The organism is Lacinutrix cladophorae (assembly GCF_053604645.1).
The window spans coordinates 115,343-230,685 of record NZ_JBSHNR010000121.1; the positions used below are offsets into that span (position 1 = coordinate 115,343).

General features: G+C 31.2%; 101 protein-coding genes (2 of these 101 running past the window's edge). 18 read left to right on the forward strand and 83 right to left on the reverse strand.

What is annotated here, in order from left to right; genetic code table 11:
* The 5 genes from ACVC3Y_RS13565 to ACVC3Y_RS13585 form a co-directional block, all read right to left on the reverse strand.
* A protein-coding gene (locus ACVC3Y_RS13565; protein WP_452227185.1) for a PorP/SprF family type IX secretion system membrane protein crosses the window boundary here: on the reverse strand, positions 1-676 show its 5' portion. 260 nt of this gene lie to the left of the window's left edge; the window shows 676 of its 936 coding nt (coding positions 1-676); it begins with the start codon at positions 674-676; the stop codon falls past the left edge of the window.
* Between the two features lie 20 nt (positions 677-696).
* The gene (locus ACVC3Y_RS13570) at positions 697-8,802 is read right to left on the reverse strand and encodes a choice-of-anchor J domain-containing protein (protein WP_452227186.1); all 8,106 of its coding nucleotides are present in this window, start codon (positions 8,800-8,802) and stop codon (positions 697-699) included.
* A 149-nt stretch (positions 8,803-8,951) separates the two neighbouring features.
* Positions 8,952-10,112, reverse strand: a complete 1,161-nt coding sequence (locus tag ACVC3Y_RS13575) for a tetratricopeptide repeat protein (RefSeq protein ID WP_452227187.1) — start codon at positions 10,110-10,112, stop codon at positions 8,952-8,954.
* On the reverse strand, positions 10,099-11,628 hold the full coding sequence (locus ACVC3Y_RS13580; protein WP_452227188.1) for a helix-turn-helix domain-containing protein: 1,530 nt from the start codon (positions 11,626-11,628) through the stop codon (positions 10,099-10,101). Before ACVC3Y_RS13580 ends, ACVC3Y_RS13575 begins: the two co-directional genes overlap by 14 nt.
* 402 nt (positions 11,629-12,030) lie before the next feature.
* Positions 12,031-15,072: a T9SS type A sorting domain-containing protein gene (locus tag ACVC3Y_RS13585; RefSeq protein WP_452227189.1), complete on the reverse strand. Its 3,042-nt coding sequence runs from the start codon at positions 15,070-15,072 to the stop codon at positions 12,031-12,033.
* Between the two features lie 377 nt (positions 15,073-15,449).
* Here ACVC3Y_RS13585 and ACVC3Y_RS13590 point away from each other — a divergent pair, with 377 nt between their 5' ends.
* The 4 genes from ACVC3Y_RS13590 to ACVC3Y_RS13605 are packed head-to-tail and all read left to right on the forward strand — an operon-like array spanning position 15,450 to position 18,951.
* Positions 15,450-16,523: a CNNM domain-containing protein gene (locus tag ACVC3Y_RS13590; protein ID WP_303421620.1), complete on the forward strand. Its 1,074-nt coding sequence runs from the start codon at positions 15,450-15,452 to the stop codon at positions 16,521-16,523.
* A gap of 2 nt (positions 16,524-16,525) precedes the next feature.
* Entirely contained in the window at positions 16,526-16,999 is a 474-nt protein-coding gene (locus tag ACVC3Y_RS13595) for a methylated-DNA--[protein]-cysteine S-methyltransferase (RefSeq protein WP_303421618.1), read from the forward strand.
* A gap of 59 nt (positions 17,000-17,058) precedes the next feature.
* Entirely contained in the window at positions 17,059-18,210 is a 1,152-nt protein-coding gene (locus ACVC3Y_RS13600; RefSeq protein ID WP_452227190.1) for a serine hydrolase domain-containing protein, read from the forward strand.
* Between the two features lie 27 nt (positions 18,211-18,237).
* The gene (locus tag ACVC3Y_RS13605) at positions 18,238-18,951 is read left to right on the forward strand and encodes a 3'-5' exonuclease (RefSeq protein ID WP_303421614.1); all 714 of its coding nucleotides are present in this window, start codon (positions 18,238-18,240) and stop codon (positions 18,949-18,951) included.
* 181 nt (positions 18,952-19,132) lie between these two features.
* Here ACVC3Y_RS13605 and ACVC3Y_RS13610 read toward each other — a convergent pair whose 3' ends face one another.
* Complete coding sequence (locus tag ACVC3Y_RS13610) at positions 19,133-21,676, reverse strand: immunoglobulin-like domain-containing protein (RefSeq protein ID WP_452227191.1); 2,544 nt, start codon at positions 21,674-21,676, stop codon at positions 19,133-19,135.
* A 163-nt stretch (positions 21,677-21,839) separates the two neighbouring features.
* Between ACVC3Y_RS13610 and ACVC3Y_RS13615 the strand changes: the two genes are divergently transcribed.
* Positions 21,840-23,531 (forward strand): ABC transporter ATP-binding protein, encoded by a 1,692-nt coding sequence (locus ACVC3Y_RS13615; RefSeq protein WP_303421611.1) that lies wholly within the window; start codon positions 21,840-21,842, stop codon positions 23,529-23,531.
* 233 nt (positions 23,532-23,764) lie between these two features.
* On the opposite strand, the gene ACVC3Y_RS13620 is transcribed toward ACVC3Y_RS13615, so the two are convergent.
* From ACVC3Y_RS13620 to ACVC3Y_RS13650, 7 genes are all read right to left on the reverse strand, one after another.
* Positions 23,765-24,409, reverse strand: coding sequence for a hypothetical protein (locus ACVC3Y_RS13620; RefSeq protein WP_303421609.1), 645 nt, complete (start codon positions 24,407-24,409; stop codon positions 23,765-23,767).
* A 14-nt stretch (positions 24,410-24,423) separates the two neighbouring features.
* Positions 24,424-25,077 (reverse strand): CoA transferase subunit B, encoded by a 654-nt coding sequence (locus ACVC3Y_RS13625; protein ID WP_303421608.1) that lies wholly within the window; start codon positions 25,075-25,077, stop codon positions 24,424-24,426.
* Between the two features lie 4 nt (positions 25,078-25,081).
* Positions 25,082-25,783: a CoA transferase subunit A gene (locus ACVC3Y_RS13630; protein WP_303421607.1), complete on the reverse strand. Its 702-nt coding sequence runs from the start codon at positions 25,781-25,783 to the stop codon at positions 25,082-25,084.
* 97 nt (positions 25,784-25,880) lie between these two features.
* Positions 25,881-26,093: a hypothetical protein gene (locus ACVC3Y_RS13635; protein WP_303421605.1), complete on the reverse strand. Its 213-nt coding sequence runs from the start codon at positions 26,091-26,093 to the stop codon at positions 25,881-25,883.
* A gap of 332 nt (positions 26,094-26,425) precedes the next feature.
* Positions 26,426-28,783: a penicillin-binding protein 1A gene (locus ACVC3Y_RS13640; protein WP_303421603.1), complete on the reverse strand. Its 2,358-nt coding sequence runs from the start codon at positions 28,781-28,783 to the stop codon at positions 26,426-26,428.
* Between the two features lie 72 nt (positions 28,784-28,855).
* Positions 28,856-29,347: a gliding motility lipoprotein GldH gene (locus tag ACVC3Y_RS13645; protein WP_303421601.1), complete on the reverse strand. Its 492-nt coding sequence runs from the start codon at positions 29,345-29,347 to the stop codon at positions 28,856-28,858.
* Complete coding sequence (locus ACVC3Y_RS13650; RefSeq protein ID WP_303421599.1) at positions 29,337-30,590, reverse strand: PSP1 domain-containing protein; 1,254 nt, start codon at positions 30,588-30,590, stop codon at positions 29,337-29,339. The genes ACVC3Y_RS13645 and ACVC3Y_RS13650 overlap by 11 nt, the downstream gene beginning before the upstream one ends.
* A gap of 282 nt (positions 30,591-30,872) precedes the next feature.
* Between ACVC3Y_RS13650 and ACVC3Y_RS13655 the strand changes: the two genes are divergently transcribed.
* The gene (locus tag ACVC3Y_RS13655) at positions 30,873-32,285 is read left to right on the forward strand and encodes a peptidoglycan DD-metalloendopeptidase family protein (RefSeq protein WP_452227192.1); all 1,413 of its coding nucleotides are present in this window, start codon (positions 30,873-30,875) and stop codon (positions 32,283-32,285) included.
* Here the strand turns inward: ACVC3Y_RS13655 and ACVC3Y_RS13660 are convergent, their stop codons facing one another.
* Positions 32,286-33,290 (reverse strand): radical SAM protein, encoded by a 1,005-nt coding sequence (locus tag ACVC3Y_RS13660; protein WP_303421595.1) that lies wholly within the window; start codon positions 33,288-33,290, stop codon positions 32,286-32,288.
* Positions 33,291-34,361, reverse strand: coding sequence for an oxygen-dependent tRNA uridine(34) hydroxylase TrhO (gene trhO / locus ACVC3Y_RS13665; protein ID WP_452227193.1), 1,071 nt, complete (start codon positions 34,359-34,361; stop codon positions 33,291-33,293).
* Positions 34,362-35,053: 692 nt separating this feature from the next.
* Here trhO and recA point away from each other — a divergent pair.
* The 4 genes from recA (at position 35,054) to ACVC3Y_RS13685 (ending at position 38,777) form a co-directional block, all read left to right on the forward strand.
* Positions 35,054-36,061: a recombinase RecA gene (recA, locus tag ACVC3Y_RS13670; RefSeq protein ID WP_303421591.1), complete on the forward strand. Its 1,008-nt coding sequence runs from the start codon at positions 35,054-35,056 to the stop codon at positions 36,059-36,061.
* Positions 36,062-36,164: 103 nt separating this feature from the next.
* Positions 36,165-36,578, forward strand: a complete 414-nt coding sequence (locus ACVC3Y_RS13675) for a hypothetical protein (RefSeq protein ID WP_303421589.1) — start codon at positions 36,165-36,167, stop codon at positions 36,576-36,578.
* A gap of 28 nt (positions 36,579-36,606) precedes the next feature.
* Positions 36,607-37,149, forward strand: coding sequence for an RNA polymerase sigma factor (locus ACVC3Y_RS13680; RefSeq protein ID WP_303421830.1), 543 nt, complete (start codon positions 36,607-36,609; stop codon positions 37,147-37,149).
* Positions 37,149-38,777, forward strand: a complete 1,629-nt coding sequence (locus ACVC3Y_RS13685; protein WP_452227194.1) for a hypothetical protein — start codon at positions 37,149-37,151, stop codon at positions 38,775-38,777. The genes ACVC3Y_RS13680 and ACVC3Y_RS13685 overlap by 1 nt, the downstream gene beginning before the upstream one ends.
* Before the next feature lie 94 nt (positions 38,778-38,871).
* On the opposite strand, the gene ACVC3Y_RS13690 is transcribed toward ACVC3Y_RS13685, so the two are convergent.
* Positions 38,872-39,609 carry a lysophospholipid acyltransferase family protein gene (locus tag ACVC3Y_RS13690; RefSeq protein WP_303421585.1) on the reverse strand — a complete coding sequence of 246 codons (738 nt, stop codon included), beginning with the start codon at positions 39,607-39,609 and terminating at the stop codon, positions 38,872-38,874.
* Between the two features lie 115 nt (positions 39,610-39,724).
* Here ACVC3Y_RS13690 and trpS point away from each other — a divergent pair, with 115 nt between their 5' ends.
* Positions 39,725-40,693 carry a tryptophan--tRNA ligase gene (gene trpS, locus ACVC3Y_RS13695; protein ID WP_303421584.1) on the forward strand — a complete coding sequence of 323 codons (969 nt, stop codon included), beginning with the start codon at positions 39,725-39,727 and terminating at the stop codon, positions 40,691-40,693.
* Here trpS and dprA read toward each other — a convergent pair.
* Positions 40,690-41,793 (reverse strand): DNA-processing protein DprA, encoded by a 1,104-nt coding sequence (dprA, locus tag ACVC3Y_RS13700; RefSeq protein ID WP_303421583.1) that lies wholly within the window; start codon positions 41,791-41,793, stop codon positions 40,690-40,692. The two genes, trpS and dprA, sit on opposite strands and share 4 nt — an antisense overlap.
* A gap of 104 nt (positions 41,794-41,897) precedes the next feature.
* Here dprA and ACVC3Y_RS13705 point away from each other — a divergent pair, with 104 nt between their 5' ends.
* Both ACVC3Y_RS13705 and ACVC3Y_RS13710 read left to right on the forward strand, forming a co-directional pair.
* Positions 41,898-42,836 (forward strand): HU domain-containing protein, encoded by a 939-nt coding sequence (locus ACVC3Y_RS13705; protein WP_303421581.1) that lies wholly within the window; start codon positions 41,898-41,900, stop codon positions 42,834-42,836.
* Between the two features lie 180 nt (positions 42,837-43,016).
* Positions 43,017-43,526: an acyl-CoA thioesterase gene (locus ACVC3Y_RS13710; protein WP_303421828.1), complete on the forward strand. Its 510-nt coding sequence runs from the start codon at positions 43,017-43,019 to the stop codon at positions 43,524-43,526.
* Between the two features lie 12 nt (positions 43,527-43,538).
* Here the strand turns inward: ACVC3Y_RS13710 and ACVC3Y_RS13715 are convergent, their stop codons facing one another.
* The 21 genes from ACVC3Y_RS13715 to ACVC3Y_RS13815 all read right to left on the reverse strand — a co-directional run bounded on the left by ACVC3Y_RS13715 (position 43,539) and on the right by ACVC3Y_RS13815 (position 62,597).
* The gene (locus ACVC3Y_RS13715; RefSeq protein ID WP_303421579.1) at positions 43,539-44,771 is read right to left on the reverse strand and encodes a murein hydrolase activator EnvC family protein; all 1,233 of its coding nucleotides are present in this window, start codon (positions 44,769-44,771) and stop codon (positions 43,539-43,541) included.
* Positions 44,771-45,541, reverse strand: coding sequence for a DUF4292 domain-containing protein (locus tag ACVC3Y_RS13720; RefSeq protein WP_303421577.1), 771 nt, complete (start codon positions 45,539-45,541; stop codon positions 44,771-44,773). The genes ACVC3Y_RS13715 and ACVC3Y_RS13720 overlap by 1 nt, the downstream gene beginning before the upstream one ends.
* Positions 45,542-46,903, reverse strand: a complete 1,362-nt coding sequence (locus ACVC3Y_RS13725; protein ID WP_452227195.1) for a tetratricopeptide repeat protein — start codon at positions 46,901-46,903, stop codon at positions 45,542-45,544.
* A 109-nt stretch (positions 46,904-47,012) separates the two neighbouring features.
* Positions 47,013-48,032 carry a sugar phosphate nucleotidyltransferase gene (locus tag ACVC3Y_RS13730; protein WP_303421573.1) on the reverse strand — a complete coding sequence of 340 codons (1,020 nt, stop codon included), beginning with the start codon at positions 48,030-48,032 and terminating at the stop codon, positions 47,013-47,015.
* 101 nt (positions 48,033-48,133) lie between these two features.
* Positions 48,134-48,220, reverse strand: coding sequence for a GIY-YIG nuclease family protein (locus ACVC3Y_RS13735; protein ID WP_452227552.1), 87 nt, complete (start codon positions 48,218-48,220; stop codon positions 48,134-48,136).
* Positions 48,221-48,250: 30 nt separating this feature from the next.
* A complete protein-coding gene (dut, locus tag ACVC3Y_RS13740) occupies positions 48,251-48,685 on the reverse strand; it encodes a dUTP diphosphatase (protein ID WP_303421571.1) in 435 nt (144 codons plus the stop codon).
* Between the two features lie 49 nt (positions 48,686-48,734).
* A complete protein-coding gene (locus ACVC3Y_RS13745; protein WP_303421569.1) occupies positions 48,735-50,198 on the reverse strand; it encodes an oligosaccharide flippase family protein in 1,464 nt (487 codons plus the stop codon).
* Between the two features lie 70 nt (positions 50,199-50,268).
* Positions 50,269-50,808, reverse strand: coding sequence for a hypothetical protein (locus ACVC3Y_RS13750; RefSeq protein ID WP_452227196.1), 540 nt, complete (start codon positions 50,806-50,808; stop codon positions 50,269-50,271).
* Between the two features lie 137 nt (positions 50,809-50,945).
* Positions 50,946-51,806 (reverse strand): ATP synthase F1 subunit gamma, encoded by an 861-nt coding sequence (gene atpG / locus ACVC3Y_RS13755; RefSeq protein WP_452227197.1) that lies wholly within the window; start codon positions 51,804-51,806, stop codon positions 50,946-50,948.
* Positions 51,807-51,923: 117 nt separating this feature from the next.
* Positions 51,924-53,504 carry a F0F1 ATP synthase subunit alpha gene (atpA, locus tag ACVC3Y_RS13760; RefSeq protein WP_452227198.1) on the reverse strand — a complete coding sequence of 527 codons (1,581 nt, stop codon included), beginning with the start codon at positions 53,502-53,504 and terminating at the stop codon, positions 51,924-51,926.
* A gap of 66 nt (positions 53,505-53,570) precedes the next feature.
* A complete protein-coding gene (locus tag ACVC3Y_RS13765) occupies positions 53,571-54,032 on the reverse strand; it encodes a hypothetical protein (RefSeq protein WP_452227199.1) in 462 nt (153 codons plus the stop codon).
* 3 nt (positions 54,033-54,035) lie between these two features.
* On the reverse strand, positions 54,036-54,572 hold the full coding sequence (atpH, locus tag ACVC3Y_RS13770) for an ATP synthase F1 subunit delta (protein WP_452227200.1): 537 nt from the start codon (positions 54,570-54,572) through the stop codon (positions 54,036-54,038).
* Positions 54,573-54,581: 9 nt separating this feature from the next.
* Positions 54,582-55,082 (reverse strand): F0F1 ATP synthase subunit B, encoded by a 501-nt coding sequence (locus tag ACVC3Y_RS13775; protein ID WP_452227201.1) that lies wholly within the window; start codon positions 55,080-55,082, stop codon positions 54,582-54,584.
* A gap of 94 nt (positions 55,083-55,176) precedes the next feature.
* Entirely contained in the window at positions 55,177-55,368 is a 192-nt protein-coding gene (gene atpE / locus ACVC3Y_RS13780) for an ATP synthase F0 subunit C (protein ID WP_452227202.1), read from the reverse strand.
* 40 nt (positions 55,369-55,408) lie between these two features.
* Positions 55,409-56,599 carry a F0F1 ATP synthase subunit A gene (gene atpB / locus ACVC3Y_RS13785; RefSeq protein WP_452227203.1) on the reverse strand — a complete coding sequence of 397 codons (1,191 nt, stop codon included), beginning with the start codon at positions 56,597-56,599 and terminating at the stop codon, positions 55,409-55,411.
* A gap of 96 nt (positions 56,600-56,695) precedes the next feature.
* On the reverse strand, positions 56,696-57,082 hold the full coding sequence (locus tag ACVC3Y_RS13790; RefSeq protein WP_303421553.1) for a DUF6168 family protein: 387 nt from the start codon (positions 57,080-57,082) through the stop codon (positions 56,696-56,698).
* The gene (locus ACVC3Y_RS13795; protein ID WP_303421551.1) at positions 57,075-57,284 is read right to left on the reverse strand and encodes an AtpZ/AtpI family protein; all 210 of its coding nucleotides are present in this window, start codon (positions 57,282-57,284) and stop codon (positions 57,075-57,077) included. Before ACVC3Y_RS13795 ends, ACVC3Y_RS13790 begins: the two co-directional genes overlap by 8 nt.
* Positions 57,277-57,696: a bactofilin family protein gene (locus ACVC3Y_RS13800; RefSeq protein WP_303421548.1), complete on the reverse strand. Its 420-nt coding sequence runs from the start codon at positions 57,694-57,696 to the stop codon at positions 57,277-57,279. Before ACVC3Y_RS13800 ends, ACVC3Y_RS13795 begins: the two co-directional genes overlap by 8 nt.
* Before the next feature lie 13 nt (positions 57,697-57,709).
* On the reverse strand, positions 57,710-60,283 hold the full coding sequence (porW, locus tag ACVC3Y_RS13805) for a type IX secretion system periplasmic lipoprotein PorW/SprE (protein WP_452227204.1): 2,574 nt from the start codon (positions 60,281-60,283) through the stop codon (positions 57,710-57,712).
* 116 nt (positions 60,284-60,399) lie between these two features.
* The gene (locus ACVC3Y_RS13810) at positions 60,400-61,107 is read right to left on the reverse strand and encodes an ABC transporter ATP-binding protein (protein ID WP_303421544.1); all 708 of its coding nucleotides are present in this window, start codon (positions 61,105-61,107) and stop codon (positions 60,400-60,402) included.
* An 11-nt stretch (positions 61,108-61,118) separates the two neighbouring features.
* Positions 61,119-62,597: a DUF5687 family protein gene (locus ACVC3Y_RS13815; protein WP_303421542.1), complete on the reverse strand. Its 1,479-nt coding sequence runs from the start codon at positions 62,595-62,597 to the stop codon at positions 61,119-61,121.
* Positions 62,598-62,696: 99 nt separating this feature from the next.
* Between ACVC3Y_RS13815 and ACVC3Y_RS13820 the strand changes: the two genes are divergently transcribed.
* Positions 62,697-63,752, forward strand: coding sequence for a ferredoxin--NADP reductase (locus ACVC3Y_RS13820; protein WP_303421540.1), 1,056 nt, complete (start codon positions 62,697-62,699; stop codon positions 63,750-63,752).
* 256 nt (positions 63,753-64,008) lie between these two features.
* Here ACVC3Y_RS13820 and ACVC3Y_RS13825 read toward each other — a convergent pair whose 3' ends face one another.
* The 3 genes from ACVC3Y_RS13825 to ACVC3Y_RS13835 all read right to left on the reverse strand — a co-directional run bounded on the left by ACVC3Y_RS13825 (position 64,009) and on the right by ACVC3Y_RS13835 (position 68,493).
* Positions 64,009-65,019, reverse strand: a complete 1,011-nt coding sequence (locus tag ACVC3Y_RS13825) for a glycosyltransferase family 9 protein (RefSeq protein WP_452227205.1) — start codon at positions 65,017-65,019, stop codon at positions 64,009-64,011.
* 56 nt (positions 65,020-65,075) lie between these two features.
* The gene (locus tag ACVC3Y_RS13830) at positions 65,076-65,684 is read right to left on the reverse strand and encodes a DUF4254 domain-containing protein (RefSeq protein ID WP_452227206.1); all 609 of its coding nucleotides are present in this window, start codon (positions 65,682-65,684) and stop codon (positions 65,076-65,078) included.
* A gap of 88 nt (positions 65,685-65,772) precedes the next feature.
* Positions 65,773-68,493, reverse strand: a complete 2,721-nt coding sequence (locus tag ACVC3Y_RS13835; RefSeq protein WP_303421534.1) for an SdrD B-like domain-containing protein — start codon at positions 68,491-68,493, stop codon at positions 65,773-65,775.
* A 210-nt stretch (positions 68,494-68,703) separates the two neighbouring features.
* Between ACVC3Y_RS13835 and upp the strand changes: the two genes are divergently transcribed.
* Positions 68,704-69,363, forward strand: a complete 660-nt coding sequence (gene upp, locus ACVC3Y_RS13840) for a uracil phosphoribosyltransferase (RefSeq protein ID WP_303421533.1) — start codon at positions 68,704-68,706, stop codon at positions 69,361-69,363.
* Here upp and ACVC3Y_RS13845 read toward each other — a convergent pair.
* Positions 69,334-70,275: a DUF6427 family protein gene (locus ACVC3Y_RS13845; RefSeq protein ID WP_303421531.1), complete on the reverse strand. Its 942-nt coding sequence runs from the start codon at positions 70,273-70,275 to the stop codon at positions 69,334-69,336. The two genes, upp and ACVC3Y_RS13845, sit on opposite strands and share 30 nt — an antisense overlap.
* Positions 70,276-70,322: 47 nt before the next feature.
* On the opposite strand from ACVC3Y_RS13845, the gene ACVC3Y_RS13850 reads away from it, so the two are divergent.
* Entirely contained in the window at positions 70,323-70,550 is a 228-nt protein-coding gene (locus tag ACVC3Y_RS13850; RefSeq protein ID WP_303421529.1) for a DUF6341 family protein, read from the forward strand.
* Between the two features lie 3 nt (positions 70,551-70,553).
* On the opposite strand, the gene purD is transcribed toward ACVC3Y_RS13850, so the two are convergent.
* Complete coding sequence (gene purD / locus ACVC3Y_RS13855) at positions 70,554-71,825, reverse strand: phosphoribosylamine--glycine ligase (protein WP_303421527.1); 1,272 nt, start codon at positions 71,823-71,825, stop codon at positions 70,554-70,556.
* A gap of 84 nt (positions 71,826-71,909) precedes the next feature.
* On the opposite strand from purD, the gene ACVC3Y_RS13860 reads away from it, so the two are divergent.
* Positions 71,910-73,220 (forward strand): phenylacetate--CoA ligase family protein, encoded by a 1,311-nt coding sequence (locus tag ACVC3Y_RS13860; protein ID WP_303421525.1) that lies wholly within the window; start codon positions 71,910-71,912, stop codon positions 73,218-73,220.
* 131 nt (positions 73,221-73,351) lie between these two features.
* Positions 73,352-74,515: a glycosyltransferase family 4 protein gene (locus ACVC3Y_RS13865; RefSeq protein ID WP_452227207.1), complete on the forward strand. Its 1,164-nt coding sequence runs from the start codon at positions 73,352-73,354 to the stop codon at positions 74,513-74,515.
* Here ACVC3Y_RS13865 and ACVC3Y_RS13870 read toward each other — a convergent pair.
* The 40 genes from ACVC3Y_RS13870 to ACVC3Y_RS14065 all read right to left on the reverse strand — a co-directional run.
* Entirely contained in the window at positions 74,512-75,870 is a 1,359-nt protein-coding gene (locus tag ACVC3Y_RS13870) for an exopolysaccharide biosynthesis polyprenyl glycosylphosphotransferase (protein ID WP_303421521.1), read from the reverse strand. The genes ACVC3Y_RS13865 and ACVC3Y_RS13870 overlap by 4 nt on opposite strands.
* A 1-nt stretch (position 75,871) precedes the next feature.
* Positions 75,872-76,858, reverse strand: coding sequence for a UDP-glucuronic acid decarboxylase family protein (locus tag ACVC3Y_RS13875; protein ID WP_303421519.1), 987 nt, complete (start codon positions 76,856-76,858; stop codon positions 75,872-75,874).
* 12 nt (positions 76,859-76,870) lie between these two features.
* The gene (locus tag ACVC3Y_RS13880) at positions 76,871-78,175 is read right to left on the reverse strand and encodes a UDP-glucose dehydrogenase family protein (protein WP_303421517.1); all 1,305 of its coding nucleotides are present in this window, start codon (positions 78,173-78,175) and stop codon (positions 76,871-76,873) included.
* Between the two features lie 77 nt (positions 78,176-78,252).
* Entirely contained in the window at positions 78,253-78,993 is a 741-nt protein-coding gene (locus ACVC3Y_RS13885) for a WecB/TagA/CpsF family glycosyltransferase (RefSeq protein ID WP_303421515.1), read from the reverse strand.
* Positions 78,983-80,152 (reverse strand): hypothetical protein, encoded by a 1,170-nt coding sequence (locus ACVC3Y_RS13890; protein ID WP_452227208.1) that lies wholly within the window; start codon positions 80,150-80,152, stop codon positions 78,983-78,985. Before ACVC3Y_RS13890 ends, ACVC3Y_RS13885 begins: the two co-directional genes overlap by 11 nt.
* Complete coding sequence (locus tag ACVC3Y_RS13895) at positions 80,130-81,917, reverse strand: O-antigen ligase family protein (protein WP_452227209.1); 1,788 nt, start codon at positions 81,915-81,917, stop codon at positions 80,130-80,132. The genes ACVC3Y_RS13890 and ACVC3Y_RS13895 overlap by 23 nt, the downstream gene beginning before the upstream one ends.
* A gap of 3 nt (positions 81,918-81,920) precedes the next feature.
* The gene (locus ACVC3Y_RS13900) at positions 81,921-82,436 is read right to left on the reverse strand and encodes an acyltransferase (RefSeq protein WP_303421509.1); all 516 of its coding nucleotides are present in this window, start codon (positions 82,434-82,436) and stop codon (positions 81,921-81,923) included.
* A complete protein-coding gene (locus ACVC3Y_RS13905; RefSeq protein WP_303421506.1) occupies positions 82,423-83,667 on the reverse strand; it encodes a hypothetical protein in 1,245 nt (414 codons plus the stop codon). The genes ACVC3Y_RS13900 and ACVC3Y_RS13905 overlap by 14 nt, the downstream gene beginning before the upstream one ends.
* Complete coding sequence (locus ACVC3Y_RS13910; RefSeq protein WP_303421505.1) at positions 83,664-85,004, reverse strand: hypothetical protein; 1,341 nt, start codon at positions 85,002-85,004, stop codon at positions 83,664-83,666. Before ACVC3Y_RS13910 ends, ACVC3Y_RS13905 begins: the two co-directional genes overlap by 4 nt.
* Positions 84,994-86,460, reverse strand: a complete 1,467-nt coding sequence (locus ACVC3Y_RS13915; RefSeq protein ID WP_303421504.1) for a lipopolysaccharide biosynthesis protein — start codon at positions 86,458-86,460, stop codon at positions 84,994-84,996. Before ACVC3Y_RS13915 ends, ACVC3Y_RS13910 begins: the two co-directional genes overlap by 11 nt.
* Positions 86,461-86,466: 6 nt before the next feature.
* Positions 86,467-86,922, reverse strand: coding sequence for a YhcH/YjgK/YiaL family protein (locus ACVC3Y_RS13920; RefSeq protein WP_303421503.1), 456 nt, complete (start codon positions 86,920-86,922; stop codon positions 86,467-86,469).
* Between the two features lie 5 nt (positions 86,923-86,927).
* On the reverse strand, positions 86,928-87,761 hold the full coding sequence (locus tag ACVC3Y_RS13925; protein ID WP_452227210.1) for a cytidylyltransferase domain-containing protein: 834 nt from the start codon (positions 87,759-87,761) through the stop codon (positions 86,928-86,930).
* Between the two features lie 4 nt (positions 87,762-87,765).
* Positions 87,766-89,136 carry a hypothetical protein gene (locus tag ACVC3Y_RS13930; protein WP_452227211.1) on the reverse strand — a complete coding sequence of 457 codons (1,371 nt, stop codon included), beginning with the start codon at positions 89,134-89,136 and terminating at the stop codon, positions 87,766-87,768.
* Positions 89,123-90,184, reverse strand: coding sequence for an N-acetylneuraminate synthase family protein (locus ACVC3Y_RS13935; protein ID WP_452227212.1), 1,062 nt, complete (start codon positions 90,182-90,184; stop codon positions 89,123-89,125). The genes ACVC3Y_RS13930 and ACVC3Y_RS13935 overlap by 14 nt, the downstream gene beginning before the upstream one ends.
* 1 nt (position 90,185) lies before the next feature.
* Positions 90,186-91,232 (reverse strand): nucleotidyltransferase family protein, encoded by a 1,047-nt coding sequence (locus ACVC3Y_RS13940; protein ID WP_303421495.1) that lies wholly within the window; start codon positions 91,230-91,232, stop codon positions 90,186-90,188.
* A gap of 25 nt (positions 91,233-91,257) precedes the next feature.
* Positions 91,258-92,409 carry a UDP-N-acetylglucosamine 2-epimerase gene (neuC, locus tag ACVC3Y_RS13945; protein WP_303421493.1) on the reverse strand — a complete coding sequence of 384 codons (1,152 nt, stop codon included), beginning with the start codon at positions 92,407-92,409 and terminating at the stop codon, positions 91,258-91,260.
* A gap of 3 nt (positions 92,410-92,412) precedes the next feature.
* Positions 92,413-93,417, reverse strand: coding sequence for an N-acetylneuraminate synthase (gene neuB, locus ACVC3Y_RS13950; protein ID WP_303421491.1), 1,005 nt, complete (start codon positions 93,415-93,417; stop codon positions 92,413-92,415).
* Positions 93,414-93,962 carry an acyltransferase gene (locus ACVC3Y_RS13955; RefSeq protein ID WP_452227213.1) on the reverse strand — a complete coding sequence of 183 codons (549 nt, stop codon included), beginning with the start codon at positions 93,960-93,962 and terminating at the stop codon, positions 93,414-93,416. Before ACVC3Y_RS13955 ends, neuB begins: the two co-directional genes overlap by 4 nt.
* Position 93,963: 1 nt before the next feature.
* Complete coding sequence (locus tag ACVC3Y_RS13960) at positions 93,964-94,776, reverse strand: NAD-dependent epimerase/dehydratase family protein (RefSeq protein WP_452227214.1); 813 nt, start codon at positions 94,774-94,776, stop codon at positions 93,964-93,966.
* Between the two features lies 1 nt (position 94,777).
* Positions 94,778-95,749 carry an ATP-grasp domain-containing protein gene (locus ACVC3Y_RS13965; protein WP_303421485.1) on the reverse strand — a complete coding sequence of 324 codons (972 nt, stop codon included), beginning with the start codon at positions 95,747-95,749 and terminating at the stop codon, positions 94,778-94,780.
* Positions 95,750-96,388 carry a metallophosphoesterase family protein gene (locus ACVC3Y_RS13970; protein WP_303421484.1) on the reverse strand — a complete coding sequence of 213 codons (639 nt, stop codon included), beginning with the start codon at positions 96,386-96,388 and terminating at the stop codon, positions 95,750-95,752.
* 11 nt (positions 96,389-96,399) lie between these two features.
* Positions 96,400-97,539, reverse strand: a complete 1,140-nt coding sequence (locus tag ACVC3Y_RS13975) for a LegC family aminotransferase (RefSeq protein ID WP_303421482.1) — start codon at positions 97,537-97,539, stop codon at positions 96,400-96,402.
* A gap of 5 nt (positions 97,540-97,544) precedes the next feature.
* Positions 97,545-98,732, reverse strand: coding sequence for a UDP-N-acetylglucosamine 4,6-dehydratase (locus ACVC3Y_RS13980; RefSeq protein ID WP_303421480.1), 1,188 nt, complete (start codon positions 98,730-98,732; stop codon positions 97,545-97,547).
* A gap of 42 nt (positions 98,733-98,774) precedes the next feature.
* A complete protein-coding gene (locus ACVC3Y_RS13985; RefSeq protein ID WP_303421478.1) occupies positions 98,775-99,317 on the reverse strand; it encodes a hypothetical protein in 543 nt (180 codons plus the stop codon).
* 16 nt (positions 99,318-99,333) lie between these two features.
* Positions 99,334-100,548, reverse strand: coding sequence for a UDP-N-acetyl-D-mannosamine dehydrogenase (gene wecC / locus ACVC3Y_RS13990; RefSeq protein ID WP_452227215.1), 1,215 nt, complete (start codon positions 100,546-100,548; stop codon positions 99,334-99,336).
* Positions 100,549-100,642: 94 nt separating this feature from the next.
* Entirely contained in the window at positions 100,643-101,773 is a 1,131-nt protein-coding gene (gene wecB, locus ACVC3Y_RS13995) for a non-hydrolyzing UDP-N-acetylglucosamine 2-epimerase (protein ID WP_303421474.1), read from the reverse strand.
* A 180-nt stretch (positions 101,774-101,953) separates the two neighbouring features.
* Positions 101,954-103,207, reverse strand: a complete 1,254-nt coding sequence (locus ACVC3Y_RS14000; RefSeq protein ID WP_452227216.1) for a sulfate adenylyltransferase subunit 1 — start codon at positions 103,205-103,207, stop codon at positions 101,954-101,956.
* A gap of 117 nt (positions 103,208-103,324) precedes the next feature.
* A complete protein-coding gene (cysD, locus tag ACVC3Y_RS14005; protein ID WP_303421470.1) occupies positions 103,325-104,230 on the reverse strand; it encodes a sulfate adenylyltransferase subunit CysD in 906 nt (301 codons plus the stop codon).
* A 253-nt stretch (positions 104,231-104,483) separates the two neighbouring features.
* Positions 104,484-105,458, reverse strand: a complete 975-nt coding sequence (locus tag ACVC3Y_RS14010) for a lysylphosphatidylglycerol synthase transmembrane domain-containing protein (RefSeq protein ID WP_452227217.1) — start codon at positions 105,456-105,458, stop codon at positions 104,484-104,486.
* A gap of 70 nt (positions 105,459-105,528) precedes the next feature.
* Positions 105,529-106,119 (reverse strand): adenylyl-sulfate kinase, encoded by a 591-nt coding sequence (gene cysC / locus ACVC3Y_RS14015; protein ID WP_452227218.1) that lies wholly within the window; start codon positions 106,117-106,119, stop codon positions 105,529-105,531.
* A 35-nt stretch (positions 106,120-106,154) separates the two neighbouring features.
* Positions 106,155-106,589 (reverse strand): DUF2061 domain-containing protein, encoded by a 435-nt coding sequence (locus ACVC3Y_RS14020; RefSeq protein WP_452227219.1) that lies wholly within the window; start codon positions 106,587-106,589, stop codon positions 106,155-106,157.
* The gene (gene cysQ / locus ACVC3Y_RS14025; protein ID WP_452227220.1) at positions 106,590-107,384 is read right to left on the reverse strand and encodes a 3'(2'),5'-bisphosphate nucleotidase CysQ; all 795 of its coding nucleotides are present in this window, start codon (positions 107,382-107,384) and stop codon (positions 106,590-106,592) included. It lies immediately after the preceding gene.
* On the reverse strand, positions 107,377-108,237 hold the full coding sequence (gene rfbD, locus ACVC3Y_RS14030; protein ID WP_452227221.1) for a dTDP-4-dehydrorhamnose reductase: 861 nt from the start codon (positions 108,235-108,237) through the stop codon (positions 107,377-107,379). Before rfbD ends, cysQ begins: the two co-directional genes overlap by 8 nt.
* On the reverse strand, positions 108,234-108,779 hold the full coding sequence (rfbC, locus tag ACVC3Y_RS14035) for a dTDP-4-dehydrorhamnose 3,5-epimerase (protein ID WP_452227222.1): 546 nt from the start codon (positions 108,777-108,779) through the stop codon (positions 108,234-108,236). The genes rfbD and rfbC overlap by 4 nt, the downstream gene beginning before the upstream one ends.
* Before the next feature lies 1 nt (position 108,780).
* Positions 108,781-109,638 (reverse strand): glucose-1-phosphate thymidylyltransferase RfbA, encoded by an 858-nt coding sequence (rfbA, locus tag ACVC3Y_RS14040; protein WP_303421456.1) that lies wholly within the window; start codon positions 109,636-109,638, stop codon positions 108,781-108,783.
* Positions 109,635-110,654 carry a dTDP-glucose 4,6-dehydratase gene (gene rfbB / locus ACVC3Y_RS14045; protein ID WP_452227223.1) on the reverse strand — a complete coding sequence of 340 codons (1,020 nt, stop codon included), beginning with the start codon at positions 110,652-110,654 and terminating at the stop codon, positions 109,635-109,637. Before rfbB ends, rfbA begins: the two co-directional genes overlap by 4 nt.
* A gap of 2 nt (positions 110,655-110,656) precedes the next feature.
* Positions 110,657-111,766 (reverse strand): hypothetical protein, encoded by a 1,110-nt coding sequence (locus tag ACVC3Y_RS14050; protein ID WP_452227224.1) that lies wholly within the window; start codon positions 111,764-111,766, stop codon positions 110,657-110,659.
* Between the two features lie 9 nt (positions 111,767-111,775).
* Positions 111,776-113,464 carry a DUF6909 family protein gene (locus tag ACVC3Y_RS14055; RefSeq protein WP_452227225.1) on the reverse strand — a complete coding sequence of 563 codons (1,689 nt, stop codon included), beginning with the start codon at positions 113,462-113,464 and terminating at the stop codon, positions 111,776-111,778.
* A 28-nt stretch (positions 113,465-113,492) separates the two neighbouring features.
* On the reverse strand, positions 113,493-114,995 hold the full coding sequence (locus tag ACVC3Y_RS14060; RefSeq protein ID WP_452227226.1) for a GH3 auxin-responsive promoter family protein: 1,503 nt from the start codon (positions 114,993-114,995) through the stop codon (positions 113,493-113,495).
* Positions 114,996-115,343: the 3' portion of a M23 family metallopeptidase gene (locus tag ACVC3Y_RS14065; RefSeq protein ID WP_452227227.1), read on the reverse strand. It continues 522 nt past the right edge of the window; the window shows 348 of its 870 coding nt (coding positions 523-870); the start codon falls outside the window, past its right edge; the stop codon is at positions 114,996-114,998.

A 115,343-nucleotide genomic window follows, 5' to 3' on the forward strand; every position in this document is an offset into this window, starting at 1 on the left:
CCGATTTAAGTAAAAAAGAGGGTTTAAATTTAGTGTTTTCAGATAGATTAAAAACATAACCAGCAGATAGGAAATAATGCATGACATCGGTTCCGTATTTATATTCCTGTCCGTTATCTGTAACATCAAGATAGGTGTTTTTTAACATATTAGGAACTGCTAAAGATACATAGTAACGATTTGTATAATAAAACAATCCTGCTCCTAAATTTAAATGCGTATTGCTAGTGTCCTGACCAAAAGCTTCGTCATTAACGTCTGGAACATACCCGTTTCCTACCTCGCTAAATAATCCTATTTTTTGAAAAGTAGCTCCACCTTTAATTCCAAAAGCTAATTTATGTGCATTTTTTAAGTTAAGAGTATAAGAGAAGTCTACATATACATTATTTTCTTCTACAGGACCGATTTTATCTGAAATCACAGAGAACCCTAAACCTACGTTTTTACCAACAGGACTATGCGCTGAAAAAGTTGCTGTTTTTGGTGCATCATCTAATCCAACCCATTGTGAACGATATAATAGACCTAATGCTAAATTTTCTTTAGATCCTGCGTATGCTGGGTTTACAATATTCATATTATACATATACTGCGTATACTGAGGATCTTGTTGTGCATTAGCACTTACAAAAGACATAAGTATAACTGTTATTGCTAGATATATTTTCTTCATCTGTTCTTTTTGTTTTTCAATTAATGCGCTCTATTTATATACACCCAACCTGTATCGGAGCTTCCGTCTTCTTTTTGAATCGTATAGAAATAGGTTCCATCTGGCAACTCGTTACCTTTGTTAGATTTTCCGTTCCATTGGTTAGAATAGGTCCCATTGAAGCTATATACTTCTTTTCCATATCTATTAAATATTTGAAGATTAGTTACTCCAAACCCTGTTAAGTCGAAAGTGTCATTTTTACCATTTCCGTCTGGCGAAATTCCTCTTGGAATATCTTTACAAGAAGAACGCTCTGCTGTAAAAGATGCTGTTGTAGTGCAGCTACCAAAACCAATGTTTACTGAAAATTGAGCGGGAGCAACTGTATTTGGGTTTTGATTTGTATATTCTGTTACATTAAATATGCTAGAATCATTGCCAACTACATTTCCATTAACATCCATCCAAGTATACGTTACCTCATCTGGATTATAAGAACTATTAAGTGGTCCAACTGTTAACCAGTATTCTTCGTTGTTACAAGCACCATCAATTACAGCTTCAATAGCATCTAAAATAGTGATGTTAAATGTATTAACATTACCTTCTGAGCAATTAGAAACATTTTCTAATACTTCATACGTAATTGTGTAATTTCCAATAGTACTTGTTGAAATATTTATTTCACCCGTTGCTGCATTAATAGATAATCCTGCTTCTGCACTAAAAGTTCCTCCTGTTGTAAACCCGATTACTGTTTCAGGTAGTATATTGTTGCTTGTTGCACAGTATACATCTTCTAAGTACGTAAAATCGGCAACTGTTGCTGTTGCTGCAGTTATTTCTAAATTTACAGTAAAGTCTCCACCTTCTTCACAATCCGCTTCGTTTGCAGTATAGGTATAAGTTACATCATGCATACCTATTGTTGCGGCAGATAAATCTAACGCTCCAGTTGTTGCATCTACTGTTAAAGTTGCAGAACTAAATGCTCCTCCTGTTGTAAATCCTGTTGCTAGGTTTGGATTTATAGTAGTTGTTTCTAACTCACAAAATGTAGTTGCACCATAATCGAAAGTAGTAACTGATGCTGTAGCTTGCGTAAACTCTATAGATGCAATATATGTTCCAGCAAGTGTACATGTTGTTGTATCTTCATTAAAAGTATACGTTACCTCATGAACTCCTACTGTTGCAGATGTAATATCAATTTCACCTGTTACTATATCAACTGTTAATGTTGCCGCACTAAATGTTCCTCCTGTTGCAAAATTATTATTTAATGTTGCTGTTGGATTATCAGTTGCTAAAACACAAGTAGTTGGATAACTAAAAGTTAACTCTGGTGTAATTGTATTATTAACTGAAAGCATAAACGTACTTATATTACCTTCTCTACATGTTGCAATGTCTTCGGTAATGGTATAAGTGACGGTATAATCTCCTGCTGCACTTGTAGATAAATTAATTTCTCCAGTTGTTGCATCCATAGTCAAACCTGTTTCTGAACTAAAAACTCCTCCTACTGAAAATCCTGTTGCTAATACTGGTAGTACATTAGCGTTGTTAGAACAATACATACTTTCTGTATACGTGAAATTGGTTACAGTTGCTATTGCATCTGTAATTTCAATACTAACAGTATAGTCTCCATCTTCTTCACAATTCGCTTCATTTGCCGTATAGGTATAGGTTACATCATGCATGCCTACTGTTGCGGCAGATAAATCTAACGCTCCAGTTGTTGCATCTACTGTTAAAGTTGCAGAACTAAATACTCCTCCTGTTGTAAATCCTGTTGCTAGGTTTGGATTTATAGTAGTTGTTTCTAACTCACAGAATGTAGTTGCACCATAATCGAAAGTAGTAACTGCTGGTATTGCTTCCGAAAATTCTATAGTAGCTATAAACATTCCTGAAAGAGTACAGGTTTCAGTTTCACCATCATAGGTATAGGTTATATCGTGTGTTCCTTCCGTTGCTGAAGTAATATCTATTTCTCCTGTTGCTGGATCTACTGTTAAAGTTGCAGCACTAAATACTCCTCCAGTTACAAAATCATTAGCTAAAACTGCTGGTGGATTATCTGTTGCTAACACACAAGTACTTAGGTAACTAAAGGATAACTCTGGTGTAATTGTTTCGTTAATTGCAACTACAATTTCAGTTCTTGGACCCTCACATCCATTTTCATCTTGATTGGCAACATAATACGAAATATTACCAGCTGTTGTTGTACTTGGAATTGGAGCAGTTGCGCTTCCAGTTCCACCAATAGCTTCTGTATACCAAATTAATGTATATTCACTTGTAGTTGTTGCTGTTAATGGGTTTGCAGTATCATTTAAACAATACTCTACAGGACTTTCTACTTCTGGAGCATCACTAATTCCTTCATAAATAACTTCAATATCATAAAAACAGTAACCAGTCTGCCAAGTAAAAATATAGGTTCCAGAATGAACAAAATTGATAATTTCTGTTGTGCTATTACCCGGATCAACTATAGTTACCATACCTGGATTATTTTCATCAGCTGACCATGTACCTTCACCATTAGCTACGACAGTAGCGGATGCATTAGTACAATCTACTGTAAAAGAAGTAGTTACTATTTCATTGTTAGCAGTAATATTTACAGCATCTAAAACATTACCTATTTGATTATCTTTAGATCTAAATATAAAGCGTGTCATTGCCTGTCCATCTGGTACAGCGTACTCACCAATAACTAAATCCCAAGCCTGGGTTGCACCTAAATGTTCATTAATCATTATGTAAGGACCACCAATAGGTCCTGCAAATAATTGAATGGAATTATCATCAAACCTTGCAAGATGTGCATAACTGAAATCCATTAAAGAGATTTCTGAAGTATCAAAATCTCTATAATATCCTTTAATGTTTGGATCGTTTGGATCTATGGTCACCCCTTGGTCTGCTAATAACTGTGCACATTGCCCACCTTCATAAGGCTGAAAACCTGGAGCATTTAAAGATTCCCAATAAAAGATATTATTAGAAGACTCTAAATTGGAACGCCATCCAGGAACAGCATTTACCGAAATAATGGTGGTTACACCACTTAAACCAGTTAAAACTGGCTCTTCAAAACCACCATTAATTATACTAACATTACATAAATCTTCTGGTGTTTTAAGACACACGCTAAATCTATATGCTGTAGGGTTGTTACTATTTAAAGTTAGTCTTAATTTGTAATTCTCACCAACTACTAATTCTGAAGCATACATAGCAACTAAGACATTATCGTAAGTACATGCTAATTCTTCAAGATTACCTCCACCATTATCTTTATACAGTGTCATAGTGATTTCTGGATATACTGGATCTCCATTGCTATCTCTAAAACTTCCGTTGATATTATTTATTTCAATAGTATGAATTAATGATTCGGCTGTAAAATCGAACCACACATCTCCACCGTTTATACCATCACAACTCATCGCTTCTGAAGACACAGTTGCACCAACAAAAGAAGCTTCAACAATTGTTTCATTACAAATTTCATTGTTATTAATAGGAATTGTTACTGCATTAGAAATATCATCGTTTCTAACAAACTCAAAAGGTCCGGACCAATAACTTTCATCATCTGTTCCACAAATTGCTCTTACAAAATACTCATAAGTAACTGTATTTGGATCATTGAAATCTGCAGCTATTGGTGTGTAAGAATTTGTTGTAACGATAGTACCTGATTGTGGAAGTGTACCATTTTCTATAGATTGAATAGCAACTTCCCATTGCGTTTCACTTCCACCTGCAGTCCATGAAAATACAGATTGGTTATTAATCGTTAAATCTGTTGGTTGTGGGCAAGTAATATTTCCACAAATAGCTGTACCATCGTAAACCGTAGTTCTTGGTGTTAATCCTATAGGGCTAGTGTATATAGAAGTACCAGTAGCATCTAATATTTCGAATTGATAATTAGCATATTGCGGAGCATAACTTCCTATGGTATCAAAATATAATGAAAAGGATATACCTGAGCATAGAAAAACATTAAACTGCTCTTCTACTTCCCCATTAAATTGTAATGCTTGTAAGGATTGGTTATTTTGAGTTAACACCAATTCTGCAGAAACATCTGTATCGCTAGTTAGTAAAAATGTGTATTGACATAAATTCTCGAAACTACATTTAGTAGTAACTTCTTCAGGTCCTATCCACTCCCCTTCTATATTTCCATCACAAACAGCTCTTACATAGATATCATACATTGTAGAAGCATCTAATCCCGTTACTGTAAATGGATTTGTTGTAGCAGTATATAAATAAGCAGGATCTGTATCACCTACTGGAGCAGGGCTTCCTGTTGGTTGTACTGAAATTTCCCATGCTGTCTCTGTACCATTCGCTTCCCAATTTACTTGTACTTGCGTATCTGTAATATTATTTAATGTTAAGTTAGTAGGTTCTGCACATTCTGGAATATCTTCAATATTAACATTGTCTATGGCTAATGTTTGTCCTCTGTATGGACCAGTACTTGCAAAAAATGGTACATGAAAAGCAATATTAATATTACCTGTTATACTAGCAGGGAAATTAATAATTTTAACTCTGTATTCCACATTATTTATTATTACTGGATCTGTATCTGAATCGTAAAGAACTGTAGTAAATTGATCTAAAGCAGCTCCGTTTGTAGATAAAAGCACATCAAGATCTTCGGTAAAGAAACTGTCATTAACTCTATAATAATATCTTAAACGTTGGTTTTCTGTAATGGTAATTGTTGGCGAAATAAGCCAATCATCATTTTGACCATTTGAACCTGTAAACATTACAGCTGCTTGGTCACCTTCGAAAGTAAAGGCTGTTGTGTTTAGTTCCCATGTTTCGTCATCATCATTATTATTTATAACCCTCCAACAGTCTTGGGTTTGAGAATCAGAATTAAAAGTTTCAACAAAAGGAGAAGCAATAGGATCACACAAGGTTGTAAAAGACATAGGACCAATCCATTCGCTACTATCTGTGCCACAATTTGCCATTACATAAAACTCATAAGAAGTATTGGCAGACAAACCAGCAGCAGTATAACTAGCATTTGTAACTGCAACTCCAGCATCGGTTGGAATACCAGAACCTTGCGGTTGTACCACAATACTCCAGTTGCTTTCTTGAAAACCAGGAATCCAAGATACCTCTGCACTATTTGCAGATAAGGTATTCACCATTAAATCGGTAGGGTCTGGACAGGCTGGTGCATCTACAATACTTACGTCATCTATATTTAAAACGGAAGCTGCTCCTGTAAATTCTGGAGGTACTCTAAAAGCAATATATACTGTACCTGTTCCTTCTATTACTACAGAGTTTTCGATATAATTTGGATTTGTAAAAACTTCTAGAGGTAAAATTTCAGTAAAACTACTTGTATTTGTATTTGTTGTAGACATTAAAACCTGAAGTCCAAAACGCGGCGAACCAGCAAAGAAAGAAAATTCAGCTCGATATTTATAACTTAATAGTTTAGGTGTTCCATCTAAATTTATTGCTGGTGAAATTAAATAATCGTTATAACTACTACCTGCTAATAATTGCGCTTCTGTTTCTTCTATAGTCCATGTATTACCATCGTTATTACTATCTGTAGTAGTCCAACAAAATTTTTGAGTATCCTGATCTTGATCATTAAAACTTTCATAAAAAGGAGTAACATATGAAGTACATAATGTTGTAAAAGGTACTGGACCTATCCATTCACTTTGATCGTTCACATCGCAATAAGCTCTTACATAGTATTCATATCTATTACCAGGTGTTAAGCCATTTGCTATATAAGGAGCGTTGCTAGATGTTAAAACACCTGAACCTGTTGGAATACCCGAATCTAAATCTTGAATTGCTACTTCCCATTGTGTTTCTTGATCTCCAGCCGTCCAAAACAACCAAGCAGAATTTGTAGTAACATTAAAGACAAGTGGATTCGTAGGGTCTGGACATGTTGGTTTATCTTCAATAAAAACATCATCTATGGAAACTCTTAAAGCCGTTTCTGTAGTATTTGATTCTACAATCCATGCAATGTTTACATTACCAGTAATAGTTTCTGGAATATCTACAATGATTTCTTGAAAATCAGTATTATTTATAGTAGTTGCAGGTAATAAGACCGTTGTAAAATCATCTACACCAATACCAGTATTTGACAATCTTACGGTGTAGGTTGAAACACCTTGAGTGGCTCTATGTTTATAACGTATTCTTTTTTGTACACCATCATTAAAATTAACTTGTGGTGATACATAAAAATCATTACTTACTCCGTATGCATTATTAATTCTTGTTTGTAAAGTAGCATAACCACCAATAAATGCCCAAGTAACGCCATCATTATTAGCGTCTATGGTTGTCCAGCAAGGTTCTGGGTTTGTATTCGTTGCTGTAGCAAAATCTGTTGTATAAGGTGTGTTAAACACTGTACATTGCGTTGTAAATGTAGTTGGTGAGCTCCAAACACCTGCAGTAGTGCTACAAATAGATCTTACATAAACATCATATGTTGTAGCAGGAGTTAACCCTGTATTAACAATATTATTAATGTTAGTTGCTGTTGCAGTACCTGAACTTGTTGGTTCACCTGTACCTGTTGGTACAATTGCATATTCCCAAGAGTCTGAAAACCCTCCAATATTATCCCACGATAAGTTTACACTATCTTCCGTTAAGTTATTGTATACTATATCGCCAGGAGGAGCACATGTAGGACTCGTAATTTCTAATTCGAAACAAATTCCAGCTGTTGCCGTTAGTTGAGAAGATACAACAATTATATATGTTTCTCCTGCTTGTACTAAAAAATTAGATATTGTTTTTGGGTCAAATGGATCTGTAGTTAAAGTACCTGCAACACAATTAACGCCAACATCAGAGCAGCTTTCATAAACAAATAAAGAACTACTATCATTAAAACAATTATCACTTCCACCACCAGCTTCAACAAAAGTTGTTTGTGTTAATGTAAGCAAACCATCTTCAGAAGGTGTATATGATAAAAAGATTTTATTTCCATTTAAATAATTGGTAGTAGTAGCTCCAGGTACACAGTTTGTTCCTTGTGTAGTATAAACAACATCCGGGTTTTCCCAATTATCTAAATTATCTGTTAATATATATGGTATGCTAGAAATATCTGGTATTTGAATAGGTGCATCACACGACAAACCTAATTTTAAAGTTTGAAAAGTATAGGGGCCTGTAAACTCACTTTGTGTGTTATTATTACAAATTGCAGATATGTATATATCAAATTCTGTATCGCTATCTAAGTTTGACATTGTATAGCTTGTTCCTGTAACAGGAATACCACTTGCAGCAGGAACACCACCTGTAGGTAAAATTTGAATTTCAAAATTTGTAGCTGTTGGATGTGTCCATGTTATTTCTGCTCCATCAATAGTTATCTCATCTATAGAAACATTTTGGTCTTCAATTTCAATACAACCTTCAACAACTAAAACCTCATCTACAAACCAAGCATCTCCAGTTGGTACGGTTCCATTTTGCGTATTTACTGCAACAAAAGCTATATAAACATTAAACCCGGCTGGTATGGAAGTAGGTATTTCTACTACTTTCTTTTCATAAGAAGTTTGCGAACCTACATTTAAATCTGATTCTGTATAGGATTGAATTACCACGTTAAAGCCATTAACATCTGGTTGTGCTGCAGTAGAGAGTCTAATTTCATAAGTAGCTCCATTATCTATCTCACTAGATTGTTTTGTGTAGAATTGAATTTCTCCATTTGTAGGAACAGCAACTTGTGGTGTTACTAAAAAGTATTGTGCCGTATTTTGGTCTCCTATGTTATCTGCACTTGGGTTTACAGAAACAGCATTAGTACCTAAATAACCATCTGTTGTAGTTTGCCAGTTACTAGTACCTATACCGTTGTTAATTAGTGACCAAGTTGCAGGAATTCCTCCATCAAAGTTTTCGGTTAATTGAGCAAAACTTTTACTTAAAAAGAAAAAGCTAATTAGCAAAACCAACACAAAATTTCTGGTTAAGAAGTTTTTGTTTTTAGTTTCTAATTTAATAGCACTAATTTCTTTTATTGAAAAGAAATTAGTAATTGCTACAGCATTTTGTAACTTATTTCTCATGTGAAGACATTTTCGGTTAGTAATTCAATGTCTAATATAAGTATATAATGAACTCGTTTTTTGCGTAGTCTTTGTTTTTTACCGAAATTTGAAAGATAAAAAAAACCCACAAACACCTTGTTTTTAGATACTTGCGATCGAAAAAATATCTAAGTGTTAGTTTTCATGTTTTGAATAGATTCTACCTTACTTTTAAGTGAAGAAATGGTTTTTTGGTCTTTTTTATGAAAAAATATAATACCAATAATTACAAGTAAACTTAGTAAAACGATCCAATTAAATCTGTTTTTAAATTGTTTAAGAATGGTATCTAATTCTTCGTTTTGAGTATTAGAATTCTTATTTATGGAATCGCTTATAGAGTTACGTTCGGATATTTTTATTTCTAATTGCACTTTTAAATATAAGTCGTAATATTTTTGATATTCTTCCCATTTATTTAAAGCTAAGTAGTTTTCAAAAAGGCCTTTATAGATTCCTAAATTTAAAACTAAATCGCCTACTTTTCGTGATTGATTTAAGGCTGTTTGTAATAACGTGATTGCTTCTTGATATTCTCCTTCTAATGTATAAACTTCTGCAAGTCCTTTTTGCGCAAAAGATATTAGGCTACTTGCATTTTCTAGTTTAGCAAAAGCAATAGATCTATTAAAACTATTTTTAGCATTTCCATATTCTGATAAAAGCGTATAGCAGTTGCCTTTATTATAATAAACAATGCTTAAATTAGCTCTATGGTTTGCATCTTTTAGATTTTCATATTCTCTAATCCCCTTATTGAAAAACTCTAAAGCAATATCACAGTTTAAATTATCTTTATAAATAAAACCTTTCACTATATAACTGTTAGCAAGGTATTTACTTACAGAATCTCGTTCTGGATAAATTAAGGATTGTTTTTCGGTTTTCTCTAAAAACTCAATAGATTTATCGAATATTTTAAGTTGTTGGTACAAAATTCCAGTCATAAAAAGAATTTCTATTTGTAATCTTTGATCTTTAATATCACTAGAAAGCTCTTCTGCTTTTTCGATATATTCTAATGCTTTTTGATAATCTCTTTTAGAGGTATATGCCAAAGAAACTAGCATTAAAGCTCGTGTTCTTGTTTTATCGGAATAGTTTAGATTATTAAAAACAGAAAGCCCTAATTCTATAGATTTATCTGGTGTTTCATAAACCCTATTTTTACTAGCTTTTAACAAACTATCTATTTGTTGCGTATTTTTTTCTTTAGCGTATGTTAAAGTAGATGTTTGTAGAAAAAACATCACAAAAACAAAACTATATATTGGTTTAAGTTTTATCATTTTGTTTTTTCTGTTTTAATTCTTCTCTTTCCTCTTTTATTAAATTAATAAAAGTAGCTGGCGACATACCAATAATTGATTTAAATACTGTTGCAAAACTACTGTGTGAAGAATATCCACTCTCTTCTGCTAAAAAGCTAATTTTATAATTTATATAACTTGGTTCTGTTTTTAGTTTATCGATTATATAGTTTAATCTTAGTTTATTAATAAATGTATTAAAATTATCATTGTAATGTTTATTAATAATTTCGGATAAGTATTTGGTGTTGGTTTCAAATTGACCAGCTAAAACTGCCAAAGACATTTCTTTATTTAAAAATTTTTGTGAATTTTCAAATCGTTTAAGTTTTGATAATATTGTATTTTCTGTTTCTTCAGGAATTACAATACGTTTTTTTCTTTTTCTTTTGGTTTGCTTTGGTTTGGAAAATTGATTTCTACTTACTTCTAAATACTTTATTATTTCTTTAAGTCGCTTTTTTCTTGCTAGGTTTTTTAATAGCATAAAAACACCTATAGATAGTATAAAAAGAAACCCAAAAAGCATTAAATTTCGATACTTATTATATTCTTCTTTTTTAGTAATTACTACTTTTTCTTGTTGTTTCGTTATTAAATTAAATACTGTATTAATAGACTTTTGCTCCATTAATTCCACTTTATTATTTAAAACTAAAAACTCATCATTATAAACCTTATACTTATTTTTCTGATTGGTAGCTAAATAATTAATTGCTAAATCTCTATTAATTTGCATTAATAAAACTGGATTATCAATAATTTCAGCAAATCTTAAAGCTATAAACAAGGTTTCTTCGCTTTGTTTAAAGTTTTTTTCTTGAAGATGTAACTCTCCTAACTCTCTATAAATAATTGTTTTTTCATTTAAATTATTTACTTCCATAGCGTTTAATAATACTAACGTATTATCCATATTTGTAGCGGCTATATCAAATTTAGATAGCTGACTAAAAGCCATTTCTTTTGCTAATGCTATTTTTATTTTTGCGTCTTTTTGCTCATTTAAAAAGTCTTTAAATTTAATACTAGTCGCTTCAATTGCACTTAGAGCTTCTTCATTTTGACGCCGGTTTAATTGCATATAGATGTTTTCCATTGCAACGCTATATTGTAAAGAATCTTTTGTTTTTTTATTGGTTATTGAAGAAACCAATGCTTCAGCTTTAAATAAATTTTCTTGAGATTGTTTGTCTAAATACAGCGTTCGTAACAGTTTAGACTTTAACAAATAAGCATCTACTTGAGTTATTACACCTATGTTTTGAGATTGATTTACCTCATTAAAAACAAATATTGCGGCTTTGTTATAATCTCCTTTTGTTAAATAACTTTTCCCAATAATCAAATTCGCAGCCGCTTTTATTTGTGATTCTGAGGAAATATTAAGTATATGTTCTGCTATTTTTATAGCTTCATCCGGGTTAGCATACACTACCTCATCGGCCTTAATTAATAAATTATTTTGTTGTGAATACGTGGATGTTACAAACAATAAAATTACACACCAAACAACCTTTAAAAAGCATTTATATAAGTATGTAAAACTTAGTTGCATAGTAACAATACTGGTTTTTCAATTAATTAATTATTATAAAAGCACATCTATTTTGTGTTGTTTTTAATACGTACTAATTAATAGTAGATAATTAAATTATGTGATATTAATAGTTTAGAAAGAAGTAAATATACTAAACTTTATAAAAGAATTGATTTTTGTTTTTAGAGGATTAACTATTAAATCTACACAAAAGCAACTTAGACATAAAAGAAAAGAAAGTAATACGAAGAAAACCAATGAATTAAAATAGCAGTTTTTAGCAACAAAAAAGCTTGAGTAACAATTAAGTTACTCAAGCTTAGAGTTGCTATTAATCCTTTTAAGATTTTAAAAAAATTATTTCTTAATAATCTTGAAAGTTTTTTGTACACTATTAATTGTAACTGTTACAAAGTAAACACCGTTGTTTAATTCATTCATACTAACTGAAGATTTTAAACTATTAGGAGCCATGGAATGAACTTGTTGTCCCACAATATTATATATACTAATATTTGAAATTGTGTTTTTTGCTTCTACAGTTAAAGTATTTCTAACTGGGTTAGGGTAATACTTAAATGCTTCAAAGCTATTATTATCTGCTACACTTAAAGAAGAGTCTGGATAAGCAAATAATGTAAATTCAGAACTTGATGAAGTTGTTGCAGAAATATGCACACTTATTAAATAAGTATCTCCAGCAAATAAATCTCCTGATTTATCTCCAGAGTTATAACAGCTAAACCCTGTTACATAGTTACCTGATGTACTTGTACAATCATCTGTATTATAAACAGTATAATATGCGCCAACTCTTGTAAAATCAAAATGATACATTCCAGTTAAAGTAGGAGTAAAGCTATACCATACTGCTTTGTAAGATGATGTACATGCTTCTGGTGAAGGGTAAGAATTATCTAAATTTCCTACAATGGAGTTATTACCTGCACTATCTGTTGATTCTAATAAAACGGTTGGGTTTGAACAATCATTATTTAATACTGCGTCTGGTAATTTAGTCACGTTAAGATCAAAAGTTAAACCAGGATTGATTTGACTTGACTGTACCATAACATAGTAACTTGTTCCATTTGTTAGAGAAAAAACTACATCAGAATTCGAGTTACAAGATGTAGTTTTTGCTGTTAAGCTACCACAAGACCCTTCATATATAGAATAATAAATTGTCCCTGTTTGTCCTGTAGGATTTTCTTCAATTGAAAACTCATATAATCCATCAACTGTTGGTGTTACTTCATACCAAACATCTCCAAAACCAGAAGCATTACAAGAATTATCTAAAGATGCTAAAGCACCTACAGTAGTTCCCGATACTGTTTCTGTAGTATTATCTACAACAGGAACAGTTATTGCACTTGCATCAAGACACTCATCGTTTGCTGGTGCAGCAGGAGCTTCTTTTAAACAAATATCATAATCTTGGGCATATTCACCATCAACTCTAGTATTGTTACGAATATAGTATGTATTTCCATTTATTAAACCAGTTAAAGTAACATAATTGGTTGTAAAACAATCCATACTAGTAAGTGCTCCACAAGTACCCTCAAGTAATTCTGTAGCTTGAATAGTTCCTCCTGTATTATATCCAGAAGTAGAAACTATATTTAAATATTCTAAAATCATCACTTCGGATGAAGCCATAAAGCTAAACCATACATCATTGGTATTATTGCTTGAAGATGCACATGTATCAGGATCTGCTATAGATTGCGTTGCACCTGCATTACTAGCACTAGTAAACATAGTACATGTACCATCTGTATTTATAGAACTTGTTAAATCTATTGGAGATCCACATTCATCATTTGTTGGAGGGCAATAAAAATATGTTGAATCCGAATAAGAACAAGTACCATCTTGGTCACTAGTTAATGTAAAATTAACAATTGTTCCACTTGGATAAGGACCAGCAGTAACTATTCCTGTTGAAGTAATATTAGTAACATCCATTGAAATTGCATCGTCATCCGTTAGTGTTAAGGAAGTAGCATCACCCAAATAAGTTACATCTACATCTACAGAAAACTGTCCATTACCACAATCTGCAATCGGAGTTAATGTTCCAATAGCAGGATTTATACATGAGTTTTGTTCAACAGTTAAAAAATAGTTGTACGTTCTAGTACTACCAGAATTACTTAGTACAATAAAATAAGTGTTTCCTGCTAAAAGTACTACATTTTCTAATCTTCTTTGTTCTGTTTGCGAATAAACTCCTACATACGCTACACACTCTGTAGCTGCATCTGGACAGCCATTTACTACATGTATACTTGCGCCATTATTATCTACGTTTAATAACTCGATATTAACAGACATATCTGTTGTTGGATTGATGGAATAAAACACATCATTACCACTCATATAATTATTACCACATGGGCTAACATCTATATTATCTTCAAAATTAGCAGTGTCATTTACATTAAAATATGGCGTTGTTGGGCTTAGTGAAGCTACATCTACTACTAATGGACTACCACATGTTGCTCCAGCAATTGGTGCTGTACGTGTCGTAAACATTTCTTCTGTACAACCGGTAGCACTACCGATTCCATTAAAAGGTACAATATTTACATAATATGGTGTGTTATAAGTCAGACCAAAACTTGATAAATCAAAATTAGTTGTTGCAGTTGTTGCTGCATTAACAATATCTGTACCTCCTGTTGAAGTACCAACAGAAACCGTGTAACCCGTTGGTATACCTGTAGCTGCTTGCCACATAAGTGTTGTTTCTAAATCTGCAGTAGTTGACCCATTTAATGGAGCTGTTAAAATAGCATCACAGTTAGGTATTGCAGTTGCTGTTTGCGTAAATGATACATTATCTAAAACTACCCATAAAGCAAAAGTTGAAATATTTGTTGCAGTAACAACAAAACGTGCTTGAAAATCACTTCCATTAGGAATTGTTCCAGCATTAATATTCGCAGTTGCACCACATGTAGCATTATCAGTGTAAGTAAAATTGCTATCATCAATAGTAGTGATAGCATTCCAAGTAGATCCATCGGTTGTATATTCTACCACTATAGAACCCCAATTTGCTGCTGGTGCACTATAAGTTGCTGGCGGAAATTGGCTATTCTGTTCAAATATGTTATACGAAAAACTAACTATTAGATCCGTTCCATTTGAAATAGCAGGAAAATTAGTAGTAGTAACTGTACCAGATCCTGCACTTGTAAATCCTCCACTAATACTCTTACCAGAGCTTCCACAAGCAAAAGTAGTGGCTGCATCGATACCTGTTGATGTCCATCCTGCTGGTACTGCATTATTTGCTAAATCATCAAAGTTTTCAATAATCTCTACTTGAGAAAAAGCAGTGATGCTAAATAACATTAATAAATAAATTGTAATTTTTTTCATCATAAATAAGATTTAAATTAATTAATCGGTTAGTTAACCCAAGTCTAAATGTATAAATAGAAAGACTATAAAAAAAGATTATGCTTTTTGTATTTACTGAAATTTGAAAGCTAAAAAAAAACTGTAAAATCCTGTTTTTTAACAACTTAACATGTTTTTGTGTTTTAAAAAAATCTATTTCTATCTGCTAGTAAAAATGAAGTAAAATATTCGTTTTAGATATTAAATTAGATAACTTTAACCAGCTAGTTATAGATATTTAAACAAATAATATTTTGTCTATTTTTATGAATTTCAAAAAGTAACACAACCAATTTCTTATATGTATATTATTATAAAATAGGATTTTGTAAATTAGCCAAAAACAAAACCAATTCATGGGATTACTAATATTTTACGGCGTTATTTCTATATTTTTCTCTTTTTTATGCTCTATACTTGAAGCCGTGCTTTTAAGTGTAACACCAACATTTATTAATGTTAAAAAGCAAGAAGGCAAAACATTTGCAGAAAATTTAGAAGAACTTAAAAAAGATGTAGACAGACCTTTAATTGCGATTCTAACTCTAAATACTATAGCACACACAGTTGGTGCCATTTTGGTAGGTAAAGAAGCAGAAGGGCTTTACGGAAGTGAAGGCGGTTATGGTGTATTTATAGTATCTGCGGTAATGACAATATTAATTTTAGTTGCTTCAGAAATTATACCAAAAACCATTGGTGCAACCTACTGGAAAAGTCTAGCAGGTTTTACCACTACTGCACTTAATATTTTAATTTTTCCTTTAAAATGGACGGGATTGCTTTGGCTAATGCAACTTACCACCAAACTAATTGGAGGTAAAGGCCATGGAAGTGTTTTAAGTCGAGAAGGCTTTTTAGTAATGGCAGATATGGCTCATGAAGAAGGTGTTTTTGAAGGCAACGAAAGTAAAATCATTAAAAACTTATTGACTTTTAAAGAAGTATTTGCAAAAAATGTAATGACTCCTAGAACCGTCATGAAATCGGAAAACGAAAAAACAACCGTTGAAGATTTCTTTAACAAAAACATGAATCTTCGTTTCTCTAGAATACCTGTATATTCCGATACTGAAGATAATATTAAAGGACTGGTTTTAAAAGACGAAATCTTTAAAGAAATGGCTTTAGGAAATGGAAGTAAAAAACTTTCCGAACTTAAAAGAGATATTATTATTGTAAATCGCGATTTGGCTATTCCAACTTTATTTGAAAAACTAGTAGAGACTAGAAACCATATGGCTTTAGTTGTAGATGAATATGGAAGCGTTAGCGGAATTGTAACGATGGAAGATGTTATAGAAACACTTCTTGGAATGGAAATTATGGACGAAAGTGATAACGTTAGTGATTTACAACATTTAGCAAGAAAAAGCTGGGAATCCCGTGCAAAAAAATTAGGGATTATAGACGAAAACACTCCAGAATAACCATGGAAGAATGCATCATCAAAACCCCATTAGGTTACACTAAAATAACTGGAGATAAAGATGGTATTGCATCCATAATAGTTTTAAATTCTGAAGAAAAAATTAGTGATATCCTTCCTCTAGAATTGGAAGATTGTGTTACACAACTTCAAGAATATTTTAAACGAGAGCGCAAACAATTCAATTTTAAAATAAATGCCCAAGGCACCGATTTTCAAAAAAGAGTTTGGCAAGAACTGCTTACCATCCCTTTTGGTAAAACGACATCCTACCTTAAATTATCTCAAAAGCTTGGAGATGTAAAAGCCATTCGAGCTGTAGCTAATGCTAATGGTAAAAATCCGTTATGGATTGTTGTACCATGCCATCGTGTTATTGGTAGTAACGGTAGTTTAACTGGTTATGCTGGAGGTTTACACAGAAAACAATGGCTACTAGAGCATGAAAGTCCTTACAAACAGGAAAGCCTATTTTAAAACAAATTTAATTTTTTTAATTAGAGAAAATATTCTATATTTATTAATTATATTACCTTATGAAATTTATAAAAAAACGAATCAAAGTACTTATTGCTCTTTTTGCTTTACTAATAGCTGTACTCTATATTACCGATACAGATTACCTAATAAAAGCTGTTCGTACTATTTACATGCAAGGCTACACGACAGCTTTTCTAGACGACTATAAAAAGTTTGATAACCAAAAGATAGAAAATGGCACACCACAACCTTGGCCAAATCATAAAAACTACAATTCTATAACAGAAACAGAAGCCTTACAAAAAGCAAACAAAGATTGGGGAACAATAGCATATGTAATTATTAAAAACGATAGTGTTTGGTTTGAAAACTATTATGATGGTTACAACAAAGACTCAAAAACAAACTCTTTTTCAATGGCCAAAAGTTATGTGTCTGGTCTTATGGGGAAAGCAATTATGGGCGGTTATATTAAAAGTTTAGAGCAACCTGTTTGCGACTTCTTACCTGCATTTTGTGATGGAGAAGCAGCAAAAATGACTGTTGGTGACTTAAGTAGCATGGCATCTGGAACCAATTGGGATGAAGCCTATTACTCGCCTTTATCTATTACCACTCGTGCTTATTTTGATGATGATTTAGCAAAGGTTATGAACGGATTAAAAGTAGTTACTGAACCAGGAAAAGCTTTTAAATATGCAAGTGGTGACACGCAAATGCTAGCTATGGTTATAGAAAAAGCAACAGGTAAAAAACTATATAATTACCTTACCGAAAGCTTCTGGAAACCATTAGGTAGTGAAAACGAAACACTTTGGCAAGTAGACAGTGAAGCACATGACTTAGTAAAAGCATACTGTTGTATTGCTAGTAATGCAAAGGATTTTGCTCGTTTTGGAAAACTATATAAAGACCATGGAAAATGGAATGGAAAACAAGTATTAGATTCCGCTTTTGTAGCCAAATCTTTAAAACCTCGTTTCCCTGAAAGTCCAGAATACGGCTATGGCTTATGGTTAAAAAACCAAAAAGGTAAAGACTTTTTCATGATGCGTGGACATCTAGGACAATACGTAATTGTACAACCAGAAGATAATATAATTATTGTGCGATTAGGACATCAAAAATCTCCTGACGCAGGAGTTGGTGTATTTACAGATGATATTTCATTATATATTGAAGAAGCTTATAAGATGATGAATAACTAAATAGCTTTCGCTTTCGCGGAAAAGAATATGATTAGCAAACTGAACTTGGAGGACATATTGTTTTTAGATATAGAAACGGTTCCGGAAACGGAAAAGTTTTCAGATCTTGATACAACCAAACAAGAACTTTGGGAGGCAAAATCACGTTACCAAAGAAAAGAAGCATTTACTGCTGAAGCATTTTATGATCGTGCAGGAATTTGGGCAGAGTTTGGTAAAATAATATGTATTTCGGTTGGTTATTTTGCTATTCAAAACGATACCAGAACTTTTAGAGTTACTTCTTTTTATGGCGAAGAGCCCAAACTTTTAAAAGATTTTAAAAACCTATTACTTTCCCATTTCAATCAAACCAAACATTTGCTTTGTGCACATAATGGTAAAGAATTTGACTTTCCGTATATAGCAAGACGTATGATTATTCATAATATTGAATTGCCATATAAATTGAATTTGTTTGGGAAAAAACCTTGGGAAGTACCGCATCTTGACACTTTAGAGCTATGGAAATTTGGTGACTATAAAAATTACACTTCTTTAAAATTACTTACCAATGTTTTAGGAATACCATCACCAAAAGATGATATAGATGGCAGCGAAGTATACAAAGTATATTATCAAGAAAAAGAAATAGACCGAATTATTGTTTATTGTGAAAAGGATACTATTGCTGTAGCACAAATATTTTTAAGGCTTCGAGGTGATGATTTACTTCATGATAACGAGATTATTCATATTTAGTATCGCAAAAAGGATGGAGGCTTTGTTGGAGCTCCTCGCAGAGAGCGACTGCCGAGAGCCTGTTTTTTTTCTTCAAAAAAATTTGCCATAAAACAAAACAACATTTTCTTAAAAGAATAAAAAAAGCCCAGAGTTTTCACTCTGGGCTTGACAATAAATCAAAGTTTAGTATTATAAAAATTTATTGCTTAATAAATTTACGTGTTTCTAAAGTATCGTTTACATTAAATTGAATCAAGTAGATTCCAGACTCTAAATTACTAACATTTACGCCATTAGTAGATATGCCTTTTGCTACTTGTTGTCCTAACATATTAACAACAGTAAATGGTAGGTTTTCTATAGTAGACTTTACATATAACATGTTTCCTTTTACAGGGTTAGGGTAAATGGATATTTCATAACCTAAGTGTGCTACAAACCCTTGAGCTTCTGTTCTTGCAGTTCCACACGCTCCTAAGTTTGTCCAACCAGAGTTTGTTCTTTCATATAAAGTTCCAAAATAGGTAACTTGATCTCCTACAGCGTAAGATTGTCCTGAAACATACTCGGAAACACCATCACACTTATCTGTAGAGGTTGCTCCGTTTGCAAGTGAAATAGCATCTACAGCCATATCACCTTGCCAAGTAGTACCAGTTGTACCATCTAAACGTAACTGCACAGAACTTCCTGCATATGAAGATAAATTGATACTAGCATCTTGCCAAGAATTACCTTGGTTTCCTGATCTGGACCAAAGTGTAGACCAAGAAGATCCGTTATCTGTACTAATAGCTACACTTAAACTTCCCATAGATGAAGATCCATACATATGATATTCAAAACTTAATGTTGCATCATTTTGACCTGTTAAATCGAAACAAGGAGAAACTAAAATAGCTCTTTTAGTAGAATAGTTAGGCGAAGAAGACTCCATATAAATATATTGAGATCCTGCTGCTGCACTAGAAGGCCCTGTATTACTTGAAGGTGTAGAACCAGAGCGCGTTGCCCAGTTAAAGTCATCGCCACTACCTTGTGTCCAAGCTCCAAATCCAGACTCAAAACCTTCACTATAAGGGAAAGAAGAAATAGCACCAGAGCATCCTGAAGTACTTGTAGGGCTTACCACTATCGTTCTAGATACTGGATCTGCAGCATTACCAGCAGCATCACTAACGTTGTACGTTCTTGTGTATGTACCTGCAGAACTAGTATTTACGGTACCAGAAATAACAATACTAGAAGTTAAGTTACCATCAATATTATCTGTAGCTGTTGCTCCTTGTTCTGTATACGTATCACCAACTGTTAAGTTAATCGTTGCACTACCTGTTAAAGTAATCACTGGTTTTTCAGTATCTGCTACCACGCCACCTAAACAGAAGTTCGTAGTATCTGAGCTAGTAAACGAGCCACCAGAAGCTAAAGCAGTAGAACCATTTGTTACGCTATAAGAACCATTACCATAAGAACAGCAAATACCATCTCCATAAGCATCTGTAATTACAAAATCATAACAACCATCAGGCAAGCAATAACTTTCATTAACTGTAGATCCATCTGCATTTGCAGAAGAATATGATCCAGAAGCAACAGTTGTACCACTTGCGTTAGTAAGTGTCCAAGCCGTTTCTTCAGGGTAGTTATCAAATGTTATTGAAATATTTACCTCATTATCATTACATGCCGTTTGACATGGCGTACAAGAAGAACCACCACAATCTACACCAGTTTCGTCTCCATTTTGAATACCATCAGTACACGTTGGTGTTGTTCCGCCTCCTCCATCACATTTCGTGGATGCTCCAAGAGAAGCTCTACTTCCTCCAGATAGTAAAACGGTACGCATTCTAGATTTTTGTCCTTGGGTAAATAAATTCATACAAGAGTCATCACTATAATCCATATAGTTTTCAACCATATCTGTAGAACTACAAGATACATGACCTGTAGCACAACCATAATTTGCCGCATCAGATGTTGGCGTATCACTTACAAAATCATCTACAGAACAACCACCATCACCCCAAATATGGCGAAGGTTTAAAAAGTGTCCTACCTCATGTGTTGTTGTTCTACCTTTATCAAAAGGAGCCGATAAGTAAAACCCTGAACCTAAATCTGAAGACCCAAAATAATTTGGTCCCATTACAACACCGTCTGTTGCAGCACTTCCTCCTGGAAATTGCGCATAACCAAGAAGACTACTACCAATATTACAAACCCACATATTTAGGTATTGAGAGGTGTCCCATGGATCTACTCCACCTTGTGAAGATTTCTTCATAGCATCATTGGTTCCCCAAGCTGTAGTTGAAGAAGATTTTCTAGTAATACCATTGGTTGCATTTCCATTTGGATCTGTTGCAGCCATACAAAATTCAATTTGTGTATCTGCTGCTTGTGACCAAGTATTGTTTGCATCCGAGTTTAATCTTCTAAAATCATCATTTAACACTTGTATTTGCGACAGAATTTGAGCGTCACTAATGTTTTCATTGGAGTTACTATAAATAACATGAACCACTACCGGAATAGTAATTATATCACCAACTATTCTATTCGTTTGCATTTGAGCAATTGCATTTTGGGTATACGATTCAATTTCTTGCATCCTTTGTTCCAAACCTGGATCTTGCTGCATCCTATATTCTAAGTTTTCCATAGAGGAACAATTTCGCTCTTGAGCAAAAACGGAAAACACCATTAAGAAACATAATATTGTAATTGTTTTTTTCATGTTATTATATAATTTTAGTTAATATTTTGATGAATTTATAATTTATTAACTAAAATTATAATAAATTTTTGTTTTTTCGACAAAATGCATCTTTTAATAAAAAAACAGGTTGATTTTTACGGTTTTTCCATAATTTTTAAGCCTAAAAAAGCTATTTTTAAAGATGTTAAAAAGCAAAATATTATCTATTAAAAACCTATCTATTTCTTTCTTTAACAAAAAGGAAGAAAAAGAAATTATTCACAACATTTCTTATCACTTAAATGAAAATGAAATACTAGGCATTGTTGGAGAATCTGGATCTGGAAAATCTGTTTCTACATTGGCTATATTAGGTTTATTACCGAAAAACATATCGAAAATTACTAGCGGAAGTATTTTATATAAAGACATAGATTTAACAAAATTGAGCGCTAAGAAATCACAGCGGTTACGAGGGAAAAAAATATCTATTATTTTTCAGGAACCTATGAGTTCTTTAAACCCTTCGATGACTTGCGGAAAACAGGTTTTAGAAATTATCTTGCAACATACCGAGCTTAATAAAACGGAAGCAAAAACAAAGGTATTATCTTTATTTGAACAAGTAAAACTTCCTATTCCAGAAACAACGTACCAAAAATATCCTCATGAAATATCTGGCGGACAGATGCAACGTGTAATGATTGCTATGGCAATTGCTTGCGAACCGGAGATTTTAATAGCAGACGAACCTACAACCGCTTTAGATGTAACAGTACAAAAAGATATTATTCTACTTTTAAAAGAGTTGCAAGCTAAAACCAAGATGAGTATTATTTTTATAACACATGATTTGTCATTAATATCTGAAATTGCACATCGCGTTTTAGTAATGTATCAAGGAAATATTGTTGAACAAGGTAGTATAGATAAAATTTTTAAAAATCCAGACGATACTTATACCAAAGCACTAATTAACTCAAGACCATCATTACATACAAGGTTTAAAACACTAGCTACTATTAAAGATTATCTAAATGGTACTATTTCTTCAGAAATTATAACCAGTGAAGACAGAAAAAAGCAACACGAATTAATATACAGTAAAGCACCATTATTAGAAGTAATTAATCTAGAAAAAGAATACTTTAGTTCTTCAGGTTGGTTAAATAAACCTGAAGGATTTAAAGCGGTAAATAATGTTAGTTTTAAATTATACGAAGGAGAAACCCTGGGATTAGTTGGAGAATCTGGTTGTGGTAAATCTACACTTGGTAAAGCCATTTTGCAATTAGATAAAGCTACAGCTGGAAGTATTTTATATAAAGGTGTCGATATTACTAAAATATCTACTCAAGAAATGCGAGTGCTTAGAAAAGATATTCAAATTATTTTTCAAGACCCTTATGCATCATTAAATCCAAGATTAACCGTTGGGAATGCTATTTTAGAACCAATGCGAGTACACAATCTCTTTCATTCGGATGCAGAAAGAAAAGAAAAAGTTTTAGAAATATTAAATAGAGTTGGTTTAGATGCAGCATCTTTTAATAGATATCCTCATGCTTTTTCTGGAGGACAAAGGCAACGAATAGGTATTGCAAGGACTATTGCATTACAGCCAAAATTAATTATTTGTGATGAATCTGTTTCTGCTTTAGATATTTCGGTACAAGCACAAGTATTAAATCTGTTAAATGAGTTAAAAAAAGACTTTGGCTTTACTTATATATTCATTTCACACGATTTGGCTGTTGTAAAATATATGGCAGATCAATTATTAGTAATGAATGCTGGCAAAATTGAAGAATTAGATGATGCAGATGTTATCTATAATAATCCTAAAAAAGAATATACAAAAAAGTTAATTCATGCTATACCAAAAGGATTATAGCATGAATACTTTTTTTGTTAAATATAATAAACTTGCTATAAATTTGAATGTACTCCTTACTTTTTTAAAAAGTTTTAAAAAAAATAAATCGGTATTCATAATTCATAATTTAAGGTTAAGTCTATGGTAGACTTGGGTTATTATATTTGGTACATTTGGGGATTACAAATATGAAACATATATTCAGAATAATCAGTTTAAAAGCATAATTATTCGATGAAATACATTAAATTTTAACGTTTGAACACCTTTCGTAGTCCTTTACGCTTCTTTTTAGTACTTAGAACATCTTCTGTAGGATAATAATTTCTACCATAATTAGAGCGTTTATCTTCCCCTAATCTTTTTGCAACTTGGTTAGTCATTTTAATAACAAACACTTCTTCTGCATTTGGAAAAGACAAATCATTACCATCATGATCTATTTTTTCACCTCTAGAAGAATGGTCTTTTTTTCGAGCCAAGTAATCTTCTGTTTCATAAAGTTCGTTATAACAATGAATAAGTTCATGACTAAGCAAGGCTAAAGGAGAATTGTAGCCTTTGTTTCTTCTAAACCATTTCTTTTTATGATTTTTTCTAAACACAGCTCCATGTGTATCATAAAACATAATGGCGTTCAATTTATGATTATATGCGTTTCTATTTCCTGGAACTATAAAAATATTATTAGTAGTATCTGCGACTAAAACATCTATAATATCAACACGCTTTAGTGTATCATCATCTTTAAATGTAATAGTGAGCGTACTATTTTTCACTAAATAATCTAATGCAATGGTAGTATTTCTAACAAAACGATCTGGTATTGTTTTAGAATCTCGTTCTTCTTTATATTTATAGGTATAGAACTTTCCTTCTAAAGATTTTATTTTCATCTTAAAACTATGAATTAAATATCCATTTCTGGTATTTCACCTTCTATAATTAAATTCCCTTCTGTAGCATTTTTAATATCCTCTACAGAAACTCCAGGTGCTCTTTCTAATAATTTAAAACCATCTTTAGTGACTTCTAAAACAGCAAGGTTGGTTACAATTTTCTTGACACATCCAACTCCTGTTAATGGTAAACTACACTTTTTAAGCAGCTTAGATGCTCCTGCTCTATTGGTATGCATCATGGCAACAATAATATTTTCTGCACTTGCTACTAGATCCATTGCTCCTCCCATTCCTTTCACCATTTTACCAGGAATTTTCCAATTGGCAATATCGCCATTTGCAGCAACCTCCATAGCACCAAGAATAGTAAGATCTACATGTTTACCTCTAATCATAGAAAAGCTCATTGCAGAGTCAAAAAAACTAGCTCCAGGAAGCGTTGTAATAGTTTGCTTTCCAGCATTAATTATATCTGCATCTTCTTCTCCTTCAAAAGGAAATGGCCCCATTCCTAGCACACCATTTTCACTTTGAAATTCTACTTCTATATCTTCTCTAACGTAATTTGCTACTAAAGTAGGTATACCAATACCAAGGTTTACGTAGTAACCATCTTGTACTTCTTTTGCAATTCGTTTTGCTATTCCGTTTTTATCTAACATAATTTTAACCTCTTTGTCTTACTGTACGTTGTTCTATTCTTTTTTCATATTTGGCACCTTGAAAAATGCGTTGCACAAATATTCCCGGAATATGAATTTGATTAGGATCTAAAGTCCCTACAGGAACCAATTCTTCTACCTCAGCAACGGTGATTTTGGCTGCGCCACACATATTTGGATTGAAATTTCTAGCCGTTCCTTTAAAAATAAGATTTCCTGCTGCATCGCCTTTCCAAGCTTTAACAAAAGCAAAATCTGCTTTAAAAGCATGTTCTAGCACATACATTTTACCATCAAATTCTCTGGTTTCTTTTCCTTCGGCTACTTCTGTACCATATCCTGCTGGTGTATAAATTGCAGGAAAACCAGCTTGTGCAGCTCGACAACGTTCTGCTAAAGTACCTTGTGGTATAAGCTCTACATCTAATTCACCCGAAAGCATTTGACGTTCAAATTCTGCATTTTCACCAACATACGAAGAAACCATTTTTTTGATTTGCTTTTGATGTAATAATAAACCCAAACCAAAGTCATCTACTCCTGCATTATTAGAAATACAGGTGAGTCCTTTTATATTCAATTTCACTAATTCTGCTATTGCATTTTCGGCAATACCAGAAAGCCCGAATCCACCTAACATGAAAGTCATATTGTCTTTCACACCTTGCAATGCTTCTTGTACAGAAGCTACTTTTTTATTAATCATTTTTACGTCATTTTTCTGAACTAAAAATACAAAATAAAAAAACCATTCTAAAAAGAATGGCTTTGAATTTATGTGTGACTATTAAAGCGTTTGATTATTACTCCTTGTTGTTACTAATTATTTGATTTAATCTATTAATTCTTTCTTCTTTGCTTTCATTATATGTTGAAGCATAAAGAACTTCTCCTTTGTTATTTATTAAAATATTTAAAGTGAGTCCTAATTTACTATGATTAGATACAAAGGATTCTACAAACTCATAGTACTTCTTTTTAGAGTTTTTAGATTTCCCTGATGTTATACAATACAAAGACAGTTCGATGAGGGGGAAATAAGCAGAGAAGCTCACCGAATTTTAATAGAAAACATTCTATAAAATAATAATATTAGAAGTGAACCCTTCATTAATAGGACCTCAACAGAAAAAATAGGATATATAAATACCTGTTTTTTTCATATCGATTTTTTAATTAAAAAAGCCATTCTTTTCTGAATGGCTTTGAAATCATGTGAGACTCTTAGACTATCCTCAGAATGACAAGAAAACAAACAACTCCTTTCCTGATTTTAAGGAAGGAGTTGTTTGTTTTAAAATTTCACGAATACATTATGAGAATCCTGCCTTCGCAGGAATTTAATTTATTAGAAGTCCAATTCTTCAGGTACATCTTCATCTGGAGTATCAGAATCGGAACCTTGCTCTTGTTTGTAATTATCACAATCCACCTCAATAGATAAATTTGCTGGTTTTGTAAATTCGCTTTTAGAAATACCCAGTTCTTCATTTTCATAACAACTATTCATATACATTCCCCAAATTGGTAATGCCATAGCTGCTCCTTGCCCATAAGTTATCGATGCAAAATGTGCTGCTCTATCTTCTGCACCAACCCATACTCCTGTTACAAGATTTGGAACCATACCCATAAACCAACCATCACTTTGATTTTGTGTGGTTCCTGTTTTTCCAGCTATAGGGTTTGTAAACTCGTAAGGATAGCCTGTTATAACTTCTCTATAATCTGCACGCCATTTATCTCTACCTTTACCTCTTAATCTTCCTCCAGATCCATATTGGGTTACACCTTCCATAAGGTTTACAGTAACATAAGCTGCTTCTTCACTTAAAACATCTCTAGACTCTGGTGTAAATTGATATAATATGGTTCCGTTTTTATCTTCAATATGTGTTACCATTACTGGTTTAGTATACACTCCCTGGTTTGCAAATGCAGAATACGCACCAACCATTTCATAAACACTAACATCTGGTGTACCTAGAGCAATAGAAGGAACTGCAAGAATTTCAGATTCTATTCCTAATTTTTTTGCTAAGTCTACAACAGGTTGCGGGCCAACTTTATCCATTAAACGTGCAGTAATTGTATTTATAGAATTTGCTAATGCATTTTTTAAAGTTCGCGTTCCTCCGTATTCATTATTATCGTTTCCTGGTGTCCAAGATTCTGGGTTTCCATACTTGTTCGCTTCGATAGTAATTTGCGTATTTGGTAACTCATCGCATGGCGAAAGATGTAATTGATCTATAGCTGTTGCATATACAAAAGGTTTAAATGTAGAACCTACTTGACGCTTCCCTTGATTTACATGATCATACTGAAAATGCTTATAACTAATACCTCCAACCCAAGCTTTTACATGTCCAGTTTGTGGATTCATAGACATCATTCCTGTATGTAAGAATGATTTATAATAGCGCATAGAATCAATAGGCTTCATAATAGTATCTACTTCTGAAACCTGACCATCTTTCCATTGAAAAACAGTCATTTTTCTTGGCTTGTAAAAAGATTCTCTTATTTCTTTTTCTGATTTACCTGCTTTTTTTAATATTCTCCAACGCTCACCTCTACTCATTGCTCGTTGCATTAATGAATCTATTCCTCCTTTTGTAAGATCTAGAAATGGAGCAGTTGGGTTTCTTTTTGGTGTATTTTGATGAAAAAACTCTGCTTGCAATCTTGGCATGTGTCTATTTACAGCTTCTTCTGCATACAATTGCATTCTAGAATCAATGGTAGTATACACTTTTAGTCCATCACTATTAATATTGTATTTTGTGCCATCTGGTTTTCTATTTGCTTTATCTTTGGTCCAATCCTTCATAAAAGCACGAAGGTATTCTCTAAAATAAGTTGCTGTACCTTCACGATGTGATTCTGGTGAATAGCGCAAACCTAATTCTAATTTTTGAAGGGAATCTTTGACTGTTTCGTCTATATAACCATATTTTTCCATCTGTGCTAAAACAACATTACGTCTATTTTTTACACCTATTGGATTTCGTTCTGGTCTTGGATTGTATAAAGAGGAGTTCTTAAACATACCAACCAGCATAGCAGATTCTTTTATATCTAATTCCATTGGTTCTTTACCAAAGTAAATTCTAGAAGCAGAACGAATACCATCGCCATTGTTACCAAAATCATAGATATTAAAGTATTGCGCAATAATCTCTTCTTTGGTATACTGTCTTTCTAGCTTGGTAGCGATAATCCACTCTTTTGCTTTTTGTGCTATTCTTCCGAAAGTGTTTTTAGAACCTTCACCATGAAATAATTGTTTTGCTAATTGTTGCGAAATGGTACTCGCTCCTCCTCCTCTTCCAAGTTTAACAACAGCCCTTAATGTACCTCTTGCATCTACTCCTGAGTGTTCATGAAAACGAGCATCTTCGGTTGCGACTAAAGCATCTACTAAATGTTGAGGCAATTCATCATAACTCACTGGAGTTCTATTATCATTAAAATAAAATTTCCCAAGTGTTTTACCATCTGAAGAAATAATTTCTGTAGCTAAATTAGTTTTAGGATTTTCTAAAATAGTATGATCTGGAAGTGCTCCAAAAACTCCCCAAGATGCTAACAAAAACAATAAGATTAATGCTAAGAAACCACCTAAAAAAAGTTTCCAAAATAAACGTACGTATTTGGAAAAATCTTGTGTTTCTGTTTGTTTTTTTGCTTGCTTTTTTGCCATATTAAATTTACTTCGATACTGTTTTGTTTCAATTAGATTGGCTCTGCATGAACAAAATCACTTGCCGTGACGTTAATTATTATTTATATTTTCTACTCTAAATCCAACATCGGTAATACCTTCTAGATCGTTAACACCATTTACTTCTCCGTTTTCTCGCATGGCATGTTGTATATTGATTTGGTATTCACCTATTTCATTAAAAATAAAACCCTCTTTGTACCACAATTTATTTTCTTTAATACTAGAAAAACCCGTGCCTAAAAATGTACCATTAGGTTTTGCCATTTTGTATTCTAGTGTGTCTTTCACCGTTTTTCCATGTGGAAAATTCATTGCTACTATTAAATATAAATTGCTGTATTTATATTCTTGATTGTTTCTCAAGTTTACAAACAAATTATACTTATTTATCGTGTCTGGAGCTTGAACTTTAAATTGTATAACATCTTTTTTATTCCAATTATTTGGTACGTTTTGGTATTGATCAAAAACACCATTGGCATCACAAGACACAAAAAAGAAAGAAAGAAAAAAAAGCAATAGAGAAATACTATTTCGCATTGTTTTTGTTGTTTTGAGGTTTTCTTCGTCTTTTATTGTTGTTATTTTTACTGTTTGGGTTATTATTTTTGTTTGTATTTTTAGGTGTATTATTACTCTTGTTGTTTCTGTTTCTACTGTTTCTATTATTTTTACGTTTTTTATTGCCTTTTGGACTATCAAAACGTGTTAAACTATCTTGACCTACAACGTTTTCAAACTCTGTTTTAGTATCTTCTATTAGTTCTGTAGCGTATTCCTCAAGACTTACAACTTTTTGTTTTTTCTTATTTAATGCTATTATTTCATTGGCTTGATCTTTTGTAATCTTGTGCCAATTCATCCATTCGCCTTCATAAGCATACCATAAATGGCCTTGAAAAATATCTGTTTTTTGGCAAACTGCAGTACCTTTTTGGGTGTATAATTTTATTTCAGGCTTAGGAATACTTTTTAAAGCATCTAAATAGCTATCTAATTCATAGTTTAAACAACATTTTAGTTTACCACATTGTCCGGCTAATTTTTGCGGATTTAAAGATAATTGCTGGTAACGTGCTGCAGATGTGCTTACCGAACGAAAATCTGTTAACCATGTAGAACAACATAACTCACGACCACAAGAACCAATACCTCCAAGTCTTGCTGCTTCTTGCCTAAAGCCAACTTGTTTCATTTCTATTCTGGTTCTAAACTCTCTTGCAAAAAGTTTAATAAGTTCTCTAAAATCTACACGTTCTTCTGCTGTGTAATAAAAAGTAGCTTTACTTGCATCGCCTTGAAATTCGATATCGGAAATCTTCATTTTCAATTTTAAGTCGATAGCAAACTGACGAGCTTTCACCTTCATTGCCTCTTCTCTATCTCGAGCTTCCGACCAAATATCGATATCTTTTTGTGATGCTTTTCTATATATTTTTTGAAGGACTTCAGGCTTTTCTGAAACTTTTTTACGTTTCATTTGAACTCTTACCAATTCCCCAGAAAGAGTTACCATACCAATATCGTGACCAGATTGCGCTTGTGTTGCAACAACGTCTCCAATTGCTAATGTTAAGTTTTCGGTGTTTTTGTAATATTCTTTTCTTCCGTTTTTAAAACGAACCTCAACCCAATCGAAAGGTTTTTCTCCGTTTGGAAGTGACATATTTGCTAACCAATCGAAAACAGTGAGTTTATTACAACTATCTGTTCCACATGTTCCGTTACTTTTGCAGCCTTTTGGCTGCCCATCTTTTCCTGTTGAACAAGTTCCACAAGCCATAAAGTGTATATATTGTTTCTAAAAAAGTACATCTTTTTTAGAAGAAGATTAATAAAAAAATATTTTCTTTTTTATTGATTTCTAATCACATAGAAATTACAATCCAAAGCATAACTTTGGATTGTAAAGATAATATTATTTATTAAGTTAAAAAGCTAGTAGTTTTATAAAACTGAATATTATAAAAAAATTGTATATTTATACTCCCTAATACATTAATAGCAAGCATTTTAATATTATTTTTTATTCATTTAAAATTTATCTTTTAAAGCTATTAATATTATGAAAAAAATTACGAAAACTTCAGCAATTCTACTTTCAGTATTTGGATTGTTTTTAACACTTCATGCTCAAGAATCTTCTAAAAAAATAAATGGGAGTGAGTACAGCTTCAATGAAGCTAAAAACCCTTGTTTAACTTTTGAACAAAGGAAAAACATTAAAGCGTTTTTAAAAGAAAACGAAGAAATATTAAAACAAGAAAACAAACTTGCTTTTAAGGAAACAAACAGAGCTGGTGGACACGTTTTGTTTGACTGGCCAATACAACAAGCATCTAGTTCTAATTATAATGACTCTTGGGCTATTTCTGGTTATGTAGATCATAATGTAAACTTTCCTAACCAACTATTAGATTTTAATTGTGGCACACAAACTTATGACACCTCTGGAGGGTATAACCATCAAGGCGTAGATGTCTATTTGTGGCCTTTTACTTGGAAACAAATGGATGATAATGCTACGGAAATTATTGCTGCAGCAGATGGCCAAATTATTGGAAAAAGTGATGGTTATTATGACAGGAGTTGTGGGTTTAACAATAACCAATGGAATGCAGTATATGTACAACATAATGACGGAAGTATTGCATGGTATGGACACATGAAAAATGGATCTGTTACCACAAAAAACATTGGGGAAACGGTTAGCGTTGGAGAAGTGCTTGGAGTTGTTGGTAGTTCTGGAAATTCAACTGGACCACATTTACATTTTGAGGTTTACACAGATAGTAGTTACACGCAATTGGTTGATCCCTTTTATGGAACATGTAATAGTTTAAATACAGATTCTTGGTGGAATTCGCAAAAACCATATAGCAATCCTAACATAAATGCTGCACTTACACATACTGATAACCCTATTGTTTTTCCAACATGTCCAACAGCAGAAACTACTTATGAAAGTGATATTTTTGAATTAGGAGATACTATTTATTTAACCGCTTTTTTAAGAGACCAAATTGCCGGAACCAATTTAAGCGTTCAAATTTTAAGACCAGATAATTCTGTTTTTTATAATAGCTCTTTTAATACTACTGCAACAAGTTCTTCATGGTATTATTGGTGGTATTTTACTTCATTTGATGCTATAGGAGAATGGAAATGGGAAGTAACTTATGAAGGGCAAACAGTTACACATTTATTCACAATACAAACCTTAAGTGTTGATGAAAACGAAATACAAACCATTTCTGTGTATCCTAATCCTACTAAAGATTTTATACATATTTCAACCGAAAAATTAATATTTAAAGCGAGTTTGGTGGATGTACAAGGTAAAACCATTAAAACAATTCATAATGTTTCTAACGGAATAAAAAAGGTGAATTTAGGAGATGTTTCTAACGGAATGTATTTTTTAACTCTGGAAAGTGAAACTAATAAAAAGAAAACTTTTAAAATTATTAAAGAGTGATTAATTAAACTCTACTTCGTAATTTAACCTATTGGTAAGTGACTTTAATTCGGTTTCCGACTTAAAAACGTTCGCATATAATTGCTTGCTCCATCCTATTCTTTTAGAGTAATCATTGAAGCTTTCTTCTTTCCAATTAAAGCCATCTTTCCAGAATTTATTTGGAGAAACATAACAAAATGTATAATCAAAAATTAAACTAGAGTTATTTATTTGCGTGCTTTTAGGTATTTCGTTAGAAGCTAAAAGTGTAATATTATTGGCTTTACAATTGGCTCTAATTTGTTTTATTAATTTTGGGTAATCTGCACGAATACTTTCTAAATCAAAGTCATTATACTCTGTGTTCCCAATCTTTCTAATGGGGCGAATTTGAAGCAAATCGAAGCTTTTTCCGTTAAAATGATTAAAGAGCTCAGTTAATTCGTAAAAGTTATCCTTATTAAAGGTATAGTTAATTCTCACCTTAAAATCATATTTACTTTTAAGTTTTTGAAAAGCATTAAAAGCGTTATGAAATTTTTCGTAACTAGATTTTTTCATAAAACCTTCATAACTTTCCTTTGTCACTCCATGTAATGAAATAGTAAACTCATTAAGTCCTGCTTGTAAAAGAACTTCAATTTTTTCTTCATCTAGCAAATTAGCATTCGTTGTTAAAGAGATATAAGGCACTTTGTATTGTTTACCTAGTTTTACAAGTTCTGGTAAGTTTTTATAAAGTGTTGGTTCTGTACCGCAACCAATTTGAAGTTTTAAAGCACGCTTAAAAATAGTTTTTGCAACTTGGTTTAATTCTTCTGGTTTAAATTGCCCTTTTAATGTTTTTACATAATCTGCATCTGTAAAATAGCACATTTTACAGCGTAAGTTACAAGCCATTACAGGATCGAGATTTACTGCTAAATATCTTTTGTTAAATTTATGCAATAGCCAAAGTCCTAGAAATTTAATTCGGTGACTTTTAATCTTTCGATTTAATTGTAATAGTTTGTAAATATTCATTTACTGTTTGTTTGGTAAGGATTCAAAAATATTCCTTAAATCTTTTTTGTAAGGTAAGTGATCTGCTCTTCCTTTTTTAAATATATCGTTACTATTTGCCTGTCCTTTTCGCAATGCTTTTTGTTCTTCAAAAGGTAAAGCATGAATTTCTTTACAGTTGGTAGAACAACAGTTATTCATTTCTTCTTTACATGCATCACATTGAATAAATAAAAGGTGACAAGCATCGTTTGCACAATTGGTATGCACATCAAAAGGAGATCCACATTGGTGGCATTGTGCAATTACGTCTTCGCTAATTTTTTCGGCCCTTCTTTCATCGAAAACAAAATTCTTTCCAATAAATTTATTTTCTAATCCTTCATCATTTATTTGACGTGTGTATTCTATAATCCCTCCTTCTAATTGATATACATTTTTAAAGCCTTTATGTTTAAAATAAGCGGAAGCTTTTTCGCAACGTATTCCACCAGTACAGTACATTACTAGATTTTTATCTTCTTTATGTTCTTTTAAATCTTCTTCAATAATATCTAAAGATTCTCTAAAAGTATCCACATCTGGAGTAACTGCATTTTTAAAATGACCAATTTCACTTTCGTAATGGTTTCGCATATCTACCAAAACGGTGTTTTCATCTTCAATAAGTGCATTAAATTGGTCTGCGCGAACGTGAGTTCCTTTATTTCTTACATCAAAAGTGGCATCATTTAAACCATCTGCAACAATCTTGTTTCTCACTTTTACTTTAAGCTTTAAAAAAGACATATTGTCCTGCTCTACAGCAATATTAAGCCTAATTCCGTTTAAAAAATCGATGGTATCTAAATGAGTTTTAAAGGCTTCAAATTGATCTGCAGGCAAAGATAGTTGCCCGTTTATTCCTTCTTTTGCCACGTAGATTCTACCTAGAACGTCTAATACATTCCAAGTTATAAATAAATGGTCTCTAAATTCTTGAGGGTTTTCAATTTTAGCGTATTGATAAAAAGAAAGTGTTAATCGGTCTTTTCCTGCTTGCTCGATTAACGCAGCTCTTTCTTTTGCGCTTAATGTGTTGTACAGTTGCATGCTATACTAAGTTTTAAGGTTAAAGAATATTTTGAGGCAAAGGTAGTATTTTATAAAGAATAGGCAAATTTTGATTGTTTTGATAAAAAACAAAAAGTGAAAACAAAAAGTGAAAACAAAAAAAAGCACTTTAGACATTCTAAAGTGCTTTTCATAGACTAACTCGTTATTAATATTTTTTAATTTATTAAATTTCAAAATACCATACGAGTTAACCTCCATCGGCTTTACAGTTACTATTTATAAATATAGCAACTGAAACGCCTAATGCATTAATACATTTTTTAAAAAACTTCATAGCTTTATTCTTTAAAGATTAAACTATATACACCTAATAAAAATAAAACAATAGAATTAAATTTTTCTCTATTTCCTTTATGTTCCAACATAAAATAAAATTCACTCCAGCACTGCTTAAGCTCTAATTTTATCAAAAGAAAATAAACTTTAAATTTAGTTTCAAAAATTTTAAAATTTATTTGGCACTATTTATTAAAAAGCAAGGTTGTTTTTCTTTTTCACAGCATAAAATTTTCCCACTTTATATAGTAGATGCAGAAAGAGTAAAAAGGTTGCGTCAAGAAGCTGTTTTTTTTATTCATTAATTTAAAATGAAATGTAATATTGTATTGCAATATGACAAAAGAAGTAGTATTTTAGCGTCTCTTACACGAATAAATTAATATACAGAAATGAGCAGCGAAAAAGAAGCAAAATTAAAAGCCCTTAAACTAACTTTAGACAAACTAGATAAGGCTTACGGAAAAGGAACAGTAATGAAAATGAGCGATAAAGCCATTGTTGATGTAGAGGCTATTTCTTCTGGATCTTTAGGTTTAGATATTGCATTAGGCGTTGGTGGTTACCCAAGAGGTCGTGTTATTGAAATATATGGACCAGAATCTTCTGGTAAAACAACATTAACTTTACATGCTATTGCAGAAGCACAGAAATCTGGAGGTATTGCAGCATTTATTGATGCAGAACATGCTTTTGATAGATTTTATGCTGAAAAACTAGGCGTAGATATAGACAATTTAATAATCTCGCAACCAGATAATGGAGAGCAAGCTTTAGAAATCGCAGATAATTTAATACGTTCTGGGGCTATTGATATAGTTGTAGTAGATTCTGTTGCTGCATTAACTCCTAAAAGTGAAATTGAAGGTGAAATGGGAGACTCTAAAATGGGTTTACATGCTCGTTTAATGTCGCAAGCATTAAGAAAACTAACCGCATCAATTAGTAAAACAAATTGTACGGTTATCTTCATTAATCAATTAAGAGAAAAAATTGGTGTAATGTTTGGTAATCCAGAAACTACAACAGGAGGTAATGCTTTAAAGTTTTATGCTTCTGTTCGATTAGATATTAGAAGATCTACACAAATAAAAAGTACCGATGGAGACGTACAAGGAAACAAGACAAGAGTTAAAGTGGTTAAAAACAAAGTAGCTCCTCCCTTTAGACTTGCAGAATTTGATATTATGTATGGAGAAGGAATTTCTAAAGTTGGTGAAATTCTTGACATTGCAGTAGAATTTGAAATTATTAAGAAAAGTGGATCCTGGTTTAGTTATGGCGAAACAAAACTTGGTCAAGGCCGAGATGCTGTAAAAGCATTAATAAAAGACAATCCAGAACTCATGGATGAGCTAGAAGGAAAAATAAAAATAGCCATTAAAGAAAATAAAGAGTAAAATAAAAAATCCCGACATGATCGGGATTTTTTATTTTTACACGCAACCTTTTATACTTTTCTGCATCTAGTAATAAAAACATGTATTTTTTATAGTACTAAAAATGAAAAAAATAGTAGTTCTCTTATTAATCTTTTCTATCTTTTCTTGTAGCCTAAGTGATGACACAACAAGTTCACAAACCGTGTTTTTACCAATAGAAAACGTTACCATGCCTAATGAATTTATAAGAAATCAGACACATAATATAACTCTATCTTATTACAAACCATCTTCTTGCTATGTTTTTAATAGTATTTACTCTACAGTAACTGGTAACGAAACTACCTTCGCTATAGTAACCGATATACATACTAGCAATGTAGATTGTCAACAAATAACCACAGAGTCAGAAACATCTTTTGATTTCACACCTACAGAATTAGGTTCCTATATTTTTAAATTTTGGCATGGAGTAAATGGCACAAATACTGGTCAAGATGTTTATTTAGAATATGAAATTGAAGTCGTAGAATAAATTTAAGTTTAACTAATACATGTATCATGTGAGTTTAAATCAACTCATTATAAATTGTAAAAAAAATGATGCTAAAGCACAAAGCGAACTATACCAACTCTTTTCGAGTAAATTATTTTCTCTTTGTTTAAAGTATTCAAGAAATTACGCAGAAGCAGAAGATAATCTGCAGGATGCTTTTGTGACTATTTTTAACAAAATGTCACAGTATAACAACAAAGGATCTTTTGAAGGTTGGCTAAAAAGAATAACAATAAATACAGCTTTACAATGCTACAGAAGCAAAGGTGTTTTTGAAATTGTAAACGAAGAAAACATAGAAGATGTAACTCTTGAAATTGAAGATAATGAATTATCTATAGACTATCTATTAAACATTATTCAAGAATTACCAGACAGATACAGATTAGTATTTAATTTATATGCTTTAGATGGTTATTCCCATAAAGAAATAGCATCGATGTTACATATTACAACTGGAACATCCAAATCGAATTTAGCAAGAGCTAGGCAGATTTTAAAAGATAAAATAGAAACCTATAGAACGAGTTTAAACTCACAGACATTATAATGAGTGACAAAAAACATATAGATAGAATTTTTCAAGAAAAACTTAAAGATTTAGAGATATCTCCAAGTCCTAAAGTTTGGAAAAACATTCAAGGAAAAATAGAACAACCAAAAGAAGAAACAAAAAAAGCTTTCCCTATTTGGCTTCGTATTACTAGCATTGCAGCGTTACTGTTAATATTATTAACTGTTGGAAACCTCTATACTTCAAGTAAAACGAATACGAAAGAAATTCATTTTGTAGATACAGAAAACACTATTAATACCGCAGAACCCCAAAAGAAGAACCTAAACATAGAAAATACAAATAATGCTATGGTAGATGAAAGTGCAAATGCTTTAAAAAAGGGAGAAACTATTTTAGAAACCAAAAACACTTTAAAAGAAAATAAATCCATAGAAAATACAGGTATTGCAACCTCTAATACTTCAAAAAGTAAAAATTCTAACAATAACAAAACCGTTATCAACAAGAAACAAAACAGCTATGCTACTACTCAAAATAGAACAACACAAAATCCTTTAGTAGTTACAAAAAAGAATACACCTATTTCTACAAAGTCAGAAAACGCAACAGCGAATAATTCAAATAGAAATCCAAATGTTATTTCTAACAAAAACGAGACAAAAAAGTACCAAACCAACACAGTAATTTCTAATACAAATTCAAAATTATTAGCGCAAAACACTTCCAAAAAGAGAAGTAACACCATCGATAATATAGCTGTATTAGACAAAAATAAAGTGGATTCCGAATTAAAAAAGAACAGTGCAAATGCTGTTACAGAAAATCTATCCAATACTGAAGAAGAAAATAAAACTACAGATGCCGAAACCAAAGTAGAAGAAACATCTATAGAAGAAGAAATAGCAAAAGCAGAAGAGCGCATTGAAAAAGAAGAAGAAGAAGAAGAAGAAAAAGTAAACAGGTGGCAAGTCTATGCTAACATTGCTCCTGTTTACTATAATACTCTAGGCAAAGGATCGCATATTGATGAACAGTTTGTAGACAATTCTAAATCTGGTGAAACAAACACAAGTTATGGTGTTAATGTAAGCTACGCATTTAACAAAAAGCTAAAACTTCGCTCTGGTGTAAACTCATTAAATTTAAGCTATGACACAGATAATGTAATTATTTATCAAAATGTTTCTGGTAACAATGCTGCCACTTTAAAAAATGTAGACTTTAATAACGAACAAAGTATTTCTGCTATTTCTGCAACCAATCTTGGTGTACAACAAGCTGTTGGGCTTTTACCGAATGAAAATGCAGCCATTAGCCAACGTTTAGGGTATTATGAAATCCCTATGGAACTTGAATACACGGTATCTAGCAAAAAGTTTGGGGTAAATGTAATTGCAGGTTTAAGCACCTTTATTTTAAATGATAATAAAATATACTCGGAGTTTGAAGGAAGAAAAACAGAAATTGGAGAAGCAAATAATATAAATGATGTTAGTTTTAGCGGAAACTTAGGTCTTGGTTTAGACTACAAATTCTCTAATAAAATTAAATTTAACGTACAACCAACCTTTAAGTACCAAATGAATGCTTTTGAAAATACCTCTGGTAATTTTAGGCCTTACATTATTGGTGTTTACACAGGTTTGAGTTATAAATTTTAGTTTTTAGTTGGTTAGATTGGTTCTTGTTTATTGGAATTTATAAATTCTGAAAAACAATAACACAAAAAGCTGTTCTGTGCCAAGAACAGCTTTTTTATTTAGTATAAGCAATTAACTGATTTAAAATTACTTCTCTAGATTTATTATTTATTTCTTTTGAATTCTCCGTTTTCAATCCTAAAGTAGGAATAATATTATGCATTTTAGCTCGCATTTTCCCTGGGTTTCCACTAAAAAAAACATAAGAAAAACGCTTTTTATTATCCGCAAAAGTTAAAGGTACAATTGGTATTTGATGATTAATTGCAAGTCTAAAAGCACCGTCTTTAAAATCTGCTAAAAGTACATCGTCATCAGGAACTAATCCTTCTGGAAAAATACAAATACTCAAGCCTTGATTTAAACGTCTTTGTGCACTTTTAAACACAGCTTTTCTACTACGTTCGCTACTTCTATCTACCAAAATAGAAGTACGTTTATAAAAGAAACCAAAAAGTGGAATTTTTGCTAATTCTGCTTTACCAACAAACACAAAGGGATTTTTAACAGTAACCAACATGAGCATAATATCTGCCATAGAAGTATGGTTAGCAATAAACATGTAACTTTTATTAGGTTCCAGTTGTGCTTCGCGTTCTATTTTAATTTTAAAACCCATTCCAATTAAAATAAATCTAGACCAAATACGCGCAAGTTTAAAAAAGAAAGGATACCAAGATTCTTTAAGAATAGAAACAATAAGTAGCGGAAACATAATAAGAATTGGTATTGCAACCAGTATGTAAAACCAAATACGATAGAAAATCCAGAAAATGTATTTAAAAACTTTCATAAGTGCCAAAACTACTAAATTTATCGAATTCCTCTTTATAAAAAAATTATCTTTGCTTTATCAATGCAGATTTAAGTTTAATTTAAAAAAATTTCCGCTTTCGCGGAAAGTGAACATGGCAAGAATTTTAACAGGAGTACAAAGTACAGGAACACCACATTTAGGAAACATTTTAGGCGCAATTATGCCAGCAATTCAAATGGCAGAAGATGTTAATAATGAGTCTTATTTATTTATCGCAAATATGCATACATTAACACAAATTAAAGATGCAGCACTATTAAGAGAACATACCTACTCGGTTGCCGCAACATGGTTAGCATTTGGTTTAGATATTGAAAAAACGGTGTTTTATAGACAAAGTGATGTGCCTCAAGTTACAGAGTTATCTTGGTATTTAAGTTGCTTTTTCCCGTTTCAACGTTTAACATTAGCACATGGTTTTAAAGACAAAGCAGATCGATTAGAAGATGTAAATGCTGGATTATTTACCTATCCTATGTTAATGGCTGCAGATATATTAGCATATGACGCCAATATCATTCCTGTTGGAAAAGACCAACTACAACACATAGAAATGACTCGTGATGTTGCTTCACGTTTTCATGCAAAAATGGGAGAAGCTTTTGTTTTACCAGAAGGAAAAATACAAGAAAACATCATGCTTGTTCCTGGTACTGATGGTGAGAAAATGAGTAAGAGTAGAAATAATTTTATAAATATATTTTTAGACGATAAAAAACTACGTAAACAAATTATGAGTATTGCAACAGACAGCACAGCTCTAGAAGATCCTAAAGACTGGAAAACCTGCAATTGCTTTGCTTTATATAAAATTTTAGCTTCGGAAGCAGAAATAGAAACCATGAAAGCGAACTACGAAAATGGAGGTTATGGTTATGGTCATGCAAAACAAGCTTTATTTGAATTAATCATTGAAAAATTTGCATACCAAAGAGAACGTTACAATTATTATATGGCTAATACAAAAGAACTAGATAATGCACTAGCTATTGGCGCAGAAAAAGCAGCTAAAGTTGCTAATGCAGTTTTAGCTAGAGTAAGAGAAAAAGTGGGGTATTAAATAACCTCAAACAACTTTCCTGGAAGTGGTCTAACAACACCTTTCAACTCCATATTTAATAGCAAGCCTGCCACTTTAAAAGTTGGCAGGTTACATCGCAAAGCAATAACGTCTAATTGTTCTTTTTCAATTTCCTTTAAGAAATCGTAAATCACTTTTTCTTGGTCGTCAAGCGTTACGAATAACTGTTTTTGTATTATAGGTTTTTGGTTGGCTTCTAATTCCCAATTTAAAATATAAGGGACATCTAAAGGAGTAGATAGCATGTGCGCTTTTTGGTGTTTTATTAAATTATTACACCCCATACTTTGGCTATCTGTAACCCTTCCAGGAACTGCAAAAACATCTCTATTATAAGAGTTTGCAATATCTGCAGTTACAAGACTCCCTCCTTTTTCTGCAGATTCTATTACAATAGTAGCTTGGCTAATCCCTGCAATAATTCGGTTTCGTTTCAAAAAATTATTTCTATCAAAGGTAGCAGAGCTCCAAAAATCGGTAAAAAACCCTCCGTATTTTTCTACTTCAGAAACATACTTTTTATGCGTTTTTGGATATATCTGATTTAAACCATGTGCCAAACAACCTATGGTTTGTAATTTATGTTTTATTGCTGCTTTTTGTGCAGTAATGTCTGTACCATAAGCAAAACCTGAAACAATAATAGGGTTAAAAACCGCAAGCTCCTCTACTAATTTTTCACAAAAAGCAATACCGTTAGTGGTTACTTTTCTTGCTCCTACAATACTAATTATTCGTTGTTTTTTTAAGTTAATATTTCCTGTTTGAAATAACAAAATAGGACTATCAATACAATGTTTTAATTTTTCTGGATATTCTTGATCTGCAAAATAATGACAACTAATATTTTCGTCTTTAATAAATTGTAGTTCTTTTTCGGCTTCCTGGAAATGGTTCGTTGCAAATAAATCGCTAATCACAATACTTCCTATACCATCAATTTTTAATAAATGCTGCTTCTTTTCCTTAAAAACAGCTTCCGCAGAACCACAATGTGCAATAAGCTTTTTTGCAGTTATATCTCCAATTTTGGCTACATGTTGCAAAGCTAAAACGTATAGTAATTCGTTATTATTCATTGTGTAGAATTTTTTCTATATCGCAAAGTAAACAAAAAAACATAATGTTAATAACTCATACCCCTGTTCTTTTTTCTAAAGTAAAAAATGTATAACTTTGTTTTATGCAATTAGAAACCTACATAAGCGACTTACTATATAGATATGACTGTGTTACTGTTCCTGGCTTTGGATCGTTTTTAACACAACGTGTTTCTGCGAAAGTACACGAGTCTACCAATGCCTTTTATCCTCCAAAAAAAGTATTATCTTTTAATGAGCAAATACAAAAAAGTGATGGTTTATTGGCACATTATATTGCTGATGTAGAGAAGATTCCTTTTGAAGTTGCACTTAAAAAAATAGATAAAAGAGTAAAATCTTTAAAGTCTTATTTAACAGAAGGAGAAACACTTTCTTTTGAAAACATTGGTGATTTATCGTTTAACAACGAAGGTAAAATGTTGTTTGAGCCATCTTATCATTTAAATTATTTAACAGATGCTTTTGGTTTAAGTCAACTGGTTTCTCCAGCAATTACTAGAGAAGTTTTCAAAGAAGAAGTAGAAACAATAGAAAAAGTAATTCCTATTACTATAACTCCAGAAAAACGTAAAGCAAGACCGTATTTAAAATATGCTGCAATTGCTTTATTGGCTTTAACTGCTGGTGGTTTGGTTTCTTCTAATTACTATGTAAACCAAATTAAAACGCATAATCAATTAGCACAAGAAGAAGCAAACACACAATTAGAAAACAAAATACAAGAGGCAACTTTTGTAATCGACAATCCGCTTCCAGCTGTTACGCTTACGGTAAACAAGCAAACAGGAAAATACCACATTATTGCTGGTGCATTTAGAGAGGAAGAAAATTGCGATAAAAAAGTACAGCAATTAAAAGCCGAAGGCTTTCATGCTAGAAAAATAGGCGTGAATAAGTATGGTTTACATCAAGTAGTATACTCAACTCATGCAGATAGATTAGAAGCATTACAAACTTTACGTGACGTTAAAAAAACGCATAATAAAGAAGCTTGGTTACTGGTTAAAGATCTTAACTAATTTACATAAAAATATTTTTATACTCATCCCTTACTTTATGGAGGGATGTTTTATTTTATTACACTTTTAAATATTACATACTAAAGGATTAAAAGGAGTGTTATTCTTTTTATAAAATTGTATTTCATACCTAGTAAACTCTAAAATCGTTTTACCTTTGTGCTTCATTAAAAAGACAAAATAGTTGTGAAAACACCAGAACAATCTAAAACGGTATTAACAGATTTAGTTTTACCTAGCGAAACCAATCCATTAAACAATCTATTTGGTGGCGAGTTATTAGCTAGAATGGATCGTGCTGCTAGTATTGCTGCAAGAAGACATTCTAGACGTATTGTGGTTACAGCATCTGTAAATCATGTTGCATTTAATCGTGCAGTTCCTGTTGGTAGTGTAGTTACTGTAGAAGCTAAGGTTTCTCGTGCATTTAAAAGCTCTATGGAGATTTATTTAGATGTTTGGATAGAAGACAGAGAGTCTGGTGATAAAACGAAGGCTAACGAAGCCATTTATACTTTTGTTGCTGTAGACGAAACTGGAAGACCTGTTCGAGTAGATGATATTCATCCGGAAACCAATCTAGAAAAACAACGTTTTGAAGGCGCTTTAAGGCGTAAACAATTAAGTTTAGTTCTTGCTGGAAAAATGAAACCTAATGATGCTACAGAGTTGAAGGCCTTGTTTACTTAATCTTAAATGTCGTTACATTTTAAAAATCCAAGAAGCAGGATTCTCTGTTTTAGAGTTATTAAACACACTAAAACTTAACATGGTTTGCCCGTTAGAAGGGTTCGTAAAAACCTCTCCTATCTCTTGTTTGGTAGTAACCTTATCCCCTTTTTTTACGTAAATTTTTCCAAGGTTAGAATAAGCTGTGAAATAATTACCATGACGAATTAAAACCGAAGGGTTCCCATTTTTAGAAGCTATAATTCTATACACTTCACCATTAAAAACCGCTCTTACTTTTGCCTCTTTTTCGGTTGCAATTCTAACACCATTACTTTGTATCATAATGGTTTTTACAATAGGGCTAGGTTGTCTACCATAGCGTAATTTTACAATTCCTTTTTCTACAGGCCAGGGTAATTTTCCTTTGCTAGTTACAAAACTATTTGCTAAAACCTTATCTTCTGGTGTCATCGCATAAGCAGAAGATTTACTGGTAGTTTTTGTTCCTGTTTTGGCATTCGAACTTGCAATCGCTTCTTTAATTATACGTTCAATTTCTTTATCAATTCGATTTGCTTCAGCTTGGCGACTTTTTATTTGCGATGCATATTTACTTAGATCTTTATTAATAGCATCCATTAAATTTTTATGTTGTTTTAGCTCTTTTTCTAATTCAACTTGTGCTATTTTATTCTCATTAATTAGCTTTTGTTTGTCTTCTTTTTGATTTAATAAAGCTTTGTTTATTACTTGTAATTCTGCCGTTTTAGTCTTTATAGATTCGCCTTGTTCTTTTTGGTATTCGGCGTATTGGTTAATGTATTTAACACGTTTATACGCTTGCTGAAAGTTGCTTGAAGACAATAAAAACATAACACGACTTTGCTCGCTTTTACTCTTATAAGAAGTAACAATCATTTTTGCATAATTATCTTTTAGTGTTTCTAATTCTTCTCTTAATTGGGTTATTTTATTTTGATTATCGTTAATTTCTCTAGTTAGTAAATTAGCTTGTTGATTGGTTATTTTTATTAAATTTCGGCGTACGCTAACTTTATAATTTAAATCTTCAATTACCGTTAATTGCGATTTTTGTTGTGATTTATTTTTAGAAAGTAAACTATTTATTTGTTGTATTTCACGACGTAATTCTTGTCTTCTATCTTCTAATTCTTGTTGTTTTTTACTTTGTGAAAAGGAAAAAGAAGTACAGAAAAATAATGCGACTAAAAGGGTTATTTGGTATGTAAGTTTTTGTTGCATTATTTAAGTATAATTTCATCAAATCCAGAAGGAATATTAAACGGAAAGCTTAGTTTTTCATCTAAAACAATAGACTTAAATTCTAAATGCAATTTAGTTTCTTCAAACGTTTCAACAGCATTTATTTGAATATGCTGCGGAAAGGTTTCTTTTTCAACTTCCTGATAGCTTGTATAATCTATTTGAAGCATACGTTTTTCTTTTGCTTGTGCCAATTGTTGGGAACTTATTTTAAAATGGGATGCATCTAAAATATAAAATAACTCGAAAGCCTTGGGTTGTTTTTTAGGATTTAATACGTAATTATTTTCTTGAGTTGACAGTTCATAATCCCCTTCATTTAAATCATATAATGCTTCACCTAAAAGTAGGTTTTGCACTTTAATAAAATCTAAATCTGTTCCTAATAAATCACTTAAATATTTATAATCTCCATCAAAATAAGTGTTATCTAATTTATTATAAAAACGCACTTTTTCTGGTGTAATTAAAACTTTAATAAAGCCTAGTTTACTCATCCAAATGGCTTTACCTTTTTCCATTCTAAAACTTACAGTGGTTCCCTGTGAATTTTCACCTTTAGAATAATCAATTTTAACTCTAGCAGCAAGTGTTTTAAAACTTGGATTCTGCTTAGTATTTTCTTTAATAAGCTGTTTTGCAGTTAGGTTTAAATTATTGTTTCCTGAGGTTACCGTTTTGGTAGATGAACAACCAAGGAACGCGAAAACGAAAAAAGAAAGGATGTAAATAAGGCGATTTGTATGCATCTAATTTGTAGATTCTAGTTGTTTTGCTTTATCACTAAACGTTTTTGCTTTATCGGTATTGTTCAATTGTGTGTATGAAATACTAATTTGCTTGTAAAAATCACCTTCCATTTTAGGATCGTCTATAACATAATCTAAACCGGTCTCTAAAACGCGTATCGCTTTTTCGGGCTGGTTTAGTTTGTTTTGAGCAACCCCATTTACCAAATAAAATATGGGTTGAGATGGGTATGTGTCTAGAGCTTCATTACTCATTTCTACCGCTTTTGAATAATTCTCTACATCTATATATAACAATAATACATTACGAATAACACCAAAGTTTTCTGGTGCTGTTTCTAATGCTTTTTCGTAATAGGTTAATGCATTGTTTTTTTCTCCTTTAGTTAAAAAATATTGTGCGACTTCTATGTTAGATTTCCCTTTTTCATCATCGGCAATTTTAGAAGTAATTTCTACCAACTTGCTTTCGTATTCTGGATTTTTAGATACAAATTTCACAAAATCGGATAATACCATCATTTTAGCCTCTGGTTTTATTAGTCTACTATTTAAAGCTATTTGCATAGAAGCAACAGCCTTTTCTGCCTCCATATCCTCTAAATAAAACTTGTACAAAGCAAGATGTACCATTTCGGAATCAGGGTGACTATCTAAGAGTTTTTTAGCAGTTTCAAAAGCTTTTTCTTTTTCATTATTTTCACTATACCTAAAAATTAAAGCAAGGTAATTTTTTTCTTCATCTGGATTTTCTTCAACTCGTTCTTCTAAATTTTTAATTTGCTCTTTTTTATTTCCTGTAGCGTTATAAATCATGTTTCGTACACGATCTCTAGTAATAGAAACTCCAAGTTCTGCATCCATCTCGTCTATAACTCGTAATGCTTCTTCATACTTTTTGGTTTTAACATATAACGTTGCTAAATCTTCTTTATAATCTGGATGGTATTTAACTAGTTTTTTTACTGTTTTTATTGCTTTTTCTAAATCGTTTTGTTTAGCATAAACCTCATATAACTCATCTAAATACCACTCATTATCTGGTTGTTTTTTAATTGCTTTTTGTAAAGCATCTTCTGCTGCTCCAAAATTTTTGAGCTTACTGTAGTTTTTTCCTAATTCGAAAAACAAAGCAGGGTCCGAATTATCAAGCTTTTCGCATTTTAGTAATGCTTCAATAGCACGATCATAGTTTTCTATTCCTTTTTGTTTTAAGGCTTCAAAAAAGAGTTCTTGATATGCATCTTCATTGTTTCCTAAATCGTCATCTGGCTTTTTATTAAAATCAACCTGAGCATAATTTACCTGCGGAAAAAGAAGGATTCCGAAGGTAAAAAGTACTATGTATAGTTGTTTTTTCATGTTTATTTCCCATTAAAAAGGGAATCTTTTTCTTTTAAGTTGGCATCGCTTATTGTTCCAAACTCGATTTAATTACATTCATGAGATTCCTGCCTGATGAGGAACTTAGCTATTCCAAAATAGAATAATCACCAATACTAATTTTGGTGAATTTACCATCGTATTTTACGTGATTACCAATCATAGCTTCGTCTAAATTAGCGTTTTTTATGCTTGTATGGTTTTGTATTAAACTATTTTTAACGCTTGTATTTTCTAATGTACAATTATTACCAATAGATACATTTGGTCCTATGGTTGTATTTATCAGTTTTACATTTTCGCCAATAAAACAAGGTGCTATAATTTTTGCGTTTTCTAAAGTTACGGAATCTGAAATTAATTGTTCTTCATTATCGGCTTTTAAAAAGCCTAACATTCTTGTATTTGTTTCAATGGTAACTGCTTTGTTTCCGCAATCCATCCATTCATCTACGGTTCCTGTTTTAAAGATTTTACCTGCTGCCATCATGCGCAAAATACCATCATTAATTTGGTATTCGCCACCATTCATAATGTTTTCGTCTAAAACTTCTTGTAATTTTCCTTTTAAAACGGCAACATCTTTAAAGTAATAAATACCAATAACTGCTTGGTTACTAACAAAGGTTTCAGGTTTTTCGACTAGCTCTGTAATGTTGTTTTCTGCATTTAATTTTACAACACCATAGGCTTCAGGATTTGCTACTTTTTTAGTCCAAATTACAGCGTCTGCTTCTGGGTCTAAATTAAAATCTGCACGAATTAAAGTATCTGCATATGCGATAACTGCTGGGCCAGAAAGGGAAGGTTCTGCACACATAATTGCATGACCAGTTCCTAAGGGTTTATCTTGTCTGTAAATAGATGCTTTTGCTCCTAGGCTTTCTGCCAATGCTTTTAAGCTAGTAACAACATCGTCACCAAACCAAGCTGGATCACCAAGAACAAATGCAACTTCTTCTATTGGTTGTTTTAAAACTTTAGCTATGTCTTTTACCAATCTATGTACTATTGGCTGTCCTGCAACAGGAATTAATGGTTTTGGCACTGTTAAACTATGTGGACGCAAACGAGAACCTCGTCCTGCCATTGGTACTATTATTTTCATATTCATGCCTGCGTAAGCAGGTATCTTTTAATTGTTATACTAAAATCTTTATTTATTGTTATTGAATTTTCAGTTTATGCTTAAACTTAAATAACTGATATTCATTTTTTAATGTTATTTGTTATACCAATAAAAACTCCATTCGGTTTATTTGTCAGGATATAGACACACCATTTTTTCGTAATTATAGATTATGAGATTCCTTCCTTTGCAGGTGTTTATTTTACTCCTGTGCTTCCAAAACCACCTTCTCCTCTATCGGTTTCAGAAAGGCTCTCAACTTCTACCCATTCTGCTCTTTCATGTTTTGCTATTACTAGTTGTGCAACACGTTCTCCATTTTCAACAGTAAATGTTTCGTTTGAAAGATTTACTAAAATAACTCCAATTTCTCCTCTATAATCTGCATCTACAGTTCCTGGAGCGTTTAATACTGTAATTCCTTTTTTTGCTGCAAGTCCACTTCTTGGTCTTACTTGTGCTTCAAAACCTATTGGTAATTCTATAAATAAGCCTGTTTTAACGATGGTTCTTTCTAAAGGCTTAAGTAGTATAGACTCTGTGATATTTGCTCTTAAATCCATTCCTGCAGAGGCTATGGTTTCATAGTTTGGTAATGCGTGACTGGATTTGTTTATTATTTTTATTTTCATGATTACTTTCCGCGAAAGCGGTAATATTCTGTCTTTCTAAAGCGAAAAACTATTTATTAATGAATATTCTTTTTAATTCTTTTTTTTCCAATTGGAAAACGAGACCTAAAAATACAATTATTGCAGCAATTCCTATAAAATAATTCCCTCTAAATCTATAAAAACATAAAGCTGAAAAAAGAATGGAAACTAATAGGTACACTGTTATTTTTTTTATGTTATATGGAATAGGGTAATATTTTCTTCCAAAATAATAGGAAGCAATCATCATACAAGCATATGCGGTAAGTGTTGCAATTGCCGAACCTTTATAACTAAGTATTGGAATAAGCCAAAAATTTAAAGCTAAGGTTAATATTGCTCCAAAGACAGAAATATATGCTCCGTATTTTGTCTTATCGGTTATTTTATACCAAACGGATAGGTTGTGGTAAATGCCTAAACAAAAATTTGCTAATAATATAATTGGAACAATCCACATGGCTTCCCAATATGCTTCATTACCAATAAAAATAATTTTTAAAACATCGGCAAAAACAATTACGGTTAATAAAATTACAGAACCAAAGATGACGAAGTATTCTAAAATTGTAGCATAATTTTTTTGAGGGTTTTTAGTTTTCGCATGACTAAAAAAGAAAGGTTCTATTCCTAATCTGTATGCTGTAGCAAAAAGCGTCATAAATAAAGCTAATTTGTAACATGCAGAATACATACCTATTTCGGTTTTTGCAATACTTTCTGGTAAGAGTTTATCTAGTAAGATTCTATCAAAAGTTTCATTTACAGAAAATGCAACGCCAGCAATTAAAACAGGAAATGCATAACGCATCATTTCTTGCCATAGTTTTTTATTGAAGGTATACTTTATTTTGAAATAGAATGGAAGCATTAATAGTAAGGTTATTGCACTTGCTATTAAATTGGCAATAAAAATATAATTGATTTCGAAATCTGGTTTATAAATAGCTGCAAATACTGAGGATTCTGAAGCTAGTTCTTTTAACCAAAGTAAAAAGAATAAATTTAACCCTAAATTGATGACCACGTTTAGTATTTTAATTACTGCATATTTCATTGGTTTTGCATTTGCTCGTAACCAAGCAAAAGGTATGATGACTAATGCATCTAAAAGTAAAATCCAGATTACAAGATTTATGTATTCTACTTTAATATCTATTAGGTTTGCAATGTGGTATTGAAAAGCAAATGCTAGAAAAAAGAAAAGTATAGAGCTAATAATTAATGAAATAGCAGAAGTTCCAATAACTTTATCTTTGTCTTCATCTTTATTAAAAAACCTAAAGAATGCAGTTTCCATTCCGTAGGCTAATATGACATTAAATAATACGAAATAAGAAAATATTAAGGAAACATCGCCATAATCTGCAACTGTTTTTAAAACACTCTTATCTGTATGCAAACGCACTAGTAAAAAACTTAACATTCTTGGTAGCACAGTTGCTAATCCGTAAATGAAAGTTTGTTTGAAAAGTGTTTTTAATGCGCTCAAGAAGCTTATTTTTTATGCGTATAAATATACCAAAATATGTAATAGAAACGGTTTACAATACTAAATAGTATTAACGCTGTGGTGGAGCACTTGGGTATTCGTCTCTAGGTTTTTCTACTATTTTTTCAATTTTATAGTACTTGATAGTATTATCCTCTTTAAAACGAATAACACATTCATCATCTTTTAATTGAAAAGGGAAGTTAGCTTTATTTGGTATTTGGTTACCATATTCTGCATTCTTCTTGGTACTCATTATTATGTCTTTTTTTTGATTTGCTGTTGTTTTAAAGTTTGCAACATAACCAGATTTTACAGCTTCTAGTTTTGTTTTCATACCTCTAAAATAAGCAGAATCAAACACGGTGTTTTTAACATTCTTTTCTATAGGGATTAATAAAGTGACACCAGCTCCGCCCCCTTTAACTCCAGACACCCAATGTTTAAAATAGGTTTCCCCTAACGTAAAAGATGGATTATTTTGAAAATCTTGCATTGCTATCTTACTGGATTCATTATTATTGGTCTGTTTAGCGCTAGAACAATTCGAGAAACTGGTAAAAAGTAAAAGCATTAAAAGCGATAGGGTTGATGTTTTAATTAAACGCATGACTATAAGTTTAGTTTTTATAAAGATAGTGAATCAAATAGTGTTCCATAAAAAAAGCTCTACTATAATAGTAAAGCTTTTTGATAAGTTATAAAAAGACCTTTCGACTGCGCTCAAGGTAAACATTTTAGTAATCTTTAATTGTTCAAAGCTTCCGCTCCACCAACGATTTCTAAGATTTCATTAGTAATTGCTGCTTGACGTGCTTTGTTGTAAGTTAATTTAAGTTGATCTCTTAGTTCTGTAGCATTATCTGTTGCTTTATGCATTGCAGTCATACGTGCTCCATGCTCACTAGCAAAAGAATCTCTAATTCCTTTATATAATTGTGTCTTTAACGACTTAGGAATTAATTGTTCTACGATTTCAAGTTTTGATGGTTCAAATATATAATCTGCATTATTTACTGCTTCACCTGCAACTGGAACAATTGGTAAAAACTGTTCAGTCATCACAATTTGTGTAGCTGCATTCTTAAACTTGTTGTAAACAATTTCAATTTTATCATATTCCCCTGCAACGAATTTTTCCATTAGCATTTCTGCAATTTCGGATACGTTATCAAAAGTTAAATCATCAAAAATAGTGCTCTTATTGTCTATTACAATTCCTTTTTTAGAAAACGCATCGTTCGCTTTTTTTCCAATCGCTAAGACAGCTATTTTTTTACCTGCATGTACATTAGAAATTAAGTTATTTGTTTGTTTGATAATGTTAGAATTAAAAGCACCACACAAACCTCTATTAGAGGTTATAGCTACAATTAATACATTATTAACTTCGCGTTCTTCGGCAAATTTACTTCCAGAATCTGCATCTAAAGTTGCACTTAAACTTTGTAAAAGTTCGGTTAACTTATCTGCATAAGGTCGCATTGCAGTAATAGCATCTTGCGCTTTTTTCAATTTTGCAGCCGATACCATTTTCATGGCACTAGTAATCTGCATCGTTGAAGATACTGAAGATATTCTGTTACGTATTTCTTTAAGATTAGCCATTCTTTATTTTTATAAAGACTCTTCGACAAGCTCAGAGTGACATTAATTTTATTAATGAAAATTTAGAGTTATGAGCGAGAAGAATTCTTAACTAATAACTCTAAATTTAAAACTTTTTTATGCTCTATATTTAGCAGAAAGGTCTTTACAAACAGACATTAATGTATCTGTTACCTCATCTGTTAATTTACCTGCTTTTAAAGTATCTAAAACACCTCTATGTTTAGCGTTTAAGAATTCTAAGAAATCTCTTTCAAATTCTTTAATTTTATTTACAGGAACGTCTTTTAATAAGTTTTTAGATCCAGCATAAATAATTGCTACTTGATCTTCTACTGTAAACGGTTCGTTTTGTCCTTGCTTTAAGATCTCTACGTTACGTTTTCCTTTTTCAATTACATTTAGAGTAACCGCATCTAAATCGGAACCAAACTTAGCGAAAGCTTCTAACTCACGATATTGTGCTTGATCTAATTTTAAAGTACCAGATACTTTTTTCATGGATTTAATTTGTGCGTTACCACCAACACGAGATACAGAAATACCTACGTTAATTGCTGGACGAACACCAGAGTTAAATAAATCTCCATCTAAGAAAATTTGTCCATCTGTAATAGAAATTACATTTGTTGGGATATATGCAGATACATCTCCTGCTTGCGTTTCAATAATTGGTAATGCTGTTAAAGAACCACCACCTTTTACTAATGGTTTTAATGACTCTGGTAAGTCATTCATTTCTTTAGCAATAGCATCATTATTAATCACTTTTGCAGAACGTTCTAATAAACGAGAGTGTAAATAGAATACATCTCCAGGATACGCCTCACGTCCTGGTGGACGTCTTAATAATAAAGATACCTCACGGTAAGCAACGGCTTGTTTTGATAAATCATCAAATACAATTAAAGCTGGTCTACCAGTATCTCTAAAGTACTCACCAATAGATGCTCCTGTAAAAGGTGCATATACTTGCATTGCAGCAGGATCTGATGCATTTGCAGCTACTATTGTTGTGTATGCTAAAGCTCCTTTTTCTTCTAAAGTTTTAGCAATAAGTGCTACTGTTGATGCTTTTTGACCTACAGCAACATATATACAATATACAGGCTCCCCTGCATCGTAAAATTCTTTTTGGTTTAAGATAGCATCAATACAAACTGCAGTCTTACCAGTTTGTCTATCACCAATTACCAACTCACGTTGCCCTCTACCAACTGGGATCATAGCATCAATTGCTTTAATACCTGTTTGTAATGGTTCTGTTACTGGTTCTCTATAGATAACTCCAGGTGCTTTACGCTCTAAAGGCATCTCGTATGTTTCGCCAGTTATTGGTCCTTTACCATCAATTGGGTTACCAAGTGTATCTACAACACGACCAACAATACCTTCACCTACTTTTACAGATGCAATACGATTAGTACGTTTTACTGTAGAACCTTCTCTAACTCCTACTGAAGTTCCTAAAAGTACAATACCTACATTATCTTCTTCAAGGTTAAGTACGATACCTTCTGCACCTCCTTCAAATTCTACTAACTCACCATATTGTGCGTTAGATAATCCGTATGCACGTACAATACCATCACCTACTGTTAATACTGTTCCAACTTCGTCTAATGAAGCGCTTGCTTCAAAACCAGATAGTTGTTGTTTTAAGATTGCTGATACTTCAGCTGGTTTTACTTCTGCCATCTTTTTTATAATTAGATATTAGACGTTATACTCTAGATGTTAAACATCTTTTGAATAACTCTTTTTTTAATTTAATTCTGTTCTCTTTTTTGAAAATTCAAAACCAATCTTTTTGGATACGGTTTCTAAATTATCTTTATTAATGGTTCCGTCTTTATTAATAACTTCTCCATTATATAAAATTTTATACGTTTTTTTTGACATCCCCATAGCACTTAAACTTGGATGTGATTCTGCTTCAAAATAAATTGTTTCTAAATCTTTAGACATTAGCTCAAAATACACGACAGTGCCATTTGGATTAGTGTCTCTTCTTAAATTAGGGTCTGAGTAATGTTTATGTTTTAAATAAAACAACTCTTCTCCTTTTAAGTTTGAAATTATAAAAGAATCATCAGACAATTTATCTTCTTCTGTAAGAACGTATTCTACTTTATCTATAAAAACTTTACCTTTCTTAATTTTTACCTTTTGTGCTGTTACACTAAAAGTAAATAAAATGAATAAAAATGGTATAATAGTTTTCATAAATTAATTAATAGTAAACTCTCTTTTAAGTTTATTTAATTGGTTAGCGATACTTGCATTGTATTGTGTATCTCCAACGCGTAAAATGAAACCACCTAAAATGCTTTCATCTACTATATTTTTAATTGCTGTTTCTTTACCTGTTAGCGCTTTCACTTTAGCTAAAACTTTTGCTTCTAAAGCTTCTGTTAAAGGAACTGCTGTTGTAACTATAGCAATTTGACTTCCTTTTTGTTGCTCGTATAAAGAGATAAACTTAGAAGCCACTTCTGGTAATAAATCTGTACGCTTATTCGTTATTAGTGTATCTATTAAATTAACCGTTGCAGTATTAATCCCATTAAAGATTTCTAATAAAGCTGCTTTTTTTACAGTCGAACTAATTACAGGACTATAAAGCATGTCTTTTAAGTCTTTACTTTGCGCTACTGTATTATTAATTAGCTCCATATCGTTATTTACAACTTCCGCTGTATTATTATCTGTAGCTAAACTTAAAACTGCTTTTGCGTAACGTATTGCTGCTCTTTCTCCTGCCATGATTTAAACTTAGTTTAATTTAGCATCATTTAACATAGACTCTACTAATTGTAATTGTTTGTCTTTGTTAGATAATTCTTGACCTACTACTTTTTCTGCAATTTCTATAGATAAACCTGCTACGTGGTTTTTTAATTCTGCCATAGCTGATTTCTTTTCGCTTTCAATAGCACTTTGCGCTTGAGCAATCATGTTGTTTGCTTGCGTTTGTGCTTCTGTTTTAGCGTCTTCAATCATTTTATTTTTTAAATCTCTTGCTTCTTTAAGCATAGATTCGCGTTCTGCACGTGCTTCTTTTAATAAGTTAGCATTATCTGCTTGCAGATTTTGCATTTCTAATTTTGCTTTTTCAGCAGCATCTAAAGCTCCTTGGATTCCCTCTTCTCTTTCTGTTAGAGAAGTCATGATAGGTTTCCATGCAAATTTCACCATTAAAAAGATTAATAGTAAAAGTAGTATCGTTTGTACTACAAATAAACCTGGTGAAAAATCATTTAATAAATCTCCCATTTTTGATATAATTATTTTTTTTTAACTTTTAAAAATAGGGCTCTGCAACCAACCGTTGCAGAGACTCTATTTTGCTTTTTGAGCGTGGTTGCAATTAATTTTTTCCTAAGATTAACGCACCAAATGCAAGCCCTTCTAAAAGTGCTGCAACAATAATCATTGCTGTTTGGATTTTTCCTGTTGCTTCTGGTTGACGAGCAATACCTTCCATTGCTTTTCCACCAATTTGACCAAGACCAATTCCTGCTCCGATTACGATTAAACCTGCTCCAATTAAATTGTACATAGTAAATAAATTTATATAGTTAAATTAAAAAAAACTCTTGTTAAATAAAATCTCCGCGCACATCTTCTGTATCCGGGATTTCGTGACCATGATCATCATGTTCATGCTCGTGATCATGTTCTGCTACAGCCATACCAATAAATAGAGCCGAAAGCATGGTAAAAATATATGCTTGTAAAAACGCTACTAAGAACTCAATTAACATTATTAATACAGATAGTATAAATGATAAACTTGTTGCTCCAACAACTCCTAAAGACTTTTTCATCACAAACATTATTGCAATTAAAGCCATAACTACAGTATGTCCAGCAGTTATATTTGCAAATAAACGTACTAACAATGAAAATGGTTTAATTAAAAATGCTCCTGCTAATTCTATAATCGCTAAAACAGGACGAATTAAAACTGGTACTCCTGGCATCCATAAGATATGCATCCAGTAATCTTTATTACCACTTACTGTGTATATTATTAATGTAAATATTGCTAAACAAGCAGTAACTGCTAATTGCCCTGTTACATTAAAACCAAATGGTGTTAAACCTAATAAGTTTAAAATCCAGATAAAAAAGAACACCGTTAATAAGTATCCTGTAAACTTTCTGTAGTGTTTTTCTCCAACGTTTGGCCTTGCAATTTCATCTCTTACATATAACACTAATGGCTCTAAAACACGTCCTAAACCAGTTGGCACTGATTTAGTAATATATTGTTTTGCTAATGACCTAAAAGCAACAAACATTAATAGTCCTACTAACAAAACACCTACTACACTTTTAGTGATAGAAAAATCTAATACTCTATGTGCATTAGTAGCATGGTGTGTTTCATCGAAAGCTACTGTTGCTGCACCGCCATCTAACTCGTATATTTTTGAATGAATCTTCGCGAATTTTAATCCGTTCTTTTCTACAATTACATGTCCATCGTCATTGTGGTGAAACTCTGAAGACATAAAAGTTGTTAAGCCATTACTTGACCATAATATTACTGGAAGTGGAAATCCAAAATGTTTACGTTCTCCTGCATCATTTGTATATGAAAACAAATTAAAATCATGAGCATCTTTAAGGTGATGTGAAATATACGCTTCTACTTCTTCTTTTGTATCTACTTGACCTCCTGTATTTTCAACAGGATCTGTAGTGTTTTCAGCCATTGCGAAAGCACTTACGAAAAGCATTAATACTAGTGAGTAAAATTTAAAAGTTTGTTTAGCTACCTTCATTGTTAAAAAAATCAAAAAAACTGTGTTTTTAAATTCGGTGCAAAACTACGGAAATTATTGAAAAAACAATTACTTTTTTCTCAATAATATTTAACGCTATTTTTTACTTAATATCTTCGCTATGAAATAGACTTCCAAAAAAAGAAAAAGAAAGACTGGAATTAACAAATTAAAGGCTTCTATTTTACTTAAACCACCTGCTTTAAATACTGTATTTTTAAAGAGTATTGCAAACAACATAAGCTTAGTTATAAAGGTAAACATATACACAAAACCTAATTGTTGATCCCATTTTGAACTTTCTGAAAGTACTGCAAAGCCAATACAAATGAGTAAGGATATTATAAAATGGAATAGATAAACAGAAAACAACGGAACGCTTAGTATAAGATTTAAATCTTTTAAACTAGATAAGTGAATTGCATAAGAGATTGCAAATAGCATGGTAAAACCGATACTATAGAAAACGATTTTTTTAATCATTATCCTTATTATCTTTTGATATTTTTAAAACCTGACTAATTACTAAATACATAGAGATAAAAACAGCTAGAAGAGTAATTGTATTTTCTAGATATGTGGTTTGATATTTAATATCTAGCCAATTACCTAATAGGTTTCCCAACCAAATGGTTGCTCCCATTTGAAATGCTGTGGAAGTAAACCTTAAAAACTTACTAGGCACTTTGCCCTTTTTTTAATTTTTGTGAATTTTTACTCGTATCTAATTCTTTTAAAGCACCTTTCATTACACAGTTTACATTAAATGTTGCTCCAGGTTCTACTTCTAGTTTTCCTAAAACCACTTCTCCTTCAATATGTGCTGAAGATTTTAGAGTTAGTGTACCTGTTAATGTTAAATTTCCTGAAAACTTTCCTTCAAAATATGCATCAGACCCTGTTAATGTTCCATTGATAACGCCCCATTTTCCTACTACTATTTTTCCAGGAGTTTTTAAATTCCCCTCAATAGTTCCATCTATTCTTAAATCGCCTTCACTAGAAAAGTCTCCTACAATTTTGGTTCCTTTTGCAATAATATTTTGGCTAGAAGAATTTTCGTAAGTATTTCTTTCTTTTTTATTATCTGAAAACATGACTCTTATTTTATTATTGGTGCTCTTTAATATATTCGTCCAAATTTTTATGAACCTGAACAATTTGATAATTTGGAGAGGAAATTGCTATGGATGGCTTGGTTATTTTATATCTATCCTCATCTCTTAATATGTAAGCAAACCCTTTTGCTCCATCTATACTTTTTAAACCATGTACTACAACAAATGTTGTTTCTTGATCATATACATCTGTTGAAGTAGTTAAGTTATAATGTGAAATATTAGAGATTACTTCGTTTAATGTTTTTACAAAGCTAGACATATCTTGTGTGTTAGCTGTGCTGAATTTATACAACACTTTATAATTACCATTTAAGCTATCTGAGGCAAACTCTTTTTTAGCAAGTTTTGGTAATGCATTGCTAGACAACTCTTGTGCTTGTTTTCCTTCTGGAGTGTTTGCATAATTAAGTGCTACAAAATTAATTGCTTTTTTATACGCTTCATAACCATATAAACGACCAGTCGCTGTTGCTTTAAGGAGTTCAAATTTAGAAACTATGGCTTCTGCTTCAAAAGCAGTAATATAGTTATCTATATTAGAAAGTACTTGTGCATACTCTTGATTTCTAAATTGATTGTATAGATTTTTATATATGGTTTCAGGACTATTTTCATCTTCTAGATTTGCTGCTTCTGGATTGTTTAAAATAGTAGCGTATCTAGAATCTGGGTAATTGGTTGTTATATCTTTTTTGGTAAAGTTAGCTTCCCCTTCGTCTCCTAATAATTGATAAATCTTATACAGGTTATATTTTGTAGGAAGGATTAAATTTTCTTCTGGATTATTATTTAAAAGCTGGGTGAATTTACTTTTAGCTAAAGGATATTCTTTAAACTTCTCTTTATATATTAAACCTAATTGGTAGTATGCAAAGTTTCTTTCTTTTACAATGCTATCTACTACTTTTTCTTCGGAAGGAATTTGGTCTATATAAAATTGAGGATTATATAATTCTTCTTCGGAAGCATTTGTTATTGTTGGATTTGTTTCCGTGGCGTTTATTCTTGAATTTTTATTACTAGACCACCTCCAATCGTCTTCTAATTTACGATCTCCCCAATCTTTAATAAATTCAGATTTACCATAAGCTACCGTAGTTGTATTATAAAAATAAAAAGAAGATCCTTTACCTGGAGTTGGACCACCTCTGGATCCTTGTCCTCCACCTAATGCAGATTGTGTTTTACCAAAGTTATTATTAGCAACTGCTATACCTTTGTTTCTTTCTGCAGTTTCAAGTCTTTCTTTTTCTTTTTCTGCTTCTATTTTAAGATTTTCTATATGTGTCTTAAAATAAGCTAACTTCTCTTCTTTAGACAAAGAAACTAATTTTAATATACTATCGTTATTTTTTGCTATATCTTCATATAAAATAACATCTTCAAGATTGTCTCTTTTGCGTTTAATTACTCTGTATGGCTTGGTGTTTACGACCATATTAGTCATGGTACTGTCGTAATAATCCCCTGCACTTTTATATGCAGCAGCTATGAATTTCATATCACCAATAATCTCATAGTTTTTCGCTTTTAAAACTTTATCTTTAGAGTTGGTTCTTAGCGATTTATTATAATAAGCAAGTGCTAAAGAATCGGATTGATTTTTTAAATGATATTCGGCAATTTGATGATAAATTTTATCTAAATAAGGTCTGTTCTCTCGGTTTTCTTCTAAATCTGTAAGTAACTCTAAAAACTCAAGTTTGTTTCCTTCGTTATAGTCGAAATTTTTTGCTTTTTCAATATGCGCACTAATAAGGTACATTCGTGGTGTACTTCGATTTAGATCTATAACTCTATCGAAAGCAATATTAGCACTGTCTTTGTCTCCTAAAGCGTTGTATAATTGCCCTTGTATAAAACGATATCTTCCACGTTCATCATCACTTTTGGTTGCGTTTGATGCGATGTCTATTTGTGTAAGTGCGCTATCTAAAGATTTTGTGTTTATATATGCCTGTGCAAGTATAGAGGTTGCATCTGCTAAATCTTGATCTTTTAATTCTTCTTGATCTAAAAGTCTTTTTAAGTTTTTAATAGCAAGCTCTTCATTTTCTAAACGAATATTCGCTTTTTCTCTCCAAATTTTAGCTTGGTTTATTTTATTACTTGTTGCGTATTTGTATAAAATATAGTTAAAAGACTCTAATGCAGGAACAAAACGTTGGTCGAAATAACGAGCTTTTCCTAAAAGTAAATAAGCTTCGTCTATTTGGTAGTTATATTCTTTTCCTTGAATATTCATACCATGTTTTTGGATGGCTTTTACTGCTTTTTCTTCGGCTCTACTAAAGCTTTCATTTTTATTTTGACCAGGAAGAGTTACCTCTTCAAAAACCTCCATTCTCTCTATTGGAAGGATTTCCCAATAATTATCGGTATAACTTTGGTTTAGGTTTTCTCTGCCTTCTTCAAGCGAATTAAAGCCATTAAAAAGTGTATTGTCTCTTGCAGCAAGTGCGTGATAATTTCGGCTAATAAAACTATTCTTTTTTCTAGAACAACTTGTTATTAAAGTAACAGAAACTAAAAGGACTAATATAATTTGGTATCTTGTTTTCAAAAGTTGTGTATTTAATCAAATAAATAACTATAAACTCAGGCAAATATTATATAAATACTGCATAAGCACGTAAAAATACGCATCTTTTTTAATTTAGCTATAAAAACGAGGTGTTTTTAGATTTTTTCTATTCCTGCAAAGTGTGCTTCCAGCTCTTTTAGGGTTTCTTGACTTGTAACAAGATCTTTAACTATTTCTCCTTTTTCTAGAACAACAATACGTTCGCAAACATCTGTAACATGCATTAAATCGTGGCTAGAAATAAGTACTGTTACCCCTTGTTTTTGTGCTAAATCTTTTACTATTTGTTTTAGTTTTATTTGGGTTGTTGGATCTAAATTAGCAAAAGGTTCATCTAAAATAATTACTTCTGGATTACCAATAAGTGCAGCAACTATTCCTGCTTTTTTTTGGTTTCCTTTACTTAAATCTCTTAGATATTTTTTCTGACCAAGGATTTCACCATGAAAAAAGTCTTCGAAATTAGAGACTAATGCATCTACGTCTGCTTTATTTTGGCCTCTAAGCTCACCAATAAAATAAAAGTATTCTTCTGCTGTTAGGTAACCTATTAAAAAGCTTTCGTCTATAAAAGAAGAAGTAAAAGGTTTCCAGTCTTCACTTAGGTTTACCTGTATGTCATTGTTTTTTATATGACCAGTTGTTGGTTGAATTAAATCTAGTAACAAACTAAAATAGGTGGTTTTTCCTGCGCCATTATTACCAACCAAACCAAAACTTTGTCCTTTAGGAATATTTAAACTTTCGATATTTAAAACTTGACTTGTATTATATTTTTTAGAAAGATTTGTAGTAGTTATCATCTTGTTATATTTTAGTTATCGTGATCAAAAGCATCAATCATTTTATATTTAGAATCTAAATATTTTTTGGTTATTAATTTCATTATTTTTTGGTGGAAAACAATTCCTATTACTCCTAAAAGGATTAGCGCTAGAATGCCAATTTCAAAATGGAAAGTGAAATTAAAAATGGCAAATATCCCCATTGGTAAAAGCATTAATGGTATACCAATAATCCATTGTACTGCTCCTGTACCTTGAAAGTTAAAAGCTGCTCTTTGATTTAAATCTATTTTTTTTCGATTAAAAGATCCACCTAATAAAATGACATACGTATTTACACCAATATTATAAATTGCAGCAGCAAAATGTGCGAGTAAAATTTTCCAACCAAAATAGACGTAAGGAATACTTAAAACAAAAAGTATTATTACACTAAGTGTCATTAATGTGTACTTCGATTTTAAATATTGTTTGTATTTAATGTTTTGGCTCATTAACATTTTGTAGTAACCACTATCCCAAGCTGGAATAAATTGCCCAAAATTGATAAGAAAAATACCAGTTACAAATATGCCAACAAACGCAAATAAAAATTCTTTGTCTTGATAGATTGGATTTGGATAAAAGAACAAACCATATAATAGTCCTAAAAACAACATCCAAACCGAAGATTTAGGTCGTTTATTTCGCCATAGTAATTTTAAATCTAATTGCATAAAAGGCGCAATATCTCCAAACTTTTTAGTCCATTCTAGATTAGATACATTTACCTCTTGGGTTTTTGTTTTTAAAGAGCTATCTAAGAACAATTTATTACGAAGTATTTTAAAATTATATAGATATAAACCAATCCATATTAAGATTGGAACTATCAAGAACAATGGATTATTAGCAATGGCCTGCACTCCATTAGATAAGGTTTCTGCAATACTTATTATTTGAAAATGATTTAAAGCGAAAAGAGAGCCTGCTAAAAGTATAATTGGTAAAAAAGATAATTCTGTTTTAGCAGAAAGGCTTTCAATAATAAAATTCAGGAAGTTATTTATTTGTGTAATTATAATAATGGTAAGCATCCAAACTAAAACAGTAGAAACGTTGTAGTCTTTTACTATAAGTGTAACTCCAAATGGTATTATTGCAAATAATGGTAAGAAATTAAAAAAAGAGAGAGCAGATTTCCCTAAAACAAAATTCACTACTTTTTTACGTTTTATTGGTAGTGTAAGTAGTGGTTTTACACTCATTACTGGTAATTTTTGAAAGAAAAACCGAACCACTAAGTCGCCTAAAACCCAGAAGAAAATAAAACTATTAAACATTACAAAAGGGTCACTTTCTGGAAATACTTTTTTAAGCATTGGGTACATTGCAATTCCCATGATTAAAAACATAGCTACAAAATATAAAGCAAAAAAGAGCATTAGTATTTTTAACACAAGGCTTTTACCAAAGCTTGCAGATCTAGTAAATTGTTTCCATTCTAAATCTAAAAAACGTTTTATCATTTTGGTTAGGTTTTAAAGATTAGTAATATAAAAACCCTTTTTGTTACAAACAAAATGTAATTCGTATTTTTGTTTCTTATTTTTACAAAAAATAACAACATGTCACAATTTCATAAATTAACCATTAAAGAGATACATAGAGAAACTGAAAAAGCAGTAAGTATAAGCTTTAATGTACCTGAAAACCTAAAAGAAAACTTTACTTTTAAAGCTGGTCAATATATTACCTTAAAAACTACAATTGAAGGAAAAGAGGTAAGACGTGATTACTCTTTATGTACTTCGCCAAAAAGTGACACTCTAAAAGTAGCTGTAAAAGAAGTAGAAGGAGGAACTTTTTCTGCATACGCAAATAACATTCTAAAAGTTGGAGACACATTAGAAGTCGCTTCGCCAAAAGGAAGATTTGTTTTTACACCTAACGACTCTATAACAAAAAACATAGCTGCTTTTGCTGCAGGAAGTGGTATTACGCCTGTTTTAAGTATTGTAAAATGTGCTTTAGAAGAAGAAGTGCATAGTAAAGTAATTCTAGTTTACGGAAACAAAACAACTAAAGACACCATGTTTTTAAATGAATTGTTAGAGTTACAACATACATATAAAGAACGATTTTCAATTCAATTTTTATTTAGCCAAGCAGATGAAGACGATGCTATTTTTGGAAGGATTGAAAAAAGTACTGTGAATTATGTAATGAAAAACAAGTATAAGCATGTAGAAGTAGATGCTTTTTACCTTTGTGGACCTGAAGCAATGATACATACCGTTAAAAATGTTTTAACAGCGCATGATATTAACGAAGATAGAATACATTTTGAGCTTTTTAAAGCAGCAAAACCTGCTCCTATAAATGAAGAAGTTACTGATAATGGTAAAACAGAAATCACAATTACAGTAGATGATGAAACAACAACATTTACCATGTCTCAAAAACAATCTATTCTTGAAGCTGCTTTAGATGAAGACTTAGACGCTCCTTATTCTTGTCAAGGTGGAATTTGCAGTAGTTGTATTGCAAGAATTAAAGAAGGGGAAGCAACCATGAGGCAAAATAATATTTTAACCGCTAGCGAATTGGCTGAAGGTTTAATTTTAACTTGCCAAGCACACCCAAAAACTTCTAAAATTATAGTAGATTACGATGATGTTTAATAGGTAAAAAAAAGATGAAAATCTTTCCCGAAATAACATTTTATCGATGAAAATATAGTTTTAGCTTAAAAAATATACACTTTAACGATTATATTATCTTTTCCTAGAGGTTAATTTTTTTTAAAAAATAAACCAAATATATTCGTTCTAGTTTTAAACAATAAATGATAATAGTTAGGGATTATTTATTTTATGGTAAGTTTAAAATGAGCCCTACTCTTTGGAGTAGGGTTTTTTGTTTTTAGTTCTAAAAACTTTAAAGAATAGTATTTATTAAGTCAATAATTTTTTGTGTCGAAATACTTTTTGCGGCATTTTCATAACCTTCAGGAAACTTGTTTCCATAAATAGAAGTTGGTATTAATGGATATTGTTTTCTATCTGCTAATAATGCATAATTTTCAGGTTGGTTAAACGGATAAAAACCAGCAAATGGATGAGTAACACCCCAAATAGTAACCGCTTTTTTACCTAGCATAGCAGCTAGATGTGCATTACCTGAATCCATAGACAACATAACGTCTAAATTAGAAATCACATCTAATTCTTCATTTAAACTTAATTGGCCTGCTAAATTAATTACATTCGAGTTTCGCTCTAACCTTTGTAACTCTGGTATATCTTGTTTTCCTCCAAATAGAAAAATAGTGTGCTTCTTGGAAAGTGCTTCAATAACTATTTGCATAGCTTCTAAAGGATACATTTTACTTTTATAGGTTGCAAAAGGAGCAATACCAATCCATTTTTTAGTTTTTTCTCCAGTTATAGAAAGCATCTTTTTTGGAAGGCTAATTTTTTCTGAAAAAGTAGGCTTGGTTAGATCTATAGGTAATCCAAGGACTTTAAAAACATCAGCATACCTTTCATGGGTTGATTTTAATTGTTTAAAAACTTTCCCAGAAATTAATGCTTTTTTTTCAGCTCTACCTTTATTTATTTGAACAAAAGGGATTCCAAAGAAAAAGGCTTTTAAAATTTTAGTTCGTAAAACATTATGCAAGTCTGCAACTGCATCTATCTGGAGTTTTTTTAATTCTTTTGAAAGTTTATAGAGTCCGAAAACTCCTTTATGCTTGCCTTTTAAATCTATGGAATAAACTGTAACATTTTCTAAATCTCTAAAAAAAGGGCTAAAAAACTCACGTGTTAAGAAAGTGATTTTTACATTTGGATGCTGTTGGGTAAATGCGCTTAATACAGGAACTGTCATTGCAACATCTCCCATTGCTGAAAGCCTAATTACTAATATATGTTTTGGTGTTTTCATAAAACCTATAAGTATTTCTTTTTAAGAAAGTGGTTTCTTAAACGGAAAAACACGAGTTACTTTTGGTTTCGTAAAACTGGGTTTAGCTCATCATCGTTATACATTTTCATTTGTTTGTATACTTTCATGTATTTATCGCCATTTGCAATATCATTTAACAAGGTATCAATTGCTGTTGATAAGTCTACACGTTGTTCTAATAAGATGTCTAGTTTCTTTTGGCAGGCAGCTTTATGTACATCTGTAGCATTTGTTCGAGTAACTTCTTCGTTCATGTGATAAACTTTTAAAGCTAAAATAGATAAACGATCAATTCCCCAAGCTGGACTCTCTGTATTAATGGTAGCATTCTTTTTTACTGAGACTTCTTTATGTTTTTCTAAAAAATAGCTATCAATATATTCTACCATATCTGTTCTATCTTGATTAGAAGCGTCTATTTGGCGTTTTAATTTTAATGCAGCTACAGGATCTATTTGTGGATCTCTAATAATGTCTTCATAATGCCATTGTACAGTATCTATCCAACATTTTCTGTATAATAAATGTTCTAATAAGTTCTTTTCTTTATTATAAATATTATTGAAAGGTTGATCTACAGTATTTAAAACGTGATATGTATTAATTACGTCTTGAAATATTTTATTCGCTTTTTCTGAAAACATATTTTAATTATTAGACTACAAATATACATTAATGGAACCAAAAAAGCCGCTTAAAGCGGCTTTTTGGTTTCCAAATAAATAAGCTTAATTATTGTTTAACAAATCTTTTAACTATTGTTTTATTATTACCAGTTGAAATTTTTGCTAGATATAAACCAGCACTTAGCTTGTCTAAATTAAACTTTACTTCACTTAAACTAGACTCTTCACTATAATCTTTTGTCATAATTAACTTACCTGTTATACTGTAAATATTAACGACTGTATTCTCATCTAGTAAATCCGATTTTACAATAATGAATTTCGTTGAAGGATTTGGATATAATTTTATACCATTAAATAATTCTAATGATTCTGCATCTAAATCTTGTTCAACTTGAGCAAACGCTCTTACTTCTGGATTTTGAACAACTGCTTCATTATTATTTAAAGGATCTTCAGATTTTTCTTTTGTTTGATCTTCTTCCTCGGCAGCAACTTTAGAGTTACCCGATAATCTGTCTATTCCAAAATCAACATTTTCGGTAGTTTCCTGCAAATCAAACGCATAAATACCGTCTGGATTTTGCGTTCCATTATCTAAATCAAAAGTAGTAAAGAACCATAGAAATGGAGGATTGTTTTGCGGTGTTATTGCATATACAATTTTATTACCAGGAGTAACATCGTTAAAGGAATAATTAGGGTTTGCAAATGATGTAAACTTAGTTTCTAGATATTCATCTCCAGAATCTAAAATTCCATTACCATTTACATCATTAAATAAGTTAACAATAATATTTGGTAAAGGTGTTTCTGATGGGTCTTTTACACCATCCCTATTGTTATCATCCCAAACAACTCCAGAAATATTAAATCTCTCTACTATTTCTTCGTTAATCCCAAAATCAACTCCTGTAACATCTTCGGTAGAGCTAATAGTAACTATTTCTTCTGTTGTTAATGTGTATAAGTTATCATTTGAATCTTCAGGTGTAACTACAACTACAAACACATTTTCATGGCTTACATTAGTAAAACTATAGTATCCATTTTCATCGGAAGTAGTTATTTCTAATTTTAGATCATCCGCATCTAGCACTCCATTATTGTTAGTGTCTGCATATAAAACAACAGGGATGTTATTTAAATATGCTTCACCATCGTCGTAAGTAGCGCTACTGTTATCATCATCAAATACAACTCCTTCAATGTAATAGCTAATAATGAAGGTTTCATCAATACCAAAATCAACTCCAGTAACATCTTCGGTAGAAGTAATTACAATCACGTCATCTGTAGTTGAAGTATAAGTAATTTCTTCTGTATCTTCTGGTACTGTTACAACCACCAATATATCTTCTTCACTAATATCTGTAAAGTTGTAATAACCGTTTTCGTCTGTAGATGTAATATCTAATTGCACATCATTATCATCTAAAATACCATCATTATTGCTGTCTGCATATAATGTTACTCTTATGTCCTCTAAATTAGCTTCTTCTGTTTCTTGGCTTCCGTTTTGGTTATCATCATCAAAAACAGTTCCTTCTAAATTATAAGAAACTTCCACATCAACAACTAAATTTAAATAATCTGCTGCGTCAGTAATTTTACCTCTGTCTTCTGAAGATAAACCTTGAATTTCAATCAAACTACCTAATTGAATATTATTATAGGTTTGTAATTGATTTGGCTGTGTATAGCTTTGTACATAACTTTTTCTAGTACAACTAGTATAACAAGACCCACTATGAGAACAAGTCTTGATATTTTTAAGCAAATGTAAATTACTGTTTTTATCTTTTGCTATTTGTGCATACACATCTTCGTTATTTGCCCAGCAAAAAGTATTTGTGTCAAAATCGAAATGTTGTATTTGATATGTTGTTACTGCATAAATTTCTCCTTCGTCACTTGCTGCAATATCACCAAGTTCCCCTTTGTATAGAAAGCTAGAATGGCCATTATTATCATATTTAGGGCTTGCATTTGATATGGAAGATGAATCTCCACTAAAATCTGAAAGATTATTAAAACACACTTCTAATAAATAAATTCTATTATTATAAGAGCTATAACCATATCTCTCATTACTACTTTCACTAGAACCACTTAAAGAATTTGTGTTACCTAACAAACTAGATTCAGACTCATAATCCCGTATGTTAGAATTATCTTCTTTTTTATCATTTCTTATCGTTTCATTACTATTATAACTAGGTAAAATATCTCCAGTAGTTGATCTACCAGTGTTTGTTTCGGCAGAAGTATTTATAAGCGAACCTTTATTTATCTTAACGCCTTCTAGTTCTCTTTTTAGTTCGTCTTTTACATTTACTACACCACTTGAAGTTCTGTAGTTATAACAATTTGTTGGATACTCCATAGCAAAATAAAGTTTGCCATTATAAAAAGTTGCACCACCAGAACCTAAACCTCTAGATGAATATGCGTGTCCTGTTGCTGTAAAATACGATCGAATATCCCCAAAAGATTTGTGTGTATTTGTATATACATTGTAACCATAAACGGTCCAATTGTATCTGGAAGCTTGGTTGCTTACGTAAAAAATCCACCCTGTGCTTGCATCAACAGCTAAGGAGTTAATCTCAGATACATAAGGGGAAGAAGTTAGCAAAGTTGCTTGATAGCTTTCCATATTTACTGTATAAATATGACATCCAGCAGACACAATCAATGAATTGTCATTTGTGGTCATCATAACACTTGCTGCTTCACCTTCAATACTTAAAGGTGCATTAGCTTCCATTTTATGAAAACCAAAAGTAAAAGCCAGAAAGGCTAGAATTGTAATTTTTAATTTCATGTTAATTAGTTTTATGTTTAAATTATAGCAAACTATAACATAAAACAGGTAAGAAATTTCGGATAGATTTTTGTAATGGGGAGCATAAATATACTACAAATTACCACTATTTTAAGATAATTTAAAGAATTGCATATTTTTTAGACTAAACTCATAAAAAGTCGATAAAATCCTTAAATTTTATATTTTTTTTATGCTTATTTTTATGCCATGAAAATATACAATCTAGCAAAAGAAAATTCTATTTTAAATTCATTTGTTTCTGAAATAAGAGATGTGAAAATTCAGAAAGACAGTATGCGTTTTAGAAGAAACATCGAGCGTATTGGTGAAATATTGGGTTATGAAATGAGTAAGTCTCTACAATATAACGCCTCAACAATAGAAACCCCTTTAGGGAATTGCAAAATAAACGTAATGAATAATGATATTGTATTGTGTTCTATTTTAAGGGCTGGAGTACCATTACATAATGGTTTATTAAATTATTTTGATGCAGCTGAAAACGCTTTTATTTCAGCATATAGACATCATAAAGATGACCCAGATAGTTTTGAAATTATTGTTGAGTATTTAGCTTGTCCAAGTTTAGAAAACAAAACACTTATTCTAGCAGACCCGATGTTAGCAACTGGACAATCGATGCTTGCTACTTTTGAAGCTTTAAAACCATTTGGAAAACCAAAAAACGTACACTTAGTAAGTGTAATTGGTGCGCAAGAAGGTGTAGATTTTATAAACAAAAATTTTAGTGAAGAAACGAGTTTATGGATCGCAACAATTGATCCAGAGTTAAGTGATAAAGGTTATATAGTTCCTGGATTAGGGGATGCTGGAGATTTAGCTTTTGGCAAAAAAGTGCAGCATTAATAATATAAATGGTACAACTAATAATATACTAAAAAAGACCTCCTTAAACCATTTTTCTTTAATAATTTCAATATAATTAGTAATTATTATGGTTAAAGGTGTAAATAAAAATAAAAGTTCACTTCCGTTTTTACTTGGAGCAATAACAAATAATATAAAGGCAAGTAATAGCGCTGTAAAAATTGTTTTAAATGCTGGTCGTATCGTTCTCACTTTCTTTCTTAAATTCTTTAAATAGTAGAAAACAGACCAAAAACCAAAAGAAAATAGTAAAGTTAAAGCTACTAAAAACTGAAGTGAATTGTAGCTATTAAAGTTTAAACTTATTTTAATATTACTAGTAAAGAAACCTAAAAATGTATTATTAAATAATATAGAAGCACTTACAGCTAATAATAAAACGATGGCAATACCTAAAAAAGGGACCAACCAATGCTTTATGTTGTTACTAGAATGAAACAATAAAACGAAAGGGATTAAAACAAGAAATAAAATCGACCAAAAATAAAAGAAAGAAGCTAGAGTAATACAAAAAGCAGCATCAAACAGTTTACTTTTAATATTTTTTTTGGTTCGCAGGCTAATTAAACGTCTTAAAGCAAAAAGAACAAAAAAATTAGCCAAAATAACTTTAGAACTTATTAAAGATTCTGGCAAGAGTAGTACAAAAAGACTAAATAATATTATTTCTAAATTACTTTTAAGTGTTAATTCATTTTTTGTTACAATAAAGTTTAATAATAAAACAGAAAAATAAAGAACCATAAAAACGCCCACTTGTTGTATAATAAACACTGTGGTAACAGCTTCTTGTACATACTTTAATTTAACACTTAAAAATGCTAAAGCAGTAATTACAAAAACTATTAAAAAATTTATTGGCTTAGATTTACTAAAAATACTTGTAATCATTAACTCTTTTTGTATTTTTGCTTTGTAAATATACTATTATTACTATTATGAAAGATTTCTTTTACGCTATACAAGACTTATTTGTTAATGTTTTATTTGCACCATTAGATGCAATTAAAAAATTAGAACTTGAAAACTGGTTTGCAGCAAACATTATTTCTTGGATTTTTATTCTTATTGGATTTGTAGCAATGGTTTACTGGATGCTTCAATTAAGAACATTTGATAAAAACAATGAAGAAGATAAAAGTGTTACCTCTCATTCTTATTTATAAGAATTACAGGTCAAAACCAATATCTTTACGATAATTCATCTTATCAAAATGTAGTTTTTCTATGCTTTGATAAGATTTTTTTATGGCTTCTTGGTAGGTATTTCCATAACTTGTAATTGCCATTACGCGTCCACCAGAAGTAACTATTTTACCGTCTTTAAGTTTTGATCCTGCATGAAAAGCTATAGACTCTTTAATATTTTCTACACCTGTAATTTCTTTTCCTTTTTGATATCCTTCTGGATAACCTCCAGAAACTAACATCACCGTTGTTGCTGCACGTTGGTCTATCTCAATTTCTATGGCATCTAAAGTTTGGTTTGCTATTGCTTGAAAGATTTCCACTAAATCATTTTTAAGTCTTGGCAAAACCACTTCGGTCTCTGGATCTCCCATTCTTACATTATATTCGATAACCTTAGGGTCGTCCCCAACTTTTATTAAACCAATGAAAATGAAACCCTTATATGGTAAATTATCCTTTTGTAAACCAGATATCGTTGGTTTTACAATGCGCTCTTCAATTTTATTTAAAAACTCTTTTGTAGCAAAAGGTACTGGAGAAATTGCTCCCATTCCTCCTGTATTTAACCCAGTATCTCCTTCACCAATTCGTTTGTAATCTTTTGCTGTTGGTAAAATTTTGTAATTTTTCCCATCACTTAAAACAAAACAGCTTAATTCTATGCCGTCTAAGAACTCTTCAATAACAACTTTGTTACTTGCTTCACCAAACTTAGCATCTAATAGCATACTTTTTAATTCTGCTTTCGCTTGGTCTAAATCATTTAAAATTAACACCCCTTTACCTGCTGCCAACCCATCCGCTTTTAAAACATAAGGTGCCTTTAAAGTTTCTAAAAACGCATAACCTTCTTCTACGTTATTTGCATTAAAACTTTGATACGCTGCAGTTGGGATATTGTGTCTGTATAAAAACTCTTTAGCAAATTCTTTACTACCTTCTAATTCTGCTGCTGCTTTTTCTGGGCCAATAACCGCAACGTGTTTTAATGCTTCATCTTGTAAAAAGAAATCATGAACCCCTAAAACTAGTGGGTCTTCTGGGCCAACTACAACCATATCAATCTCTTTTTCTAAAACCAAGGTTTTAATAGATTGAAAATCGGTTACACTTAGATCTACATTTGTAGCAATTGCTGCTGTTCCAGAGTTACCTGGAGCAACGTAAATATTTTTACACAAAGGGCTTTGAGCGATTTTCCAAGCAAAAGTATGTTCTCTTCCACCAGAACCAAGAATTAAAATAGTCATGTTGTATTTTGTTTGCTCAAAAATAAAACTAATGCGCCGAAAACACGAATATTTTTTATTTACTTTACAAAAATATCTTATTGTTTGAATTTGTTTAATCTTTCTTTAAAACTAAATGGCTTTCCTATTAAGAAAGCTAAGCGTACTTTGGAAATGATTCAAGGAAAAAATGAAGCAGATTTTGAAGATTATATCCTTCAGAAAAAAAAGGATATTTTTAATTATCACCTTCAAAACAATTCGTTTTATCAGCAAATAGCTAAAAATGCTACTATTACAGACTGGAAAAGTATTCCAGTACTAACTAAAAGCGATTTACAAAAACCTCTCGACCAAAGACTTTCGGAAGGGTTTACTACAAAAAATGTATATGTAAACAAAACTTCAGGTTCCTCTGGAGACCCTTTTGTTTTCGCTAAAGACAAATTTTGTCATGCTTTAACTTGGGCTATAATACAAAATAGATTTGGTTGGTTTAGTTTAGATTTTAATTCTTCAAAACAGGCACGATTTTATGGTATTCCATTAGACAAAAAAAACTATTATAAAGAGCGATTAAAAGACTTTTTAAGTAGTCGTTATCGGTTTTCGGTTTTCGATTTAAGTGATGCTGCTTTTGCAAAATGTTTGGTGAAATTTAAGCGAACAGAATTTGATTATATCAATGGTTACACAAGCGCTATTGTGCAATTTGCAAAGTTTTTGGAAAGAAAAAATGTTGTTTTAAAGAATGTTTGTCCTACATTAAAAGCATGTGTTATAACTTCGGAAATGCTTTTTGAAGACGATAAAAAGCTACTTGAAAAACAATTTAACATTCCGGTAATTAATGAATATGGAGCATCCGAACTTGACTTAATTGCTTTTCAAAACCCTGAAGATATTTGGCAATTAAATAGCGAAACGCTTTTTGTTGAAATTCTAGATGCAAAAGATAATATTTTACCATTTGAAAAGGAAGGTAGAATTGTAATTACATCGCTTTACAATAAAGCACATCCCTTTATACGATATGATATTGGTGATGTTGGAATACTAAGTAAAAACAGTACTTTACAAAAACCTATACTTAAAAAACTTATTGGCAGAACTAATGATATCGTTATTTTACCAAGCGGTAAAAAAGCTGCTGGGTTAACTTTTTACTACATTACTAAAAGTATAATTGAAGATAATGGAAAGATTAAAGAGTTTATTATTGAGCAACTTAAACTAAATGAATTTAAAATTATTTACGTTAGCTCGGAAGTTATTTCGGAAGAAAAAAAAGAGAATATAAAAATTGAAATTGAAAATTATTTAGAAAAAGGCTTGACTATTATCTTTGAAAAGCAAACGAAAATAGAACGATCCAAAAGCGGAAAGTTGAAACAGTTTATATCTTTACTAACTTAAATGAAATTAATTAATATTAAAAGGCTAACAAAACGAAGGGGTATGCATTGTAAAACCCAACTTGATCTAAACTTTTTAGCTAGCTTTCCTTTTAATTTTCTAATTGTTTTTTTTGAAATATATAAATTGAAATGAAAGATATTTTAATTATAACTAGTTACTTTCCTCCAGAAATTGGAGCAGCTTCAAATCGAATTTTTCATTTAGCGGAAGGTTTGCAGCAACGTAATTTTAAAGTATCCGTTATTACACCTCTACCTAATTATCCAACCGGGAAAATATTTGAAGATTACCAAAAGAAGTTTAAGCATACTAGTATTGAAAAAAACATAATAATACATCGATTATGGATTTATGCAACAGTTTCTAAAAACAAATTTTTGCGTTTAATAGCAATGCTTTCCTATAGCTTTAGTTTAGTTTGGTTTTTTATTTTTAACAAGGTACCCAAAACGGTAATTGTACAGTCTCCTCCTTTGCTAGTTGCATTTACTGCAATGTTTTTTTTGCGTTCTAAAAAAAGAAAACTCATCTTAAATGTAAGTGATTTATGGCCAATTGCAGGATTAGAGCTTGGTGCTTTAAAAAAGAATTTTAGTTATAAAATGCTGGAAAAAATTGAACGATTTAATTATAACAAAGCAGATTTAATTTTAGGGCAAAGTGAAGAGATACGAACACATATTCATTCTATTTTCCCTAAAAAAGAAGTGTTTTTATATAGAAATTATCCAGATTTTGAAGCTCCAGAAATAGAAGCTAGAGAGCCTTCCGAAGAAAAAATAAAACTAGTTTACGCTGGACTTTTAGGAGTTGCTCAAGGTGTTTATAAACTTTGTACAGCGTTAGAGTATAACAATATTGAATTACATATTTATGGCTCAGGAGCCGAACAGAAGCGTATAGAAGGCTTTTTAGTAGAGCACCCTGAACTTCCTATATATTTTCATGGAAGAGTAACGCGCAAAGCATTACACAAAGTCCTTTTAGGATATGATGTAGCTATTATTCCTTTGTTAAATAGAATATATGGTTCGGTACCTTCAAAAATATATGAATATGCAAAACTTGGCTTACCAATTTTGTATTTTGGAGGTGGAGAAGGAGAAACTATTGTAAAAAACAATAAACTTGGTTGGATTGCTACTGCTTCAAACTATGAAGATTTAAATACTGTAATTGCATCTATAGATGTTTCGGAAATTACCTTTGCTACAAAACAGAAAATAAAAGAAACCGCAACAATAGCTTTTAATTTAGAAGCACAACTTATAAAGCTTTCTAGCGCACTCTAGTATGCTTTATCTTCTCCGTTAACAACATTCATGAATGTTTGGGTAACAATCTTAAGATCTAATAATAGAGACCAGTTCTCAATATAAAAGATATCTAGTTTTACTCGATTAATTATATCTTTATCGGTTTCTATTTCGCCTCTAAAACCACTTACTTGTGCTAATCCTGTAATTCCAGGTTTGACAAAGTGTCTTACCATAAATTTATCTATTCGTTTTGCATACATATTGGTGTGACTTACCATATGTGGTCTTGGTCCTACAACCGACATGTCTCCAAACAATACATTAAAAAACTGAGGTAACTCATCGATACTAGTTTTACGAATAAACTTACCTATTTTAGTAACACGTTGGTCCCCTCTTGTTGCTTGGTGTAAGTTTGCATTTTTATTTGGCGTCATAGATCTAAACTTATAACAATCAAATTCTTTATAATTAAAACCGTTTCGAGACTGTTTAAAGAAAATTGGCCCTCTAGATTCTAATAATATTAGTATTGCAATAATTGGAGTTAACCAGGATAGTAAAAGAATAATAACTGCAGATGAAAATACAATATCGAATATTCTTTTAAGAAACTGGTTTACAGAATCTTCTAAAGGTATATTACGAAACGATAAAATAGGGGTGTAATTATAATATTCGTACTTTAATTTTTTAGAGTATATATCTTTATTATCTGGTAAAAACTTTAATATCTTAAGGTTATTATCTGCAAAGTCTATAACCTTACTTAATTGGCTGTTGGTAAGTTGCGATAAAGAACAGTAAATTTCATCTACGTTTTCCTCTTTTAAAAAGGCAAAACATGCTTGTAAATCTACTTCAGTAATATTTTTAAAACTAAAGGTTTTGGTATGCGAATAACCGTATTCTGGTTTATCGTTAAAAAATTTTTCTAGAGCAAGCGTTTGTTTGTTTTTACCTAAAATAGCAGTAACTCTATAATTTCCACCAAAAGAAACTCGATACCTTTGTAATAAATAATATAAGGTAAATTTAAATAGCGTTACAAGAGCAAAAACACTAACAATGTATTTAAAAATTGTTTTTGGAAGAATATCTAATTCGTAATAAAAGCCAGAAAACGCAAAAATAACAAGTGTAAAAAGAGCCATTTGCCTAAAAACAAGTGTCATAATTGCTACTTCACGAGTATATCTAAAAACACCATAAAACTTAGAAAGTGTAGAAATAATAATCCATGAAATAGATATAGTTAAAACAAAGATTGCTGGATCAACACTTTTAAAAAAATAAAGTATTGCCAAACTATTTATTATAGTTAAATCTATTAAATATGAAATTGGTCTTAAATAGACTGAATATCTTCCTTGCTTAAATGTGCTCAATTTATTTTTTTATGTGTTTAGAAAAATCTTTATGCTCACTTTTATATAAATCTTCGTCGGATAAAGATTTAAAATAATTAAATGTTTTAAGCATACCTTCTTCGCGTTCAACTTTGGGTTGCCAACCTAATAATTTTTTTGCTAAAGTTATATCTGGTTGCCTTTGTAGTGGATCGTCTACTGGTAATTCTTTATAAATTATTTTTTGAGAGGTATTGGTTAGTTTAATAATTTCTTCAGCAAAGTCTTTAATTGTAATTTCGTTCGGGTTGCCAATATTTACCGGGTTTGCATAATCACTAAACATTAATCTAAAAATGCCTTCTACTTGGTCGTCTACATAACAAAAAGACCGTGTTTGCATACCATCGCCAAAAACAGTTAAATCTTCTCCTCTTAGTGCTTGCCCCATAAATGCAGGAATAACTCTACCGTCATTTAACCTCATTCTTGGCCCATAGGTATTAAAAATACGAACAATGCGCGTCTCTACACCATGAAATCTATGATATGCCATCGTTATAGATTCTTGAAAACGTTTTGCTTCGTCATAAACACCTCTAGGTCCAATGGTGTTTACATTACCGTAATAACTTTCTGTTTGAGGATGAACTAAAGGATCTCCATATACTTCGGAAGTCGATGCAATTAGCAACCTTGCATTTTTAGCTTTGGCTAAACCTAATAAGTTGTGTGTACCTAACGAGCCTACTTTTAAGGTCTGAATAGGTATTTTTAAATAGTCTATAGGACTTGCAGGTGATGCAAAATGCAATACATAATCTAAATCTCCTTCAATGCTAATAAACTCTGTTACATCATGTTTAATAAACTCGAAATTAGCATTGTTCTCTAAATGTGAAATATTTTTTTTATCTCCAGTTATAAAGTTATCCATACCTATAACATAAAAACCTTCAGCTATAAATCTGTCACATAAATGCGAACCTAAAAAACCTGCTGCTCCTGTTATAAGTACTTTTTTCATGATGGTTAGTTGTTATGATTTTCTACCTATTGAACTATATTTAAACCCTTCTGCTTTAATATCATCTACATCATATAGGTTTCTACCATCAAAAATAACAGGTTCTATCATGTTTTGTTTAAGTTTATTAAAATCTGGTGTTCTAAATATACTCCATTCTGTACAAATTATCAAAGCATCTACATCTTTTATTGTTTCATACATATTAGAAGCATAATGTAATTGATCACCAAACTTTCTTTTAACGTTTGGCATAGCTTCAGGATCAAAAACATTTAACACGACATCGTGCTTTAGTAATTCTTCAATCATGTATAAGGAAGGTGCTTCACGAATATCATCTGTTTCGGGTTTAAATGCTAATCCCCAAATTCCTATTTTCTTTCCTTTTAAATCGTTATCAAAATGGGAAAGAATTCTAGGTATTAATATTTTTTTCTGAATATCATTTACTTTAATAACGGCATTCAATATATCGAAGTCATAACCGTTATCTTTACCTGATTTATGTAAAGCTTTTACGTCTTTAGGAAAGCAAGAACCTCCATACCCTATTCCTGGAAAAAGGAAACGTTTACCAATACGAGAATCGGTTCCCATTCCGGCTCTTACCTTATCAACATCTGCACCAACTTTTTCGCAAAAGTTAGCAATTTCATTCATAAAGGTAATTTTGGTTGCTAAAAAAGAATTGGCTGCATATTTGGTGAGCTCAGCCGACTTTTCGTCCATTATAATAATTGGATTTCCAGACCTTACAAATGGTTTGTATAGCTTTTGCATTAAAGCTGTTGCCCTGTCTGAACTTGAACCTACTACAATTCTTTCTGGTTTTAAAAAGTCGTCTACAGCAAACCCTTCTCTTAAAAATTCTGGATTAGAAACCACATCAAAATCAACAGATGTTTCTTTTGCTATTGTTTCTTTTACTCTATCTGCAGTACCAACAGGCACTGTACTTTTATCTACAATTACTTTATAGTCTGTAATTAATTTACCAATATCTTTTGCTGCTCCTAAGACGTAGGATAAGTCTGCTGAACCATCTTCATCTTCTGGCGTTGGTAAGGCAAGAAAAATAATTTCGCCATGCTCTAAACCTTCTTTTAAAGAGGTTGAAAAGCGAAGTCTGTTTGCTTTTATATTTCTTTCAAATAAAACATCTAAGTGTGGTTCGTAGATTGGCACCTCACCGTTTTGCATTAGTTTTACTTTTTCTTCATTTATGTCTATACAAAGAACTTCGTTTCCTGTTTCTGCTAAACACGTTCCTGTTACTAAACCAACATAACCTGTACCTATAACTGATATTTTCATAAATTGCTTTTATGTAAACAAAAGTAAGAAAGTTATTAGAATTTATTGTGGTTATTTTTAGATTGTCTTTTTAGAGCTTATTTTTTACTTTTAAATCTTTCTTTTAACACCAACAAAATAAATTTAGAGTTTCCAATTAAGTACCTCTTCCACATACGTTTTGGCTCTTGCGCAAACCTATAAAACCACTCTAAACCAGCATTTTGCATCCAAATTGGTGCTCGTTTAACTAAGCCAGAAACCACATCAAAACTACCTCCAACTCCCATAATAAAGTTTACTTTACTTAAGATCTCTTTATTTTGAAATAAAAAATTCTCTTTAGTTGGCGAACTAATCGCTACAAATAAAATATTAGCGCCACTATTAGCTATTTGGGTTGCTATTTTTTGTTCTTCTTCTTTTTTAAAGTAGCCATTTCTATACCCTGCAATAATGTTTGGAGAATATTGTTTAGCATAAGTGTCCACTACTTTCTTAACGATATCTTCTTTAGCACCAAAGAAGAAAATTTTATGGCCTTTTTTATGTGCTAATCCAACAAGATTCGACATTAAATCTATTCCTGCTACACGCTCTTTTAAAGGTTTTCCTAGTATTTTGGAAGCCCAAACAACTGCTTGTCCATCTGCATTTATTAAATCACTCTCATTTACACTTTTACGCAATTCTAAATCGTCTTGCATGGATACTATTTTTCCAGCATTAACAACTACATGATGAATACTCTTATTCTCATGAATTGATTTCTCAATCTTTGCAAGAGTTTCTTGCATTGTGTAATTATCTATTTGTGTGTTTAAAATGTTAACTTTCATGCTCTTTTGTGGATTGGAAATATAGTTTCATTATGCACATTAAAATAGCGACCGAACTGTTATAAAAAAAATTGCCCGCTAACGACATAACAATACAAATAAATAAAATAAAACAAATGTAATCTTTTGAAACATTATAAATATACAAAACGCGATATAGTATGTATACATATAAAGCACCACCAATTATTCCAAAAAAGTAGAAAACATCAATAAAGTCTAAACCACTTTTTATTAAAATGCTACCGATACCACCAAAAAGATAGTTAATAAGGGTCCAATCGGATTGAATAAAAGGAATTAAATGCTCTTCTAAAATTAGATCTCGATAAGAAAAAAGCGCAGTTAAAATCCCATATTGCTCAATTATTGGCAAAAACACATCGATATAAGGTGTAAAAAAAAACAAGATTTTTTTATTAAAAATAACAGCCAATATTAACGCAGCGAAAATGATTAAAACAAACACCTTATTTAAGAGTAGTTTTCTTTTAAAAACAATAAACAACACACATAATAACAAAGATAAAACAGCTGCTTTTGTACCAACAATGATCGCAGAAAAAGCAACTAACAAAAACAAAAGTTTTTTGCTTTTATTTAAAATAAAAGCTTGATGTGTATAATAAAATACGCCTATTAAATAAAAATAACTAGCGTAACTTGATTTTATTAAAAAGCCGCTGTAACCAAACCGATCTGCTTGATAGGTTTCAAAAAACGTAATAGAAAAAACAAAACCAACAATAACCGCAATAGAGTTTACGATTATTACAATTTCAAACCATTTAAATATCTGTTTTTTTTGTTCTTCAGAAAGGGTTAAGGTATTTGCAAATAGCAAGACAATAGCCAAAAAAACAGAATTATTAAAGTACTCAATATTTACAAATATATTATCCTCTTGTATAGCAATTTGACCTAGCAAGAAGAGTATCGCTAGAATTACTAAAAGCCCTATGTTTTTGGTGTTCTTTTTATATTCCTTTAGAATAATAAAACCCATGCCTATTTGTGCTATAAATTTAATTACACCAGCAATTCTATACTCCTTTAAATGGAGGTCTATTAAGTATTTATAAATTGCTTCAGAAACAAAGAAAGTTACCAAAAGCACTATAATCCAATTAATATTTTTAGCTTGTGTAAGCTTTTTCATCATTTCGTGCAAGGTTAAAAAAATAGCAATACCAAAAAGCAAATAGAACAAGACCAGCTTGTCGTTGCATATAAGACTCAACTAAAAATAGAACAACACAAACAAAAACAAAACATTTTACGTACATGTTTTTGGCCATAAACAGTTTATATAAAGCGAATATAAACAATAAAAAAGCAGGGAAACCATGCGCTAAAAAAAGTTCTATAAATTGATTATGACTATTATAGCTTCTAAATTTTGTGTTTACATTATCTTGTATTGAATTAGAGATTGCGTCTCTTGTATTATTACTACCTACTCCAAAAACAAAATTGTTTTTTATTTCTTTAAAACTGGCCTCCCAAATTGATAGTCTTGCATCCAAGCTATTAACATCTCCAATATCACTATTATTTTGTATGGGTGCTTTAGTAAGAAAAAAAACAACCAAACCTATTGAAAAACAACCAACAACCAGCAAATATAAAGCACGTAATTTGGCCGTATTAGCGTAGGCATACATTCTAAAAACCAAAAGTAACAAGCCTACTATTAACGGTAGTCTTGCGTGCATTAAATACATAAATACTAGCGCCGAAAAGTAAAACACAATTAAAAACCCATTATTTTTTAAAGGTGTTTTAATTTTAAAAATAAATACAATTAAAATAAGAAAGCTAAAATAACTAGTATGCCAAAACTGTTCTAATTTTAATTCTAAAAACGGAATAAAACCATAGTCCGTGTTCTGAGTTAAAAAATTACTAATTGCATATACTAATAGTAAGCAAAAGTATATTAACAGTCCTTTTTGAAAAGAAAGAGCAATTTTTTCCATTTGATTTTTTTTGATATTAAAAAAAACCAAAGGCATTAGTAACAGGTACGAATAATCTAAGAGACTATCCATTACTTGTGCGCTCGTACTAGACATTATAGACGAAATAACAATCCAAACAAAAAGTGCTATTAAAAAAACATTTCCTTTTAAATATTTAATAAGTTTTGGAAATTGATTTTCTCTACAACTTTCAAACAAGGTAATAAGAGCTAATGTAACTAGTAATGTATGCGAAATAATAACCCAGAAGGGTAATATAAATGCCCATACGATTAACAAAAAAAGCTTTATATTTTTTATGTTTATTTTTATGTTTTTTACAGGATATAATGGGGGAATTTTATTTTTGAAAGCGAGAAAAAGAACAAATAAAAGGCTTGCTAATATTCCGTTAGCTACTAACGGAATTAGGCTATGCTTTTTATAATCTCGTTTGTCATTTAAAATGGTGGTGTCATTTAACATTATCCAGTTACGCTTGCTAGTTGTAGACTGCACACTCACGCCTTGTTTTTTAGTAGTAATCAAACTACCATTGCTAGTATAGTGAATAATGCTTCTATTATTCTTACTACTGTACGTTTTTCCGCTAATCGTATAATCATACGAAGCTATTTTAATAGAAGACTTTTCTTTGGCTACCCAAAACAAACCTATATAATCAATTTGATCCTTTGTAGGAATATCAAAATCAAAGTCATGCTCTGTATTTGGCTGTAACTGTATTCTATCAGAAAAAAAACGTTCTTCAGAATACTTGTTTTTATAAACATACCATACTGTTGTAGGACTAGAAACAGTTAAATTAGTTTGAATTGAAAATGGTTTATGTTCTCTTTGAAAAAAGAAAGCGAAGTATAAAAGGTTAAGAAGTAATAAGACGAAACCGCCTTGTAGCAGTAATTGCTTTTTTTTACTAAAAAACACACTTTGTTTTTTCATATGCTATTTTCTTTCTCTAAGTAATCGCGCAGGAATCCCGCCCATAATAGAGTATGGCGCTACATTTTTAGTAACCACAGAATTGGCACCAATTATAGATCCTTTTCCTATGGTAATCCCTGGTAATATAACAGCATTAATACCAATCCAAACGTCATCTTCAATAGTTACTGTTTTGGTTTCAGATTCTCCAGACTTTACCATTGGTATATTAATATCATGATAGTTATGTGTTTTACTATAAATAGAAACATTAGGAGCTAACATAGCATAATCTCCAATTTGAATACTTCCTTGCAAAAACACATTTTCGTTAATACGAACATGTTTACCTATTTTTAAATTTTTTGCGTTAGAAAGATAAACTCCAAATTCGAATTTAGAATTTTTATCGAAAGGCATCACTTTTAAAACCTTTGCCATATACCACATTCGAACAACATTACTTATTCCAATTAACCTAGAATGTGGTAAGTATTGTATAAATGAATAATATATTATTAGTTTAAGTTTTTGCATACTTGGTTCTAAATTTAAGTAAAGATATTTTATTAATAGTTAACGCGAAAAATATGGCACACAAATAACCAAAGGAACTAATTAATACAGGTTGAAAAAAACTAAGTCCTAAGAAATATACTATTAGAAAGTTTTTACAATACCCTTTATATTTATTTCTATCCCAAACACGTGCTTCAAAGAGTTTAAAAAAGAAAAACATAAAAATAAGTATCCCTATTCCTAGCTCTGTAGTAAACGTAAACATAAAAGCATCGTAAATAGGACCTCTTGTTTGATTAAGCACTTCATAACCTAGCATTTCTGGACCAACATTATATTTCTCGTAAACATCTGTTGCCATTAATGATACTCTTGACCCAAAAGTACCTATACCACTTCCCCAAGGTAGGTTATCCATTAAAATTTCATGTGATTTCTCAGCAATACGCCACCTAATATACTTATCTCCAAAAGCAACTTGATTTGCTTTAGAAAAAAATACTATATAATAAATAAATAATCCTGCAAAAATACCAACAAAAACAATTGTTTTTTTCATCCATTTTCTAAGTTGAGATCGATAGGGAAAAGGAAAAAACAACATGAAAAGAAAAACAAATAACACTTCTTTTCGAGAAAAAGATAGAATTAAAAAGACAAATGCTAATATTAATTTTCTTTTATCTCTTTTAGTAATTAGTTCTTGAAAGCCATAATGATAAAAATACCAAAAGACAATATAGAGACTCATGAAGTTAGCTAAACTTGGTCCTGAACCAAAAAAGGAAACTAAATAAAAACCACCAATACCTCTATCGTGACTAATAATCCCTAAAAAGTCTTTAAATTGTTTATGGAATGGTATTTCAAAAACGGCTATAATTAGCACTAATAATAAGGTTTTATCTAATATTTTTTTTAAACTATAAAGTGTTTGATGCTTTTCTTCTATTGTAAGTGAGTGGTAGTAAAGAAAATAAAAAAACCATTGGCTATATATTACTATTTGAAAAAAGCCCAGAGGGTATGTGCTCTTTATAAATGTAGTAAGAACCATGTATAGTAATAGTGTGAAAAACACTAAGGATATACTAGTTATTTTACCACGTTTTAATAACTGATATAAATACATGAAAAAGACAAGCATGCTTAGTAGTTCATTATAAACATCAAATGATACACCAGATTTAAGTGTTATTTTGTTTATTAATGGCTGTAGTATTAATAATATTATTACAAGCTTTTTCAAAAGGTTAGATTGGTATTTGCTACATTAGTATAATAATTTCTTGAAAAATAATTTTTAGAAATTATTTCCTCTTCAATTAAATGTTCTTTTTCAATGTTTTCACCTTCATTAATCATCGAAGCATACATGTTTGAAACATCAAAATATTTTTCTGACAATTTATCAATATTATAAAATAGTGTTTTCGCATTAAAAGCAGATGCTTCTATTGCGGTAGTAGAGTAAATTGTAATATTAAAATTAGAATATTTCAACACCTGATATACATTGTTTTCTGGTAAAAGGATACAGTTATCTAATTTAGTATACTTTTTATAATCCATCTTTATATGTCTTGGCTTAAGAATAAATAACCAGTTTTTGTTTGTTTTGGCTTGTTCGGTTACCCAATTTAAAAGTACTTCTTCTTTAATGTTTTGTAGGGTAACACAAAAAATGTATTTATAATTATTTTTTAAAGAATCTAAATAACTATTTGTATAGTTAATTTGTGTTTCTTCTAAAAACAAGCTCCCAATTGGTAACAGTTGTTGTTTTTTAAAAATAAAATCTTGAGGTAAGTTGTTTTTTTCTTGTTCTCCAAAACTTAATAAATAATCTGGATAATAAAGCGCGTCAAATTTATATACGGAATTATAGAACTGGTGATTATCTCCTATATAACCATGTTGCGCTTCATATACTTTAATTCCATTTAAATGCGCTGCAATCACCACACTTTCTTTAGTAAAAGAGCTGATTAAAAATACAGCTTTCGGTTTTATATATTTGAAAAAAAGCTCATAAAACTTAATTTCTCCTAACTTATTTTTTAATAAATTATTGGTGTTAAATTGGAGGTTATATTCCTGCTTTATATTATCTAATACATCGGCATCTTTATAGTCTAATGTAACAAAAAGGGCACATAAGTAACTACCTAATTTTAGTATTAAATCGGAAATTACATTTTTAGAATAGGTTTCTTCTTTTGAATAATGTTTGTTTATTGCCCATTCAATAAATAAAGCGTTTTCTTGACCAACCTTATCTCCCCAAGAATCGAAAAAAATATCGTACTGTTTCTTGTTTTTTGTAAGGGTTCTTTTATCTGCATTATTAAAAAAAAGAAAATCATACTTTTTTAATTGAAATAAATGCTTTGCGCCATAAAAAAAGTTTTTAATAAGTTGAAGCTTACTTCGAGTCCTTAATTTTTCATTAAAATTAATTTTCCTACTAAATATTTCAAAAAAAACTCGATGTCTAACTAGAGGCCAAGCAGAAAAATTATTAATTTTCAGCTTGTCTACAGCATATTTATTTTCAATTAAATGTAGTTCGTTTTTATTCTTCATTCTTGCTTAAAACCTTAGCGCGAATATACGATATTATTATATTTTTATTTACCCATAATAAAGGTATTAATAAAACCCCAAGCGCTACTGCTTTTAGTGAAATAACAAGCCAAATATTTAGATCATCTAGATGTTCTTGAAAAAGATAGGGCAAGCAGGATACTAAAAACCCTAAAACAATAAATAAAATTATTCTTTGAATACGGTATGGGATATAATATAATTTTTGACTGATAGTATACGCGATTATAGCAAAAATACTTTTAGCCAAAATATTTGCTATTGCTGCTCCCATAATACCATAAAGCGGAATTAAAATAAAGTTAAGCGCGATATTAATAATAGCACCAACTCCTGTAATAATTGGTAAGTACTTTGTTTTTTCAAGAAAAAACACATTACTAAAAGAGTAATAAAATCCATTTACAACAAAAGCAAAAGCTATAAAAGGTACCACAATCCAAGCGGTATGAAACTCTTGATTTGCAATAAGCTTTAATAGTTCTGGCGCCATCCAACTTATTGCAGTACCGAACAAAATATAAAGTAGCACAATTTTATCGGTCACATTGGCTATCAACTCTTTATTTTCTTTGGATGCTTTTAATTGTTCAAAAAACCAAGGACTATATGCTGAATTCACTCCTAAAGTAACCACATTAATTAGTTTTCCTATTTGCGAGCCAATATCAAACAAACCAACTAAACTCAATGTGGTTAGACTGTTTAATATTATTCTATCGGCAAGGTTCATAGCCCAAGCAGATAAATTGTGTGGTAAAATAGGTAAAGCATATTTTAACACTCTTTTTAATTGTTCTTTATGCAGGCAAAGATTAATTTCTTTCAAAGCTCCATAAATACTATAAAAAAAGAAAATCACATTCGATATTGCCAAGGCAAGTAATGCTCCTTCAGCTTTAAAATTAAAGTAAAGAATCAATAAAATAGTTAAGGAAATTATTATAAAGAAGTAAACAAAGTCTAGTAGGGCAGCTCTATTTGCTTCTTGTTTTGCTTTTAACATCGACTGGTAATAATAATATACCGGTTGTGTTGCAACACTTATAAGTGCTAAAAATAAGTAAGGATAAAAAGGTATGTCTTTAAAAAAGTAGTCTAAAATAAAGCTTTTGGAAAGCCATAAAAAAACAGCAAAACAAAGACTTAATATTAAAATTAATGTAAAACTAGAACCCCAAAGTTTTTTTAAATAATCGGGGTTATTGTCTTTAAACTCATAATAAAAATAGGCTGTAGAACCTCTTAAAGATAAACCTGCTATTAAAACAAAAAAAGGAATTGCAGCCATAACAATTCCTAATAAACCATATTCTTCAGTGGATAACTGCGTGGTATAGAGCGGAATTAAAAAAAATGCAAAGCCTCTTTGTAAAAGCGTAAACAAAGCATAGATTAAAGAGTTCTTTGCTAACTTTTTTTTATTTTGAGACATATTTAATTATATCAAAGCCTTAACAACAATTTTTTTTATTTTTTGAGTCGTATCGCCTAATGTTATTGCAGGTTGATGAATATCTTCTGGAGATAAAATTGCAAATTGATTTTCTATAATTTTTAAGGCATTACCTTCTCCACTAAAAAGCCAGTAATCGCCATCGGCATGATACTTTGTGTTTGGTGTCATATCCTCTATTCTAGAAACTTTTATCGCTTCGCTACCAGAAACTATGAATTGAATGTCGAAGTATTTTTTATGCGCTTCCCACATATCCACATTAAATGCTTTGGTGTCATATTCTTGAACTAAGGCAAATACATTATCGCCATCTATTTCTACTCTACCCACTGGTAAATCTTGTAAATTTTTGGTGTTAACTAAAAATTCCAGCCCTTTTTTTATATGTGGACTTAATTGGTGATAAAATGCGGCATTATCTAAAGAATCAAATATCATGTAAATTATATTTTTATAGTTAATTTATGTTCACTTGGTGCAAAATGGTACCCAATTTTTTGTGCGATAACTTTTCCATGATCCATATGTGTATCAAAAGTTTTCTTTATCTTTTCAATGGTTTCTAAAGGTACAGCTGCTTGTATTACATTGGTATTAGAGAGGCTAATTTGCCCTTCTTTTATTAACTTTGATACTTCAAAAATACTTGGATTATGATGTTGAGGAAACTTACTATAAATCTCTGTTATTACATTATAATCTTCTACATAATCACAAGTTAATCTCACGTCTTCAGAAAATAAATCTGTTTCTATATGAAGGTATCCAATCTTAAAAAAGTCTGGTCTATTTACAAAAGGTCCCCAGATTTCTGTATCTGCTTGCTCTTTCATTGCAACAGCAATTTCTAAAGCTTTTGTATTAATAAAATAAGGTGTTAAACCAATTGGTAAACCTGTAGTAAACACAAAATCTAAATCTTCTTTTTTTACCCAATCCACTATTTGATTAGACACGAAAATAGAGTGTAATGGATTGTCTGCAGTAATACTTACAAATGCATCAAAATTGTAATATTTGGCAGCATCTAGTAAGCGTTTTAATACATCGTCTTCAGATCCCGCATAAAACTTAATTTGGTGTTTTAAAGCGTAATCAAATAGTTCTGCATCTTGTGGGTTTGTGGAAGTGCACAAAACGACATCATCAATTGCATTAGTTTCTTTGCAACGATTAATTACGTGGTCTAAAACGGTATTACCATTTAATGGCAATAGGATTTTTCGTTTTAGTCTACTACTTTTTAATCTTGCTGTTATAAAATTACCTAATTTCATTTTATTAAATTTTAATCAATTTACTTTCGCCTAATTTATTGATAACACCAGCATAATAATTATACTTTATATTATTTCTATCAAAACGCAAAGCATGTTCTTTTTTAAACTTTAAACTTCTATCCACAATTTCTACTTTATAGTCTTCATTTCTCTTTTCCTTTTTAAAATAGGAGATCTTAATTGGATAGTTAGATTGTATAATACTATCGTTAAAAGAGACTTCATACTCTAAAGGTAAAAAAATTGTTTGTTTGTTTGCTTGTTTATAAATGATAAATTTATTTAGTTTTTTAGTATAGTCTATTAATGCATTAAATATTATTTTGTCTTTAACTTTTGTTACAGATTGAATATTATTACCCCAAAACTCCATTAAAGAACTTTCTGTAGTCTTTATTTCTGTCTCAAAAGAGATTGGTGTTCTAATTACATTATAATCAATCTCTTTTTTCTTTCTATTAATATAAACACGCATTATGTATGCATCTTTATTTTCAACTAGAGAGACGGAATCTATGGTTTGTTTACCGTAAAGGTACTCCAAAGCTTCGTTATAATCTACCTTAGCAATATAACTAGAACCAATAGCTTCATTTAATGTTTTAAATAATTTTGGAATAAATTGTTGTGCATTCTTCCCTTTAATTTCATTTATATGCCAATGCATAAAATCTAAATAAAAACCTTTATTAGTTATTGTTTTTTTAACTTCCTTTTTAATGAAGCTTAGCGATTCTTTTTCAGATAACCCATCAGAAATAACATTAGCCCAGCTTTTAGATGCGCTTGGTCTGTTTCGTAAAAAAGAGAAGTCGCTTACAGGGTATATCGATGGATTTCCTGCATCTTTACCATAATATGTACAAATACCAACTCCTTCTTTTAAAGCGTATATTGGGAGTAGAGAACTATTTCTAGCCCCTAAGATATAATTTGGCAAACTGTCATAATAATAGTTTTTCCCACAGCCATAAGCTAACGTTGTAGGTCTTCTGTTATTAACAAGCTTTAAATTATCTAGTATAGAATCTAGTAGGGAGGCTCTATAGTTTTCGGAACATGATGGATAATATGCACTCACACCACCCCTTCCCATTTCTAGAAACTCTTTAAGACCTCGTTCCACTTTTTCTTCAAAAACATGAATAGGAATATTATGCTTTAAAGATTCAAACTCAGCAACTACAGCACTGTATTGTCTACTTTTGTTATAGGTAGCAGAATTATCATAATATTGATCGGAACATTGTATTATAGTAGCATCTGCATTATTAAAATGACTAGAAACTTTAACTCCTAATTGTGTCTCTTTTTCTTGGCAAGAAAAGAACAACAATACAAAACTTAAGATAATTATTTTATTTATTAGCATTAAATTGACTGCTATCTGCTTTTTTAAACTCGTAAGACACGTTAGAAAAATCTATAAATTCGTCTATATTAATATCTTTATTTGCTTTTAAACCTATTAGCTTAGGTAAAAAGTATTGCAGCATGTAAGTGCTTTCATTTGTACGTTTAAAGCCTATTTTATCTAAGGTTATAATGTCTCCTTTTTTAATGTTTATTTCTGCAACTATGGCCTTTTTCATTGGGCCTGTATTACCATAACTTAATTCGCCATCCGACATTTTCAAACTACCAGTACCAACACTAGTAGTAATAATATCCATAAGTAACCTAACTTTTTTAAGTTGCTCTACACTTATTGCTGCTTGGCCGTCTATTCGCTTTTCACCTACAGCATGTGTAAAGTGTTTTTCGCAAACGTTTATACCCATGCTTATACCTAAGGTAGAAATCACTTCGTTATGCTCATTTAAAGGGTCTGTATGATCTGCATAGCCAACTGGCAAATCAAAAAGATCTTTGAGCTTAATCATTTTCTTCAGGTTAATATCTTCGTAGCGTGTTGGATAATTTTGAAACCCATACATTAGAAAAATATCATTTTGCCCTAATTCATTTAATATATCGATAGCATAGGATATTTCATCAAGAGAAGATCCACCAACCCCTAATATTACAGTCCCGTTAAACTTTGCTGCTTTTTGAAGCAACAAATAATCGTTTAATCCAGTAGCATGCAACTCAATAGCTTTAATGGAATCTCCAGAATATTCTATAACAAAATCTACGGATTGCGGATCATTACATAAAACAACAGCATCTAAGCCTTTACTTTCATTATAATGAATAGCCTTAGTCCACTCCTCTTTTGTTAAACCCCAATCTTTTACAATACTATAGGCCTCATGGTTTTTAACAAAATAATCGTCTATATTTAATAACACATGAAATTTAATAGCATCTACTCGAGCCTCTGCTCCCAAATCAATTAGTTTGTATAAAAAATCTTTATCTCCTTGATGGTGAAGAGCTGTTTCTCCTATCAAATAGGGTTTATTAACTGGTAGCATATTAAAATTTTATGTGTTGAATATCTTCTTGAGCTTGTTTAAAATCTTCGTGTTTTCCTATATCTAACCAATACCCTCTTAATGGATAAGAATGTACTTTAAAGTTTTTATCAATTAAAGCTTCCATTAAATCAGTTGCATTAAAAAAGGCATTCTTAGGTATTAAATCTAGCACTTCTTTTTTCATTAGATAAATTCCGCCGTTAGAATAATACGTGTATGTAGGTTTTTCTTTAAAACTTAACACTTCATTGTTATTGGTTTCTAAAACAGCGTATGGAATTTTCACGTCGTAAGGAATGGTAACTACAGATAAATCTGCTCCAGATTCAAGAAAACTTAAGAAAAAATCTTCGTAATCTAGATTCGTTAATATATCCGAATTGGTTACTAAAATATAATCATGCTGAAAATTATCAACCTTAGAAATAGCACCAATAGTACCAAGTGGTTCTGTTTCCCAGATGTAATCTGTTTTAATATTTTTTTGGGAACCGTCTTTAAAATAATCTTCTAATTGCTCTCCTAAATAGCGAACAGACAACCAAAAATCATCAACACCATAAGATACTAGTCTATCAATATTATGTTCAATAATAGGTTTGTCTCCAATTTTAAGTAATGGTTTTGGTGTATTATCTGTTAGTGGACGTAATCTTTGTCCGCGACCACCAGCCATTACTACAGCGTCTATTGGTAAATATGATTTAAAGAAGCGGAAGTTAATAACGTTAACAATTATATTGTCTTTATCTAGAACTGGAATAATTTTAAAATTACCTTCTCTATATTCAATTATTTTTTTAAGATTAGATTCTCCTTTACGAACAAATCGCGGATTATCTTGTATAACATCTAAAACATTATGTTCTATAGTAATACCGGTAATTAAACCTCTACGTATGTCTCCATCGGTTAACGAACCTATTAATTTGTTGTCTTTATCAACAACAAATAAAATAGCATCAAAGCCTAGTTCATTTAATTTAACTAAAGCTTCTTTTATGGTACTTTTAGCCGGTAATAAATGGTGTATAAACTGTCTCATAAAAATATTTTGTGTATCTACTTTATTATAAATCGTAAAACGATTTTTTAATACTCTTTATATTCGTTTTTTTAAGAATCTCCATAATTTGTTCTGCGGTATCTCCATTACCATAAGGATTTTCTTGATTTTGAATTTGTTCCATAAAATTAGAACTTAACGATTGCTCCATCGCTTTTTCAATATCTAATTGATTTGGCATACAATTAATTACACTTTCTGGCATTAAACGTCCTTTTTGCCTGTCTCCAATATTTATTGTTGGTTTTTTAAAGACGGGAACTTCTGTAATACCGCTTGATGAATTACCTACAACAACATCTACATGTTTAATTGCAGACAGATATCTTAATTGCCCTAAAGATATAAAAGCTATCGCTTTTTCATTGTTTTTACTCACATAATCATCAATCATGTTTATAATTATTCTTCCATCCTTATCTGAATTAGGCTTAGTGAAAATTAAACTGGTGTCTTCTAAAGTGTCTAACGCTTTTAAAAGCTCACTAAATTGAGATTTAGCTGTTACGTTTTCTAAAGTTACTGGATGAAAAGTAATTAAAACGCTCTTTTTGTATAGTTTAAAATCAATAGATTTTTCGAACTCTTGTTTATTTAATAATTTTAAACTTTTAATACTATCAATTCCTATAGCTCCAACATTAAAAACACGATCTGGAGATTCTCCAAGTTGTATTACACGTTTTTGGTATAAAGCGGTAGAGGTAAAGTGTAAATAACTCATTTTGGTAATGGCATGACGAATACCCTCATCATAAGCACCTTCTGTGGTTTCTCCTCCAGAAATATGAAACACAGGTATCCCTAGAGTATATGCAGAAATTACAACAGAAAATATTTCAGTTCTGTCTCCTAATACAATAACAATATCTGGTTTTAACTCTGTTAGAGCTTCTGAAAAAGAAATCATGGTTAAACCCATCGATTTTATAACTCCTACACCAGTATCTGAAGATAAAAGTACTTCTGCTTTTTTAATAACAGGAAAACCATCATCTTCAATTTCATTAATGGTCATACCAAACTCAGGTGACAAATGCATTCCTGTAACTAGTAATTGTAGTTCTAAGTTTTTGTCTTGGTTAACTTTGCTAATTAATGGTTTTAACAAACCATATTCTGCTCTAGTGCCAGTAACTATTGCTATTTTTCTCATGTATTAAATTATATCGTCTGGTTGATAATTTTTAGAGGCTTTAGTACCTATAACATCATACCATTTCATTGGAGATATACCAGAGCCTGGTCTTTTTACGGTAAGGTTTTGTTCTGTAAAAATCTCTCCTTCTTTTATTTCTTGTAAAGCAATAATACTTTTTCTAGCTATAACAATATTTTTCTTTTCTGAATCGGAAGGTTGTTTAACTCCGTCTCCTAAGGCAACTTCAATATTGCGTATGGATGTTACCATTTGTTTTAATTCTTGAGGTTCTAAAGACGCTCTATGATCTGGCCCTTTCATCTCACGATCTAAAGTAAAATGTTTCTCTATAACCTGCGCACCTAATGCTACTGCTGCTATTGGTATTTCGATTCCTAATGTGTGATCGGAATAACCTACAGACACTCCAAATCGTTCTTTGATAGCGTTCATTGCTTTTAGGTTAACATCTATCATTGGTGTTGGATACTCTGTATTGCAGTGTAATATGGTTATTTTTTCTTTTTGTATTCCATGATTCAAAAGCACTTGTACAGCGTCATTTACTTCTTCCATATTTGCCATACCTGTAGACATAATATAGGAAGGGAATTTTAGTTTTGCTATTTTTTCTAAATAAGGTAAGTTGGTAATTTCTCCCGATGGGATTTTAAATATATCTAACTTATATTTCGATAATAAGTCAATACTATCTAAATCGAATGCTGTGGATAAGAATTTCACATTGTATTGCTCACAATGAGCAACTAAATCATCATGCATAGCTGGTGATAACTCCAATTTTTTCACCATTTCTAATTGTGATTCTTGTTGGTCTCCAGTATTTTCAATTTGGTAATCCGCCTTTTTTGCGTTTACACTTATAACTTTCTCTGCTTTAAAGGTTTGAAATTTCACATAATCTGCTCCTGCATCTGCTGCTGCATCAATTAGTTTTTTAGCTAATTCAAAATTTCCGTTATGATTTACACCAGCTTCGGCTATAATAATTGTTTTTTTCATAATTTATTTTTCTCATTTGTAAACTTAATAACTTTAGCAGGAGCTCCTACCGCAATTGCAAAGTCTGGAATGTCTTTGGTTACTACCGAATTTGCTCCTACAACGGCATTCTTACCTATAGTTACACCTGGTAAAATTACTGTATTGATACCTAACCAACATCCTTTTTTTAATAATACAGGACTACAAGTATATCCTTGATCTTTTATTGGCTTACTAAAATCATCAAATTTATGTGTGCTACTATACACAGAAACATTGGGTCCAAATAATACATCGTCTTCAATGGTGATTATAGACTCTTTGTTTCCTGGTAAGCTAGATAATAAAGTATAAGGAGGTATAATAACTCTTTCTCCAATGATTACATTATCTGTTCCTAATATAGTACAATACGGTCTAACATCTGCAGTTGCTGCTATATGTTTGATTTTATATTTTTGAAAAAACGCCCTAAATGGTTTAAAAAACAGTAACCAATGTGTAAAATACATATCGGGTCCTATTTTGGGATATGTTAATATAAATTTAAGGTGTTTAAACATTTTAGATACTATTAATTTTATCCAAATTTAATTGAAACTTAGTCGTATTCCCTTTATCTACTCGTATAATTTCGCTAGAACTATTTCCTTTTATTTTAATAATATTTTTTGCTATATCGTATACCGAAATATTCTCGTCGGCTACGTTATAAACACCTTCAATAGAGCTTTCAATAAAGGAGCTAACAGTGTTAACCAAACTAGTTATACTAATTTGCGGAATTATTCTTTCTCCATTTCCATAAACAGATATGGTGTTAGATTCTTCTAATTCTTTTTCAAAAACTTTATGTATTCTAGTGTTATTCATGCCTTCTCCATGCACATAACCAACCCTTAAATTAACTAATTTAATGTTTTCATTAAATAAAAATTTAAATAGAATTTCGCTATTAAACTTTGCTAAGCCATACAAACAATCTGAATTAAAAGAAGGGTCTATGGTACTTCCTTCTAGAAACTCCCCATCAATATTAGGATACACTGCAGAACTAGAAAAGTTTATAAAGGTGCATTTATTATAGTTTTCTAACGCCTTTATAATATTGGTTTGTATTTTTAAGTTATCTGTGAATAGCGTAATATCTTTTGCTGTTTCTACAGAAGCCATTCTACTAACCAAATTAACAATTACATCAAACTGATTTTCTTTAAAATATTGTTGAACATCTAAGGTGTTCAAGAAGTCTAATGTTTGGCAGTTTTTATATCCTAAATCGGTTCTAGAAACGCCATAAACTTCATGAGTAGCTGATAAATGTTTAAAAACATTTTTCCCAACAAAACCACTAACCCCAGTTATTAAAATTTTCATTTTATACTAATTTTTCTTCGTAGTATCTTAGGGCTTTACCTTCTTTTAACGTAAAGCTTGTTTCTTCCTTTTCAAGAAGGTATTTTAAAGTATAAATAACTTCGTTATGACCAAATAAAGAACGCATATATGTTGTTCCTGAATGCCTTGGGTTAATTTCAAATAGTTTTGGGATACCGTTATTATCTACTCTTAGTTGAAGATTACAAGATCCAAATGGTTTTAACTTAACAGCTATTTGCGCTACATATTCATTTATTTTTTCTGAAAAAGAACTGCTGTATTCTGAAACTGCTGTATTTCCAGCTTTTAAAGTTCTTCTTAGCGGTATTTGTGCTTTTAGTTCATCCCCGAAAAAAATAACGCCACAGGTATATTCTGTATCATCATTACCTACCAATTCTTGAATAACTGGATTATCCACTTTTTTTATTTTATCTCTTAAATCGGCTTCAGATTCCACTTTATAAACACCAATACTTCTCGCTCCAACTCTTGGTTTAATAATTAATGGATATTTTAAACTACTAAAATCTAGACCATCGACCAAGTGAGTTTCGGGGTAATTTAAATTATTCTCTTTCAGGAATTTATAAGTTAAATACTTATCATTTCCTATATCAATAACCCTTTTATCGCTAACAATAACATGGCAACCCGTTAATTTTTTTATTGCTTCTCTTTCAGTAGCTAAGATTGGTAATTCAAAATCTACTCCAATAAATAAAATATCTAATTTTTCTTTTATTATTAGTTTTACTAATAGATCTAGCCAATCCTGTTCTGTAACTTCTTTTTTAAGTATATCTGGTAATACATAGTTGTTTTCACACCAAAAAGATCCTACTGTATCTTTAAAATAATCAAATCCTACTAATCTATAATTTTTTGAATACTCACTATTTTGAATACTCTTTATTATTCCTTGACCAATTAAACTACCGGTTCCTGTTACTCCTACATTAAAAATCATTTAATATATATTTTTGTTTTGATAATAATCTACACACGCTTGTGGGTATTTTTTTGATTTCATTTCTGAAATAAGATGTTTTAAATTATAGGTTGTGGATTTCATTTGAAACTCATTTGTTTCTATATCCCAAACCACGTAATTGGATACATTTATAAATGCTCTGTTTTGCCCAATACTTCCCGGATTTATTAGAAGTTTATTATTTATATATCTAATATATTGTTGATGGGAATGGCCTAATATTATATTGTTTTCTAAATTTACTTCTGTATCTCTAAATATATATCGTTTTTCTCCTAAAGTATGAATCAATTCAAATTCATTAAACAACAGGCTATTTTTATATTTAGAAGTCGCTTCTTTTTTAGTAAAATCTGGATATGTTTTATTAAAAAACATTTGCACTAATGGGTGCTCTACATTACAAACTCCATTATTAAAATATTCTTCATGGTTTCCTAAAATATTATAACAATTTTTAAACGTAGCTATAAGATCAACACACTCATTACTCCATGGTCCATAATTAACTACATCTCCAATGTTGAGATATCCCTCAATATCTGGTTCGTTTTTTAGGACATTCTCTAATGCCGGTAAGTTGCCATGAACATCTGAAAAAACTAAGTATTTCACGATTCTAATATTTAAATAATAACACTACTTGGTATATTAACTACTCTATCTTCTAGCCAGGTAGCATTTTCTAAGTCTCCAGTTTGAGCTGCACCATAGATAGACAAGTTATTCATTAATTTCCAAATTGGTCTTGTCATAACACCATTATCATTGGTTTCCTCTAAAAAACTATTTCTTTCTTTTAGATCAGAAAAGATTAAGGCATTCAACCAATAATTAGATTTTGTATTATCTGGTTCTAAAACAAATTGCTGCGCTTTATCTTTAAAAAAGTTTTGATATACCGAAGCTAACTCTCTTTTATTTTTTATATAACTAGGAAGGCTCTCCATTTGCGCACAACCTAAAGCTGCATTAAGATTAGGGAGTCTATAATTATATGCTATCATATCATGTTCAAAATCCCAGCGATGAGGGATTTTAGCCGTTGTAGTAATATGTTTTGCTTTTTTTGCAAGAGCTTCATTATTGGTAAGAATCATACCACCACCACCAGTTGTAATGGTTTTGTTTCCATTAAAACTTAATGTACCTAATAAACCTGAAGTACCTGTGTGTTTGCCGTTGTAATAACTACCTAAAGATTCTGCCGCGTCTTCTACAACTTCAATATTATATTTTTGACACACCGTAATTAATTCGTTTATATTAATAGGCAAACCAAAAGTATGCATAGGAACTACTGCTTTAATTTTGCGTTTGGTAGTTTTGTTTATACATTCGCCATGAATCATTTCGGTATTATTAGCTAAAAAGTGTGCTAATTTTTCTGGAGATAAACCTAAAGTATTTCTATCCACATCTACAAAAACTGGCTTAGCTCCAATATAACTTAAAGCATTACAAGTTGCTATAAATGTTAAGGGTTGTGTAATAACCTCATCGTTTTGTTCTACACCTGCCATTAATAAGGCGATATGTAATGCAGCGGTACCATTTACAGTTGCAATTGCGTATTTTGCTCCTGTATATTTTGCTACATCTGCTTCAAACTGATCTACAAATTTACCTACGCTAGATACAAAAGTAGAATCGATACATTCATTTAAATACTTTTTCTCGTTACCCACAAATCGAGGTTCATGAAGTGGTATAAATTGATCTGTATTATACAGTTCCTTAATAAAATTAATAGTGTCTTTATACATAGGTATTACATCTTACTGTCTAAATATTTACCGGTTTCTTTATGTCCGAAATTAGGAATCATTTTAAAAAACAGCGCTACTATTTCTTCTTTATTCCAGCGTTTATCCTTTTTTAATTTTTGAATAGTACTTGTAAACATTTCCAACAAATCATTATTATAATTTGCTTCATTTTTAATTATTCCTAAGTTTTCAAAGCGATTCATGTCTAGTGTTTCTCCTTCGGTAAAAAATTCTTCAAAATCTTTTTCTCCAGTGGTATCGCTTGGAGTAAATAGACAAGGCCATTTACCCTCTTGTGGAAGTGTATTTATTAGACTTCTTGCTTCGTCTTCGGTTTTACATAAATACGGTTCTAAATTTAATTCTTTTAAATATTTAACCGCTATATCTGCAAATGAAATTAGGTGTAAGTTTTCGCTTAACTTTGGAAAGAAAATATCTCTATTTTCACCAAATATGCAGGACATTAAACATAGTTCTCCGGATTCTTTAGGGATTACAAAGTAGCGTTTAATATCGTTTGGTGCGACAATAGGTTGCCCTTTTTTTATACGTTGATCGAAACCATGTAATAAGGAACCGTCTGAAAAAGCAACGTTTGCAAAACGTGCTGTAGATATTTTAATATCTTTACTTTTACGCATTAAAAACATTTCCATAATACGTTTCGAAGCTCCCATCATGTTCACAGGATTTGCTGCTTTATCTGTAGATACACAAAAGTATTTTTTAACACCTTTTTGTATAGATTGCTCTAGTGTTTTTTCGGTATTAAAAACATTTACATCAATCATTCGCATTAAAGTAAATGGATCTTTTTCGCTTCTTACATGTTTTAAAGCGGAAAGGTTTAATACATAATCGTATTTACCATCTGCTTCAATAAAGGCATCATACTCGATAGAGCCAATATCTAGTGCAAAGGTTTGAAAATCGCCATCGATATAGCCATGCGAGCTTCTTAAATCTCTTACCACTTCCACTAGGTTATTTTCACTAATATCTACAACATGAAGTTTTAATGGGTTTCTTTTAAAAATCTCTTTTACTACGGCTTGACCAATAGATCCTGCACCTCCAATAACTAAAAAAGTGGACGCAGCAACAATGCTACTTAACTCTTCTTCATGATTGTTAATGTCTGCAATAAAAAGTTCTTTTTCTCTTCCTATTAAATTGAGTTTGTTCATCTAGTTTAATGTCTTTAATTTAGACTATATGGATAAGTGTTATTAGTTTACTAAAATAGTATCGTCATACTGTACTCTAAAAACGTCTGTTTTTGTTTTCACATTCATTACTCCAATTACTGTTTTTTTGAAGCCTAATAATTCGCTATCAAAAGCTTTAAATAATACGTGTTCTTCATCATAGTCTTTAATAGACTTTAAATTAACCCAATAAGATGCTACTCCTGCTTTTTGAAATCTTTTGTCTAATTTTTCTACATCACCTTCGTAAGCAAAATTTTGAATAAACAGAGAATAATCTCCGTTTTTATATAAATCTATATTTTCAGAACCTAAAAACACTTTAATAAGAAACTTATTTCCTTCTGTATTCTGTATTTGCGCTTTTACTAGATTAAGACCATCACCTTCGTAAACAGTATCGTTTAATTGGACTACGTTTGCTGGTAATTTAGGCATCTCTGGTTCTTCTACTTCTGGTTGTACAACCTCAACTTCGGGAATTACATTTTCAACTTCTTTCTTTTCGCTTTTACAAGAAACTAATGCACTTACTAATACTATTGTTAATAATACTTTTTTCATAATTCTATTTTATATTTTACTTATTTAATACTCCACAAAAATCTAAAACGACTTTATCGTTAGATAATTGTAATGTTGAAAATTCTTTATGTGCTACCAAAAATACAATAATATCGGCTTCTTGTGCAGCTGTTTGATAATTGGTTAATTTAAATACTTTATGCGTCTCTATATTTGGCTCTACAATAAAATATGCTTCGTTATTTGCATTTTGTAATACTTTTTGAGCTATATATTTTGCAGGAGACTCTCTTAAATCATCAATATTTGGTTTAAAAGCTAAGCCCATTAAGGCAATACTAGGCTTTCTACCGTGTTTTAATTCGAATTGTAACTTTGCAGTTTGTACTTTTTCTGCACACCAAAAAGATTTATAATTATTTATTTCTCTGGCTTTACCTATTATTTGGGATTCAGCTGGATAATCTGCAACTATAAAATATGGATCTACTGCAATGCAATGACCACCAACACCACAACCAGGTTGTAAAATATTTACTCTTGGGTGTTTGTTTGCCAATTTAATAAGCTCCCAAACATTAATGTCTGCCTTATCACATATTAAAGATAACTCATTGGCAAATGCAATTTGTACATCTCTAGATGAGTTCTCTACCAATTTACACATTTCAGCAGTTCTAGCATTTGTTTCGTGTAAATCCCCTTTAATAAATTGACGATAAAAAGCTAATGCTTTTTGAGTTGCCTTTTCGTTTACACCACCAATTACACGATCATTATGCACTAATTCGTACATTACGTTTCCTGGTAATACACGTTCTGGGCAATAGGCAATATTAATTTTATTAGTTAATTCTGGTCTTTCACTATAAATAAGATCCATCATTTTTTCTGTTGTCCCAATTGGAGAAGTCGATTCTATAATATATAAATCGTCTTGCTTTAAAAGAGGAAGTATGGCTCTTGTTGCTGCTTCTACAAAAGAAATATCTGGTTCATTTTTTGCCTTAAAAGGTGTAGGTACAACAATTAAGTAGGTGTTAGCTTCAACTGGAGTTGTTGCTGCCTTTAAATAACCTTCTTTTACTGCTGTAGCTACTGCTGTATCCAATTCTGGTTCTACAATGTGTATTTTCCCTGCATTAATAGTCTCTACAACTTTTGGGTTAATATCTACACCATGAACATGGGTTTTATTTTGTGCAATTAATGCTGCTGTAGGCAGACCTATATAACCTAGGCCTATCATTACTACTTCTGGATTGTTCATTTTCTATTATTATTTCTTGGCTAGAATTCAAGTTTTTAGAGGAATTAATATCTAATTGATGCTCTTCTCAACTAAAAACAAAAACAATAGCGTCTTATTTTTGTAACAATTTAATATGGTTTACTATTTTTTTACAAGCTGTACCATCTCCATAAGGGTTATGTAGTAAGCTCATCGCTTTGTAATTATCAACATTATTTAAAAGATTATTAGCCTCTTGAATTATTTTGTTGGTATCTGTACCTACTAAAAGTACCGTACCTGCATCTACAGCTTCTGGTCTTTCGGTAGTATCTCGCATTACCAAAACAGGTTTCCCTAAACTTGGTGCTTCTTCTTGTACGCCACCACTATCTGTGATAATTAAATAAGACTTATTCATTAGCCACACAAAAGCTGGATAAGATAAAGGTTTAATAAGCATTATGTTATCTATACCTCCTAATAATTCGTAAACTGGTTTTTGCACATTAGGATTTAAATGTACAGGATAGATTATTTGAGTGTCTGGGTTTTCTAAAGCTATTTGCTTTAAAGCGTTGCAAATATTAATAAACCCTTGCCCGTGGTTTTCTCTTCTATGTCCTGTAACTAAGATTAACTTTTTAGAGTTATCTAGTACTGGTTTTAGGGTTTCAATTTCAGGGTCAGAAAAATTAGCTGAGTTCACTTTATTATTGCTAAACTCTAAAGCATCAATTACGGTATTACCAGTAACTATTACGCTTTTATCTGCTATATTTTCGTTTAGTAAGTTTTGCCTAGAAGTTTGGGTTGGTGCAAAATGAAAATCGGAAATTCTTCCAGCAATACTTCTATTAATTTCTTCCGGAAAAGGAGATCTTTTATTAAATGTTCTTAATCCCGCTTCTACATGACAAACTTGTGCTCCAGAATAAAAAGCCGCAATACTAGTAGCCATGGTAGTTGTTGTATCTCCATGTACATACACATAGTCTGGTTTAAACTCTTCTAAGATTGGTTTTAACTCGGTAATTATATCTGCAGTTAAGGAATATAGGTTTTGATTTGGTTTCATTAAATCCAAATCGTAATCTGGTTTAATTTCGAAAAAATCTAGAACCTGATCTAGCATTTCTCTGTGTTGTGCAGTAATACAAACTTTGGTTACAAAATGCTCGTTTTCGCTTTCAAAAGCTTTTACTAATGGGGCCATTTTAATTGCTTCTGGACGTGTACCAAAAACGATAAGATTTTTTTTCATTTATTAATCTTTTTACTTATTTAATGAAACTTTAAAATTCATTTAAGGTTACAAAAGTACTATAAATAAAATGTTTAGCAATATTTAGTTTCGTACGATGTGTTACCCAGCTACAAAATACAAAAAAACAAGTCAACCGGTAAAATACCCCTTTTAACGTCTTTTACAAAACTCTCCAGCTTAAACAATCATTCCTGCTGCAACAGTTTCGTTTGTGGTAGTGTCTATTAAAACAATACTTCCTGTGCTTCTATTTTCTCTGTAAGCATCTACCATTAAAGGTTTTGTAGTTCGTATTTTAAGTTTTGCTATATCATTCATATTTAAATCTTTATCCTCTGTATTTCTACCTAAAGTATTAATATCAATTTTATAAATTACATCTTTAATCATTGCCTGTTGCAAATTAGAGGTATGTTGAATAGCGTATTTAGCTCTTGGTTTGGCAGGTTTATTATTTAACCAACATAACATTACTTCTATGTCTTGTGTTGCCGTTGGTTTATTATTGGAACGCACAATCATATCTCCACGACTAATATCGATATCGTCTTCTAGAGTTATGGATACAGACATAGGAGCATACGCTTCTATAAGGTTTTTATCTAAAACATCTATAGATTTTATAGTAGAATTAAAGCCAGAAGGCATAACAGTAATAGCATCTCCAACTCTAAATACACCACTTGCAACCCTACCAGCATATCCTCTATAATCTCTATGAGAATCATTTTGAGGTCTTAAAACAGTTTGTACAGGAAAACGTGCGTCTACTTTATTAATATCGCTACTAATATGCATCGTTTCTAGCGTATGTAGCATTGGAGCACCTTGATACCAAGGCATATTATCTAGTTTATTTACTACATTATCTCCATTTAACGCACTCATAGGTATAAAGCGCACATCTGTTACTAACATTTTGGAAGCGATGTCTTCAAATTGTCTAATGATTTTATTGTAAACTTCTTCAGAATAATCTACTAAATCCATTTTATTGATACAAACAATAATATGAGGTATTTGAAGTAAGGAAGCTATAAAGGCATGTCTTTTTGTTTGTTCTACTACTCCTTTTCTTGCATCAATTAATATTGTTGCTACATTTGCTGTAGATGCTCCTGTTACCATATTACGAGTATATTGTATATGTCCTGGAGTATCTGCAATAATAAATTTACGTTTAGGTGTTGTAAAATATCTGTAGGCAACATCTATGGTAATTCCTTGCTCACGTTCATCACGTAAGCCATCTGTAAATAGAGCTAAATCTACACCTTCATGCCCTTTTTTATTACTTGTTTTTGTTATTGCTTCAAGTTGGTCTTCAAATATTGATTTAGAATCATATAATAAACGACCAATTAAAGTGCTTTTCCCATCATCTACACTTCCTGCTGTAGTAAAACGTAATAGTTGATTATTGTCTAACATTTTTTGCTTTTTTATAATTTGAAAAGACCTACCTAAAAATGGATTTGGAACTTTCCTTCAAAATATATTTTTGATTTTAGTAATACTGAAAGTGATTTTCTCTTTAATTAATGATTTTTAGAAATATCCTTGGCGTTTTCTATCTTCCATTGCAGATTCAGATCGTTTATCATCACTTCGGTTTCCTCTTTCTGTATTTCGCATTCCTGCAACTTCTGCAGCTATTTTCTCTAATGTATCTGCTTCCGATTCGTCTCCGCCGGTGATCGTAATATCGCCTAAGGTTCTAAAACGTATTTTTTTAGTTACAACTTCTTCGTGTTCTTCTAAAACTAAAAATTCGGAGTAAGGAATCCATGTGTCTTGTCTCCAAACAACTTCTCGTTCGTGTGCAAAGTATAAAGATGGTATCGCAATATTTTCTCTTTTAATGTAATTCCAAACATCCATTTCTGTCCAGTTACTTATTGGAAATGCTCTAAAATGCTCGCCTTCAAAGTGCTTACCGTTAAAGATATTCCATAATTCTGGTCTTTGGTTTTTTGGGTCCCATTGCCCAAAATCGTCTCGATGTGAAAAGAAACGTTCTTTTGCTCTTGCTTTTTCTTCATCACGTCTTCCTCCACCAATAGCACAGTCTATTTTATTAGATTCTATAGCATCTAAAAGCGTTGTTGTTTGAAGTGCGTTACGTGTTGCATTTTTACCTTTTTCTTCTGCTACTCTACCTTCATCTATAGATTCTTGTACAGAACCAACAATTAATTCTACACCTAATTCTGTAATGGTATTATCTCTAAATTGAATAGTCTCCGGGAAATTATGTCCTGTATCGACATGCATTAGTGGGAATGGTATTTTAGCTGGATAAAATGCTTTTTTAGCTAAATGTGTTACTAAAATAGAGTCTTTTCCTCCAGAAAACAATATCACTGGATTTTCAAATTGTGCCCAAACTTCACGCAATACAAAAATTGCTTCACTTTCTAATTCGTCTAAATAATTTAAGTAATATTTACTCATTGCTCCAATTTTAAATTTGATTTAAGATACTTCATGGCAACATGAACTGCTTCTTCAAATATTTTAATAATAGTTACCTATTAGTATCCTTTTAAATAGGTGTAAAACTTTCGACAAAGTTAACATCTTTAACGATATTTTGTATGTATAAATAATTTTTTTTAAGCTGTAAAACTAAGAATAATATAAAACGAACTCTTTAAAATTTAGTCCTTAAAACATCTGTGTTTTGATTATAACTTGTACACAAAAATTACTTGAGGTTTTTATGCTTTTTGTTGAAAATTGGTAAGTATATAAAGGAAATTATACCAAAAACGATAATCATAAACGTCTGAGAGGTCCAAATAATCCATCCAAATGCATAGCTAGGCTCTTCTGCTAAACCAAATAATGTTAATGCAGACAGCACTGCTGCTGGGTAAAAAAACACCCCTCCATTTGTTGTTGCTATAGTAAAACTTGCTGCAATAAACGCTACTATTAGTGAAGAAAAAGGAGCTCCATGTAGTTCTTGAACAGAAAAGGATGTGATATAAAACATTAAAATATACATTACCCAAATAAAAATAGTGTGAAAAATAAAAGCGCCTTTGTTTTTCATATTACGAACACTTGTTATTCCTTCTAAAAGTCCATTAGCAAAACCTTTGATTTTATTTGCTGTTTTTCCTTTTGATTTTTTTATATAAAAAATAAGTAAAGCAAGTGCCAAAGACATTACTAGTACAAGGATTATTATTTTTTGTGGATGCAGTTTTTCTATTAAAATATTATAGATAAAATCGAATTGAAAAAACAAAGTAACCACACAAATTAAAAGCACCATTATTACATCGAAAACTCTTTCGGTTACAATAGTTCCAAAACTTTTTTCGAAAGGAACGCCTTCATAATTTGTAGCAACTGCTGCTCGAAGCACTTCGCCAGATCTTGGAATTCCAAAATTTGCTAAATAAGCAATAAAAATAGACATTATACTGTTTTGGGTTTTAATTGAATACCCCATTGGTTTTAGCATGTAGTTCCATCTATAGGCTCTAGATAAATGGCTTAAAAAACCAAAAAAAACCCCTAATACAATCCACCAATAATTAGCCTTTTTAAAATAGGGAATAATTTCAGAAATTGGTAATCTTGAAAAAGTTAACCAACCAAAAAAAACAGCCAAAACTATTGGAAGTATAATTTTTAAATTTTTTAATATTGGATTGGATTTTTTACTCAAAATTATTTATTATGAAAGTTACACAAAAAAATTCCTTTGTTAAAAAGCGTCGAAGGGTTAAGCACTCTTTTTATTTCAACTTAGGTTTTATATAGTTTAAAATGGTATTAACAGCCTCTTCAACCGTACATTCTTCGGTTTTAATTTCAATATCTGGGTTTTGAGGTGCTTCATATGGTGACGAAATTCCTGTCATATTTTTTATTTCTCCAGCTCTTGATTTCTTGTAAAGACCTTTTACATCTCTACGTTCACATTCTTCTAAACTTGTATTAATAAAAACTTCTAAAAAATTAACGTCTTTAACAATCGTTTTAATGTTCTCTCTATCTTTTCTATAAGGGGAAACAAATGCTGCAAGAACTACTAATCCTGCATCTACCATTAAGTTTGCTATTTCTGCTATTCTTCTTATATTTTCGGTTCTATCTTCTGGAGCAAAGCTTAGGTCTTTATTAATACCTTTTCTTATGTTATCTCCATCTAAACTATACGTTTTTACACCTAGTTTATAGAGTTCTTGTTCTACTACATTTGCAATTGTTGATTTTCCAGAGCCCGAAAGGCCTGTAAACCAAATTAAAAAAGATTTGTGTTTATTTTTTTCTTCTCTATCTTTTTTGGAAACTTGATAGCTATGTGGAATTATATTTTCTTTCATCTACTTAACGAATTTCTTTTTAGTTATCAAACAACTTATTTTTTTTGATTTTTTCGTCCTAAAAGCCCAAAGTCTATTTTGTACCAAGCACGTTCATGAATATAATACAACAGCATTTTTGTAATTACTTCTGCGAAACCTATTTTAAGTCCCATTAACGGGTTTCCAGAAATTAGCCAAGCTAGCACCATAGTATCCATTGTGCCAATAACACGCCAAGTAACGGTTTTCGCTATATGGCGTTTTCTACTTTCTAAAATCCGACCGTCTTTAGAGAGGTTTATTTTAAACCAAACACGCTCGTGGAGGTAGTATAAAGTCATTTTTGTAATCACTTCTGCAAAACCTATTTTTAGTCCTACAAAAGGATCGCCTGTGATAGCCCATGATAATACAATAGTATCTAAAGTACCTATAAGCCTCCAAGTAAGGGTTTTTGCTATATGTCTTTTATAAGATACATCTGCCATCTATTTACTAACTAAAAAATAACTGTTTAATAAGTTTTCTTTATTATATAAAAGAGGTTGGTTCGTCTCTTTAGAGATAACTTGTAAGCCTACTGCATTACATATAGCATGACCAGCAGCGGTATCCCACTCCATTGTAGGTGCAAATCTTGGGTACACATCTGCCTTACCTTCTGCAACTAAACAAAACTTTAAGGAGCTTCCTTTTGAAACTACTTCTACTTTTTTTCCTTCTTTTTTTATGGATTCAATAAAATCTAAAGTTTCTTGGCTCATGTGCGAGCGACTTCCAACAACTTGAACTGGGTTCGATTCTGGAGCTTTAGGCTGTAATATCGATGCAGAATGAATCACCTTATCTAAAGAAGTGTCATGTGATTCTAATTGCGCCTTAAAAGCTTCTTTAGTAGCTACATTTGCATAATAAATAGTTTTTGTTACTGGCACATAAATAACACCTAATTCTGGCTTACCATTTCTTACTAAAGCAATGTTTACAGTGAATTCGCCATTGCGTTTAATAAATTCTTTAGTACCATCGACAGGGTCTACAACCCAACAGGTTTTCCAATCTTTTCTTATACTATAATCTGTTTGTTTATTTTCTTCACTAATAATTGGAAATTCTGTATTTACTAAATACGAATTAATTATGTCGTTCGCTTTTTTATCTGCTTCTGTTAACGGAGATTTATCGTCTTTTATTTCCACATTAAAAGCGGTATCATAGACTTGCATAATTATTTTTCCAGCTTCTAAGCTTGCTTGTATTGCTATTTGTAGATTTTTATTCATTATTATTTGCTATTGCTTTTCTTAAACTAACCCTCCAATGTGGTATTTCTATTTTAAGATTTGTTTTTATTTTAGTTTTATCTAATACACTAAAATGTGGTCTTTTTGCTGGTGTTGGATAGGCTTCTGATTTTATTGGTAATACATTTATGTCAATATTACTTTCTTCAAAAATAGCTTTTGCAAAATCATACCAACTAGCAACACCTTCATTGCTAAAATGATAAGTGCCATATTGTTTATTGTTTGTCGTAATAATTTTAAGCATAATTTCTGCTAAATCTGTTGTGTATGTTGGTGTTCCTATTTGATCGGAAACCACATTTATCTCCTTTCTCTCTTTGGATAATTTTATCATGGTTTTCATGAAGTTATTTCCGTTTTGAGAATACAACCAAGAAGTTCTTATAATAAAATACTTTTCTAATTTTTTTATTATTTCAATTTCTCCCTCTAGTTTGGTAGTTCCGTAAACACCAGTTGGCTTTGTTGTGTCTTTTTCGGTATATGCTACAGATTTTTCGCCATTAAATACAAAGTCTGTAGATATTTGAATTAAGGTAACGTTTTTATTAGCACATACTAGTGCTAGATTTTTTACTCCTAACACATTTACTTTTTTTGCTTTTTCAGGCTCTTTTTCAGCTTTGTCTACAGCTGTATATGCAGCGCAGTTTATACACCAATCTATTTTATTTGTATAAAAAAACGTTTCGACTTGATTCGATTTGGTAATATCTAAATCTAAGGTACTTGCAAAAATAAAATCTAAATTTTTAAATTTTGTTTTTAAGGAAGCTAGTGTTTTTCCTAACTGTCCATTTGCCCCCGTTACAAGTACTTTTGTTTTCATTTAAATAGCTTTTCAAACGTTGGAAGCTGTAAGTCTTTTTCAGAAAAAATAAGTGCTTCTCTCGGAAAACCCCAATCGATATTTATAGTCTTGTCGTTGTAAATAATTCCGGCTTCTGCGGATTTATTATAATAATTATCACATTTATAATTAAAAACGGTATGGTCTTCTAATACCAAGAAACCATGCCCAAATCCACGAGGAATAAATAATTGTTTTTTTTGGATTGCATCTAAAACTACAGAGAAGTATTTACCAAAGGTTGGAGATGTTTCTCTAAGGTCTACACAAACATCTAACACACTACCTTGTGTAACTCTAACTAACTTTGCTTGCGCATGAGCTCCCGTTTGAAAATGCAAACCTCTTAAAACCCCTTTAGAGGATTTTGATTCGTTGTCTTGTACAAAAACGATCTTATTTTGTATTGCCTTATTAAAAGTTTCTTGATTAAAGCTTTCCATAAAATAGCCACGAGAATCCAGATGTACTTTTGGTGTTATTACAAAACAGTCTTTTAAATACGTTTCTTCTACAAGCATATTAGATTAGTTGTTGTAAATATAAGCCATAACCACTTTTAAGTAAAGGAGCAGCTAACGCTAGGAGTTCTTGTTTATTAATATATCCCATTTTATAGGCTGTTTCTTCTATACAACCTATTTTTAATCCTTGTCGCTCTTCAATAACTTGAACAAACTGTGATGCTTGCATTAAGGAATTAAAGGTACCTGTATCTAACCAGGCTGTTCCTTTATCCAGTATTTGCACACTTAACTTTTCTTGTTTTAAATATGCTTTATTAACATCAGTAATTTCTAATTCACCTCTAGGACTAGGCTTTATATTTTTAGCAATTTCTATAACTGTATTGTCGTAAAAATAAATTCCTGGTACTGCGTAATTAGATTTTGGTTCGCTAGGTTTTTCTTCAATTGAAATTGCTTTATTATTTTCATCAAACTCTACCACACCATAACGTTTTGGGTCTTGAACATGATAGGCGAAAATAACACCTCCAGTTGGGTTACTAGTTGCTTTTAATGTTTGCTCTAATCCAGAACCATAAAAAATATTATCTCCTAAAATAAGTGCAACGCTATCTTTACCAATAAAATCTTCTCCAATAATAAATGCTTCGGCTAAACCGTTTGGTTGTTCTTGAACGGCATACTTAAAGGTACATCCGTAGTCACTACCGTCGCCTAACAGTTCTTTAAATCTTCCTGCTTCTTTAGAGGTTGAAATAATTAAAACTTCGTTTATTCCTGCCGACATTAAAGTAGTAAGTGGGTAATATATCATGGGTTTATCATAAACAGGCATAAGCTGCTTACTTACCACTTTTGTAAGCGGGTGTAACCTAGTTCCAGAACCTCCTGCTAGTATTATTCCTTTCATGCTTTAATGTACTTTTTAAGATACCAGTTTATTGTTTTTTTAATCCCTGATTCAAAATTTTCATTGGCTTTCCAATCTAATTCTTTTTGAATTTTTGATGCATCTATTGCATATCTAAAATCGTGTCCCGGTCTATCTTTTACAAATGTTATTAATTCTTTATATGATTTTTGTTTAGGTAAAACCGTATCCAAAACTTCACAAATGGTGTTTGCAATATATATATTATCTCTCTCATTCTTACCACCAATATTATACGTTTCTCCTGCTTTACCTTTTTTATATACTAAGTCGATACCTTTACAATGATCTAAAACATATAACCAATCTCTTATATTTTTACCATTGCCATAAATTGGAATATTTTCCCCTTGAATAGCTTTTCTAATTATAGTAGGAATAAGTTTTTCGTCATGTTGTTTTGGTCCATAATTATTAGAACAATTGGTGGTAACCACATTCATTCCAAAAGTATGAAAGTAACTTCTTACGATAAAATCTGAAGAAGCTTTAGATGCGCTATAAGGACTATTTGGTGCATATGGTGTTTGCTCTGTAAACAAACCTGTTTCTCCTAGCGTACCATAAACCTCATCTGTTGAGATGTGAAGAAATCTATTATTAGTGCAACCTTCATTTACTTTATTTGGGGCTTGCATCCAATGGTTTTTAGCTACGTCTAATAATGTAAATGTACCTAAAACATTAGTACTAATAAATGCTTCGGGTTTTTCAATGGAGTTGTCTACATGTGATTCTGCAGCAAAATGTATAACGCCGTTAAAATTATAAATGTTAAATAGTTTTTCAATTAAAGCTCTATCACAAATATCTCCTTTAACAAAAGAATAATTTTTATTGTTTTCTACTTCAATTAAATTAGAAAGCTTACCTGCATAGGTAAGCTTGTCTAAATTTATAATTTTTGCTGTTGGATTCTCTTCTAAATAATAAGTAATAAAATTAGAGCCAATAAAGCCTGCTCCTCCACTTACTAATATAGTACTATTGGTCATGCCTAAGATTCTAATAGGTTTTCTTTGTTCCCGTATTTATCGATTAAATTATAAACACCAAGTTCTTTGAAAAAGAAAAAGAGTAAAACTAAAAGACCAGCTAATACGGTTGCTTTCATTTTGTTTTTTTTATAAAAATTAATGATTAAAGTTGGTTGTGTAAAATTAGATTGTAATTCAATAATTTCTTTTCTTGCTACTATTTCTTTTTGTAATCCTACTATTTCTTGTTTTTTAGAATTTTGTAAATTAAAAACTTCGAACTCTCGTGTATTAATTCTATCCTTATTATTAGCTAAGTTAAGGTTTATAGTTGCTTGATCTTGTTTTTGTGGATCTGCTGAATTACCATAATAATTTTGCATCAAATTAATATACTTCTTCATTAGGGTGTCTGACTCTGTAATTATTTCATTATTAGTTTTGATTTGATTTTCAAAATCTGAAATTTCGGTTTCTTTTATCTCTTTAAAGTATTCATTTTCTCTAAAAACATTTACAATCGAATTCGCTAAACCATCAAAAGCATCAGGGTTAAGTGCGTGAACTGTAATTAGTTGCGTTTCAATAAGCTCCATTGGGTACTCGTCTTCAAATTCATAAAAAGACACGTAGATTGTAGAATCCACTTCTTTAAAGAACTCATGATATTCATGGTATAACTGATTTTTTGTGATACTACTACTCACATCAAATCCAGTAATCTTTGCAGCCACCTCTGGTCGAATATTTAATTCTTTACTTAAACTTATTGAGTCATTATTTCTTGCGATTAAATTATACCTACTAATATGGTTATATAGCAGCTTTCCAGTTTCATAATTTTGATTCACTAATATGGAAGATTGGTAAACAGGAATCGATCTTTTGTCTAAAACTGTAAATACAACATAAGTTAATATAGCGGCGATACCAATTTTAATAAATTGTTTTTTTACAATACTAATTGCAAAAAGGAAAAGAACTGCAATTTTCTTAATAAGCCAACCTAGGGCTTGAAATAGTTTTACAAAAAGGTTTCCTATTTTTTTAAACACTTTTTCTATGTATAAAAAAATCTGGCCTAAATCTACTTCTTCTGTAGTGTTTGCATTTGGTAATTTATCACTCATAATAATTTACTAATTAAATATTTGTTGTAAAATTTTTCTTGTTATTAAATAGGTTGGTTTAACACCAGAAGTTCCTAAACCTCCAGAAGCTAAAGTACCTCCTGTTTCTAGAGGGTTATCACTTGCATAATAAGCATAACGTACTTTTACATCTTCGTTTATACTACCTCTTACTTTGGATGCTGCTTGAATCGCCTTTTGGTAATGTGCACCTTCCATTTCTAGACCAATAACATTCCAAGTAGAACTATAAAAGAACTTTAAAATATCTTTATTTTGTAATGAGGTTCCTAAAACGGTTATCATAGACCCTTCAAATATTTTTAAACCTTGACCTTCTAGGTCAGATTTGCATAACTCATTTTTAAAAGGATAGTTATCTGCTGTACCTTCAAAAATATGTGCAGAAGGTATCATAATATCCCCTTTTCCTCCTTCTAAAATACCTGCTTTTCCCATAATTGAAATAGAGTCTACATGTAAATGCGTTTTCTTTCCGTTAGGTTTATAGGGTTTTAATAACTCATCAATAGTTTCATAAGCTTGTTCACCAAAAGCATAATCCATTACAATTATAATTGGCTTATCTGCTTTTAGTTTATCTATATTAACATCTAAGTCTATTTTAGAAAAATCAATTTTTGCTGTATCAAAAATCTGCACATTAATATTTGTACCCGATGTATCTTCTACATACAGCATTCCTTTTTGCAACGCTTCTTTTGTTACTTTATTACGTAAATCTTTATTGTCTTTATGACTAATTGCTTCATATACTTCAAAAATATCATTTTTAGAAGCTAAAGATTTAAGTGCATTTGGAGCAAAAAGAGTATTCATAACACTGTGCATATTTGCACTAATTACATGAATTGGTCTTTCTAGCAATTCATTTTTACTTAAAATTGCTTTTATATTATTTGCCCAAATTTCTCCATGAATATGGTGCCCTAGACGTTCTCTTAAAACAGGGCTAAAAGTAATGGTTCTTTTGTTGTTTTTTACAACTTCTTCAATAGCTAATTTACCTAACCAATATACGATATGTAATAAACGTTCTGGTTGTGTTGGTATTGCAAAATCGGAATATACTTCTTTTAGTTCATTAAAAGTTCTTCCTAGAATATTTGCAGTATGCGTTATTGCTATTTCACGTTCTTGTTGCGTAAGTTTCTTTTTGGTCGTTACTGCTTTTTCAAGCTTAATCCAATCTCGGGTAGTAGCTCCATTTTCATCAATTAAAACGCGTTTGCTAATCTTATGTGACTCAACAAAAAGAAAAGTAAGATGCGTAAGTATATCATAAATTTCTGAGCGACCACGAGTAATCTCAATGTTCATTTGCTCATCATCTATTCGATAACAATTACGTCTTCTTTTGGGTGGAATTATAGCTTTAAAATGAGAATTTGCATAGCCTTCATCACTTGTTAAATTAATGAATGTGCATTCTTCTATTCCTTCCGGCAATCGATCTACTACATAAAGAAGACCTTCAAGTTCTGCTTTCTCATCACCAATAGACCCATAAATTTCTGGTCTTAGTAATAATAAAGCTTCCCTTAATGTTTCTCCAGAAACACCCATTGGCTTATAAAAACCACGATTAAACAGGTGCCTCATTGTAATATACATGCGTTCTATAGCATTTGAACTCTCTTGAGCTCTCGTTCTTGCATGATGTTTTTTATTACTCATATACTGTATTTAACCCGCAAATATAATATTATTTAGTGAGATTTAATGTTTCTAAATCATCAACTAATTTTCTGTCATTAGATAGACGAGGTAATTTATTTTGTCCCCCTAGTTTACCTATAGATTTCATATACTCTTGAAATCCATCTTTTTTAACTAAAGTAATTTTTAATTGTTGTAAAACCTTACCTTCTACTAAGTCGAAATAATAGCTGTTCTGTTTTTGTAAAGATGCATCTATTTTTTGCGCTAAAGCGGAAATGTTTTTTGGTTCTTTTTCGAATTCAATAAACCATTCATGGTAGGGTAAACCTTGTGTTGGACTAATTTGAGGTGCTACTGAAAACTCTGTAACTTGAACATCACTATCGACTAAAGCTTCTTGTAATGCTTGTTCAACTTCTTTACCAATTACATGTTCTCCAAAAGCAGAAATAAAATGTTTTATTCGTCCTGAAACAATTACTCTATATGGTTTTGTGGATGTAAACTGAATAGTATCTCCTATATTATATCCCCAAAGTCCTGCGTTTGTAGAAATAATCATAACGTAGTTTACATTTATTTCTACATCTTTTATAGTAATTCTTTCAGGGTTTGGGCTGAAAAAATCATCTACTTTAATAAACTCATAAAAAATCCCTGAGTTTAACTGTAACAACATTCCTTTTATGTTTTGCTTGTCTTGGTATGCAAAAAAGCCTTCACTTGCTGGATAGAGTTCAATACTATCTACTTTTCTTCCTATTAAGCTTTCAAATTTTGCTCTGTATGGTTCGTAATTTACACCTCCAAAAATAAATAAATTGAAGTTTTTAAAAATATCACCAACCTTTTTTCCTGTCTTCTCCTGGAGTTTTTCAAAATACATTTGTACCCAAGATGGTATGCCAGAAATAATAGTCATGTTTTCTGGTAACGTTTCATCTACAATAGCATTTACTTTGGTTTCCCAATCTTCAATACAGTTCGTTTTTAATGAAGGCATTCTGTTTTTTTGAAGATATTTTGGTACGTAGTGCGCTACGATTCCCGAGAGTCTTCCTAATTGTATTCCGTTTTGTGTTTCAAGAACTGGAGAACCTTGAAGAAAAATCATCTTGCCATCTACAAATTTAGCATTTCCTGTTTCATGAATATACATTAAAATAGCGTTTCTTGCTGCTTCGACATGAGTTGGCATGCTTTCTTTAGTAATCGGGATATATTTTGCGCCAGAAGTAGTTCCTGAGGTTTTAGCGAAGTAAATTGGTTTGCCTTTCCAAAGAATATTTTCTTCTCCTGCAACAACCCTTTCAACATATGGTTTTAAGTCTTCATAATCTCTAACTGGAACGCGTTTAGTAAAGTCTTCATGATTATTAATACTAACAAAATCATGGTCTTGACCAAACTGTGTTGTTGTTGCATCAATAATTAACTTTTGAAACACTTTACTTTGTGTTTCCACAGGATTATTAGCCCATTTTTGGATGGACTTATATACTCGTTTTGCAAATGGTTTTGCTAAGGCTGCTTTTAATGATAGCATTTATTCAAAATCTATAAAGTTGGTTGGGTTAATTGGGTAACCATCACTCCAAAGTTCAAAATGTAAGTGTGGGCCTGTTGTAAGTTCTCCTGTGTTACCAGACATAGCGATAACCTCTCCTGCTTTAACTAAATCTCCTTGTTCTTTATTTAAAGATGCATTGTGTTTGTATACAGAAATTAATCCATGGCTATGTTCTACAATAATTACTTGTCCTGTTTTAGTAGTCCATTCTGCAAAAATAACAATACCATCGGCTGTTGCTTTTATTGGTGTGTCTTTTGCCACAACAATATCTACGGCATAATGTTTTTCTTTGGCATTATAATTTTCTGTAATGGCGCCATT

What these genes read in the sequence shown, in the direction of transcription:
- ACVC3Y_RS13985 (WP_303421478.1), bottom strand. Translation starts at nt 99,317, where the DNA reads ATGAAAAAAGTATTATTAACAATAGTATTAGTAAGTGCATTAGTTTCT.
- ACVC3Y_RS13910 (WP_303421505.1), bottom strand. Translation starts at nt 85,004, where the DNA reads ATGAAGAATAAAAACGAACTACATTTAATTGAAAATAAATATGCTGTA.
- ACVC3Y_RS14050 (WP_452227224.1), bottom strand. Translation starts at nt 111,766, where the DNA reads ATGAGTGATAAATTACCAAATGCAAACACTACAGAAGAAGTAGATTTA.
- ACVC3Y_RS13645 (WP_303421601.1), bottom strand. Translation starts at nt 29,347, where the DNA reads ATGCGAAATAGTATTTCTCTATTGCTTTTTTTTCTTTCTTTCTTTTTT.
- ACVC3Y_RS13765 (WP_452227199.1), bottom strand. Translation starts at nt 54,032, where the DNA reads ATGAAAACTATTATACCATTTTTATTCATTTTATTTACTTTTAGTGTA.
- rfbA (WP_303421456.1), bottom strand. Translation starts at nt 109,638, where the DNA reads ATGAAAGGAATAATACTAGCAGGAGGTTCTGGAACTAGGTTACACCCG.
- ACVC3Y_RS13630 (WP_303421607.1), bottom strand. Translation starts at nt 25,783, where the DNA reads ATGATTAATAAAAAAGTAGCTTCTGTACAAGAAGCATTGCAAGGTGTG.
- ACVC3Y_RS14020 (WP_452227219.1), bottom strand. Translation starts at nt 106,589, where the DNA reads ATGGCAGATGTATCTTATAAAAGACATATAGCAAAAACCCTTACTTGG.
- ACVC3Y_RS13930 (WP_452227211.1), bottom strand. Translation starts at nt 89,136, where the DNA reads ATGCTAATAAATAAAATAATTATCTTAAGTTTTGTATTGTTGTTCTTT.
- purD (WP_303421527.1), bottom strand. Translation starts at nt 71,825, where the DNA reads ATGACTATTTTAATTCTTGGTTCTGGTGGAAGAGAACATACTTTTGCT.
- ACVC3Y_RS13660 (WP_303421595.1), bottom strand. Translation starts at nt 33,290, where the DNA reads ATGAATATTTACAAACTATTACAATTAAATCGAAAGATTAAAAGTCAC.
- ACVC3Y_RS13865 (WP_452227207.1), top strand. Translation starts at nt 73,352, where the DNA reads ATGAAAGATATTTTAATTATAACTAGTTACTTTCCTCCAGAAATTGGA.
- ACVC3Y_RS13915 (WP_303421504.1), bottom strand. Translation starts at nt 86,460, where the DNA reads ATGTCTCAAAATAAAAAAAAGTTAGCAAAGAACTCTTTAATCTATGCT.
- ACVC3Y_RS13615 (WP_303421611.1), top strand. Translation starts at nt 21,840, where the DNA reads ATGTTAAAAAGCAAAATATTATCTATTAAAAACCTATCTATTTCTTTC.
- neuB (WP_303421491.1), bottom strand. Translation starts at nt 93,417, where the DNA reads ATGAAAAAAACAATTATTATAGCCGAAGCTGGTGTAAATCATAACGGA.
- ACVC3Y_RS13690 (WP_303421585.1), bottom strand. Translation starts at nt 39,609, where the DNA reads ATGAAAGTTTTTAAATACATTTTCTGGATTTTCTATCGTATTTGGTTT.
- ACVC3Y_RS13625 (WP_303421608.1), bottom strand. Translation starts at nt 25,077, where the DNA reads ATGTTAGATAAAAACGGAATAGCAAAACGAATTGCAAAAGAAGTACAA.
- ACVC3Y_RS13920 (WP_303421503.1), bottom strand. Translation starts at nt 86,922, where the DNA reads ATGATATTTGATTCTTTAGATAATGCCGCATTTTATCACCAATTAAGT.
- atpG (WP_452227197.1), bottom strand. Translation starts at nt 51,806, where the DNA reads ATGGCTAATCTTAAAGAAATACGTAACAGAATATCTTCAGTATCTTCA.
- trpS (WP_303421584.1), top strand. Translation starts at nt 39,725, where the DNA reads ATGGCAAGAATTTTAACAGGAGTACAAAGTACAGGAACACCACATTTA.
- ACVC3Y_RS13705 (WP_303421581.1), top strand. Translation starts at nt 41,898, where the DNA reads ATGCAATTAGAAACCTACATAAGCGACTTACTATATAGATATGACTGT.
- ACVC3Y_RS14060 (WP_452227226.1), bottom strand. Translation starts at nt 114,995, where the DNA reads ATGCTATCATTAAAAGCAGCCTTAGCAAAACCATTTGCAAAACGAGTA.
- neuC (WP_303421493.1), bottom strand. Translation starts at nt 92,409, where the DNA reads ATGAGAAAAATAGCAATAGTTACTGGCACTAGAGCAGAATATGGTTTG.
- ACVC3Y_RS13925 (WP_452227210.1), bottom strand. Translation starts at nt 87,761, where the DNA reads ATGAAATTAGGTAATTTTATAACAGCAAGATTAAAAAGTAGTAGACTA.
- cysQ (WP_452227220.1), bottom strand. Translation starts at nt 107,384, where the DNA reads ATGAATAAAAATCTACAAATAGCAATACAAGCAAGCTTAGAAGCTGGA.
- rfbB (WP_452227223.1), bottom strand. Translation starts at nt 110,654, where the DNA reads ATGACCAATAGTACTATATTAGTAAGTGGAGGAGCAGGCTTTATTGGC.
- ACVC3Y_RS13880 (WP_303421517.1), bottom strand. Translation starts at nt 78,175, where the DNA reads ATGAAAATATCAGTTATAGGTACAGGTTATGTTGGTTTAGTAACAGGA.
- ACVC3Y_RS13610 (WP_452227191.1), bottom strand. Translation starts at nt 21,676, where the DNA reads ATGAAAAAAACAATTACAATATTATGTTTCTTAATGGTGTTTTCCGTT.
- cysC (WP_452227218.1), bottom strand. Translation starts at nt 106,119, where the DNA reads ATGAAAGAAAATATAATTCCACATAGCTATCAAGTTTCCAAAAAAGAT.
- ACVC3Y_RS13850 (WP_303421529.1), top strand. Translation starts at nt 70,323, where the DNA reads ATGAAAGATTTCTTTTACGCTATACAAGACTTATTTGTTAATGTTTTA.
- wecB (WP_303421474.1), bottom strand. Translation starts at nt 101,773, where the DNA reads ATGAAAAAAAATCTTATCGTTTTTGGTACACGTCCAGAAGCAATTAAA.
- ACVC3Y_RS13830 (WP_452227206.1), bottom strand. Translation starts at nt 65,684, where the DNA reads ATGTTTTCAGAAAAAGCGAATAAAATATTTCAAGACGTAATTAATACA.
- ACVC3Y_RS13845 (WP_303421531.1), bottom strand. Translation starts at nt 70,275, where the DNA reads ATGATTACAAGTATTTTTAGTAAATCTAAGCCAATAAATTTTTTAATA.
- ACVC3Y_RS13725 (WP_452227195.1), bottom strand. Translation starts at nt 46,903, where the DNA reads ATGAAAAAACAACTATACATAGTACTTTTTACCTTCGGAATCCTTCTT.
- ACVC3Y_RS13935 (WP_452227212.1), bottom strand. Translation starts at nt 90,184, where the DNA reads ATGCTACCAGTTAATAAACCCTATTTGATAGGAGAAACAGCTCTTCAC.
- ACVC3Y_RS13720 (WP_303421577.1), bottom strand. Translation starts at nt 45,541, where the DNA reads ATGCATACAAATCGCCTTATTTACATCCTTTCTTTTTTCGTTTTCGCG.
- wecC (WP_452227215.1), bottom strand. Translation starts at nt 100,548, where the DNA reads ATGAACAATCCAGAAGTAGTAATGATAGGCCTAGGTTATATAGGTCTG.
- ACVC3Y_RS13890 (WP_452227208.1), bottom strand. Translation starts at nt 80,152, where the DNA reads ATGAAAAAGCTTACACAAGCTAAAAATATTAATTGGATTATAGTGCTT.
- ACVC3Y_RS13835 (WP_303421534.1), bottom strand. Translation starts at nt 68,493, where the DNA reads ATGAAATTAAAAATTACAATTCTAGCCTTTCTGGCTTTTACTTTTGGT.
- ACVC3Y_RS13575 (WP_452227187.1), bottom strand. Translation starts at nt 10,112, where the DNA reads ATGATAAAACTTAAACCAATATATAGTTTTGTTTTTGTGATGTTTTTT.
- recA (WP_303421591.1), top strand. Translation starts at nt 35,054, where the DNA reads ATGAGCAGCGAAAAAGAAGCAAAATTAAAAGCCCTTAAACTAACTTTA.
- ACVC3Y_RS13605 (WP_303421614.1), top strand. Translation starts at nt 18,238, where the DNA reads ATGATTAGCAAACTGAACTTGGAGGACATATTGTTTTTAGATATAGAA.
- atpB (WP_452227203.1), bottom strand. Translation starts at nt 56,599, where the DNA reads ATGAAGGTAGCTAAACAAACTTTTAAATTTTACTCACTAGTATTAATG.
- ACVC3Y_RS14055 (WP_452227225.1), bottom strand. Translation starts at nt 113,464, where the DNA reads ATGAGTAATAAAAAACATCATGCAAGAACGAGAGCTCAAGAGAGTTCA.
- ACVC3Y_RS13895 (WP_452227209.1), bottom strand. Translation starts at nt 81,917, where the DNA reads ATGAAAAAACAAAGTGTGTTTTTTAGTAAAAAAAAGCAATTACTGCTA.
- ACVC3Y_RS13965 (WP_303421485.1), bottom strand. Translation starts at nt 95,749, where the DNA reads ATGATTTTTAATGTAGGAGTAACAGGAACCGGTAGTTTAATTGGTCAA.
- ACVC3Y_RS13585 (WP_452227189.1), bottom strand. Translation starts at nt 15,072, where the DNA reads ATGAAAAAAATTACAATTTATTTATTAATGTTATTTAGCATCACTGCT.
- trhO (WP_452227193.1), bottom strand. Translation starts at nt 34,361, where the DNA reads ATGCAACTGTACAACACATTAAGCGCAAAAGAAAGAGCTGCGTTAATC.
- ACVC3Y_RS13820 (WP_303421540.1), top strand. Translation starts at nt 62,697, where the DNA reads ATGTCACAATTTCATAAATTAACCATTAAAGAGATACATAGAGAAACT.
- ACVC3Y_RS13975 (WP_303421482.1), bottom strand. Translation starts at nt 97,539, where the DNA reads ATGTATAAAGACACTATTAATTTTATTAAGGAACTGTATAATACAGAT.
- ACVC3Y_RS13570 (WP_452227186.1), bottom strand. Translation starts at nt 8,802, where the DNA reads ATGAGAAATAAGTTACAAAATGCTGTAGCAATTACTAATTTCTTTTCA.
- atpE (WP_452227202.1), bottom strand. Translation starts at nt 55,368, where the DNA reads ATGTACAATTTAATTGGAGCAGGTTTAATCGTAATCGGAGCAGGAATT.
- ACVC3Y_RS13650 (WP_303421599.1), bottom strand. Translation starts at nt 30,590, where the DNA reads ATGGCTTGTGGAACTTGTTCAACAGGAAAAGATGGGCAGCCAAAAGGC.
- ACVC3Y_RS13775 (WP_452227201.1), bottom strand. Translation starts at nt 55,082, where the DNA reads ATGGGAGATTTATTAAATGATTTTTCACCAGGTTTATTTGTAGTACAA.
- ACVC3Y_RS13940 (WP_303421495.1), bottom strand. Translation starts at nt 91,232, where the DNA reads ATGAGACAGTTTATACACCATTTATTACCGGCTAAAAGTACCATAAAA.
- ACVC3Y_RS13825 (WP_452227205.1), bottom strand. Translation starts at nt 65,019, where the DNA reads ATGAAAACACCAAAACATATATTAGTAATTAGGCTTTCAGCAATGGGA.
- atpH (WP_452227200.1), bottom strand. Translation starts at nt 54,572, where the DNA reads ATGGCAGGAGAAAGAGCAGCAATACGTTACGCAAAAGCAGTTTTAAGT.
- ACVC3Y_RS13885 (WP_303421515.1), bottom strand. Translation starts at nt 78,993, where the DNA reads ATGAAAGTTAACATTTTAAACACACAAATAGATAATTACACAATGCAA.
- ACVC3Y_RS13980 (WP_303421480.1), bottom strand. Translation starts at nt 98,732, where the DNA reads ATGAACAAACTCAATTTAATAGGAAGAGAAAAAGAACTTTTTATTGCA.
- rfbD (WP_452227221.1), bottom strand. Translation starts at nt 108,237, where the DNA reads ATGAAAACAAAAGTACTTGTAACGGGGGCAAATGGACAGTTAGGAAAA.
- ACVC3Y_RS13750 (WP_452227196.1), bottom strand. Translation starts at nt 50,808, where the DNA reads ATGCGTTTAATTAAAACATCAACCCTATCGCTTTTAATGCTTTTACTT.
- ACVC3Y_RS13655 (WP_452227192.1), top strand. Translation starts at nt 30,873, where the DNA reads ATGAAAAAAATTACGAAAACTTCAGCAATTCTACTTTCAGTATTTGGA.
- ACVC3Y_RS13685 (WP_452227194.1), top strand. Translation starts at nt 37,149, where the DNA reads ATGAGTGACAAAAAACATATAGATAGAATTTTTCAAGAAAAACTTAAA.
- ACVC3Y_RS14000 (WP_452227216.1), bottom strand. Translation starts at nt 103,207, where the DNA reads ATGTTAGACAATAATCAACTATTACGTTTTACTACAGCAGGAAGTGTA.
- dprA (WP_303421583.1), bottom strand. Translation starts at nt 41,793, where the DNA reads ATGAATAATAACGAATTACTATACGTTTTAGCTTTGCAACATGTAGCC.
- dut (WP_303421571.1), bottom strand. Translation starts at nt 48,685, where the DNA reads ATGAAAATAAAAATAATAAACAAATCCAGTCACGCATTACCAAACTAT.
- ACVC3Y_RS13640 (WP_303421603.1), bottom strand. Translation starts at nt 28,783, where the DNA reads ATGGCAAAAAAGCAAGCAAAAAAACAAACAGAAACACAAGATTTTTCC.
- ACVC3Y_RS13900 (WP_303421509.1), bottom strand. Translation starts at nt 82,436, where the DNA reads ATGCAAAAACTTAAACTAATAATATATTATTCATTTATACAATACTTA.
- ACVC3Y_RS13815 (WP_303421542.1), bottom strand. Translation starts at nt 62,597, where the DNA reads ATGATAAAACGTTTTTTAGATTTAGAATGGAAACAATTTACTAGATCT.
- ACVC3Y_RS13800 (WP_303421548.1), bottom strand. Translation starts at nt 57,696, where the DNA reads ATGTTTTCAGATAATAAAAAAGAAAGAAATACTTACGAAAATTCTTCT.
- ACVC3Y_RS13715 (WP_303421579.1), bottom strand. Translation starts at nt 44,771, where the DNA reads ATGCAACAAAAACTTACATACCAAATAACCCTTTTAGTCGCATTATTT.
- upp (WP_303421533.1), top strand. Translation starts at nt 68,704, where the DNA reads ATGAAAATATACAATCTAGCAAAAGAAAATTCTATTTTAAATTCATTT.
- ACVC3Y_RS13600 (WP_452227190.1), top strand. Translation starts at nt 17,059, where the DNA reads ATGAAATTTATAAAAAAACGAATCAAAGTACTTATTGCTCTTTTTGCT.
- ACVC3Y_RS13590 (WP_303421620.1), top strand. Translation starts at nt 15,450, where the DNA reads ATGGGATTACTAATATTTTACGGCGTTATTTCTATATTTTTCTCTTTT.
- cysD (WP_303421470.1), bottom strand. Translation starts at nt 104,230, where the DNA reads ATGAGTAAATATTACTTAAATTATTTAGACGAATTAGAAAGTGAAGCA.
- ACVC3Y_RS13875 (WP_303421519.1), bottom strand. Translation starts at nt 76,858, where the DNA reads ATGAAAAAAGTACTTATAACAGGAGCAGCAGGTTTTTTAGGTTCGCAT.
- ACVC3Y_RS13955 (WP_452227213.1), bottom strand. Translation starts at nt 93,962, where the DNA reads ATGTTTAAACACCTTAAATTTATATTAACATATCCCAAAATAGGACCC.
- ACVC3Y_RS13730 (WP_303421573.1), bottom strand. Translation starts at nt 48,032, where the DNA reads ATGAAAATAATAGTACCAATGGCAGGACGAGGTTCTCGTTTGCGTCCA.
- ACVC3Y_RS13620 (WP_303421609.1), bottom strand. Translation starts at nt 24,409, where the DNA reads ATGAAAATAAAATCTTTAGAAGGAAAGTTCTATACCTATAAATATAAA.
- atpA (WP_452227198.1), bottom strand. Translation starts at nt 53,504, where the DNA reads ATGGCAGAAGTAAAACCAGCTGAAGTATCAGCAATCTTAAAACAACAA.
- ACVC3Y_RS13810 (WP_303421544.1), bottom strand. Translation starts at nt 61,107, where the DNA reads ATGATAACTACTACAAATCTTTCTAAAAAATATAATACAAGTCAAGTT.
- ACVC3Y_RS13790 (WP_303421553.1), bottom strand. Translation starts at nt 57,082, where the DNA reads ATGATTAAAAAAATCGTTTTCTATAGTATCGGTTTTACCATGCTATTT.
- rfbC (WP_452227222.1), bottom strand. Translation starts at nt 108,779, where the DNA reads ATGCTTGTAGAAGAAACGTATTTAAAAGACTGTTTTGTAATAACACCA.
- ACVC3Y_RS13675 (WP_303421589.1), top strand. Translation starts at nt 36,165, where the DNA reads ATGAAAAAAATAGTAGTTCTCTTATTAATCTTTTCTATCTTTTCTTGT.
- ACVC3Y_RS13960 (WP_452227214.1), bottom strand. Translation starts at nt 94,776, where the DNA reads ATGAAAATTTTAATAACTGGGGTTAGTGGTTTTGTTGGGAAAAATGTT.
- ACVC3Y_RS13595 (WP_303421618.1), top strand. Translation starts at nt 16,526, where the DNA reads ATGGAAGAATGCATCATCAAAACCCCATTAGGTTACACTAAAATAACT.